This is a genomic window from Sutterella sp. AM11-39, assembly GCF_003472385.1.
In the GTDB taxonomy this organism is placed as follows: domain Bacteria; phylum Pseudomonadota; class Gammaproteobacteria; order Burkholderiales; family Burkholderiaceae_F; genus Duodenibacillus; species Duodenibacillus intestinigallinarum.
In genome coordinates this window covers 55,146-170,488 of record NZ_QRLV01000003.1, presented here as the reverse complement: position 1 = coordinate 170,488, position 115,343 = coordinate 55,146, and the positions used below count along the sequence as shown (strand labels likewise).

General features: G+C 56.1%; 96 protein-coding genes, 4 tRNA genes and 2 pseudogenes (2 of these 102 cut by a window edge). 45 read left to right on the top strand and 57 right to left on the bottom strand.

Annotation, left to right across the window (positions count from 1 at the left end):
- Nucleotides 1–1,712: the 5' portion of a DNA topoisomerase IV subunit B gene (locus DW133_RS04060; RefSeq protein WP_118275361.1), read on the bottom strand. The gene continues 262 nt to the left of window position 1, outside the view; only the first 1,712 of its 1,974 coding nucleotides appear in the window; it begins with the start codon at nucleotides 1,710–1,712; its stop codon lies beyond the left edge, outside the window.
- 100 nt (nucleotides 1,713–1,812) lie between these two features.
- Entirely contained in the window at nucleotides 1,813–3,006 is a 1,194-nt protein-coding gene (locus tag DW133_RS04055; RefSeq protein ID WP_118275360.1) for an AI-2E family transporter, read from the bottom strand.
- 137 nt (nucleotides 3,007–3,143) lie between these two features.
- Between DW133_RS04055 and DW133_RS04050 the strand changes: the two genes are divergently transcribed.
- Together DW133_RS04050 and DW133_RS04045 are read left to right on the top strand one after the other, a co-directional pair.
- Nucleotides 3,144–3,219, top strand: a tRNA-Arg gene (locus tag DW133_RS04050).
- A gap of 195 nt (nucleotides 3,220–3,414) precedes the next feature.
- Nucleotides 3,415–4,269, top strand: a complete 855-nt coding sequence (locus tag DW133_RS04045) for an Arm DNA-binding domain-containing protein (protein ID WP_118275359.1) — start codon at nucleotides 3,415–3,417, stop codon at nucleotides 4,267–4,269.
- Between the two features lie 221 nt (nucleotides 4,270–4,490).
- Here the strand turns inward: DW133_RS04045 and DW133_RS04040 are convergent, their stop codons facing one another.
- Together DW133_RS04040 and DW133_RS04035 are read right to left on the bottom strand one after the other, a co-directional pair.
- The gene (locus tag DW133_RS04040; protein ID WP_147408863.1) at nucleotides 4,491–6,836 is read right to left on the bottom strand and encodes an autotransporter outer membrane beta-barrel domain-containing protein; all 2,346 of its coding nucleotides are present in this window, start codon (nucleotides 6,834–6,836) and stop codon (nucleotides 4,491–4,493) included.
- Nucleotides 6,837–7,506: 670 nt separating this feature from the next.
- Nucleotides 7,507–8,760, bottom strand: a complete 1,254-nt coding sequence (locus DW133_RS04035; protein ID WP_147408862.1) for a cold-shock protein — start codon at nucleotides 8,758–8,760, stop codon at nucleotides 7,507–7,509.
- Nucleotides 8,761–9,138: 378 nt separating this feature from the next.
- Between DW133_RS04035 and DW133_RS04030 the strand changes: the two genes are divergently transcribed.
- Nucleotides 9,139–9,507, top strand: a complete 369-nt coding sequence (locus tag DW133_RS04030; RefSeq protein ID WP_118275356.1) for a transposase — start codon at nucleotides 9,139–9,141, stop codon at nucleotides 9,505–9,507.
- 1,150 nt (nucleotides 9,508–10,657) lie between these two features.
- On the opposite strand, the gene DW133_RS04025 is transcribed toward DW133_RS04030, so the two are convergent.
- On the bottom strand, nucleotides 10,658–11,029 hold the full coding sequence (locus DW133_RS04025; RefSeq protein ID WP_118275355.1) for a metalloregulator ArsR/SmtB family transcription factor: 372 nt from the start codon (nucleotides 11,027–11,029) through the stop codon (nucleotides 10,658–10,660).
- A gap of 110 nt (nucleotides 11,030–11,139) precedes the next feature.
- Between DW133_RS04025 and DW133_RS04020 the strand changes: the two genes are divergently transcribed.
- Nucleotides 11,140–11,358 (top strand): cation transporter, encoded by a 219-nt coding sequence (locus tag DW133_RS04020; protein WP_118275354.1) that lies wholly within the window; start codon nucleotides 11,140–11,142, stop codon nucleotides 11,356–11,358.
- Between the two features lie 116 nt (nucleotides 11,359–11,474).
- Complete coding sequence (locus DW133_RS04015) at nucleotides 11,475–13,361, top strand: heavy metal translocating P-type ATPase (protein WP_118275353.1); 1,887 nt, start codon at nucleotides 11,475–11,477, stop codon at nucleotides 13,359–13,361.
- Here the strand turns inward: DW133_RS04015 and DW133_RS04010 are convergent.
- Nucleotides 13,348–13,851, bottom strand: a complete 504-nt coding sequence (locus DW133_RS04010; protein ID WP_233542106.1) for a MerR family transcriptional regulator — start codon at nucleotides 13,849–13,851, stop codon at nucleotides 13,348–13,350. The two genes, DW133_RS04015 and DW133_RS04010, sit on opposite strands and share 14 nt — an antisense overlap.
- A 30-nt stretch (nucleotides 13,852–13,881) precedes the next feature.
- Here DW133_RS04010 and DW133_RS04005 point away from each other — a divergent pair, with 30 nt between their 5' ends.
- From DW133_RS04005 to DW133_RS03995, 3 genes are all read left to right on the top strand, one after another.
- A complete protein-coding gene (locus DW133_RS04005) occupies nucleotides 13,882–14,667 on the top strand; it encodes an MBL fold metallo-hydrolase (protein ID WP_118275351.1) in 786 nt (261 codons plus the stop codon).
- Nucleotides 14,668–14,950: 283 nt separating this feature from the next.
- Nucleotides 14,951–16,246: an MATE family efflux transporter gene (locus DW133_RS04000; protein WP_158571109.1), complete on the top strand. Its 1,296-nt coding sequence runs from the start codon at nucleotides 14,951–14,953 to the stop codon at nucleotides 16,244–16,246.
- Nucleotides 16,247–16,395: 149 nt separating this feature from the next.
- A complete protein-coding gene (locus tag DW133_RS03995; RefSeq protein WP_118275349.1) occupies nucleotides 16,396–16,650 on the top strand; it encodes a hypothetical protein in 255 nt (84 codons plus the stop codon).
- A 73-nt stretch (nucleotides 16,651–16,723) separates the two neighbouring features.
- Here the strand turns inward: DW133_RS03995 and DW133_RS03990 are convergent.
- Both DW133_RS03990 and DW133_RS03985 read right to left on the bottom strand, forming a co-directional pair.
- A pseudogene (locus DW133_RS03990) lies at nucleotides 16,724–17,587 on the bottom strand (phosphoethanolamine transferase); the annotation flags it as partial.
- 15 nt (nucleotides 17,588–17,602) lie between these two features.
- Complete coding sequence (locus DW133_RS03985; RefSeq protein ID WP_118275347.1) at nucleotides 17,603–19,225, bottom strand: phosphoethanolamine transferase domain-containing protein; 1,623 nt, start codon at nucleotides 19,223–19,225, stop codon at nucleotides 17,603–17,605.
- Between the two features lie 200 nt (nucleotides 19,226–19,425).
- Here DW133_RS03985 and DW133_RS03980 point away from each other — a divergent pair.
- The 3 genes and pseudogenes from DW133_RS03980 to DW133_RS03970 form a co-directional block, all read left to right on the top strand.
- Nucleotides 19,426–20,082: pseudogene (locus DW133_RS03980) on the top strand (response regulator transcription factor); the annotation flags it as partial.
- A 95-nt stretch (nucleotides 20,083–20,177) separates the two neighbouring features.
- Entirely contained in the window at nucleotides 20,178–20,702 is a 525-nt protein-coding gene (locus DW133_RS03975; RefSeq protein ID WP_147408861.1) for a hypothetical protein, read from the top strand.
- Entirely contained in the window at nucleotides 20,647–21,522 is an 876-nt protein-coding gene (locus DW133_RS03970; RefSeq protein ID WP_147408860.1) for a HAMP domain-containing sensor histidine kinase, read from the top strand. Before DW133_RS03975 ends, DW133_RS03970 begins: the two co-directional genes overlap by 56 nt.
- Before the next feature lie 104 nt (nucleotides 21,523–21,626).
- Here the strand turns inward: DW133_RS03970 and typA are convergent, their stop codons facing one another.
- From typA to DW133_RS03900, 13 genes are all read right to left on the bottom strand, one after another.
- A complete protein-coding gene (gene typA, locus DW133_RS03965; protein ID WP_118275344.1) occupies nucleotides 21,627–23,474 on the bottom strand; it encodes a translational GTPase TypA in 1,848 nt (615 codons plus the stop codon).
- A gap of 3 nt (nucleotides 23,475–23,477) precedes the next feature.
- Nucleotides 23,478–24,413 (bottom strand): tRNA pseudouridine(55) synthase TruB, encoded by a 936-nt coding sequence (gene truB / locus DW133_RS03960; RefSeq protein WP_118275343.1) that lies wholly within the window; start codon nucleotides 24,411–24,413, stop codon nucleotides 23,478–23,480.
- A complete protein-coding gene (rbfA, locus tag DW133_RS03955; RefSeq protein ID WP_118275438.1) occupies nucleotides 24,413–24,802 on the bottom strand; it encodes a 30S ribosome-binding factor RbfA in 390 nt (129 codons plus the stop codon). The genes truB and rbfA overlap by 1 nt, the downstream gene beginning before the upstream one ends.
- A gap of 120 nt (nucleotides 24,803–24,922) precedes the next feature.
- Nucleotides 24,923–27,820 (bottom strand): translation initiation factor IF-2, encoded by a 2,898-nt coding sequence (gene infB / locus DW133_RS03950; protein ID WP_118275342.1) that lies wholly within the window; start codon nucleotides 27,818–27,820, stop codon nucleotides 24,923–24,925.
- Between the two features lie 112 nt (nucleotides 27,821–27,932).
- On the bottom strand, nucleotides 27,933–29,420 hold the full coding sequence (gene nusA / locus DW133_RS03945) for a transcription termination factor NusA (protein WP_118275341.1): 1,488 nt from the start codon (nucleotides 29,418–29,420) through the stop codon (nucleotides 27,933–27,935).
- Complete coding sequence (gene rimP / locus DW133_RS03940; protein WP_118275340.1) at nucleotides 29,417–29,995, bottom strand: ribosome maturation factor RimP; 579 nt, start codon at nucleotides 29,993–29,995, stop codon at nucleotides 29,417–29,419. The genes nusA and rimP overlap by 4 nt, the downstream gene beginning before the upstream one ends.
- Nucleotides 29,996–30,244: 249 nt before the next feature.
- Complete coding sequence (locus DW133_RS03930; RefSeq protein ID WP_233542103.1) at nucleotides 30,245–32,077, bottom strand: pseudouridine synthase; 1,833 nt, start codon at nucleotides 32,075–32,077, stop codon at nucleotides 30,245–30,247.
- A 27-nt stretch (nucleotides 32,078–32,104) separates the two neighbouring features.
- Nucleotides 32,105–32,746 carry an SMC-Scp complex subunit ScpB gene (gene scpB, locus DW133_RS03925; RefSeq protein WP_199588788.1) on the bottom strand — a complete coding sequence of 214 codons (642 nt, stop codon included), beginning with the start codon at nucleotides 32,744–32,746 and terminating at the stop codon, nucleotides 32,105–32,107.
- A 518-nt stretch (nucleotides 32,747–33,264) separates the two neighbouring features.
- Nucleotides 33,265–33,341: transfer RNA gene (locus DW133_RS03920), tRNA-Arg, on the bottom strand.
- A 102-nt stretch (nucleotides 33,342–33,443) separates the two neighbouring features.
- Nucleotides 33,444–35,033: a gamma-glutamyltransferase family protein gene (locus DW133_RS03915; RefSeq protein WP_118275337.1), complete on the bottom strand. Its 1,590-nt coding sequence runs from the start codon at nucleotides 35,031–35,033 to the stop codon at nucleotides 33,444–33,446.
- A gap of 84 nt (nucleotides 35,034–35,117) precedes the next feature.
- On the bottom strand, nucleotides 35,118–35,636 hold the full coding sequence (locus DW133_RS03910) for a hypothetical protein (RefSeq protein WP_147408859.1): 519 nt from the start codon (nucleotides 35,634–35,636) through the stop codon (nucleotides 35,118–35,120).
- 273 nt (nucleotides 35,637–35,909) lie between these two features.
- Nucleotides 35,910–36,000, bottom strand: a tRNA-Ser gene (locus DW133_RS03905).
- An 83-nt stretch (nucleotides 36,001–36,083) separates the two neighbouring features.
- The gene (locus tag DW133_RS03900; protein ID WP_118275335.1) at nucleotides 36,084–36,719 is read right to left on the bottom strand and encodes a YitT family protein; all 636 of its coding nucleotides are present in this window, start codon (nucleotides 36,717–36,719) and stop codon (nucleotides 36,084–36,086) included.
- Between the two features lie 352 nt (nucleotides 36,720–37,071).
- Between DW133_RS03900 and DW133_RS03895 the strand changes: the two genes are divergently transcribed.
- The 3 genes from DW133_RS03895 (at nucleotide 37,072) to DW133_RS03885 (ending at nucleotide 39,618) form a co-directional block, all read left to right on the top strand.
- Nucleotides 37,072–37,668 (top strand): 1-acyl-sn-glycerol-3-phosphate acyltransferase, encoded by a 597-nt coding sequence (locus DW133_RS03895; RefSeq protein WP_118275436.1) that lies wholly within the window; start codon nucleotides 37,072–37,074, stop codon nucleotides 37,666–37,668.
- 16 nt (nucleotides 37,669–37,684) lie between these two features.
- A complete protein-coding gene (locus tag DW133_RS03890; protein WP_233542102.1) occupies nucleotides 37,685–38,659 on the top strand; it encodes a phosphatidate cytidylyltransferase in 975 nt (324 codons plus the stop codon).
- 158 nt (nucleotides 38,660–38,817) lie between these two features.
- The gene (locus DW133_RS03885) at nucleotides 38,818–39,618 is read left to right on the top strand and encodes a thymidylate synthase (protein ID WP_118275334.1); all 801 of its coding nucleotides are present in this window, start codon (nucleotides 38,818–38,820) and stop codon (nucleotides 39,616–39,618) included.
- Between the two features lie 45 nt (nucleotides 39,619–39,663).
- On the opposite strand, the gene DW133_RS03880 is transcribed toward DW133_RS03885, so the two are convergent.
- Nucleotides 39,664–41,097, bottom strand: a complete 1,434-nt coding sequence (locus tag DW133_RS03880) for a M20/M25/M40 family metallo-hydrolase (RefSeq protein WP_118275333.1) — start codon at nucleotides 41,095–41,097, stop codon at nucleotides 39,664–39,666.
- Nucleotides 41,098–41,249: 152 nt separating this feature from the next.
- Here DW133_RS03880 and DW133_RS03875 point away from each other — a divergent pair, with 152 nt between their 5' ends.
- The 9 genes from DW133_RS03875 (at nucleotide 41,250) to DW133_RS03835 (ending at nucleotide 48,032) form a co-directional block, all read left to right on the top strand.
- Nucleotides 41,250–41,738 (top strand): dihydrofolate reductase, encoded by a 489-nt coding sequence (locus DW133_RS03875; RefSeq protein WP_118275332.1) that lies wholly within the window; start codon nucleotides 41,250–41,252, stop codon nucleotides 41,736–41,738.
- A 33-nt stretch (nucleotides 41,739–41,771) separates the two neighbouring features.
- Nucleotides 41,772–42,401 carry a LysE family translocator gene (locus tag DW133_RS03870; RefSeq protein ID WP_118275331.1) on the top strand — a complete coding sequence of 210 codons (630 nt, stop codon included), beginning with the start codon at nucleotides 41,772–41,774 and terminating at the stop codon, nucleotides 42,399–42,401.
- A gap of 147 nt (nucleotides 42,402–42,548) precedes the next feature.
- Nucleotides 42,549–42,872: a ferredoxin FdxA gene (gene fdxA, locus DW133_RS03865; RefSeq protein ID WP_118275330.1), complete on the top strand. Its 324-nt coding sequence runs from the start codon at nucleotides 42,549–42,551 to the stop codon at nucleotides 42,870–42,872.
- A 48-nt stretch (nucleotides 42,873–42,920) separates the two neighbouring features.
- Nucleotides 42,921–43,655 carry an FAD-binding oxidoreductase gene (locus DW133_RS03860; protein WP_118275329.1) on the top strand — a complete coding sequence of 245 codons (735 nt, stop codon included), beginning with the start codon at nucleotides 42,921–42,923 and terminating at the stop codon, nucleotides 43,653–43,655.
- A 62-nt stretch (nucleotides 43,656–43,717) separates the two neighbouring features.
- Nucleotides 43,718–44,314 carry an RnfABCDGE type electron transport complex subunit B gene (locus DW133_RS03855; protein ID WP_118275328.1) on the top strand — a complete coding sequence of 199 codons (597 nt, stop codon included), beginning with the start codon at nucleotides 43,718–43,720 and terminating at the stop codon, nucleotides 44,312–44,314.
- Between the two features lie 8 nt (nucleotides 44,315–44,322).
- Nucleotides 44,323–44,958: an endonuclease III gene (gene nth, locus DW133_RS03850; protein ID WP_118275434.1), complete on the top strand. Its 636-nt coding sequence runs from the start codon at nucleotides 44,323–44,325 to the stop codon at nucleotides 44,956–44,958.
- A gap of 44 nt (nucleotides 44,959–45,002) precedes the next feature.
- Nucleotides 45,003–45,761: a sulfite exporter TauE/SafE family protein gene (locus DW133_RS03845; RefSeq protein WP_118275327.1), complete on the top strand. Its 759-nt coding sequence runs from the start codon at nucleotides 45,003–45,005 to the stop codon at nucleotides 45,759–45,761.
- A 12-nt stretch (nucleotides 45,762–45,773) separates the two neighbouring features.
- The gene (locus DW133_RS03840; RefSeq protein WP_118275326.1) at nucleotides 45,774–46,982 is read left to right on the top strand and encodes an MFS transporter; all 1,209 of its coding nucleotides are present in this window, start codon (nucleotides 45,774–45,776) and stop codon (nucleotides 46,980–46,982) included.
- A gap of 75 nt (nucleotides 46,983–47,057) precedes the next feature.
- Entirely contained in the window at nucleotides 47,058–48,032 is a 975-nt protein-coding gene (locus tag DW133_RS03835; RefSeq protein ID WP_118275325.1) for a YafY family protein, read from the top strand.
- On the opposite strand, the gene DW133_RS03830 is transcribed toward DW133_RS03835, so the two are convergent.
- The 3 genes from DW133_RS03830 to DW133_RS03820 all read right to left on the bottom strand — a co-directional run bounded on the left by DW133_RS03830 (nucleotide 48,025) and on the right by DW133_RS03820 (nucleotide 50,913).
- A complete protein-coding gene (locus DW133_RS03830) occupies nucleotides 48,025–48,381 on the bottom strand; it encodes a hypothetical protein (RefSeq protein ID WP_147408858.1) in 357 nt (118 codons plus the stop codon). The genes DW133_RS03835 and DW133_RS03830 overlap by 8 nt on opposite strands.
- A 126-nt stretch (nucleotides 48,382–48,507) precedes the next feature.
- Nucleotides 48,508–49,443, bottom strand: a complete 936-nt coding sequence (gene rsgA, locus DW133_RS03825) for a ribosome small subunit-dependent GTPase A (RefSeq protein ID WP_118275323.1) — start codon at nucleotides 49,441–49,443, stop codon at nucleotides 48,508–48,510.
- Nucleotides 49,444–49,446: 3 nt separating this feature from the next.
- Nucleotides 49,447–50,913, bottom strand: a complete 1,467-nt coding sequence (locus tag DW133_RS03820; RefSeq protein ID WP_118275322.1) for a M48 family metalloprotease — start codon at nucleotides 50,911–50,913, stop codon at nucleotides 49,447–49,449.
- Nucleotides 50,914–51,008: 95 nt separating this feature from the next.
- Here DW133_RS03820 and orn point away from each other — a divergent pair, with 95 nt between their 5' ends.
- Both orn and DW133_RS03810 read left to right on the top strand, forming a co-directional pair.
- A complete protein-coding gene (orn, locus tag DW133_RS03815; protein WP_118275321.1) occupies nucleotides 51,009–51,578 on the top strand; it encodes an oligoribonuclease in 570 nt (189 codons plus the stop codon).
- 87 nt (nucleotides 51,579–51,665) lie between these two features.
- Nucleotides 51,666–51,742 (top strand) — tRNA-Ile (locus DW133_RS03810).
- A gap of 72 nt (nucleotides 51,743–51,814) precedes the next feature.
- On the opposite strand, the gene DW133_RS03805 is transcribed toward DW133_RS03810, so the two are convergent.
- The 5 genes from DW133_RS03805 to DW133_RS03785 all read right to left on the bottom strand — a co-directional run bounded on the left by DW133_RS03805 (nucleotide 51,815) and on the right by DW133_RS03785 (nucleotide 56,207).
- Nucleotides 51,815–52,846: an ABC transporter ATP-binding protein gene (locus tag DW133_RS03805; protein WP_118275320.1), complete on the bottom strand. Its 1,032-nt coding sequence runs from the start codon at nucleotides 52,844–52,846 to the stop codon at nucleotides 51,815–51,817.
- Between the two features lie 31 nt (nucleotides 52,847–52,877).
- Nucleotides 52,878–53,708: an ABC transporter permease gene (locus DW133_RS03800; RefSeq protein WP_118275319.1), complete on the bottom strand. Its 831-nt coding sequence runs from the start codon at nucleotides 53,706–53,708 to the stop codon at nucleotides 52,878–52,880.
- Entirely contained in the window at nucleotides 53,695–54,549 is an 855-nt protein-coding gene (locus tag DW133_RS03795) for an ABC transporter permease subunit (protein WP_118275318.1), read from the bottom strand. Before DW133_RS03795 ends, DW133_RS03800 begins: the two co-directional genes overlap by 14 nt.
- A 250-nt stretch (nucleotides 54,550–54,799) precedes the next feature.
- On the bottom strand, nucleotides 54,800–55,858 hold the full coding sequence (locus DW133_RS03790) for an ABC transporter substrate-binding protein (RefSeq protein ID WP_118275317.1): 1,059 nt from the start codon (nucleotides 55,856–55,858) through the stop codon (nucleotides 54,800–54,802).
- Between the two features lie 28 nt (nucleotides 55,859–55,886).
- On the bottom strand, nucleotides 55,887–56,207 hold the full coding sequence (locus tag DW133_RS03785) for a hypothetical protein (RefSeq protein ID WP_233542101.1): 321 nt from the start codon (nucleotides 56,205–56,207) through the stop codon (nucleotides 55,887–55,889).
- A 167-nt stretch (nucleotides 56,208–56,374) separates the two neighbouring features.
- On the opposite strand from DW133_RS03785, the gene DW133_RS03780 reads away from it, so the two are divergent.
- Nucleotides 56,375–57,883: a PLP-dependent aminotransferase family protein gene (locus tag DW133_RS03780; RefSeq protein WP_118275316.1), complete on the top strand. Its 1,509-nt coding sequence runs from the start codon at nucleotides 56,375–56,377 to the stop codon at nucleotides 57,881–57,883.
- A 121-nt stretch (nucleotides 57,884–58,004) separates the two neighbouring features.
- Here the strand turns inward: DW133_RS03780 and ppsA are convergent, their stop codons facing one another.
- Nucleotides 58,005–60,386, bottom strand: coding sequence for a phosphoenolpyruvate synthase (gene ppsA, locus DW133_RS03775; RefSeq protein WP_118275315.1), 2,382 nt, complete (start codon nucleotides 60,384–60,386; stop codon nucleotides 58,005–58,007).
- A 314-nt stretch (nucleotides 60,387–60,700) separates the two neighbouring features.
- Here ppsA and DW133_RS03770 point away from each other — a divergent pair, with 314 nt between their 5' ends.
- The 3 genes from DW133_RS03770 (at nucleotide 60,701) to DW133_RS03755 (ending at nucleotide 63,697) form a co-directional block, all read left to right on the top strand.
- Entirely contained in the window at nucleotides 60,701–61,567 is an 867-nt protein-coding gene (locus tag DW133_RS03770; protein WP_118275314.1) for a pyruvate, water dikinase regulatory protein, read from the top strand.
- 439 nt (nucleotides 61,568–62,006) lie between these two features.
- Nucleotides 62,007–62,990 (top strand): malate dehydrogenase, encoded by a 984-nt coding sequence (locus DW133_RS03760; RefSeq protein ID WP_118275312.1) that lies wholly within the window; start codon nucleotides 62,007–62,009, stop codon nucleotides 62,988–62,990.
- 149 nt (nucleotides 62,991–63,139) lie between these two features.
- Nucleotides 63,140–63,697 carry a putative toxin-antitoxin system toxin component, PIN family gene (locus DW133_RS03755; RefSeq protein ID WP_118275311.1) on the top strand — a complete coding sequence of 186 codons (558 nt, stop codon included), beginning with the start codon at nucleotides 63,140–63,142 and terminating at the stop codon, nucleotides 63,695–63,697.
- Here the strand turns inward: DW133_RS03755 and DW133_RS03750 are convergent.
- From DW133_RS03750 to purL, 3 genes are all read right to left on the bottom strand, one after another.
- On the bottom strand, nucleotides 63,694–64,380 hold the full coding sequence (locus DW133_RS03750; RefSeq protein ID WP_118275310.1) for a phosphoribosylanthranilate isomerase: 687 nt from the start codon (nucleotides 64,378–64,380) through the stop codon (nucleotides 63,694–63,696). The two genes, DW133_RS03755 and DW133_RS03750, sit on opposite strands and share 4 nt — an antisense overlap.
- A gap of 145 nt (nucleotides 64,381–64,525) precedes the next feature.
- The gene (locus DW133_RS03745) at nucleotides 64,526–65,146 is read right to left on the bottom strand and encodes a LysE family translocator (protein ID WP_118275309.1); all 621 of its coding nucleotides are present in this window, start codon (nucleotides 65,144–65,146) and stop codon (nucleotides 64,526–64,528) included.
- 79 nt (nucleotides 65,147–65,225) lie between these two features.
- Complete coding sequence (gene purL / locus DW133_RS03740; RefSeq protein ID WP_118275308.1) at nucleotides 65,226–69,143, bottom strand: phosphoribosylformylglycinamidine synthase; 3,918 nt, start codon at nucleotides 69,141–69,143, stop codon at nucleotides 65,226–65,228.
- A gap of 206 nt (nucleotides 69,144–69,349) precedes the next feature.
- Between purL and DW133_RS03735 the strand changes: the two genes are divergently transcribed.
- From DW133_RS03735 to DW133_RS03715, 5 genes are all read left to right on the top strand, one after another.
- Complete coding sequence (locus DW133_RS03735; protein WP_118275307.1) at nucleotides 69,350–70,066, top strand: TIGR00266 family protein; 717 nt, start codon at nucleotides 69,350–69,352, stop codon at nucleotides 70,064–70,066.
- Nucleotides 70,067–70,126: 60 nt separating this feature from the next.
- A complete protein-coding gene (locus DW133_RS03730) occupies nucleotides 70,127–71,599 on the top strand; it encodes an NAD(P)H-hydrate dehydratase (RefSeq protein ID WP_118275306.1) in 1,473 nt (490 codons plus the stop codon).
- Nucleotides 71,600–71,892: 293 nt separating this feature from the next.
- A complete protein-coding gene (locus DW133_RS03725) occupies nucleotides 71,893–72,885 on the top strand; it encodes an ABC transporter substrate-binding protein (RefSeq protein ID WP_118275305.1) in 993 nt (330 codons plus the stop codon).
- A 133-nt stretch (nucleotides 72,886–73,018) separates the two neighbouring features.
- Entirely contained in the window at nucleotides 73,019–74,689 is a 1,671-nt protein-coding gene (locus tag DW133_RS03720; RefSeq protein ID WP_118275304.1) for an iron ABC transporter permease, read from the top strand.
- Nucleotides 74,690–75,781, top strand: coding sequence for an ABC transporter ATP-binding protein (locus DW133_RS03715; RefSeq protein WP_118275303.1), 1,092 nt, complete (start codon nucleotides 74,690–74,692; stop codon nucleotides 75,779–75,781).
- A gap of 94 nt (nucleotides 75,782–75,875) precedes the next feature.
- Here DW133_RS03715 and DW133_RS03710 read toward each other — a convergent pair whose 3' ends face one another.
- Entirely contained in the window at nucleotides 75,876–77,234 is a 1,359-nt protein-coding gene (locus DW133_RS03710; RefSeq protein ID WP_147408857.1) for a hypothetical protein, read from the bottom strand.
- 307 nt (nucleotides 77,235–77,541) lie between these two features.
- Here DW133_RS03710 and DW133_RS03705 point away from each other — a divergent pair, with 307 nt between their 5' ends.
- Nucleotides 77,542–78,393, top strand: a complete 852-nt coding sequence (locus DW133_RS03705) for an aldo/keto reductase (RefSeq protein WP_118275301.1) — start codon at nucleotides 77,542–77,544, stop codon at nucleotides 78,391–78,393.
- Between the two features lie 76 nt (nucleotides 78,394–78,469).
- Here the strand turns inward: DW133_RS03705 and DW133_RS03700 are convergent, their stop codons facing one another.
- Nucleotides 78,470–79,030, bottom strand: a complete 561-nt coding sequence (locus tag DW133_RS03700) for a hypothetical protein (RefSeq protein ID WP_118275300.1) — start codon at nucleotides 79,028–79,030, stop codon at nucleotides 78,470–78,472.
- Nucleotides 79,031–79,113: 83 nt separating this feature from the next.
- Nucleotides 79,114–79,578 (bottom strand): MerR family transcriptional regulator, encoded by a 465-nt coding sequence (locus DW133_RS03695; RefSeq protein ID WP_118275299.1) that lies wholly within the window; start codon nucleotides 79,576–79,578, stop codon nucleotides 79,114–79,116.
- An 89-nt stretch (nucleotides 79,579–79,667) separates the two neighbouring features.
- On the opposite strand from DW133_RS03695, the gene DW133_RS03690 reads away from it, so the two are divergent.
- Nucleotides 79,668–82,007 carry a cation-translocating P-type ATPase gene (locus tag DW133_RS03690; RefSeq protein WP_118275298.1) on the top strand — a complete coding sequence of 780 codons (2,340 nt, stop codon included), beginning with the start codon at nucleotides 79,668–79,670 and terminating at the stop codon, nucleotides 82,005–82,007.
- Nucleotides 82,008–82,011: 4 nt separating this feature from the next.
- Here the strand turns inward: DW133_RS03690 and DW133_RS03685 are convergent, their stop codons facing one another.
- From DW133_RS03685 to DW133_RS03640, 10 genes are all read right to left on the bottom strand, one after another.
- Nucleotides 82,012–82,746: an anaerobic ribonucleoside-triphosphate reductase activating protein gene (locus tag DW133_RS03685; RefSeq protein ID WP_118275297.1), complete on the bottom strand. Its 735-nt coding sequence runs from the start codon at nucleotides 82,744–82,746 to the stop codon at nucleotides 82,012–82,014.
- A 48-nt stretch (nucleotides 82,747–82,794) separates the two neighbouring features.
- The gene (nrdD, locus tag DW133_RS03680; RefSeq protein WP_118275296.1) at nucleotides 82,795–82,977 is read right to left on the bottom strand and encodes an anaerobic ribonucleoside-triphosphate reductase; all 183 of its coding nucleotides are present in this window, start codon (nucleotides 82,975–82,977) and stop codon (nucleotides 82,795–82,797) included.
- Between the two features lie 61 nt (nucleotides 82,978–83,038).
- Nucleotides 83,039–85,054 carry a ribonucleoside triphosphate reductase gene (locus DW133_RS03675; protein WP_118275432.1) on the bottom strand — a complete coding sequence of 672 codons (2,016 nt, stop codon included), beginning with the start codon at nucleotides 85,052–85,054 and terminating at the stop codon, nucleotides 83,039–83,041.
- Nucleotides 85,055–85,738: 684 nt separating this feature from the next.
- Nucleotides 85,739–87,205, bottom strand: a complete 1,467-nt coding sequence (rng, locus tag DW133_RS03670) for a ribonuclease G (protein WP_118275295.1) — start codon at nucleotides 87,203–87,205, stop codon at nucleotides 85,739–85,741.
- A 77-nt stretch (nucleotides 87,206–87,282) separates the two neighbouring features.
- Nucleotides 87,283–88,320 carry a cation diffusion facilitator family transporter gene (locus DW133_RS03665; protein WP_233542100.1) on the bottom strand — a complete coding sequence of 346 codons (1,038 nt, stop codon included), beginning with the start codon at nucleotides 88,318–88,320 and terminating at the stop codon, nucleotides 87,283–87,285.
- 262 nt (nucleotides 88,321–88,582) lie between these two features.
- Nucleotides 88,583–89,923 carry an argininosuccinate synthase gene (gene argG / locus DW133_RS03660; protein WP_118275293.1) on the bottom strand — a complete coding sequence of 447 codons (1,341 nt, stop codon included), beginning with the start codon at nucleotides 89,921–89,923 and terminating at the stop codon, nucleotides 88,583–88,585.
- A gap of 189 nt (nucleotides 89,924–90,112) precedes the next feature.
- Nucleotides 90,113–90,745: a YigZ family protein gene (locus tag DW133_RS03655; protein ID WP_118275292.1), complete on the bottom strand. Its 633-nt coding sequence runs from the start codon at nucleotides 90,743–90,745 to the stop codon at nucleotides 90,113–90,115.
- A gap of 64 nt (nucleotides 90,746–90,809) precedes the next feature.
- A complete protein-coding gene (locus DW133_RS03650) occupies nucleotides 90,810–91,376 on the bottom strand; it encodes a flavodoxin (protein WP_147408856.1) in 567 nt (188 codons plus the stop codon).
- Nucleotides 91,377–91,489: 113 nt separating this feature from the next.
- Entirely contained in the window at nucleotides 91,490–93,418 is a 1,929-nt protein-coding gene (locus DW133_RS03645; RefSeq protein ID WP_118275290.1) for an ATP-binding protein, read from the bottom strand.
- Between the two features lie 17 nt (nucleotides 93,419–93,435).
- Entirely contained in the window at nucleotides 93,436–94,389 is a 954-nt protein-coding gene (locus DW133_RS03640) for a hypothetical protein (protein ID WP_147408855.1), read from the bottom strand.
- Between the two features lie 207 nt (nucleotides 94,390–94,596).
- Here DW133_RS03640 and DW133_RS03635 point away from each other — a divergent pair, with 207 nt between their 5' ends.
- A complete protein-coding gene (locus DW133_RS03635; protein ID WP_118275288.1) occupies nucleotides 94,597–96,159 on the top strand; it encodes a tyrosine-type recombinase/integrase in 1,563 nt (520 codons plus the stop codon).
- Nucleotides 96,160–96,175: 16 nt separating this feature from the next.
- Here DW133_RS03635 and DW133_RS03630 read toward each other — a convergent pair whose 3' ends face one another.
- Nucleotides 96,176–96,691, bottom strand: coding sequence for a DUF177 domain-containing protein (locus DW133_RS03630; RefSeq protein WP_118275287.1), 516 nt, complete (start codon nucleotides 96,689–96,691; stop codon nucleotides 96,176–96,178).
- A gap of 54 nt (nucleotides 96,692–96,745) precedes the next feature.
- Here DW133_RS03630 and DW133_RS03625 point away from each other — a divergent pair, with 54 nt between their 5' ends.
- Both DW133_RS03625 and DW133_RS03620 read left to right on the top strand, forming a co-directional pair.
- The gene (locus DW133_RS03625) at nucleotides 96,746–97,345 is read left to right on the top strand and encodes a nucleoside triphosphate pyrophosphatase (protein WP_118275286.1); all 600 of its coding nucleotides are present in this window, start codon (nucleotides 96,746–96,748) and stop codon (nucleotides 97,343–97,345) included.
- Nucleotides 97,346–97,347: 2 nt separating this feature from the next.
- Nucleotides 97,348–98,145: an SAM-dependent methyltransferase gene (locus DW133_RS03620; RefSeq protein WP_199588787.1), complete on the top strand. Its 798-nt coding sequence runs from the start codon at nucleotides 97,348–97,350 to the stop codon at nucleotides 98,143–98,145.
- A gap of 3 nt (nucleotides 98,146–98,148) precedes the next feature.
- Here the strand turns inward: DW133_RS03620 and DW133_RS03615 are convergent, their stop codons facing one another.
- Nucleotides 98,149–98,838, bottom strand: coding sequence for an HAD family hydrolase (locus tag DW133_RS03615; RefSeq protein ID WP_118275285.1), 690 nt, complete (start codon nucleotides 98,836–98,838; stop codon nucleotides 98,149–98,151).
- Nucleotides 98,835–99,854 (bottom strand): RluA family pseudouridine synthase, encoded by a 1,020-nt coding sequence (locus DW133_RS03610; protein WP_118275284.1) that lies wholly within the window; start codon nucleotides 99,852–99,854, stop codon nucleotides 98,835–98,837. The genes DW133_RS03615 and DW133_RS03610 overlap by 4 nt, the downstream gene beginning before the upstream one ends.
- Before the next feature lie 967 nt (nucleotides 99,855–100,821).
- Here DW133_RS03610 and DW133_RS03605 point away from each other — a divergent pair.
- Nucleotides 100,822–103,908 (top strand): ribonuclease E/G, encoded by a 3,087-nt coding sequence (locus tag DW133_RS03605; RefSeq protein ID WP_118275283.1) that lies wholly within the window; start codon nucleotides 100,822–100,824, stop codon nucleotides 103,906–103,908.
- 409 nt (nucleotides 103,909–104,317) lie between these two features.
- The gene (locus tag DW133_RS03600; RefSeq protein WP_118275282.1) at nucleotides 104,318–105,778 is read left to right on the top strand and encodes a sodium:solute symporter family protein; all 1,461 of its coding nucleotides are present in this window, start codon (nucleotides 104,318–104,320) and stop codon (nucleotides 105,776–105,778) included.
- Between the two features lie 70 nt (nucleotides 105,779–105,848).
- On the opposite strand, the gene aroC is transcribed toward DW133_RS03600, so the two are convergent.
- Entirely contained in the window at nucleotides 105,849–106,940 is a 1,092-nt protein-coding gene (aroC, locus tag DW133_RS03595; RefSeq protein WP_118275281.1) for a chorismate synthase, read from the bottom strand.
- 208 nt (nucleotides 106,941–107,148) lie between these two features.
- Here aroC and DW133_RS03590 point away from each other — a divergent pair, with 208 nt between their 5' ends.
- Both DW133_RS03590 and DW133_RS10090 read left to right on the top strand, forming a co-directional pair.
- Nucleotides 107,149–107,526 carry a DMT family protein gene (locus tag DW133_RS03590; RefSeq protein WP_118275280.1) on the top strand — a complete coding sequence of 126 codons (378 nt, stop codon included), beginning with the start codon at nucleotides 107,149–107,151 and terminating at the stop codon, nucleotides 107,524–107,526.
- A 115-nt stretch (nucleotides 107,527–107,641) separates the two neighbouring features.
- Nucleotides 107,642–107,800, top strand: coding sequence for a hypothetical protein (locus tag DW133_RS10090; protein WP_199588786.1), 159 nt, complete (start codon nucleotides 107,642–107,644; stop codon nucleotides 107,798–107,800).
- A gap of 3 nt (nucleotides 107,801–107,803) precedes the next feature.
- On the opposite strand, the gene DW133_RS03585 is transcribed toward DW133_RS10090, so the two are convergent.
- Nucleotides 107,804–108,796 (bottom strand): aldo/keto reductase, encoded by a 993-nt coding sequence (locus DW133_RS03585; protein WP_118275279.1) that lies wholly within the window; start codon nucleotides 108,794–108,796, stop codon nucleotides 107,804–107,806.
- Nucleotides 108,797–108,989: 193 nt separating this feature from the next.
- Here DW133_RS03585 and DW133_RS03580 point away from each other — a divergent pair, with 193 nt between their 5' ends.
- Together DW133_RS03580 and DW133_RS03575 are read left to right on the top strand one after the other, a co-directional pair.
- Entirely contained in the window at nucleotides 108,990–109,277 is a 288-nt protein-coding gene (locus DW133_RS03580; RefSeq protein ID WP_118275278.1) for a hypothetical protein, read from the top strand.
- A 12-nt stretch (nucleotides 109,278–109,289) separates the two neighbouring features.
- Nucleotides 109,290–109,856 carry a hypothetical protein gene (locus DW133_RS03575; protein ID WP_118275277.1) on the top strand — a complete coding sequence of 189 codons (567 nt, stop codon included), beginning with the start codon at nucleotides 109,290–109,292 and terminating at the stop codon, nucleotides 109,854–109,856.
- 61 nt (nucleotides 109,857–109,917) lie between these two features.
- On the opposite strand, the gene DW133_RS03570 is transcribed toward DW133_RS03575, so the two are convergent.
- The 5 genes from DW133_RS03570 to DW133_RS03550 form a co-directional block, all read right to left on the bottom strand.
- Nucleotides 109,918–110,544, bottom strand: a complete 627-nt coding sequence (locus tag DW133_RS03570) for a GNAT family N-acetyltransferase (protein ID WP_199588785.1) — start codon at nucleotides 110,542–110,544, stop codon at nucleotides 109,918–109,920.
- Between the two features lie 5 nt (nucleotides 110,545–110,549).
- Nucleotides 110,550–111,233 carry a hemolysin III family protein gene (locus DW133_RS03565; RefSeq protein ID WP_118275275.1) on the bottom strand — a complete coding sequence of 228 codons (684 nt, stop codon included), beginning with the start codon at nucleotides 111,231–111,233 and terminating at the stop codon, nucleotides 110,550–110,552.
- A gap of 167 nt (nucleotides 111,234–111,400) precedes the next feature.
- The gene (gene murB / locus DW133_RS03560) at nucleotides 111,401–112,411 is read right to left on the bottom strand and encodes a UDP-N-acetylmuramate dehydrogenase (protein ID WP_118275274.1); all 1,011 of its coding nucleotides are present in this window, start codon (nucleotides 112,409–112,411) and stop codon (nucleotides 111,401–111,403) included.
- 105 nt (nucleotides 112,412–112,516) lie between these two features.
- Nucleotides 112,517–114,406, bottom strand: a complete 1,890-nt coding sequence (dxs, locus tag DW133_RS03555; RefSeq protein WP_118275431.1) for a 1-deoxy-D-xylulose-5-phosphate synthase — start codon at nucleotides 114,404–114,406, stop codon at nucleotides 112,517–112,519.
- A 32-nt stretch (nucleotides 114,407–114,438) separates the two neighbouring features.
- Nucleotides 114,439–115,343, bottom strand: partial view of a polyprenyl synthetase family protein gene (locus DW133_RS03550; RefSeq protein ID WP_118275273.1) — the 3' portion only. It continues 16 nt past the right edge of the window; the window shows 905 of its 921 coding nt (coding positions 17–921); the start codon falls outside the window, past its right edge; its stop codon occupies nucleotides 114,439–114,441.

The window sequence follows — 115,343 nt, the reverse complement described above, 5'->3', positions numbered from 1 at the left end:
GTACGCTTAAGTTCGCGATCATCGGCACAGTAAATTTTCTTTTCCGGTTTTTTCCCCTGTTTCGGAACGTCAACGCGGAAAAGCGGCGGCTGAGCGATAAAGACGTGCCCTTCCGAAATCAGTTTAGGGAAGTGACGATAAAAGAGTGTCAAAAGAAGAACCTGGATGTGGCTGCCGTCAACGTCGGCGTCGGCCAGAATGCAGACCTTGCCGTAACGAAGCCCCGAGAGATCCGTGTCGTCGTCGAGCTTGTGCGGATCGACGCCCACGGCCACCGCGATGTCGTGAATCACCTGGCTGGCAAAGATACGATCACTGTCGACTTCCCAGGTATTGAGTACCTTGCCGCGCAACGGAAGGATCGCCTGATGCTCCTTGTCGCGTCCCTGCTTGGCCGTGCCGCCTGCCGAGTCACCTTCCACGAGGAAAATTTCGTTGCGGCTGATGTCGGTCGATTCGCAATCGGTGAGTTTGCCCGGCAACACTGCCACGCTCGAAGACTTCTTCTTTTCGACCTTCTGAGCGCGGCGCTGACGCGCCTGCGCCTGACGAATCACCAGCTCGGCAAGTTTCTTTCCCTCTTCAATATGATCGTTGAGCCAGTACTCGAACTGCGGCCTAACGAAATTGCTCACCAATCGCATGGCATCGCGACTTGTGAGCTTTTCCTTGGTCTGGCCCTGAAACTGGGGATCGAGCACCTTGGCCGACAGCACGAAACTGGCGCGGCTTGCGACGTCGTCGGTCAGAAGCTTCACGCCCTTGGCCATCAAGCCGTGCGCGTCCATAAAGGACTTGAGCGCCAGAAACAAACCCTCGCGAAGACCAGCTTCGTGCGTGCCGCCGGCGGGAGTCGGAATCAGATTTACGTAGCTCTCGCGCACGGGTGTGCCGGTTTCGCTCCAGCACACAACCCAGTGGGCACCCTCGTCCACGGCAAACGTCTCATCGTTTTCTTCAGCCCACCCCTGCGCTTCGAAAGGATCAAAAAGAAGCGGCTCGGTGAATTCGGCCAACAGATATTCTCGCAAACCTCCGTCGTAGCGCCAGGACAGTTCCTGCCCCGTCTTTTCGTTGATATAGCGAACCGTACAACGCGGAAGCAAAACGGCCTTACTCTGCAACAGGCCGATGAGCTGTTGCTCCGGAATCGTCGGCGAATCAAAATACTTGGGATCCGGCAGACATTGAACGCGCGTACCCGTGTACTTTTTGCCGCGAGTGGAAGGTTGTTCGGTAAGAGGTTCCGATACGAAACCGTCAGCAAAGCCGATGTCGTACTGCTTGCCGTCGCGCCAAACCGTGACGTTCAAATGTTGACTCAGGGCGTTGGTCACCGAGACACCGACGCCATGCAGACCGCCCGAAAAGCTATAGGCGCCGCCTGAGGCCTTGTCGAACTTACCGCCTGCGTGCAGTTGCGTAAACACCAGTTCCACCGTCGGGATGCCTTCCGTAGGGTGAATACCCACCGGAATGCCGCGGCCGTTGTCTTCAACGGCAACGCTGCCGTCGGCACACATCGTCAGCGTGATCGTGTCGCCGAACCCGCCGAGCACTTCGTCGCTCGCGTTGTCAAGCACTTCCTGAATAATGTGAAGCGGATTGTCCGTCAGGGTGTACATGCCCGGGCGGCTTTTGACGGGCTCCAGCCCCTTTAAGACGCGAATGGAATTTTCTTGGTAATCAGACGGACGCTTGCGAACTGCCATTTCTCGGAATCAGGCCCTGCGGGCGCTTACTTTGACCACAATCGGAAAAGGAGCGCCCGTCGAAAGTGACGGGCGCAAACTGTAAAACTCGAGACGGATTTTAGCGGCGATTTTCGTCCGGCGTATCCTGCACGGCCGAGGCAGGCTTTTTATCGTCTTCGGAAGAATCGCCTTCCTCGACCAGCACTTGCTCTTCAGACTCCGCGGCAGCCTTCGCATCCGAGCCGGGAACAACCGCAACAGGGACCAGACGCTTGACGGGATGCTTGAGCCAAGTCTTCAACATGGCGATGGCCGCCGACAGGAAAATGGGACCCAACACGACGCCGAGCATGCCGAAGCTCATGATGCCGCCCAAGACGCCCAGGAAAACCAGCGCCAGAGGCAATGCCGTACCGCGGCTGATCAAAATGGGCTTGATGAAGTTATCCACCGAACTCACCGCAAGCGTTCCCCACAAAACCAGGAACACCGCCCAGCCGATCTGATCGGTTGCGGCGAGCCAAATGGCAACCGAACCCCACACCAGAGGCGGACCAACGGGCACGACGGAGAGCACACAAACGGCGAAACTGAGCATCACAACACCCGGAACATCAGCAATGATAAAGCCGATGGCCGCCACCACACCCTGCCCCACAGCGGTGCCGAGCACGCCGAAGACCACCGAGCGGGTCGTGTTGACCAAAATGCCGGTGTATTCATCAGCAAGATCGCCCGAGACTCGCTTTAGGAACAGACGACCGCGGCGCGCGAGCGAATTGCCGTCGCGATAGAAGAAGAATGCAATAAAGGCAACGAGCGCCATCTGGAACAAGCCGTTGCCGATGCCGACTGAGGCACTCAGCACCCACTTAGTGACGGGGTCGATAGCCTTTTGAATGAAGTCCCCGAGGGCGGCGGGATCAAAACCTAAGTGAAAGGCTTCGTTGATGCTTTCTCCGACGTAGGGAATGGCAATTAGCCAATCGGGCAATTTCATACCGCCGGCCACCCAGTCGCGTACCCAATGAATCAGCTGCGGAATCTGATGCGCGAGAACGCCCGTAATGATCGACAACGGAATGAGCACCGTGACGATCACGACGCACACCATGAATGTCGCCGCTATCGTCGAACGATTGCCGAAGCTCGTGAGCGCCCGCTCGTACAACGGCCAGCTGACGACAGCCAGAATGCCCGCCAACAAAATGGCCGTGAGAAAAGGTTGCATTACAAAGTAGCAACCAAGAAGAATCAGAGCGCCGAAACCGATTCGTAGCCAAAGATCGACGCTGTCACGGAAACTAAACATAGGAAGTCAGTCATCAGCCGTTGTTTATACATCCTTGCTCATGCTATCAAAATTTGCTCGAACAAAATTGTCGGTTTGCTACAATTGCGGGCCTGACAGACTTTCCGAAGCATAAACGGGAAGTTTGAACACTGTGCGTCTCTGTAGTTCAACTGGATAGAACAAGCCCCTCCTAAGGGTTAGATCTGGGTTCGAGTCCCGGCAGAGGCGCCAAGATAGAAAACCGAGCGGTTCGCACCCGTTCGGTTTTTTGTTATTTTTCCCTTTAAAAACAATTCTGTACCCGCAAAAATTGTTCTTGCTCGTTTGAGATGATTCCTGGCCAGCCGACACCCGGATGATGGGCAGGATGATGGGTAGACTGGGTTTGAAATATCAAATCTGCACTCTGCCCATCATCAACTCAACATGCCGAAGACATCAAAAATTGTTACAGCAACCCAACTCAAAAACGTCGGCCTAAAAACCATTGCCGTGGGTGGCGTTTCAGGGCTCTACTTCAGAAGCAGACCCTATCAAAGTTACTTCTTTCTTCGCTTTCAGGACAAGACAGGACGTCATGATCTTACATTGGGCACCTACCCTGAGATGAGTCTAGCCAAGGCTAGAGAAGAAGCCTCAAGACTACGTGCTCGCATATCTGCAGGCGAAGATGTCATAGCTGAACGCAAACAAGTACTGGTCCCTAAGCAACCGACGGTACCTGTTTTAACTTTTAAACAAGTAGCCAAACAATGGCTCTCGGAGCGTTCCCGCCTTAATTTTTGGGGAGACAACGTAAAAGGCGAAAAGCGCGCATTTCGCATTCTCGAGATACATGCCTATCCCTTCATCGGGAATAAAGACATAAACCAGGTAAGCGCTGCTGACGTCTTCAATTTGCTGTCAAAAATTTGGCTTGAGAAAAATGCAACAGCACTGAAACTTAAAACGAGCATCTTCAAGATTTTCCAGTGGGCTATGGCTACGAATATGTGTGCAATTCGTGAAAATCCAGCCCAATTGAGCGGTGCTTTAGGGGTGCTTTTAGAGCCTTTGAAGAAAACCGCAGTATTGTCTAGCCATCATGCAGCTTGCCCTGTTGAAGAGATACCATGGTTGTTTCATGAGATTTCACAAAACGGGATGTTTCGTACCAAGCGGTATCTGGTGTCGTGGATCTTGATGCAGGGCTCGCCGCACTTGGGACAAATCGCAAGCTCGGTGGCCTCGAGCTTCAGAGTGATGCTCGCTCGAGTGCGAACAATGGCGACGACGGTGTAGCCAGGAAAGAAGATCTGATTGAGGTTGCAGGATGTGAGCTCTTGCGCAAGCAAGTTTGCGGGAGGTCGTTGGCGAGAAGAAGCGCGGGGTAGAATCGTCATTGCGCGTTGCTCCTCTCGCTAGTTTTTTTTTCTATCCCAACGATATAGGATCCAACGCGCTTTTGGTTTCTTGGCCTAGCGGCCTGGGGAGCCCCTATTTTCCCAAAAGTCCAGAAGAGCCTAAAAAAGATATGCACCAAAGACGCGACCCGTCACGCCAGCGCGCTCTCCACACCATCCAGCAAGATTCAGATCTAGCACCCAGGGGCTGTCAACAGAATCCCACTTCCAACCAAACTCTCCAAAAAAGGAAAGCCCCTTCAGCTCCTCTTCTGGCGCATGTAAGCCCGCCGCCCTCATGTTAGATTTGCCGTCGAATTCATATTCGGCAGCACATCCGGCATAAAGGCCATATGCAAGCGATTGTCCCCGCAGGCCGATTCGAGTTCTTAAGCTCGACACATCGTCGAATTCGAAGCGGTCGTTTTCGAGCCGCATATTCTCACCGGAGACCCGAGTCCAATAAAACCTTCCGTAAAGGTCGAATCGGTATTGTGCATTCTCCACTTCACGCCCCACGCCCGCGTGTCCTCCCCAATAGAACGACCGAAGAGTGTATCCCAGAAGGCTGCCGCTCGAAGCGCGGACGGCTCGATCCATTTCTGTTTTGATTTCGCCCGCACGAAGCGACCCATCAAGATAGAAGCCCTCCGTAGTCATGTAACGAAGAGCGATGCCACCACCTCGGTACGAAAGGTCACCGCTGCCGTGGAAAATCTCCGTGTTAAAGTCGTTTTCGGTTCGATAGTTCCCCGTGCCAGCTTCAAAGTAAACGGCAGATCGCAGAGAGGCTCCGTTCGGCTCGCGGTATGCGCCGTGCACGCCGGCAGCAAAATGCCAGCCGTTAATTTTAAGAGAGTCGTTGACGTTGTATTCGGAGGCGGAGCCTTCAGCAGCGGCAAAGGTAGTGAAGCCGTTGAGCGCATTGGGCACTTCGAGAGCTTTGAGGGCAGCGTCGCTCCCTTCATTGACAAAGGCGACAGCCACGCTCCGATTTTCGGCGACGAGAATCGTTTGTTCCGAGAGCTCTACGGACGTCACGACGAAGTCGAGGGCTTCGCCGCCGTCCTGAAGATCTCGAAGTTCGAGTTTTCCACTTAGTTGGCGAGCAACTCCGGCCTGCGTGTAAAGCGTGGAGTTTTCATCGGTAGAAAGCTCGAACTTCGATCCGAAGCCGTAATCGGCGTCGACAAGCGTCATTCGATCGTTGACGGCAATCGATGCGCCCTCTCCAACGTAAAAACCGCTGTTTGGATCGATTTTGACAGATTGGACGTCGGCAGTACTCGTCATATGAACCGCGGCTTCGGACGTCTGCCATTCGGTATTGACGAAGTTCATCTCTTTGAAACGGTCGACACTACCCAGGTTCATGCCACGGCAGTCTTTGAGAATTAGCTGCGCGCTGCCTGTCGATCTCGAATTGCCATAGAAACGGACATTCTGAAGATCAAGGCCTCGGTTCGTCCCGACGATTCGGACAAAATCCGGATTCTCGTCATCGCCCGTGTTGGATTGTGTCGCATACACGATTGACTTATCGCCGATAAAGGTGCCGCCGGAGATGACCACGCCATTGCCTGACGTTGTGCCGCTGCTCTGTTTTACACCGTAGATGGTCACGCCATTGAAAATGCCGCCTTCGACGTAAACGATGTTCTCGCTCGTCTGGGCTTGTCTCGTCAGATCTGCCGCGGAAATTACATAGTCGGTAAAGTTCCCTCCGCGAATCTGAACCGTATTGCCGCGAGCCTCATAATCCGAAACCGCCATCTCGACATAGGCCCCCGTGATGCCCATGTCCGAGATATCTGGGGTTCTAGTAAAGGTTCCCGAATGGATCTCTACTCGGTTCCCTGAAACGGCGCTGCTCGGCTTCCAGACCGTAGCGCCGCAAACTCCGCCTTTGACACTCGCATCTCCAGTGACGATCACCTTATTACCTACGACATCACCTTCTCGAACAGAAGCGCTGAAGATGCCTTCATGACTGGATTCCATCTCATAGAGACCGCCGTTCAATGTAAGAACATTGTCTCTGGCCGAGGCTTTTTCCACTCCGACGCCATAAAGTTTATTGCCAGAGAACCAAACTCGGGAAAGAGAATCCTTGATTTCAATTCGGTTGCCGGCTACATCATCGCCCTTACTGTATACGACCTGAACAACATTTTTCGAGGTCGAGAGGCCGTCGTAGATCTCAAGCTGAACTTTGTTGGACTCGCCGTTCTGGACAAGCGCGACCGAACTGCCGGCGATGTTTATCCACTGAACGGGATTACTTTCATCGAAGACGAGGTCTGCCGACCAAGCCGCAGGAATGAAAGCCGTATGAATGAAAGCGACGCCTGCCGAAAGCCTCAACGACAGGTGGCGAAGAGTCTGATGCCTAACATTTCTAAGACGGCGGGGGGGGGAAGCATTTGTTTTATAGGTATATTCTATGTTTTTAGAAGGAAAATCCACTGTAAGCTTAGTAGTGTATCAATTTTCTTCCCACTCAGCGTGTACATATCCGACTGCGTCATCAAATATGACGGTTCAGGCGTACCGCCCAAGTATGCCAGAGGTGTGTGAGCTTCTCTTTTGGCGTGAACACGTCAACGCTTGCGGTGCAATGATCTTCTCGGGGACGCTTTACTTCATACCCAAAGCAGCCCATCGACTCAACAACAATTGAAACAGCTCCACCGTAAGAAGCGTCCATAAGCATGGTCTATTTGTAATCTGCGAAGTCCGTTTCAAACTTGGCCTTGGGATACAAGTCTCGTAACGTAGCTGCCATTGCATCTGCCCACTGTTTTGAACTTATAGAGATTAACAACTCCTTGGAGACACAACTCGTCTTTAGCATTAACAATTGCCCCTCGCTGTAAGAGATCACAACACAAATCAAAAAGCGTGGGAAATTCTATATTCAAAGACATTCCAGAATTTTTATAAATGTTATTTATACAAGATCTGGCATTGTCTTTGAATACGAACCAGGCAAAGGACTCAAATGCTCCTTTATTCTTTTGAACTTCACTTTAAGTCATGATTAAATACTCTTCTACAACATCAAGGGCACTTTGCACGCGCTACATTGCACTTCAAAAGCACTTCTGCAACGAGCACAAATAAACTAGCCATTTTTTTATTTTTTCATTCTTTCATACGAAGTAAAGCCAATAATCCTGGCGCCTGAATTTTTATCACCCAAATTTAAATCTTGACATAATCTGGCATAAAATGCAGGAGAGATACCTCCACGATAAGTAAAACTACTTCCATTCTTTTCTAGTTCTAAATTTCCTGCCAACTTTCCATATTTTTCATGAAGCTTATGCTGAATAATATACATTGAAACCTCATGACTCAAAGTAAAATTCTTAGGTCGCATTTCCTCTACTAAAGCCTGATACTGTTCCTCTTCGCTTCGGTCGGATAATTTTTCTCCTTCTTTTGCTTCCTTCACCTTCTTAATTGAATCTTTAGCTGCACTTTCAAACAATTCGTCTAGCAAACTTTTGAAACTAACCACACAATCTTTACCTTTTTCTCTCTTTAACACGTCTTGTTCAATTTGATTTGCATTGCGTGAGTTAACCAAATCGTCAAACTTTGACGAATTGCGGTTTCGTCTATCATCCTTTAATTCTTTCCATACTATTTTTGCTCTCTTTAACGAATACTTGTACTCATTACCTGAAGACTTAAATCTCACGATACAGTCTCCATCCCAGTAATATGCATAAGCAACGTCCGGATCCAATCCTCCATCAATATATACGTCATACAAACCAATGTCTTCCGTTGCTTGCTGCTTGCATTTTCTCAGACGTTCTTTCTTTTCTTGTACACGTTGCTCATTCTCTTTTTCTAGGCGTTCTCTCAACTCTTTTTGTTCTAGATCATATTTCTCCCTCTCCCTATCCAATCTATCTATAATCTCCCTTCCAAAACCAATTTCAATCAATTTAACATTTTGATCATTCTTGTCATAAGAAACAATATTTCTTGAGAAATATTTATAAATACTTTCTTTATCAATTATCGAAGAAACAGCATTCTTTAATTGTTCAATTTCATCAGAAGTAAAAATTCTCTTAACCGCCTCACCTTTTCTTGTGTACTCAGTTTCATACCAAAATGCGCCATTCATCAATCTATGCATAACATCATCTTGGGACACCCTATCAACACTTTCATTAAGCTTTTCATACCATTCTTTGACTTTAGAAGCATGAAAGAACACTCTTCGCCAACAAGAACCATTCAATCTCGTAATTAAGCATTCGACAAACCCAAAACCACGTGACGCATCATAACTATAAACGTTGCCACAGTTAAGATTTACAGGATTTACATCCTCTAGATTTAACATTTGATTTGTTAATTGATTTATCATTTTCCAATTCTCCATGCGCACTCAAAAACAGCTATTTGGCCAAAAAATCTTCAAGTCTTAAATCTGTCATTTGCATATTGTTGACTTATCTTGAATTCTAATTGTTTCTAACCAACCCCATCGGAATAAAAAGAAAACTCCTTACACTAATACCTAACTCATCCTTTTATAATTTCATTTCTAAAGTCTACACTGAGTCATCAATACGGCTACTTCCTTGTTGTATGGTCCTGAAGACGAGCTAGGACTATACGTAAGGATAAACAGGATTGGGAAGACATGTTCCTAAATTGTGTCTTGGCGAGAATTCTTTCGTATTTGCTCTCTGTTTCGTAGCCAAAAGAACAGAAGGTGTGGTCAAATTAAAGGACGCTTGACATGCTCGAGGAAATGATCGAAGAGTGCAATGCAGAAATTCAGAAGCAATGCAAAGATCAGGAGCTCGTCAAACTCTGCAAAACCATTCCCGGCTGCGGCCCTGTTCTCTCTGCGGTTATTTGCACGGAAATCGGCACCATGCAGCGTTTTAAGTCTGCAGGTGACTTTGTGTCCTACTGTCGATTGTGCTCAACGAACAAACTGAGCAACGGCAAAAGCAAGGGCCCGAGCAATGTCAAAAACGGCAACGCCTACTTGAGTTGGGCTTTTACCGAAGTCGATCAATATGCCTCCAGAAACCCTGTGATTCGGGAGATTTTGCAACGTCTGCTGCGCAAATACGGCGGTCTCAGAGTCAAGGCCATTTGAACCTTGGCCGCAAAAATAGCTCGAGTGACTTTCTACGTGCTCAAAAACAGCCATTCAACGCAGCCAAATGCTTCGGCATAGAGCTGACAAAAAGCATCAAGAAGAAATCGGCACACAAGCCGTTGAGGGAGGATGCAGCTGTGGTGTTGCCGACTGTGGCAAGCCAAGCTTAGGAATCCGCCATGTCTTGTGCATGCTTATGTACCGAATTGTCAAACCGTCCAAGCCTGAGCTGAGGGGAGGGGGATGTTCCGCCATAGAGAACGCGCAGCCCGAATAGGATGGTGATTTGACAACCTTTTTATCGCTCGCCGCTGGACAGTCCGGGAAAGAATGCTTCTTTCCCGGCTGCGCCGTGATTGTAGCGATACTCGTAGCGCGTCAAGTCAATGCAGCAATGAACGGCGCCCCATTAAATGCTACATTGACTTGACCCGGCAAATGCCGTAACCCGCTTTAACACTGGATTTCGACCGATCTCTGAGCCTCTTGGTGGGTGAACTCTCAGACTGAGTTGCCTTGGTTTGGGATGATCTTGCGTTTCCTGTACAAATACATAGGACGGCAGATCGGAGCAGACCGGAGTTTCTGGCCGCCTGTCATTGGCGGTGGGCTGCCCTGATGGACACGTCGTTTGACGTGAAAGGGCCGCTAGATCCTGATGTGTGTCTGTGACGATTCCGTGTCACGAACAGAGAAATTCCGCCGATCGATTGATGGGTTAAAAGCCAGGTGCGCATATCGGTTGCCATTCCAGAAATTTTTGTGCTCAAAATGACGTTTTCGTAGGCGTCAGACTTGGCTTCGTTCTGCGCTTACCCCTTGACAATCAAATCGGAATGTGCCCCCATTAAGGAAAAATCAAGAGATTAACCGCCAAAATAACAACTTTTTTTAGATGTCGTTTTCCCGTATCTTCTGCAGAATCAGACAACTAAAACCAAAATATTCTCGGCCGAGATGACAAATGGCTCTCTGTAAGAAACTCTGTCTTTGTAATAATTCTTCGGCAAATACCTCAGTTCCAGACCGAACGCCACGAGTAGCGCCCGCTCATCATCCCCCTAACCGGATCGGCTACCGGTTTTCGGGATTCTCTCTTTCAAAAGCGAGCCAGCCTATTGACTTCTGCCGTTATACGCAGACTTACTCAAGACGATGGTTGCAAGCACGACAAATGCATCACTTCTTCAATCATCCGATGCATGGCCCGGACAAGCTCCGTATCGGCGGCTCGATAGAAGACTTCTTTCCCCACTCGACGAGAAGTTACAAGTCCGGCAACCTTCAAAAGCCTCAGATGGTGCGCTACGGCGGGGCTGCTCATCTCCATGATGGTAGCAATGTTGAGCACGCACTCTTCGGAATGGCACAACAACAAAAAAATCCGACAGCGGGCCGCATCGCTTAGATGTTTGAAAACCTGGGCCACGGGTTCAAAGCTTGAAGATTCGGGCAATTGCTCCAGTGCAAAAACATTTCCCTCTTTATGCCGATGCGGAAGATTTGTTGTGACAGACATATCAGACAATTCAATTCTTGCTTAATCTTGACATCCAACACCAACCGGATTATAGTGCAACCAGTCAATTAAGCAATTGCTTAATTCTTTAACCAATAGGAGCAACCAAAATGACAAAGACCTACAAGATCGAAGTTGATTGCGCTAACTGCGCCCGCGAAATGGAAGAAGCGGCAGCAAAAATCAGCGGTGTGCAATCGGTCACGGTGAATTTCATGGCTCAAAAAATGGTTGTGGAATTCCGTGATGGGTTTTATCCCGACAATGTCATGATTGAAGTGCTTAAAGCTTGCAAAAAAGTAGAACCCGACTGCGAAATTTTTCTCTGATGTCGAAACGCCGCCAGAGCACTGCTTGACGGCGTTTTTTTCTCTCTTCAATTCAAATTTTGCTTAATTTTTACATCAAATTAAGCTCAAGACATCACCAACGGACTCTGCAACAAATGAAGACAAAGCAAAAAAAGATGCTTGTACGCATCATCCTTGCAGCAATGCTTCTCGTAAGTCTCGCGTTTGCACCGGTCACGGGACCTTTGAGATTGGCGCTTTACCTTATTCCCTATCTTCTTGTCGGCTATGACATTCTGCTCAAGGCGGCAAAAGGCATACGAAACGGCCGTGTTTTCGATGAAAATTTTCTGATGACCGTTGCTACCTTAGGCGCCATTGCCATAGCACTTTACGACGATACCGGCGAGTACACGGAAGCCGTTGCCGTGATGCTCTTTTATCAAATCGGTGAATGGTTTCAAGCTTATGCCGTGGGCAAAAGCCGCAAAAACATCAGCGATTTGATGGACATTCGCCCCGATTACGCCAACATTGAAAGAAGCGGGAAAATTGAACAGGTCGCTCCCGAATCTGTTGAGGTCGGAACCGTTATTGTCGTGCAACCCGGTGAAAAGGTTCCCATTGACGGCATCGTTATACGCGGCGAAACTAGTCTCAACACCAGCGCTCTCACGGGGGAAAGTCTGCCGAAGCACGTTGCCCCGGGGGAAAACGTCACCAGCGGCTGCATCAATTTGACCGGCGTTATTTATGTGCGTACAACCAGGCTCTTCGGAGATTCGACAGTATCTCAAATCCTGGAATTGGTCGAAAACGCCTCTTCACGCAAATCACAATCGGAGGCTTTCATTACTCGTTTTGCCCGTATCTATACACCTATTGTGTTTTTCAGCGCTTTGGCGCTTGCTCTCGTCCCTCCGCTAGTGCGGCATTTTGCAATGGGAGCAGACGCTCAATGGGATGACTGGATATATCGCGCTTTGGTGTTCCTGGTTATCAGTTGCCCCTGCGCTCTTGTGATCAGCATTCCTCTTTCTTTTTTCGCCGGCATCGGCGGAGCAAGCAAAGAAGGAATACTTGTGAAAGGTTCCAATTATCTGGAAGCTCTTTCACAGACTTCAACTCTTGTCATGGATAAAACAGGAACGCTGACGCAAGGTGTTTTCGAGGTAACGGCAGTTCACCACAACACACTCGATGAAAACCGCCTCCTCGAATTGGCGGCTCTTGCCGAAAGTGCCTCCTCGCATCCGATCAGCAAGAGCCTGCAGAAAGCATACGGCAAAGCAATTGATCGGAGTCGCGTTACGAACATCCGTGAACTTGCGGGTAAAGGTGTCGTCGCCAGTGTCGACGAACAGGAAGTTGCAGTCGGCAATGAAAAACTCATGACCGAACTCGGAATAGAGTTCATCGCCTGCCGCAGTATCGGCACAATCGTCCACATTGCCGTCAACGGAAACTATTGCGGCCACATCGTGATTGCAGATCAACTGAAACCCAATGCAATCAAAGCGATTGATGCTGTGAGAAAAGCCGGCGTCAACAAAGTGGTCATGCTCACCGGCGACCGCAAAAGTGTCGCCCTAGCAGTGGCTTCACAGTTGGGCATAGACGAGGTGCGCTGCGAACTGATGCCCTCGGATAAAGTTTCCGCTGTTGAAAAGCTGCTGGCGCAACGAACCGGCTCCGGGAAACTGGCTTTCGTCGGCGATGGTATCAACGATGCTCCCGTTTTGTCCCGCGCCGATATCGGCATTGCGATGGGAGCCATGGGATCAGACGCTGCCATTGAAGCTGCAGATATCGTTCTCATGGATGACGATCCTCTAAAAATTGCCAAAGGTATCAAGATTTCTCGTAAATGTCTTCGCATTGTCAAGGAAAACATCTGGCTGGCTATCGGCATCAAGGTCCTGTGTCTTTTGCTGGGAGCTGTTGGCTTGGCCAACATGTGGATGGCAATTTTTGCTGACGTGGGAGTCATGATTCTTGCTATCTTGAATGCAATTCGTGCTCTCTTTGTCAAAAAACTTTGATCACTTCATCTTGCGGCTTGGTCTCACGCGTGTCCTCTTTCGTGTTGGCGGCACGCGTGTGTTTGTGCGTCTTTTCTGCCAGTACAGATTTGGGAAACTGTTCACGTAAGTGTCGAAGATACTTTTCCGCTCGGTCAAGCTGCTCGCGATACACCTTTGCCTGTTCCAAATATTCGTCTACGCGTTCAAGAAGCCACTCTGTTCCCTTGGACGGATCCTGTTCAAACTCAATAAAGCGCTCGATGCACTCGAGCTTCATGCCGTTGGCGCGACAAGTCGTAATAAATTCCAACCGTTTTACCGCTTCCTGAGAGTAGTTGCGCTGTCCTCCCATACTGCGTCTTGGTTCAGGCAATAGACCTTTTTGTTCATAAAAGCGAATTCTGGTCACAGGGCATCCCGTCCTTTGCGCCAATTCACCGATTTTCATCTCGTTCTCCACAATACTTGAAGCTACAGTAACTATAGATTTTATGATGTCTCTTGCCAATACCGGCAACTCTTTTGTAGGAGTAACACCATGAAATTTCAACAAATTCGCAGCGCCACCAGCATCGTGACATTTGCCAACCGGCGTTTTTTGATTGATCCGATGCTCTCAGCTCAAGGTACCTATCCGGCTGTCCCAGACACCACCAGCACTGGTCGCGGCAATCCGGATTGCGATCTGCCTTGCCCGATTCAAGATCTGTTTAACGTTGATGCCGTCATTGTGACCCATCTTCACTTTGATCATTTCGACAAAGCTGCAGCTGAATTACTGCCAAAAAAACTTCCGTTGTTTTCTCAGAGCGTTCAGGAGGCAAAGATTCTCAGTGGTTTGGGCTTTACCGACGTACGCGTTCTTGCAGATTCCGGTACGGATTTCAACGGCATTCGTCTTTTTCGTACCGATTGCGATCATGGCTCAAGCAATCTTGTAACTATGGACGGCTACCGGGACTGCGGTTTCAGCGAAAAAGCTTCCGGCGTCGTTTTTGAAAGTAACCTTGAAAAAACGCGTTTTTATCTCGCCGGAGACACCATCTATTGCCAATACGTTGTCGACGCAATAGAAAAATACACGCCCGGAGTCGTCGCGGTTAATGCCGCGGGCGCCCAATTTCCACTTGGACATCTGTTGATCATGAATCAATACGACGTGCGTTCCCTTATGCGGCGTTTTCCCGAAATTGACGTTATCGCCACGCATGTCGAAGGCGTCTCGCATGCGACAGTCACTCGCCCCTTGCTGCGAAAATTTGCCCGTGAAAATAATCTGAATCGCCTGTTCATCCCCAATGACGGACAAACCATTGAGTTTTGAGACAACTCTGAGCAGCTTGTGAAAACAGTGATCTGAACCTGGCTGAAATCGGTTTGAACATGATTTTGAGAGACTCACACCGGAACCGGGATTGATTCCTTGCTCTATCGTCTTAATCCAAGCGCACCTTTAGCTGCAAACCAAAGAGTTCGTTAAAGTAGCAGACAGAGAACTTACCTCTTCCGGAGGTCAGACCATTCTGCGCTTTTCTATGCGTCCGACGAACTCTATTCTTGGCCAACATTTCACAATTGCGCGGCAGCTGCGGTTTACGCTGCCGCGCATGCTCATGTCCCTTTTTATCATGAGTTATATGGTGGCCGACGGCGTTCTGATCAGCCGCTACATGGGAACGGTGGCGCTTGCCTCACTCAACATGATCTTTCCGCTTGCAATTTTCCTGGGAGCTGTGGGCATCATGCTCTCGGCTGGTGGCGGATCGGTCGTCTCGAGGCGTATGGGTAGGGGCGACTCAGAAGGCGCCGACCGTGCATTGAGTACCGTCATCTATGCCGAATTTGCCTTCGGTCTTGTGGTGGGTTTGCTCGGAATACTGGTGCTCCCTCTTCTGCTTGATTTCCTGCACGTCAATGAAGAGCAGTACGCATATGCCTACGACTACCAGGTTGTCTGGCTGGCGTTCATGCCGGTCTTTCTTTTGAGCGTGCTCTTTCAGACCTTCTTCACTGTTTCGGGGTATCCCAAGCTGGGACTGACCGTTTCGGTGGCTTCAGGGCTTACCAACGTCTTTCTGGACATCCTCTTCATGGGTCCTCTGGGCTGGGGGATGCACGGAGCAGCATTGGCCACCGTGATTTCATGGGTTGTCGCCGTTGCGGCCGGACTTGCCTTCTTTTGCTGCCGCAAAGCTCCGATTCGCATCATTTGCACGCGCCCGGACTGGAAGGCTCTTAAAGGAGCCTGCACAAGCGGCGTCTCGGGAATGGTCGGCAGCCTCTCTTCGTCCGTTACGCTTTATTTTTTCAACGCCGCTTTCATGTATTGGCTCGGTGTTGACGGCGTAGCTGCGCTCACGATCGCCTCCTATTCCACCTATGTCTTCAATTCGATTTTCTACGGTTTCTGCGAAGCAACCGCCCCGATTCTCGGCTACAAGTACGGCGAACAGAATTGGACTGAACTCGCTTGCGTATTCCGCAACAGTCTAATCATCATGACCGTTTTTTCTCTTGCAGCCTACGGGTTATCGGTTCTCTTTGCCGCACCGGTGCTGGGATTTTTTGCACCGCAGGATTCGCATGTGTTTGAACTCGTGCTTGCCAACTTCGGGTACTTTGCGCTGTCTCTTCTGCTTCTGTGTCCCAACATGTTTGCCGCTTATCTCTTCACGGCCATGGGCGACGGGAAACGCGCGGCGATCGTGTCGTTTTGCAGAACGTTTTTGTTCACCGTCTTGGCAATCGAATGCTTGCCACTCGCGGTCGGAGAAATCGGTCTGTGGTTTGCCGTACCGCTTGCCGAGCTTCTCACGCTGATATTGAGCGCAACACTCGTGATTCGCAACCGTCGCCGCTACGGCTACGACGGACAACCCGCGACGGTTGTCAATATCACCTGATGAGGCAACAAAGAAGTTTAACAATTCGTCTGTGGAAACCGTTCCGGAAAAAATATTCGGCTATAAGATTCTGCAAGAGTCTGCATCGCAGGCAAAAGTGCCTTTTGAAGTCGGTTCTTTTCCTGTTTCTTTGCCTGGAAAATTGAAAGATGACTGCCAACCGCGAAAAACCCGAACAGCTGACATTCTTCTTTTTTGAAGAAATGCCCAAGCCGACCAAGGGCACGATTTACCTTGACACCAGCAAGAAAGGCGTCACGAAATTCAAAACGCGGCGTCACAACTCCTATCGCGCCGAAGTCACCTACAACGGCGTGAAATACCGCAAGCGCTCCGCCGAGCGAGCCGATTGCGAACAGTTCCTGGCTCAATTGGCCGAGAAGTACGAAAAAGGCTTGCTTTGACGTCCTCCCCTGAAGTCAGGGGCTTTACGGCCTCTACTGCAACGAAGCGTCCGCGGTCTCCTCAACCGAATTTTTAGCGTTTGGTTAGATCGAAACGATCAGCCTTGGTTGTGCTCGAAACCTGAAGCAGGCCGAGCACGGTGTGATAGAGGCTTTCGTGCGTAACTTTACCCTTTGCCGTCGCGGCAAGTTTCTCACGATCCACCTTGTAGTCCTGAGCGAAGTTATCCGACATCCACATCACCATCGGCACCTGCACCTGCTCGTCGGGCGACATCCAATAGGGCGCTCCGTGAAGATAAAGTCCCTTTTCTCCCAGACTCTCGCCGTGGTCCGATACGTACAGCATCGCGGTGTTCATGCCGGAAGCACCTTTGAGCGTATCAATAATGTCGGCAAGAACCTTATCGGTGTAGCGCACGGAATTGTCATAGGCGTTGTCAAGCTCTTCTTCCGAGCAACTGCCCAAATCGTTGGCCGTGCACTCCGGCAGCCACTTCTTCTGATCCTTGGGGCTGCGCAGATGATAGGCCGGTCCGTGCGACCCCATCATGTGAAGGAAGAGCACCTGCGACTGACCTTTTGACAAGCCGTCCAAAGCCGTCTGCACTTCGTCGGCCAAAACGCCGTCAAAACACTTTCCGTCGGCGCAGGCCGCACTGCTCTTTTTGAGCGCCTCTGCAGGGCCCCTGGACGGCACACCGGCACAAACACCCTTGCAGCCGGATTGATTGTCCACCCAAAGAACGTTGAAGCCCGCTCGCTGCAGGACGTCAGGCAGTGCTTCTTCGCTCAGAATCCTGTCGCGGTTGTAGTCGCTGCGGCCGATGCGGCTCATCATGCAAGGCAGGGAAACGTCGGTGGACGTGCCGCAAGCCTGCACCAACGGGAAGTTGATGATGTCGCGCTTGGAAAGCTCCGGATTGGTTTCGCGGTTGTAACCGGCAAGCTGTCAATTGGCCGAACGCGTTGTTTCACCCACAACGACCACAAAGAGCGTCGGACGTTCGGGCTTGACCATGCGCTGCGGATTAGGATCGATCACCAGACGCACGCGGGGACCGTCGGGACTCGCGTCAGCCGTGAGCGTTCTCACAAGCGAGTAGACCATAATCGCCGGCACGATCTGATAGCGAAGCGACTTGTCGGCACGCATCGCTCCGGAGAGGGCTTGGAAGTTCAAAAGCACCATGCCGAGCGCCGCAGCAATGAGGACGGCCACGAGACCGACGCGTTTGGCCGCGCGCCAGAGCATTTGACGAGTAAAAAGACCGGCAACCGAGACACGGGCTCGAGCCTTGGGGACAAAACTCAAAGAGATCCAGAGCAAAGGCGCCCACGAACAGAAAAAGACGGAAAGAGTACGCGGGCTCAGATATCCCAGAGCCTCATGCGTATCGGTTGCCAAGAAATTGCGAACCATGTCGGGCGTATAGGCGATGCCGTAAAGATAAGCGCCCGCAAAACCGACGGCGCCGACGGCGGACAACACCACGAGTACCGCACGAAACACCTTGGCCGGCAGCCAAGAAAACATTTCAAGCAACGCCACGGCAAGCAACCCGAAGGCCATGGCCGAGCCGATGAAAAGACTCACCTTGGTCCACGTCAGCACCTCGGGCAAACTCACCAACCGTGCGTACATGGGACTGTCGTATACGAGCGTCCACCAGATCGCCGTAAAGACAATGCAAGTCGTTTGGCTCACGAGCGGACGATCGGGCTTTAGTCGTCCCGTCTCGGTGGTATCGGCAATACGCCCCTTGAGTTCGATCCAAAACCTTTCGATCAGGTGGCCGCGGCTAAAGAACAGAAGGTAGATCGATGCTGCAAGCATCCAATCCACAAAGAAGGAAGCGAGCACGTGAGAAGCAAAGTGCATGCCGTCGGTCATGCGACCGAATCCCGCAATCGTTCCCGACAAAAGAACGAGACCGAAAGCCAGACGCGCAGCCTTGACGGACTTATCTCTGAAATAGAAATAAAGACCGAACAGGCAAAAACCGCTTCCGGCCGCCCCGCTCGGCCAACAGTTGCCGGGAATGCTTCCCAGGACAAACGCAGAAGCTACCGTCTTGATTTCATTGACGCCGCCGAACTCAACCGTCTTGGCCGGGCATGAGATCCCCGTGGAAATCTTCAGAAAATAGATTGCAAGCACGCAGGCGAGCATCGAAACGAGCAGATACATGAGCCGCAGCATCTCGGGTCTCGCCTCTTCTCTTGCCACGCGCGAAGACGATGTTTTCGCCCACAGGCGCGAGAGCTTACCCGCCGCACAAATCGCAATCAGAATCGAGAGATATTTCGGTGCCTGATGTAACAGCGGTTCCACCCACCATTGCGTCCTTCCCCACCAGACACCGTCACTGAAAAAGACCTCTGAGATAGCGATGTCAAGTGAATGCGGCGGCAGAAACCACAGCCTGGCAAAACCGAGCAATGGCAGCGCAAACCACAACAACAGCGAATACGGTCGAACGAGCTCAAAGCGACGCGGTGCGGCGACGGCATGAACTGTTGAAGTCTGAGGCTGGCAATCAAAGGTAAGAACTGCGGAAGTGGTGTCGGTCATGATGCAAGCGTTGAAAACAACGGCACTTTTGAGATGCGAACCATTTTTTCAATCGACCGACAAAAGCCTGTCAATCGTCTGTCAAATGGGCGTCAAAGACCGTGACGCAACGCAAGAAGAGGCGAGATTTCCGCGTGAAAAAAACGCGATGTCTCTAAACTTCCCGCAACAAAACCACTCGAAGGTACCTTCCCATGTCCATCAAAATTCTGGTTGTTGATGACAACTCCGACATCCTTGCCAATGTTGCCGAATATTTGGAAATGAAAGGATGGATCGTGGAGTGCAGCCTTACCTCGGCAGATGCCTGGGAGCGAGTGCATCGCAGCGACAACGACTTGATGATTCTCGATGTCGGCCTGCCCGGCATGGATGGCATGACGCTGTGTCGTCGCCTGCGCAGCGAAGGCAAAACGCTGCCGATTCTGATGCTCACCGCCCGCGATGCCATTGACGATCGCGTTGACGGATTGATGGCAGGTGCCGACGACTACTTGGTCAAGCCTTTTGCTCTGCGAGAGCTTGCCGCACGCGTCGAAACACTTCTGCGCCGCACGCTCGGCGCTACCAACAGCACGCTCACGGTGGGGCCGCTTACGATGAATCTGCGCACGCTCAAGGTCACCCGCAATCAGATCCCCATCAAGCTCAATCCGACGTGCCTGAAGATTTTGCGCAGCCTGATGTCAAGAAGCCCCGCTATCGTGAGCCGCGCACAACTCGAACTCGAAATCTGGCCCAACGATCAGCCCATGTCTGACAGCTTACGTGCAAACCTTTATCTGTTGAGACAGGCCATAGATAAACCGTTTGAAAACGAAGGCGCTCTGCTGCACACGCATCAGGGCTTCGGCTGGTCGACCGAAGCGCCCGAAGTCAAAACTGAAATCGAACCCGAAGCAAAGAGCGAAGCCCAAAATTCCCCGCACCCCCTTCCCCCTGAGGTTTCGCAATGTTTCTCACGAGCAACGCCAACCCAGTCGGGCTCAAGCGTCGTATCGCCTACGCCTTCGTTTTGCTGATTTCCTGCATGGCGATCGTCAGCGCCCTGGCGGTCAAAAACGCCTTTGAGTACGCGGAAACGACGCTTACCGGCGAATATCTGTCCGATATAAATGACGCCCTGATTCAAGTGCTCAACGAGGGCGGAGCCATTCGCATGCCGCTCACGATGAAGGTCTACTGCGACAATCCGGATTCCGGCATGGAGCCAGTTCCCGAGCGCTATAGATCCCTTGCCGAAGGATATTCGGAGGTGGCCGAACCTCCTGCCGTCTTTGCGTTCCGATCGCAATGGCAAGGACACGCCCTCGTGGTCGTGCGCGATCAGGAAAGCTTTGAGAAAACCGAGCAGAAGATGTGGCTCTTTTCCGCGATCACGGTGATTGCGGTCGTTTTTTTTTGCAACACTTTTGGGAACCGTGTTGTCTCGCCGCATCATGCGCCCGGTCGAGCGTCTTTCGGAGGCTGTTCGTGACGCTGCCGGCGGCAACCACTACAAAGCAATTCCACGCGAGATCATGACCAACGACGAAGTCGGAGCGCTCGCGCAACTGTGCGACTCGTCGATGCGGCGTCTGTACGACGCCTTAAAACGCGAAAAATCTTTTACAGGCGACGTGAGCCACGAACTGCGTACGCCCTTGACGGTCATTGAGACCTCATCGGAACTTCTGGAAATGACCGACCTCACCCCTCAGCAGTCGCGACAGGTAGACCGCATTCTGCGAGCTGTGAGTCAAATGCGCTCGCTTGTAACGCTTTTCCTGCAACTCGCCCGCACAGAGCGCAACATTCAGGGCCCGTCAACCGACAACGTTCGCGAACTCTTTACGGTCGTTGAGGAGGCTTGGAAACCGATTGCCGCCAAAAAGCAAGTGAAACTAAGCTTTGTGACCGCCGAGCGATGCCAAGGAAATTTCTCTCCTGTGCTGCTGGCAACCGTCATGAACAATCTCGTCAAAAACGCCGTGATGTACGTCTCCGATGGCGGCCGCATTGAAGTGATCGAAAAGCCCGACGGCTTTATGGTGGCCGACAATGGCCCGGGTATTCCGCCGGAAGATCGTAAACGCATCTTTGCGGCCTTCACGCGCGGTACCACCGCCCGCGGCAGCGGCGAAGGACTGGGACTTTCGATTGCGCTTCGCATTTGCGAACGGATGGGCTGGCAAATCCGGCTACTTGATCAGACCGATCGCAGCGAGAAACTGAGTTGGGCAACAGGCGCTGTCTTTGCCGTTACGCTCACAGGGAGCGCACCGGTGCGAAAGGACATGAACGCCGAAAACGGTTGACGCGTCCAGTCGCTTATTGAGGTCTGCAAAAAGCCCCGGAGACTCTCGAAAGTTCCGGGGCTTTGCTTTTTTCACGGAATCAACGCACTCGGACGTCAAATTCTTTAGGAAGCGGTTTCGTCACGTTCAGCACGGGAGGCACGGCGGCGTTCGAATTCCTTGAGCCAGCGCTTGCGCAAGCGAATGCTCTTGGGCGTGATTTCCACGAGTTCGTCGTCGTTGATGAATTCAACGGCGCTTTCGAGCGTCAGACGCACAGGCGGGACCAGACGGATGGCTTCGTCGGTGCCGGAAGCACGGATGTTGGTGAGCTGCTTACCCTTGATCGGGTTCACGACGATGTCGTTTTCACGGGAGTGTTCACCGATGATCATGCCTTCGTAGAGAGCATCGCCCGGATTCACGAACAGGCGGCCGCGTTCCTGGATCTTCCACAGAGCGTAAGCCACAGCAGCGCCGTCGTCCTGGCTGATGATGGCGCCGGAACGGCGTTCACCCACATCGCCCTGCTTGATCGGACCGTATTCGTCGTAGACGTGGCTCATGATGCCCGTGCCGCGGCACATCGTCATGAAGAGCGACTGGAAGCCGATCAGACCACGAGCCGGAATACGGTATTCGAGACGCACGCGACCCTTGCCGTCAGGCTGCATATCGGTGAGATCACCCTTACGGCGGCCGAGTTCTTCCATCACGGCGCCCTGGTGTTCTTCTTCAACGTCCACCGTCAGAAGTTCGTACGGTTCAAGCTTGACGCCGTCGACTTCCTTAAAGAGCACGCGCGGACGACCGACAGCGAGTTCGTAGCCTTCGCGGCGCATATTTTCAAGAAGAATCGTAAGGTGCAATTCACCGCGGCCGCAAACTTCCCAGCAGGTTTCGTCAGCAGTCGGACGCAGACGCATGGCCACGTTGCTCTTCAATTCACGTTCCAGGCGTTCACGAATCTGGCGGCTCGTCACGAACTTGCCTTCACGGCCTGCCAGAGGCGAGGTGTTCACCATGAAGCTCATCGTGAGCGTCGGTTCGTCCACGGAGAGCATCGGCAATGCTTCGGGGTGGGCCGGATCGGTAATGGTCGTACCGATGTTAAGTTCTTCAATGCCGTTCACGAGAACAATGTCACCAGCCTGAGCGCTTTCAACGATCTTCTTGTCGAGGCCTTCGAACTGCATGATCTGGTTGATCTTGGCGGGCTTGGGCGTGTCGTCCGGGCCGTTCATGATCATGACGCTCTGACCTGCCTTGAGCGTACCGCGGTGCACGCGGCCGATACCGATCTTACCCACGTAGCTCGAATAGTCGAGCGAGCAGATCTGCAGCTGCAGCGGTGCCTCTGCATCGTCTTCACGCACCGGCACGTACTTGATCACGGCGTCGAACACGGCGCGCATGTTGCCGATCTTCTGGAGTTCTTCGACGTCGTCGGTCAGGCCCGCGTAGCCGTTCAAAGCGGACGCGTAAATCACCGGGAAGTCGAGCTGATCTTCCGTGGCGCCGAGCTTGTCAAACAAATCGAACGTGGCATTGATCACCCAGTCCGGACGAGCGCCCGGGCGGTCGATCTTGTTGATCACGACGATGGGCTTCAGACCGGCGGCAAGAGCCTTGCGAGTCACAAAGCGAGTTTGCGGCATCGGGCCTTCGACGGCGTCGACCAACAGCAGCACGCCGTCGACCATCGACAGAACGCGTTCGACTTCACCGCCGAAGTCTGCGTGCCCCGGGGTGTCGATGATGTTGATGTGAATGCCTTCGTATTCAACGGCGCAGTTCTTAGCAAGAATCGTGATGCCGCGTTCCTTTTCCAGCGCGTTGCTGTCCATCACGCGTTCGTCGACCTGCTGGTTGCTGCGGAAAGTACCCGCGCACTGCAAAAGCTTGTCGACCATGGTCGTCTTGCCGTGGTCAACGTGCGCAATGATGGCAATGTTGCGAATTGCTCTAGTCATGTTTTACTCGTCCCCGTTCGTTTCGAGGTTTTCTGTTACTACAAATCGAATCAAGCGGTGAGGATGCAGAGTACCTCTTGCGTCCACCTTCACCGTTCCCAATAGTTCGCCCGACGAGCCGTATGCTCGCAACAGTTCGCCGTGGCGCGTGTCTTTCAGAGGCAGCCGCTGACCGTTTCTCAAGCGTTCGGTCTGTACCGCATCGAGCCGGACGCTACCGAGCGTCTGAAGCAGAAAATCCGCTCCCTTGAGAAGGGCACGGCGCTCTTGAACCGTTTTTTCTTTGTCGTCGATCACCGCAAAGGGGATCGCGTCGGCAATCTTCAAGTCTCCGACTTCGGTGCGCCGCAGACTTTCCAAATGGGCAAAGCACCCAAGTTTACGACCGATGTCGTCAGCCAGCACACGGATGTAGGTTCCTTTACTCACCCGGACATCGATTTTGGCCGTCTCGCTGTCAAACTCCATCAGTTCGAGATGGTGCACATGGACCTTTCTCGGATGGCGCTCAACTTCAATGCCGCGTCGCGCAAGATCATACAGATTTTTGCCGTCGCGTTTGATGGCCGAGTACATCGGCGGCACCTGTTCGATCTGGCCGGTAAATTCCGGCAAAAGCGCTTCAAGCGCTTGGCGCGTCGGACGCATGTCAGACGTTTCCGTCACCTCACCGGTCTTATCCATCGTATCGGTGCGCGCGCCGAAGCGAAGCACCGCTTCATAGCGCTTATCGGCATGCAAAAGATCGGCCGAATACTTGGTTGCGTTGCCGAAAGCCAGGGGCAAAAGCCCTGTCGCAAAGGGATCAAGGGTGCCGGTATGGCCGGCTTTCTGCGCATTGATCAAGCGGCGCGAGAGCTGCAGAGCCCAGTTAGAGCTCATGCCCTCGGGCTTATCCAGCAACAGCACGCCGTCGACTGCGTCGCCCTTCTTGCCCATTACTCGGCTTCCTCTTTACTCGTGTCGCTTTCGGCGACGCGCGTCTGACGCATCGCCTCGTTGATGACGCGATCCATTTCAAAACCGCGCTCCACGCTCGTATCGTGCACAAAGTGCAACGTCGGAACAGTGTGAATGCGAAGCTTCTTGAAAATCTTGTTGCGCAGCATGCCGGCGGCGGCCGTAAGGCCTGCCGTGCACTGAACAGGATCGGAACCGATCACCGTGAAAAAAACACGGGCATGAGCGTAGTCGGGCGTGATTTCGCAGCCGGTGATCGTCACCAGACCCACACGGGGGTCGCGCACCTCCAGCGGAATGATCTCCGCGAGGTCTCGGGCGATCTGCTCGGCGACACGTTGGCCGCGGCCGGGCTTGGCTTTTTGCATAAAAATTTCGTCCTTTTTTAACTTCACAAACGCCGCCGACATCGCTGCCGGAGGCGTTTGCTGTTTGAGTGTTTGCGAGGGCTCGGGCGTCGTTATAGGGCCCCCTGAGCCGATTCTCCGTTAGAGCGTACGAGCGACTTCCGTCACCTCGAAGATTTCGAGCTGGTCGTTGACCTTGATGTCGTCATAGCCCTTGAGGCTCAGACCGCATTCGCTGCCGGCCTGAACTTCGCGAACGTCGTCCTTGAAGTGCTTCAGACTGGCGAGTTCGCCGGTCCAGATCACCACGTTGTCGCGCAGGAGTCGAGCGCTGGCATTGCGGCGAACCACACCTTCGAGCACGCGGCAGCCGGCAATGAGACCGACCTTGGGCACACGGATGACCTGACGGATTTCCAGCAGACCGAGCGCCGTTTCCTTCTTCTCGGGCGAGAGCATGCCGCTCATGGCTGCACGGACTTCGTCGACGGCATCGTAAATGATGTTGTAGTAGCGAATGTCCACGTCTTCCTGCTCGGCAAGCTTGCGGGCCTGCTGATCGGCACGCACGTTGAAGCCGATGATGACCGCCTTGGAAGCCGCAGCCAGGTTGACGTCGGTTTCCGTAATGCCGCCCACGGCGCTGTGCACGACCTGAACGCGCACTTCTTCCGTGGAGAGCTTCGTGAGAGCATGCACCAGAGCTTCGGTCGAACCCTGCACGTCGGCCTTGATGATGAGCGGAAGGGTCTTGACTTCGCCCTGGCCCACATCGGCAAACATGTTTTCGAGCTTCTGAGCCTGCTGACGGGCGAGCTTGACTTCGCGGTACTTGCCCTGACGGAAGAGAGCCACTTCACGGGCCTTGCGTTCGTCGGGCACCACAAGCAGTTCGTCGCCGGCGGACGGCACGTCGGACAGACCCTGGATTTCCACCGGGATGGAAGGACCGGCCGAGGTGACCTGGCTGCCCAATTCGTTGATCATCGCGCGCACACGGCCGAAGCACTGGCCGGCCAGAACGATGTCGCCCTTTTGCAGCAAACCGGACTGAACCAGAATGGAAGCCACAGGACCGCGGCCCTTGTCGAGTCGGCTTTCGATCACGAGACCCTTGGCAGGGCCCTTGTCGGCGGCCTTGAGTTCGAGCATTTCGGCCTGCAGCAGCACGTTTTCAAGGAGGTCGTCGACGCCCTTGCCGGTCTTGGCGGACACCGGGCAGAACGGCACGTCGCCGCCGTATTCTTCCGGCAGCACTTCGTTTTGCACGAGTTCGCCCTTGACGCGTTCAATGTTGGCTTCGGGCTTGTCGATCTTGTTGATCGCCACCACAAGCGGAACACCGGCGGCACGAGCGTGCGCAATGGCTTCCTTGGTCTGGGGCATCACGCCGTCGTCGGCGGCCACCACCAGAATCACGATGTCGGTTGCCTGAGCACCGCGGGCACGCATGGCCGTAAAGGCTTCGTGGCCCGGAGTGTCGAGGAAGGTCACGATGCCGCGCGGGGTCTTGACGTGGTAGGCACCGATGTGCTGGGTAATGCCGCCGGCTTCGCCTGCAGCCACCTTGGCACGACGGATGTAGTCAAGCAACGATGTCTTACCGTGGTCAACGTGACCCATGATGGTCACGACCGGCGGACGCGGCACTTCCGGATACTGTTCCAGGTTGCTTTCGAGTTCGCCCAGCAACGATTCCGGATCGTCGGCCTTGGCGGCAAGTGCCTTGTGGCCCATTTCCTCGACGATGATCATCGCCGTTTCCTGGTCGAGCATCTGGTTGATCGTCACCATCTGGCCCATCTTCATGAGGGTCTTGATGACTTCGGTCGCCTTCACGCTCATCTTGTGAGCCAGATCGGCCACCGAGATCGTTTCGGGAACGGTCACTTCACGCACCACGGGCTCGGTCGGCATCTGAACCTGACGCTGTTCGTGCTTGTGGCTCTTGCGACCGCGGCTGTGCCAGCCGCTCGACTCGTCGCTGTCAACCGCACCGCGGGTCTTCATGCCGCCGCGACGTCCGCCGCGGTCTTCGTCGCCCCAGCGATCGTTGCCCTTGGCAGCCTGCTTACGGCCCTTGCCGTTTGCCTTGCCTTCGTTCTTTTCGGGCTTGTTGGCAGCGGGCTTCTCAGCCTTCTGGTTCTTCTGAGCGGGCTTTTGCTGCGCATTCTGCGGCTGAGCCTTCTTAGCCTCTTCATTGCGGTCAGTCTTGTCACCGCGGTCAGCCTTGGCCTTGAGAACGGTCTTAGGCTTGGCAAGCATCGCGCGGATGGCTTCGGCTTCTTCCTGAGCCTTGCGACGGGCTTCCTGACGGCGAGCTTCGAGTTCGGCCTTCTCGGCGGCAGCTTTTTCGGCAGCAGCCTTTTCAGCAGCCGCTTTCTTGGCAGCTTCAGCTTCGCGCTGAGCCTTCTTTTCTGCCTCAGCCTGAGCCTGACGGGCCTTCTCGGCAGCAGCCTTTTCAGCGGCGGCCTTTTCGGCAGCAAGCTTGTCGGCTTCGGCCTGACGAGCGGCGGCTTCCGCCGCGGCCTTTTCAGCGGCAGCCTTTTCGGCAGCGGCCTTTTCTTCGGCCGCCTTCTTAGCAGCGGCTTCCTCAGCAGCCTTCTTGGCTGCTTCTTCGGCAGCGAGCTTTGCTTCGGCTTCGCGCTTGGCGGCCTCGGCGGCTTCAGCCTCCTGCTTTTCCTTGAGTTCGCGATCGAGTTGAGCCTTGGCCTGCGCTTCGATTTCGGCACGCATCGCTTCGGCGGCGCGGTTCTTCACAAACACGCGACGGCGACGCACTTCGACCTCAATCGTGCGGGCTCCGCCCTGACCGTCGTTCTGACGAATGGTGCTCGTTTCGCGACGCGTCACGGTGATCTTGCGGGGAGCGGCCACGCGTTCCTGACGCAGACTGTCGAGAAGCTGACGCTTGTCGGCGTCGCTGATTTCGTCGTTGACAGTCTTCACTTGAACGCCTGCAGCCTTAAGCTGGGACAGAAGCGTGTCAGCCGAAACCTTCAGTTCGCGGGCAAATTCATTAACAGTATTGTTTGCCATGTGTTTTATCTCTCCTGCCGCCGCTTGCGAGCGCCTTCCCCCGAGGGATGGAATTTATTCCCGCTGCTCGTTTCGCGAACGGCTTCAATTGGTTTTCGTTCTGACTTCTGTCTTATTCTTCAGTCCAGCGGGCACGTGCGGCCATAATCAAAGCGCGGGCATCTTCTTCAGCGATGCCGCCCTTTTCCATGAGTTCTTCCGTGTCCAAATCAGCCAGGTCGTCAGCGGTCTTGACACCTTCGCTCACGAGTCGGCTGGCAAGGTCGTGATCCATGCCTTCGAGTTCGAGCAGCGAAGCGTCGGCCTGACGCAGGTTTTCTTCGCGCTTAAGGGCGCGAGCCAGAAGCACGCGGCGAGCGCGTTCACGCAGATCGGCAACGGTAGCTTCGTCGAAGATACCCAGTTCCACGATTTCCTGTTCGGGCACGTAGGCGAGTTCTTCGAGACTGTAGATGCCATCCTGAACAAGAGCGGCGGCATCTTCCTGCGACATATCGAGCTCGGTCATGAACTCTTCGCAGGCCACGCGATCTTCCTCTTCCTGCTTCTTGTTGGCTTCTTCTGCTGTCATGATGTTGATCTGCCAGCCGGTGAGTTCGCTTGCCAGGCGCACGTTCTGACCGCCGCGGCCGATGGCAATGGCGAGGTTTTCCTCGTCAACCGTCACGTCCATGCTCTTGGCTTCTTCGTCGGCCACAACCTTGGAAACCTTGGCGGGCTTGAGTGCTTCGACGATGTATTGAACCGGGTTTTCGTCCCAGCGCACCACATCGATGCGTTCGCCGGCCAGCTCGTTGGTCACGGCCGTCACGCGCGAGCCGCGGATGCCGATGCAGGTGCCGACGGGTTCGACGCGCTTGTCATGGCTCATCACGGCAATCTTGGCGCGGGAGCCGGGATCACGGGCCGTAGCCTTGATTTCCACGGTGCCCTCTTCGATTTCCGGCACTTCGAGCTCAAAGAGCTTCTTGATGAATTCATTGCAGGCGCGAGACAGGATAACCTGCTTGCCCTTGTTGGTTTCGTCGACGCGAAGCACGTAGGCGCGGACGCGATCGGAGTTGCGCAGGTTTTCGCGCGGAATCATTTCGCTCTTGGGCAAGCGGGCTTCCAGGCGGCCGATTTCGATGATGGCGCCTTCCTTGTCGGAGCGCTTGACCTGGCCGGAGATCACCTTTTCATCGCGAGCGAGGAACTCATTGAGAATCTGTTCGCGTTCGGCGTCACGCAGGCGCTGCAGGATGACCTGCTTGGCGTCCTGGGCAAAGCGGCGGCCGGAAGTGTTGATGTTTTCAATCGGCTTTTCAATGTAGTCGCCCACTTCGAGTTCCGGATAATCGTCGTGGATGTCCGAGAACATTTCCTCGCGATCGGGCTGCTGCAGGCCCTGATCGTCGCTCACGATCACCCAGCGGCGAACGGCACTCCAGTCGCCCGTGTTGGGATCGACGCGAACGGCGACGTCAGCATCCTCACCGGGAAACTGAGCCTTCTTCACAGCGCTTGCCAGCGCGATTTCGAGTACGCCGAAAACGGCGGATTTTTCAACGTTCTTTTCGCGTGCAAGGACGTCGACCATATCGAGCATTTCGCGGCTCATTCGTGTTTCCCCTTAAAGTCAAGTTCAGCAATCAAATTGGCGCGATCGACATCGTTAATGCCGAACGTCACGTGCACCGGATCGGCCTTGGGTTTGGCAGCCTTGCCCGATTGGCGGGACTTGGCAGCCTGACTCGGCGTGCGTGCAATATCCAATTCTTCAAACGAAAACGAAATCACTTCGTTGCCGGGTTCACCCTCGATGCCAAGAATGATGCCGTCAAGTTTGCGACGGCCGGCTTCCGGAAAGCCCTCGGCCTTCATCGGTTCATAAAGTTCGACGTGCGCCGGGCGGCCGACGAAGCGGGCCCATTCGCTCGCGCGCTTGAGCGGGCGCTCCACACCGGGACTGGCCACTTCCAGACGTTCGTAGTCAATACCCTCGACCGTAAAGAGGGCTGTGATCTGATTGCTCACGGCTTCGCAATCGTCCACGCCAACGCCGCCTTCGGCCTGGCTGTCGATCGTGATGCGCATGAGTCCGCGGGGCAGACGCTCGAAGTCAACGAATTCGTACCCGAGACCCTGCACCGTTTCTTCAACGATTCGCGTGATTTCAGCAGTTGATTTCTGCATGTATCCGTTTGTAGAAAAAATCCAAAAAAAAATGGGCGCAATGCCCATCCCTAACCCCATCCAACATGGGTGCCTGCCACAATTTTTCAGCTCCGAAAAGCTGATTGCCGCAGACAATATAGCGAGGGCCCTCGAATGGGAATTTCAAAAAATTCTCACTTCGAAGGCGCGTCGCGGATTATACAGTTTTTTCTTTGAAATTCAAGGATTTTCGACAAAAATTTCGTCGACAAATTCCTCAAATTTCACTTAACGGCGCTTGCCGAAGCCTTTGCCCTTGCCGGAGCCCTTCGACTTGCCGAATTTGCCGCCTTTCTTGAACGGAGGCGGCATCACGTCATCGGTTCGAGCAAGCGCCCGTCCGTAGGCACCCTGGGCGGCGCCGAGGCTACCGCTGGCAATGTAGTTGACCGTGCTCAGCATCGGATCGGGGATGCGCTCGGGCTTGCGGTTGAAACTGCGGCCGGTGTTTTTCTTGCCTCCGACCTTCTTGACTGCAGGCTTCTTGCCGCCCGTCGAAGACGTTGCGGCATTGAGCTGCGCCATCCAGGCCTGCACCCAGTCGGGCTTGAGCTCGCGGGTCGTGCCGCGCGCAAGATCAGCGGGCAATCGAACTGCACCATAGCGCACACGAATCAGGCGGCTCACCGTCAGGCCGACGGCAGCAAACATGCGGCGCACCTCACGGTTGCGGCCCTCGCTGATGCGAACGAGATACCAGCGGTTGAGATTGTCGCCGCCCTTTTCTTCGAGCATCGAGAAGTGAGCCGGACCGTCGTCGAGCTCCACCCCGGTCGTCAAGAGTTCTTTGGCTTCGTCGGTCATGACGCCCGCCGCGCGTACGGCGTATTCGCGCTCGATTTCATAGCGAGGGTGCATCAGACGATTGGCAAGCTCTCCGCTCGTCGTAAAAAGCAGCAACCCTTCGGTGTTGAAGTCCAGACGTCCGACGGCAATCCAGCGGGCGCCTGAAATCTTGGGCAGATTATCAAAGACGCTCGGACGCCCCTGCGGATCGCGCATACTCACGATCTGGCCGGCGGGCTTGTGATAGACAAGCACGCGCGGAGCCTTGGGCTGCTTACCTTGTGCCATGCGCTTGACGATACGACCGTTCAAACGAACGATGTCGCCGGGCATCACGCGCTGCCCCAGGAAAGCGGGTTCGGAATTCACCGAGATGCGACCTTCGACGATGAGCTGCTCCATATCGCGGCGGCTGCCCAGACCGAGATCAGCGAGCACCTTGTGCAGCTTTTCGCTCTGTTTGACGAGTTCGTTTTTCTTGGCGGCCTTACCCTGAGCAAGCACCTTCGGGTCGAAAATCTGAGCGGCGCAAAGTTCGGCATCAATTGCGGGAGCATCTTCCGGAACGGCCATGCCTTCGTCCTCGAACGGTTCCTCGCGGACGCGCTTGTTGCGACGGAACTTACCGCGGCCTTCGACGCGCTTTTCCTTCTTGTCGGACACCTTCTCCTGAGGCATATCGACTTCCGCCTCGGGTTCGGGCTGAGGCAAAGTCTCTTCAACCGCTTCGATAACCTCAGCTTCAGTCTTTGCCTTCGTCTTACGAGCACGCGTCTTCTTGACGGGAGTTTCTTCGGCTGCCGCCTCCTCTGCTTTCTTCGCTCGGCGAGTGCGCTTGGGTTTGGCGGGGACTTCCTCTTCAGGCTTAGCCTCTTGCGGGGCCGCTTCCTGCGTTGCCTCGGGAATAGCTTCATCGGCTTTCTTGCGGCGCGTCACGGTACGACGCTTGGTCGCGGGCTTCTCTTCTTCCCGAACCGTTTCAGCGACAACCTCTGCGGCAGGTGCTGCAACCTCCTCGGTCTTACGGCGACGCGTCACCTTGCGCTTGGGTTTCTCCTCCGCCGGCGCAGCGACAACTTCCGTCGTCGGTTCGACAACCGCCTCGGTTTCGGCCTTCACTTTGCGCGTACGCACAGCGCGGGGTTTCTTGACAGGAGCTGCTTCGGAGCTTTCAGCTTCGGTCTTGACCGTACGGCGGCGAACCACGCGTTTCTTCGGTTCGGCTTGCGCCTCGACCGCGACTTCGTTCAGGCTGTCTTCTCGTGTAGTAGGCATAGCTTTAAGTGTCTCTGACTGTACTCTTTATTCAGTGTCGACTTTTTCCGGAGTCTGACCGTCGGCGTCGGATGCCCCTTCTTGGGCTTGTGCTTGACTCGCTTCGTCGGTCGGCTCGTCACCGAACACCAATTCAAATTCTTTGCTTTGCGGCATGTCGCCGGACAAAGGCGGCAGATCCGCGAGGGACTTCAGTCCCAAATCGTCCAAAAACTGCTGCGTCGTGGCAAACAGCGCCGGGCGACCGGGCGACTCTCGGTGCCCGACAATTTCAATCCACCCTCTTTCCTGCAGCTGTCGCACCACATTGGGATTGACCGCCACGCCGCGAATGTCTTCAATATCGCCGCGCGTTGCCGGCTGACGGTACGCAATGATGGCAAGCGTCTCCATCACGGCACGCGAATACTTGGGCATTTTCTGATCGCTCATGCGAAGCAGGTATTCACCCACAGCCGTTGATGTGACAAACCCCCAACCGCTTGCAGTTTCGACCAGTCGCAAGCCGCGCTCTTTCCAGTGTTCGGAAAGCTCGTTCATGGCTTCAAGCAGCTCCGTCTGCGTAAGCCGACCGGCAAACAGGCGCGAAAGATCCTCGAGCGTCAACGGCTGAGGACTCGTAAGAAGCGCTGCTTCAATGACGTAACACGGTTGCAAAGTGTCTGCCACGGTTGTGTCGTTGCGTGTTGATCGTGTTCGAAATCCGTTCTCTTCATAAACACGCTTTGCACCTACCGCTACGCTTATTGAGCGAAGGTTAGCAAAATCGGATTCGACACGGTTGGAAAAACTGTCGTTTTCTTTGTCGGGCGCCTTAGTCGGCATAGCCCTCAAAGCTTGTCGGATCGCTTTCGATTGAGAGCCGTCTCGGCCTTGCGATCTCTACGAAAGTGAAGCCCCGATTAACGATGTGATATCAGGCCGCTTTTCTCACCTTCGGCTGCGGCAACAATCTTAATGCAATCGCTGCCGAAATTTGCGGATTGTTTTTACCCAGTTTGGAAAATTCAGAATTTTGTTCCCCAGTTTTTTTTCCTTTCAAACCGGGGTAACAAAACGGGAATTCCTAGGCCGCAAAATTTTGTCTCGAATTCTTTCGTTGATTAGTTTATTCAATAAAATCAACAACTTAAGAAAGCTCCAGACAAAAAGAAAGCTCCCGATTTCGGAAGCCTCTCTTGCGTGGATGGTGCGCCAGGCAGGATTCGAACCCACGACCCCCTGGTTCGTAGCCAGGTACTCTATCCAACTGAGCTACTGGCGCACATCTCAGATTTTTCCGCCTCGCTTTTTTGCGAAGCGGGGCGCATTGTATCGCCTGCTTTCGACTTATGCAAGTCTTTTTGAAAAATTTCTTGCTTACAGCTCAAATCGCCTCGAAACTGCCGTCGCATCGGGGATCCGACGCTCCCGTCACCACACCGTCGGCAGCTTTGCTCACTGCCCCCGCGTGCCCCATCGTGTCGCTGTAAGCCTCCGTAAGCACTTCCACGTCGTGCCCACGCTCAATCAAACTTCTGACGACCCCTGCAGCAAACCGAGACTCCAAACGAAGCTTTGCGGTATTGTCGCCCCAGGTTCTGCCGATGAGCCAGCGAGGTTCAGCAATGGCCCGATCCAACGGCATGCCAGCCAAATGCCGCAGGATGACCGCGGCCTGCGTTTGCGGCTGGCCTTCTCCGCCCATCGTGCCGTAGGCAATCACGCGACCGTCATTGGTCACCGCCATCGCCGGGTTGAGTGTATGAAACGGCAGCGCTCCGGGACGCAATGCGCTCGGAAGTCTCTCGTCAAAGCTAAACGCACAACCGCGGTTTTGCATCGTCACGCCCGTGTCTTTGAGCACAAGGCCGCTGCCGTACTCCCAATAGATGCTCTGAATGCAGCTCACCACCGTACCGTCCGTGTCGGCTGCACCGAACCAGACCGTATCGCCCATAGCCTGCTGTTCGTCAAAACAGCAAGCTTTGCCGGGATCAAAGGACTTGGCAAGGGTGTCGAGCGATTGCGCCGACAGAAAGCTCTGCGTGGAAGCCGTCATTGCTCGCGGATCACCCACGTGTTTGTTGCGCCAGGCAAAAGCAAGTTTCGTCGCTTCGACGGCCGCGTGCACAAAAGCCGCCATATCGTCGGGCTTGGCCCCGAAACGCTCCATCAGCCCCAAAATCGCAAGCGAAGATACGCCTTGCGTAGGCTCCGGAAGATTGTAGAAATCCTGCCCGAACGCTCTCAAATGCAAAGGCTTGACGATGCGTGCTCGGCATGCGGCAAAGTCTTCGGGCGTCAGCAGACTGCCCGCATCGGCCAACTCCCTGCAGATCTGTGCTGCGACATCTCCTTCGTAGAAATCATCCAATCCGGCTTCTGAGAGTCGCTGCAGCGTGCGAGCCAAAGCGCTCTGGCGAAGCGTCTCGCCCTTTGTCCAAGGCAAGCCTTCGGAGTTGAGAAAGACTTCGGCAAAACCGGGGCACGACCTGAGACTCTCAAGCGCTGCCCTCGTTGTTCGCTCTTGGCTTGCCGAAACCGGAAAACCATTGGCGGCAAATACGACGGCAGGATTAAGAATGTCCTTGAGCGGCAGTCGTCTCGGATGCTCCGGCAGACTCAGAAGCGCTTGCCAGCCGCGGATCGTACCCGGAACTGTGACGGCAGCAAGCGCTCCGCGTGGTGGAAGCGCTTCAAAACCGCGAGACTTGTATAAGTCCACCGTTGCGCGCCCTGCCGCCTGTCCGCAGGCAAGCACCCCCACTGGAGCACAGTCCTTTTTCTTGATCAGCCAAAAGCTGTCGCCGCCGACCGCGTTCATATGCGGGTATACGACGGCAAGGCTTGCCGCCGTAGCAACCGCCGCTTCGAGCGCCGTGCCGCCCGCTTCAAGAATCTGTCGCCCGGTTTGAGCCGCCAGAAAGTGCGGCGCACTGACACCGGCCTGCGGCAGAGATTTCTGAATAGTCATCGCCGTTGAAAAAAGAAATCGCGGCCTCGACAGCCAAACGGGTCGAAACCGCGAATCAAACAACCAACCGAAGGGTCAGAGGAATTACTTCTTGGCCACCGACTTACGCGTCGTGGTCTTGCGAGCAGGCTTTTGAGCCTCTTCGCTCTTTTCTTCCTTCACGGCAGCCTTCTTGGCCGTCGTCTTCTTTTCGGTCGTTTCAGACTTTTTAGCTGCCGTCTTGCGAGCGGCCGGCTTCTTTTCTTCGGCTTCTTCAGCCGGTTCAGCCTTGGCAGTCACCTTGCGCGTGGTCTTCTTGGCGGGAGCCTGTTCAGCCTCTTCGACAGCCGGCTCTTCCTTCTTGGCAGCCGCCTTCTTAGTGGTCGTCTTCTTGGCGGCGGTCTTCTTTTCGCCGGCTTCGAGCTTGACGCCGAGAAGGACAGAAAGCTTCACGGATTCCTTCAGAAGTTCGGCGCTCGAATCGATGAGCTCCTGGAAAGCCTTCTGAGAAACCTTCGGGGTCTTGCCGCCAAGCTGGCCGGAAATTCCCTTCATGGCAGTCGCCAGGCGAGCATGAGCCGCCAAAAACGTCTGGAGAACCTGTTCATTCATTGCGCTAGCCATCTTTTAATGCTCCTTGTATGGCACTTGTTGTTTGCTGCAAACGGTTGCGACCGTCAGAATGCCGAGCGTCTGCACACCGGCCAGCAAACATTCTGAATTCTGTGTATCTGTTCGGGCATTGATCGGAAATTGCCCATGTCAGGCCGCATTATAAATGTCCGCTCTTTTGCGTTCCTGAAAACAAACGAACTCGCAGCACCCACACACAGCGAAAGTCACAGCCCGACAGATGCAAAAAACCCGCAGACTAAAGAATCTACGGGCTCTAAAAACTGGCGGAAGGGGTGGGATTTGAACCCACGATACGGTATAACCGTATACCGGATTTCGAGTCCGGCGCATTCGACCACTCTGCCACCCTTCCGTGTCGGTCGTTGTCATATTGTGAGGCGCGCATCTTAACAAAAGATTTGTGTTTTTGCACGCGCCTCTCGAAATTTTTTCGCATCAATCGATCGGACGATGGTTCGGGAAAAGCTTGCCCCACCTTCTGAGAAAACCGTTGGCCATGCGTCCGGCAAAAAGAGCGGAAATGAGCGTTCCTTCGCGAACGCCGTAAATCGTCCCGAAAAAGAAGAGACTCATGCTGACGGAAATCGCCACAAGGAAAACGTCGACGGACGTGCGAATGGTTCCGAACGAGCCTCCGAATCGATGCATGACAGCAATCACAACCCCTTCAGGAGGCAACACCAACAAACGCGCAAAGACCATGGCCGAAACGCCGAGTCCCGTGAGGCACGTACCGAGAAACACCTGCATGAAGGCCCACCCATAATTGGTGGGTTCAAGAAAGCTCGTCACCCACATTGCAACGTCAAAAACCGCGCCGAAGAACGCGCAGACGGGCAGCTGCTTGACGGCCTTGACCATAAGGTTCTTCGGGTCGACCAGGCACTGGAGTACAAAGAAAAAGACGTTCGTGAGGAAAACGAAAAGACCCATGGAAAGACCAGTCTGGCGACTGAGCACAATGGCCGCGGAGCTCACGGTACCGGTGCCGAGCCCGGCGTGGGTCACGATGGCAATGCCTAATGACAGCACAACCAAGCCGAAAAGAAAAATCAGAACTCTTGAAAGCATCTCACCCCTCGGAAACAAAACGACGCGGCCGCGATCGAAAAGCGATTTATTCCTGTCTGTTAGCAGATTTCTAAGATCGGGCCGAAAAAGAGCTGTTGCATTTTAGACACACCTCCTGTTTTCAGCATCAGCAAAAAGAAGTAGGCGAAACCCCGTGCACGGCGGGATAACGAGCAGAGAAAACGAGAAAATCCAACAGAATGCAGTCGTGTTACGTGCGCTTGCATCCTTTTGACGGCGAGCAAGCCACTCACGCGGCATAATTTCGTTAAAAGCGGCGCGTTCGTCTCGAACGGGCCGCGTGTTGACGTCCTCAGAAAACAAGGTACGAACAGTGTTTCAGTTTCAGTTGATGACGCCCATCGTGTGGCTCACCCGACTCCTGGTCGGCGCCTATCCCCAGTGGGAAGGCTGCAAGCCCTCGAAGCGCCAACGCATTTATTTCGCCAATCACACCAGTCACCTCGACACGATTGTGATCTGGACTTCACTGCCAAGCATTCTGCGCCGCCATACGCGACCGGTGGCTGCCAAAGACTATTGGGATCACGGCCTGTTTCGCAAGCGCATCGCCATGAAAGAGTTGAATGTCGTGCTCATCGACCGCAAGCGCACCGAGCACGCCGATCCGCTTGGTCCTCTGAAGGATGCGCTGCGCGCCGGCGACTCGCTCATCATCTTCCCGGAAGGCACCCGCCGTCCGCAGCCGTTGCCGAGCGAATTCAAAAGCGGCATCTGGCGTCTGATGCGCGAGTTCCCCGAAGTCGAGCTCATTCCGGTGTACATCGAAAACCTGCACCGTGCCATGCCCAAGGGCGTATACATTCCGGTGCCCACCATTTGCTCGGTGCATTTCGGCGCTCCGCTTGAGCACAGCCCCGATGATCCCAAGGAAGTATTCCTCACCCGCGCTCGTCAGGCCGTGATTGACCTCGCGCAACAGCAGTAAAGGAGGCACCAAAAAAATGATGCGACTCGGTATCAGCCTCCAGGAAGGCTATCTGATCATTCTGGCCACGCTCATCGTTCTGCAAGGCGCAGGCACCATCTACGGACTGTGGGCGCAGGGGCGCGCTGCCACGCCCGAAGCCGTTCGCCGTCTGGCCGTTGCCAATTCGCGCGTGCGCATGGGGTGGTGGCTGATCATCGTCTTTACGGTGGCTTGGTGGTGGGGCATGGCCTCGCTGGTCGTGCTCTTTGCGATTTTCTCCTTCTTCCTGCTGCGAGAATTCATCGCGTTGACTCCGATTCGGCACACCGACCATTGGGTGCTGGTGGTGGCGTTCTATCTGGCGATCCCCGCTCAGTATGCATTGGTTTACTTCAACCTCACACACGTCTTCACGCTCTTTATCCCGGTGTACCTGTTCCTGGTGCTGCCCGTCATCGCCGCCATGAGCCACGACACGGAACGCTACCTTGAGCGCGTCGCCAAGGTTCAGTGGGGTCTGATGATCTGCGTGTTCTGCGTAAGTCACGCACCGGCCATCGCCACGCTCGACTTTGAAAGCCGTAAGACGTCAGGCGAACTGATGCTGCTCTTTTTCCTCATCATCGTGTTCCTCGCCGACCTTTTCTCGGTGCTCGCCAGTTCCGCTCTGGGAGGCAAGGCGCTGAAGATGAACCCGAACAAGACCGTCAAGGGCCTCACCGTCGGCTCGTGCCTGGCGGTGATCGCAGGCATTGGGCTTTATTGGCTTACGCCCTTCTCGATTCTGCAGACGGCGCTCTACGCGCTTGCCATTGTTCTCTCGTGCATCATGGGCGACATGGTCATCAGCTCGGTCAAGCGCAGCCTCGGCTCCAAGTCTTGGGAAAGCGAGTTCTACATCGGTCGAGGCATCATCGAACGCCTGGCGCCGCTCACATTTGCCGCGCCCGTGTTCTATCATCTGACGCTCATTTTCCAAAACTTCGCTCATTTCCCGAGCATCAATTGACCGCATCCTCGCGGTAAACTCTGAGGCGCAGGATTTTCGTCAAAGAGTCCTGCGCTTTTTGTTTGGAGTCACGTCTTTTTTCCGTGTCTTCTTACTAACCCACACACCATAACCCGGAGCTTTGACGTCAAACAGGCCGGATTTTCAAGGATTGCACCATGCCCACGAATCAGTACGAAACGCTTCTTGAACACTGCTACAAAACCGGGGTCGACAAAAGCGACCGCACGGGCGTCGGCACGCGTTCCGTATTCGGCTATCAGATGCGATTCAATCTTGCCGAAGGCTTTCCGCTCGTGACAACCAAGAAGCTTCACATCCGTTCCATCGTTCACGAACTGCTGTGGTTCCTCTCGGGGTCGAGCAACATTAAGTATCTGCACGACAACGGTGTGTCGATTTGGGACGAATGGGCCGACGAAAACGGCGATCTGGGCCCGGTCTACGGCGTTCAGTGGCGCAGCTGGCCTGCTCCCGACGGCCGCAAGATCGATCAGATCAGCAACCTCATCGAAGGCATCAAAAAGAACCCCGACAGCCGCCGTCACCTGGTTGTCGCATGGAACCCGGCCGAAGTCGACAAGATGGCTCTGCCGCCGTGCCACTGCCTCTTTCAGTTCTACGTGGCAAACGGCAAGCTCTCCTGCCAGCTCTATCAGCGCAGTTGCGACATCTTCTTGGGCGTGCCATTTAACATCGCCAGCTATTCTCTGCTCACGCACATGGTGGCGCAGCAATGCGATCTCGAGGTGGGTGACTTCGTCTGGACGGGCGGCGACTGTCACATCTACAAGAACCACTTCGAGCAGGTCGAGCTGCAGCTTTCCCGCACGCCGCGCGCGTACCCGAAGCTTGTGATCAATCGCAAGCCCTCCTCCATCTTCGACTACAAGTTCGAAGACTTCGTGATCGAAGGCTACGACCCCTGGCCGCACATCAAGGCCCCGATCGCCGTCTAAACGACCGAACGAGGCACTGTTTCAGTCGACTTCTGCCGGCAGCTCTCAAACACAGGCGACGATCTGCGCCACGGCGCGCGTGAGTTTCTTGAGGTAATCAAGCCTCAGCATCTCGTTGGGCCCGTGCGCGTTGGATTCCGGTCCGAGGACGCCGGTAAGCAGGTATTGAGGCGACCCGAAGAACTTGTCAAAAAGCGGCAGGATGCCAATCGAGCCGCCGCAACCGCAATACACCGGTTCTGTACCGAAGCACTCTTGTGCGGCATCGGCAACCGCCCGTGCAAAACGAGGCATTTCCTGCGGCGCATTCCAGCCGCCTTCTGCGTGCGCATTTTCCACTGTCACGCGGCAGCCGAACATCGGCTTTTCCGTGAGCGTTTCAGTAAGCCATGCCAACGCTTTAGCTCCGTCTGCCGTGGGCGGCAGGCGCACGGAAAGCTTGAGCTTTGTAAACGAGCGCAGCACGTTTCCCGCTCCATCAACGGGCGGAATACCTTCGGCGCCCGTCACACAAAGTTGCGGCTTCCAGGTATTCATCACCACCGCTTCAAACGGATCAGAACTTCTGGCGTGCGTGCCGTTGGCCCAGGGAATGTCGGCAAAAACGCCCTCTCCCACCGTTTCTGCGTACCGCTTCATTTGTTCCAGGCGAACCGCAGGAATTTCCACGTTGAGCGCGTCGGCGGACATTTCACCGGTCTGCGCATTTTCAATGCGATCAAGAAGAGCTCGGGCAATCATGAAGGAGCTCGGTGCAATTCCCGATGTCAGCCCCGAGTGCATACCGTGTTCGGCCACCTTGACGTTGAGCGTCAACACCGCCGCACCGCGGAAACTCACCGTCGACCACAGATGCTCATAGTCTGCGCCGCCGCAGTCCATGACCACTACGAGTCCAACGTTCCCGAACCTCTCTCGACACGTCTGCATCCAATACTCAAAGTCGCGCGAGCCGCACTCTTCGTCCGTCTCGTACAATCCGACGATGCGGCCGTGCGGGAGGCCCGCTTTTTCAAGCGCATGCAGAGCCACCATCGCGGCGTAAAAGTTGTAGCCGTCGTCTGCGGCACCGCGTCCGTAAAGACGTTCACTCTCAAGCGTCGGTTCAAAAGGCTTGCGCCCGTTGCTCCAACCTTCGCCTTCGGGCTGCTTGTCAAAATGGCCATAGAAGAAAACTGCAGGCGCCTCGTCGTCTCGGGTTGCCGGGATATCGAAGAAAAGGGCCGGCGTACGTCCCGGTTCGGTCAACACCTCGAAGACGGCATCAGGAAAAAGGCTTTGTCCCCACTCTGCCGCCTTGCGGCAAGCCTGCCGCAAAAAGCCATTGACCTCCCAATCGACATCGAAATCCTTGGATTTGCACGGGATTCGAACATAGTTCTGAAGTTCGGCAAGCGCCTCGCCCTGCCAGGCGTTCTCCACGGCTTCCTTAATCGACTTTCGGTCTTTGTCATTCAATTCGACGGCTGCTTTGATCATCTTTATTCCGCCCTTGTGCTTGTTTTGCCTTTCGTAACGTCGCCATCGGCGTGCAGTTTTGACTCTAGCACGATTTTTCAGGCCGAAATTTGTTAGATTTCGCCTCGAAAAACACTGTGTTTACCCGAACAGACAACCACTTCGAGATCACTATGGCTCAACTTGCAATCATCGTTGCGCACGCTCAAAACGGCACGATCGGACTCGCGGGCAACATGCCCTGGCGCCTGCCCGAAGACCTCAAGCATTTCAAGGAAGTCACCATGGGACACCCCGTCATCATGGGACGCGTGACGCACGAATCAATCGGCCGCCCTCTTCCCGGGCGCGACAACATCGTCATCAGCCGCAATCCTGACTACCGCCCGGAAGGCTGCCGCACGGCAACCTCGCTTGAAGAAGCAGCCGGCATGATCAAGAACGACGAACTTGCCTTCGTAATCGGCGGCGCGCAGATCTATGCGCAGGCCCTCAAACTTGTCGACACCTGTTGGATCACGGAAATTCAGGCCGAGTATCCGGGCGACGCCTTCTTCGGCCCCTTGAGCCTCGAAGAGTGGGATCGTGAAGTTCTCTCGGAACTTCCCGCCAACGAAAAGCGCCCTGCCCTTACTTTCTGCATTTTCCGCCGCAAGCACTAAACTTCGGGAAACGATTCGGCCGGTAGTATCGTCATGTCGCCGCTTTTTACGCTGTTTCTGGTCACAAGCTTTGCCAACATCGCCACGCCCGGCATCGGTGCGGTCATGGCGGTCAACCTCGGGCTCTCCCAGGGGTGGAAAAGAGCCATTCCGGGGTGTCTGGGCATCGCAATCGGCATCGCCTTTCTCTTTGTGATCGCGCTTTCGGGCACTGGCGCCGTACTCGCCACCCACCCGGCGGCTTTCTCCGTGATTCAGCTCATCGGCGCGGCCTTTCTCGCGTACCTGGGCATTCGGTCGATTCTCAAAAAACCGAAGCACGCCTCCCTGATCGGGCGTCACGACGAACAAACCGAAAGCGGTTTTTCTCAGTTCATGAAGTGCGCGGCGATCTCAGCGGCCAATCCGCAGCCCATCATCTTCGGTCTGACGGTGCTTCCTTCCTTCATCGACCCGACTTTCTCCTACGTCTTTCAGTCGGCCGTGATGATCGCGATCTACGCTCTGATCGTTTTCGTGATGATGATGGCCTACGCGATTCTGGCCGCACACGCCCGCGTGTTTTTGAGCGGGCCGCGGGGACCGCGCGTGATCAACTGCATTTCGGGCGTCGTCTTTTTGTTTTTGGCAGCCTTTTTGCTCTATCGAGCGCTCGCGCTCTGAGCTCGAAAGAAGCGCCCAAGTCGCATTTTTTGATCAGCCTCGGCGAAAAAAGTTTCGGCTACAATACCTGATTCAATTCGTCGGTCTTTTGCACACACGCGCACGAATTGAACCGAATATCCAACCCATACGAGATACCAAAAGAAAATGACTCACGTTGTTTGCGAAGCCTGCATCAACTGCAAGCGCACTGACTGTGTGGACGTCTGTCCGGTTGACTGCTTCCACGAAGGCCCCAACTTCCTCGCAATCGATCCCGACGAATGCATCGACTGCGCCGTGTGCGTGCCCGAATGCCCCGAAGGCGCCATTTTTGCCGAGGAAGACGTCCCGGCCGATCAGCTCGACTTCATCCAGATCAATGCCGAGCTCTCGCACCAGTGGCCCTCGATCACCCGCAAGAAGCCCTACCCGGACGATGCGGATGAATGGGTCAACGTTCCCAACAAGCGCCAGTACCTCAAGCGCTGATTCTTTCTCAGGCACACTTACAGGCTCTTTTTCAGCAGGAGTGGCTTTATGGCGATTTGTCAAACCAAGGTTGTGCATGCACAGGCCGTTGCCGACAACGTTACGCATTTGAAATTGGCCGTCCCTGAAGGTTGTCAGTGGATGACCGGTCAGTTTGCGCGCATTGCGATGCCTTCGACGGCAGAGCCGCAGTGGCGCTGTTACTCAATTGCAAGCAAAGCCGGTGCCGATACGCTCGACTTTTTCATCGCCCGCGTCAAGGGCGGTGCGGTGAGTCCTCGCCTGTGCAACCTCAAGGCAGGCGAATCGATTCTGCTTGACACCGAAATGAACGGCATGCTCATTGAGTCGCGCCTGCAGCCGGGCGGCCGCGATCTGTGGCTGCTGTCCACGGGCACGGGCGTTGCTCCGTTCGTAGCCATCGTCTCCGACGAGTCGATCATGAACAAGTACGAACGCGTGTTCCTCGTTCACGGCGTGCGCAATTGGAACGAAACGCAGTACCTGCAGCATGTCTTAAAGCTTCAGCCCAAGCTGCGCGTGATGGCTTCCGTCACGCGCGACGCCGGCGCCTTGATTGACGTGCGCATTCCCGACGCGTTGGAAAGCGGCTTACTCGAAGCTACGGCTGAAGCCGAAATCACGCCGCAAGCAAGCCGCGTGATGCTTTGCGGCAACCCCGCCATGGTAAAGGCCGTTCGCGCCGCCATGCGAGCCCGAGGCATCGTCAGCCCGAGAAACGGCGAGCCCGGACAGCTGCTTGCCGAAAACTTCTGGCTCTGATTCCCGCACGCTGCCGATTTTTAGCCAAGAAAATCGGCAGTTTCTTCTTTTGATGTTTGCCGATGTCTGAAACAAACACCACAGAGCGCCTCGCCGAGGCGCTTTGCCGTCTTTTGCCCCAGACCCAATGCCGTCAATGCGGTTTTGACGGCTGTGCACAATACGCCCGCGCCATCGCCGAGGGAAGCGCCGAAATCAACCGCTGTGCCCCGGGCGGCAAGAAAGGCGTAGAAAAGCTTGCCGCGCTCACGGGACGTCCCGCGCTCGAAATCGACCCCGAATACGGCCGCGAGCTGCCCTTTGCCGTCGCTCGAATCGACCCCAAGCGCTGCATCGGCTGTCGCCTGTGCCACAGCGCTTGTCCGGTGGGTGCCGTGACGGGTATTCCCAAGCATCTATTTGCCGTCATAGAGTCCTCGTGCACCGGTTGCGGACTGTGCGTGTGTGCCTGCCCTGTCAATGCCGTCGAGATGATCGAAAACGGTCACGTCTGGACGGCAGAGGACGCCGAGCTCGCCAAAAAAGCCTATGAACGCACCAACGCCCGCCGCAGGGCCGGTGCCGAACGCCGCCGCGCGCAACTTGAAAAAGCCACCGACAACAAGAGCGCCGTGCTTATGCAGGCTTTGTTGATGGCCAAGTCGCTAAAAAAATCGTGAGGTTCGTCGTGAACGCCCAAATCCGTCGTCAGATTATGGAAAGGCTCAAGGCCGAGCGCCCCGAGCCCGAAAGTGAACTCAACCACAACAACGCCTTCGAACTTTTGATCGCCGTGATGCTCTCGGCGCAAGCCACTGACAAGAGCGTCAATTTGGCCACCCCCGCGCTTTTCGCCGCCATGCCGGACGCGGCAACCATGGCGCAAAAAACGCCCGAAGACGTCGAGCCATTCATCAAAACAATCGGCCTATACCGAAACAAGGCCAAACACGCCGTGGGTATTGCCAAGGCGCTGATGGAGCGCTTCAACGGTGAGGTTCCGCAGACCCTCAAAGACCTCATGTCGCTGCCGGGCGTTGGCGAAAAGACAGCCAAGGTGGTTTTGAACGTTGCCTTTCATAAGCCCTTCATTCCGGTTGATACGCACATCTTTCGCGTGTGCCAGCGCACCGGTCTCGTGCAAGCCAAAACGGCCAACGAATGCAGTGAAAAACTCGAAAAATCGCTGCCCGAGGAGTTCCGACTGGGCGCACATCATTGGATTCTGCTGCACGGACGCTACTGCTGCACGGCACGCAAGCCTCAGTGCACGAAGTGCCCGATCGCCGACCTGTGTCATTGGCCTGAAAAAGAGCTTCTCTGAAGTTGCGCCGCGATTTTCGGTTTTTGTATGGGCGGTGACTCGCCATGGAACACATCACGCTTGAACTTTTGCTCTATCTGGCTGCCGGCGCCGCTTTGGGCGGCTACGTCAACGGTCTTGCGGGTTTCGGAACCGGACTGATGAGTCTGGGCATCTGGCTGCAGGTGATGACCGTGGAGCAAGCCGTTCCGGTCGTCGCTGCCATGAGCGTGGCAAGCGGCGTGCAAAGTCTGTGGCTTACGCGCCAGGGCGTGAAGACGGGTTTGCATCGCCTGCCCCGTTTTCTGGTTCCCGCCTTGATCGGCTTGCCCGTGGGCGCATGGCTTCTCAATTGGATCGATGCGGCGCATCTGAAACTGGCCGTCGCCTTTTTCATGCTCTTTTATACCGCTTTTTTCCTGCTGCGAGGGAAGCTTTCCAAGGCCTTTACCAAGGAGCGTCCCGTCTGTGACAGCCTTGCCGGCTTTACGGGTGGCATCATGGGCGGCGCTGCATCCTTGTCGGGCGTCGTTCCCACGATGTGGTGCGCACTGCAGCCCTGGGACAAGTTTCAAACAAGCGCTGTTTTGCGCCCCTACAACGTCGTCATTCTGACACTTGCCTTCGTCTGGTATCTCGTCGCAGGTCACGTCTCTTTCATGACCTGGATCTTTACCGCGATCGCTTTTCCCGTCACGCTCATCTTTTCGCGCTTGGGCGTTGCCACCTTCCGTCGGCTCACCGACACGATGTTTCGCAATGTGCTCGTGGCGCTGATGGTGGTAAGCGCCTTCTCGATTCTCGCGCGGGAGTTTCTCGTCTGACCGCTAGCCGTTATGCAGAATCCGTACCTTTCATACGCCTCCGCACGTCTGGCCTGCATGTTCTACTTCATGGCGCCGGGCCTTGCCTACGGACTTGTCACCTCGCGCATGCCGGCACTCAAAAACATGACGGGCGCCACCGAAGGCGAGCTTGGCATCATCCTGCTTTTCTTCGGCTTTTCCGCCTTGATCGGTCTGGCGTTTGCGCCGCGTCTGATTGCGAAAATTTCCGCCAGAACGACGCTTCTGGTTTCGAGTCTCGCCTGCATGGTCTTCGTCGTGCTGGTGTCCTTCTCCACCTCGGTCTGGTACTTCGGCGCCACGATGGCGCTGTTGGGCATCTGCATGGGGCTTTGCGACGTCACGATGAATGTGCAGGGCGTCGAAGTCGAGCGCGCATACAAGAAAAGCTCGATGAATGTTCTGCACGCGGGCTATAACATCGGCGCGGCGGCCGCGGCCTGTGCGGGGTCCTTCTTTGCTGCCACAAGCCTGAGCGTGTGGGTGAACTTCCTATTGCCCGCGCTCGTCATGTCCGCCATGCTCTGGTGGGCCGAACCGCGTTTGGTGACGGGCACCGAAGGCAGAGCCGACAAATCCACTGCCGCATCGCCGGAGTCCGCCGAGCCCCAAAAGCGCCTTCCCTTCCTCGTCTGGATCTGCGGTCTGCTCTGTGTGTGCTGTTACGTGTCGGAAGGCAGTGTCGGCGAATGGGGAAGTCTGTATCTACATCAGGAAAAGGGCGCACCCGAATCAATTGCCGCACTGGTCTTTGCAGGCTTTTCGATGTGTTCTCTGCTTTGCCGTCTGACCGGCGACCGTCTGCGCAACAATTTCGGCGACTTTGCTGTCGGCACGGCGGGTGCAACGCTTGCGCTTGTCGGCATGCTGACCGTGCTCACGGCTTCGAGCTGGTCGGTTTGTCTCATCGGCTACGCCATGATGGGCCTGGGTCAGGCGCCGATCGTGCCGATCGCCTTTAGCCGCGCCGGCGCCATCAAGGGTGTCTCGACGGCCCGCGCGACATCGCTCGTTTCGCTTCTCGCCTACGCCGGGCTCTTGTTTGCGCCGCCTGCCTTCGGTCTTTCGGCCGAACACTTCGGTCTGCACACCGCACTTTGCGCCGTACCGGTTCTGCTCACATTCATGCTCGGACTGACCATCTTTCTCGGACGCCTCATCCGCCGCTCACGAGAAGAGAACGCATCAACGGCGGCCTGAAGTCCGAGAGAAACATCCGTCATTAATTGACGCAAGTGGTAGACTCCGAGGTAACCACACTTCGGAGTTTTCATCATGGCCATCATCGAATCCGCCACCCGAGACGCGCTTCTGGTCCTCAGAATTCTCAAGCTCATTCCGCGCAACCACTGGATCTCCACCCCGGAAATCAAGCAGGCGCTTGAGGAATCGGGCTATGCGATCGAACCGCGCCGTCTGCAGCGCATTCTGCGTGACATCCACCGATGCGAGGACCTGCACGTGGAATGCAACACCGCTGGCAAACCATACGGCTATCGGCGTATCCCCGATACGGATCTGGCCTCGGCCAAACTCACACCGCAGGAAAGCCTGCTACTGCGCCTGGCAGAAGAACACCTGAAGTACCAGGTTCCCGCCCGTATCATGAGTGCGCTCACGCCCTTGTTTGAGTCCGCCCGGCACGCACTCAACGAAACAAGCGCCGCATCCAAGCAAAACGCCTGGATGCAGAAGGTGGCGTTCGTGCCGGATTCGATTGCGCTGATGCCTCCGACCATTCTCATGCGCATTTTTGATAGCGTAAGCGAAGCCCTCTACCGGGACTCCAAGCTTGACATCGAATATCAAAACGTCAGCGGAGAATGCAAAAAGCGCACCGTCTCCCCGCTTGGGCTCGTGCAACAGGAACATCGTCTCTATCTGATCTGCAAGTTTGACGGCTACGACGACATCCGACACTTGGCTCTGCACCGTATCAAAACCGCGGAAGTGCTCGACTTCGCCGCCGATCGTCCTCAGGACTTCCGTCTGCAGGAATACATCGCACAACGTCACGTCAACTACAGCAACGGCGGCAAAGTGCACTTTATCGTCGAGTTCACGAACCCCGTCACCAAGACCATTCTCGAAGAAACGCCCTTTAACCGAACGCAGACGATCGAGAGTCTGCCCGACGGTGCCTGGCGTCTTGAAGCAATCATGGACGACACCGTTCTGCTTGACGGCTGGGTGGCAGCCTGGAAGACGACTGCAGGCATCCGTCGCGTCGAAAAGAAACCGATCAAGTGACCAACCCGATCAGCAAAAGCCGATTTTCCGAGCCGACGGCAAACCTTTGACCTTTATCTTCGGACCCGAGCTTTTGAGAAACGAACCTGTTGCGGGAAAGACGAAAGCGACCTTTGGCGACATTGCCGGTTTCGAGAAACTCTTCGTTGCGATAGACCGCCAGAGCCCAGTGCAAGTCGGCACGAAACGGCTTAAACCAGAAGCAACTGCCGAAATCGTCGGCATCGCCTAAGCTGCACGTATCGATATCTTTCCAGACATCGGCGCGGCACAGAAGCCGCAGCATCCAAAGATCGAAAGTTTTTTGCGATGTGATGTCGAGTTTGTTAAGCGACGTTCTGCGTGCCATATCCGATTGGCCTCTTCTTTTTGTTCCACCGTTTTTTCGTTACCCAAAGCATCTTAAAGACGCGTGCGACAACGATCGTCGCAGTCGGACAAAAAAGGAAAAAAAGACGTCGAATCGGCTGAGAAGTTACTTCTCGCAGGAGGCTACCAGCTCGCAGTAGAAAGCGTAGCGCTCGGGCTGAATACGGCCTTCGGCAAGAGCCGCCTTCACCGAGCAGCCGGGCTCGGACGTGTGCGTGCAGTTGTAAAAGCGGCAGCCGTCCACACAGGCGGCAATGTCAGGCATGGCGCGCAGGACGTCGAGCTTGGTGAGGTGCGCCAGACCGAACTCCTGGAACCCGGGGCTGTCAATGAGAGCGCTTTCCTTACCCTCAAAAACGGCGCTGTAGAGCGTCGTGTTGGTAGTGGTTTGCTTGCCGAGATCAAGCGCCTCGGAAAACTCCTGCGTGCGGGCCTGAGCCTCGGGGCAAAGCACGTTGAGAATGGTGCTCTTGCCCATGCCGGACTGCCCCATCAGAAGAACACGTTCCCCGGCGAAGGTTTCCGAAAGGACTTTGCGCGTCCCCTCGGGGTCGCTCAACGCAGAAACATTGAGCGTGCGCACGCCCAAGGCCTGAAGCGAAGCCAAAAACGCCTCGGCCTCCTGCGCCTTATCGGAAAGATCGGACTTGTTGCGGATCACCAGAACCGGAATGTCGGCAGCCTGTGCGGCCACAATTGCCTTCCAGACGAACTTGGGATTGAAGGTCGGACGGGAAGCAAACACGCAAGCCACCAGTGTCAGGTTGCTGGCCAACTCCTTGATGCGCCACTCGTCGCTTCGATACAGAAGGTTCGTGCGCGGCTCGATGCTTTCAATGGCCACGACTCCGCCCGAAGGCTGCGAGCAGATGACGATGTCTCCCACAACCACGTCTGACTTCTTGCCGCGGCGATGCGCTTCGTAGACGTTGCCGTCTACGGTCGTGACGTAATGATGTCGCCCATGCGTGCGGGTGACGCATCCGGTAAGTCGCGGCCCCTCAAGAGACTGTTGCTGGATTGCCTTACTCTGACGTGCCATGACTTAAGCCTGCTGCATGGTGAAGTTGCGGTGACGCAAGGCGCTTGCCTCAAGCAAAATTTCACTCTTGCGACGCAGGCGCGCATCGAGTTTTTCGTCGCGCAGCTTGCGTCGGCGCTCAATCGCCATGTTAAAGCGTGTGGCCTGAGTGCGGCGCTCGTCGTTGACGGCAGAAGCTTGATTGAAGCGGTCGCGCTGCTCAACCAGAAGAGCCGCGCGGATGCGGTGCGTCACATGCGGACGACGATGGTTGGCAAGCGAATAAAGGATGTTGGGCACAAGCGAATTGCGATAGTCACGGTGCAGCTTGGCGATGGCACGCACGAGCGGCTTGGAGCCCACCATTGCAACAGCGTAGGCGTCTTCGTCGTAGTCAAGCAGTCGCGTAAAGGCGTGAATCACAAAGACAGCCGGATAAAGCACCACCGGAACAACGGCGATGCAGATCGCAAAGAGCAGCCCCGGATTGATGGCACCGTTGGGAATCGCAAGCGACGGTTCGATGTTAAGCGACGCATAGAACCAGGTCTTTTCCGAGAGAAACGCCAGCCCCCACCAGAAAAGCGAGGAAATGCCGATGAAAAACACGAGACGCGCGGCATTGTGACAACGGTTGATGCGGCCGATGGCACAGGCGGCCACAGCGCAGATCTCCTCTTCCTTGAGACGAGCCAGCACGTGATTGAAGATCACCAGACGCGACTTGCCGCGGCGCTTGACGAGCATCGCGTTGCCGTGGCGCCAGCTCTTGGGACGAGCCATGGTGTAAATCTCGGTGTTGTCGAGTTCAAGCTGCTTGAGTAGCTTGGTGAGACGATCCTTGAGCGGTCCCTCACGCATAGGCTTGGTCTGAGCCGAAAAACCGATGATCTTGGGCGCAAGAGAAATACGCCAGATGTACCAGGCCGCCGTTGCAAGCAGCGCAAACGACCACCAGTGGTAGGACGCGCTTTCGCAGATGACCAGCACGGCAACCAGCACGGGCGCCAGAGAGCACCATCCCAGTAACAATTCCTTGAGCGCTTTGACAAGCCACTGCTTGGCAGGCGTCTTTTCAAAACCGTAGCGCTCGTTGATGCGGAATTCCTTCCACCAACATAGCGGAAAGTCGACGAGTGCGAGTACGAAGCTAATGAAAAGCGCAAGCGTGATGTGTGCCGCAAGCCCCTGTCCGCACAAAGCCGTAATGCCGGCGAGCAAAATGGTAAAGCCGCCGCCGAATGTCAGAAGAAGCGCGATGCCCGCGCCGACCAGCGCCGCAACCAGATCGCTTTGAATGACTTCGCCCGTGTAGTCAATCGCCTTGCGGTGTTCGGCAAGGGAGACGCGCGGCCGAAAAGCAGCCGGCACGACATTGGCTCCCGCTTCGGCACTTTTGACCTCGGAAATGGTGAGCGCGGTGTGAACGCACACGTAAAAAGCGATCAAAAGGACAAACAGAATACTGAGAACAGACGCAATGTCGGTCATGAAAAAACGATTACGGGACGAAGCGGATACAATAACCCATTAATCTTAATGGCCTCGCGCAGGAAATGCGCTTTTTTTACACTTACAGAGCACAAATGTCGGAAACGATTGAAAAAGATCCGCGTTACAGCGAAAGCAACCTGATTTGGCTAGACATGGAAATGACGGGACTGCAGCCCGAAGTCAACCGCATCATTGAGATCGCCTCCGTCATCACGGACGCTCAACTCAACGTACTGTCCGAAGGTCCGGTCATCGCCATTCATCAGTCCGAAGCCGTCATGAAATCGATGGACAGTTGGAACACTGCCACGCACGGCAGAAGCGGCCTGACCAAGCGCGTTCTCGAAAGCACGATCTCCGAAGAGAAAGCCACGGACATTTGTCTTGAGCATTGGTCACGTTTCGTACCCGCCGGCAAGTCTCCGATGTGCGGCAACACGATCGGTCAGGATCGACGCTTCATGGCACGCTGGATGCCGCGTCTGGAAGATTTCTTTCACTACCGCAGCATTGACGTGAGTTCGATCAAAGAGCTCGTGCGCCGTTGGAATCCGGCCATCATGAGTCAGTACCAGAAGTCCTCCCGGCACGAAGCCCTGAGCGACATTTATGACTCGATTGCCGAAATGAAGTTTTACCGTGAAAAAGTCTTCAAAATTTGATTGCCGCATATAGGAAAAAACTTTCCAAAATTCGGCGTTTTTCTAGTAAAATGGCGCCCTCGTTTGCGGTTTTGTCCTCAAACGACCGGGCCCATAGCTCAGTCGGTTAGAGCAGGGGACTCATAATCCCTTGGTCGAAGGTTCAAGTCCTTCTGGGCCTACCAATTCGCCGATAAGGCATGCAAGAACCTCACCTGGTTTCGCGACCAGTGAGGTTTTTTGCTTCTGTCACAGAATCAGCGAGCAAGCGGCTTGATTTCGGCTCGGTTAAAGAGCAGCTTCACCGAGGTCTGCGGCGCATAGAGACGGCTGCTCGAACGGTTCATCACGTCAACCGTGAGTTCGGCTCCAAGCGCCTCAATACGGTAACGGATGACGTTGCCGAGAAGCTGATGCGAGACAACCGTGCCCTGTACCGGGCTTGAGCAAGTGCTCGGATAAATGCCCCCTTCTTCCTGCACGTAGACCGATTCGGGACGCACGGCGTAGAGCTCTTCGCTGCCAACATCAAAAATCGCCGCAGCCTGCTCCTTGGTAAGAAGGTTGTATGAACCAATGAAGCGCGCCGCAAATTCGGTCGCGGGCGACAGATACACCTCCTCGGGCGTGCCCATCTGCACAAACTGCCCCTTGTTCATCAGAAAGATGCGATCGCTCATCGTCATCGCCTCTTCCTGGTCGTGCGTCACGAAAATCGTCGTAAGCTGCATCTCACGCTGAATCGAACGGATCTCGTCACGCAAATTGCGGCGGATGCGGGCGTCCAATGCCGACAGAGGTTCGTCGAGAAGCAGAATGCGGGGCTTGACGACGAGGGCACGAGCCAACGCCACACGCTGACGCTGACCGCCCGAAAGCTGATTGGGGTACTTCTTTTCATTGTTGGTGAGTTCCACCGTGCGGATGGCCTGCGCCACGCGGTGCAGAATTTCGTTTTTCTCAAGCCCCTGCATCTTCAAACCGAAGGCGATGTTTTCGGCGGCCGTCATGTTGGGAAAAAGAGCGTAGCTCTGAAACACCATCCCGATGCCGCGCTTTTGCGGCTTGGTATGCGTGATGTCTTCGCCGTTGACGAAGATGCTGCCCGCATCTGGCGCCTCAAGACCGGCAAGGCACCGCAACAGCGTCGATTTGCCGCAGCCCGAGGGACCGAGCAGCGTGATGAACTCCCCCTCTTCGATCGCAAAGGAAAGATCCTCGAAAACCCTGGATGCACCGAAATGCTTGCTAAGGCCTTTCACAACAACATAGTGATTCGTTTGATCCATGACTTACTTTCTTTTGTAGCGAGGTGTTCGGTTATTGCGCTTTCTGACTGCGTTCGCGCTTGGGTCGGGAGAGGTACATGGCCGCCCACGTGAGAATCAGCGTAAGGAAGAAGTACGTCGCCACGATGGCGGCATTGAGGTGGCCGCTCGTCATGCGCTTGGTATAGAGGTATATCTGAAGCGTCTCGTAGCGCGTCCCCACGAGGATGTTGGCAAAGACGAATTCGCCCATCAAAAACGAGAAGCTCAGAAAGAGCGAGGCCAGAAGCGCACGGTTGAGGTTCGGTAGGATACAGCGCATGAAAGCCGAGAAGGTGTTTGCGCCCAAAAGATGCGCCGCATCAATCAAGTCCTTGAGGTTGATGCCTTCAAGGCCATTGGCTAGCGCTCTGTACATGAAGGGAACCGTGATGGTGAAATAGGTCCCCACCAGAATCCAAGGCGTTCCCACGATCACGAAGGGCTCGCCCGCGTAGATCTGCAGCAGCCCTACGGAACTCACCACCGGCGGCACCGCAAAGGGCAGGATGATGAGAATCTCCATCAAATCCTTGAGCTTGGGGAAATAATAGAAAACGGCAAACACAGCGGGCAGCACAAGCAACGTCGAAAACGCGAGCGTTGCGAGGCAAATAAAGAAGCTTCGGCCCAGGGCTGCAAGGAAACGCGGGTCGGAGAGCAACTGTTCGAACCAGCGCGTGGTAAGCCCGTCGGGCAGAATCGTTGCGCCCCAGCTCGAAGAAAAGGCGTAGATCACAGTCGCAGCGATCGGCAGCAGCAAAATCAATGCCGTAACCCCGATCACGGTCTTGTGGTAGAGCTGCCAGCCGCGGCTTTTATCCTGCAAATCAATACGCGGCATGGTAGGACCTCCGGATCAGGAATCGGTAGAGTGCCGTAACGAAACCCAAAATCAGAATCAAAAGCACCGAGAGCGCCGCCGCCAGATTGGGCTGGAAGAAAATGTCGCCCACGACGAGCTGCCCGATGCGGATCGTGATGAGATTGTAGTTGCCGACGGTAAGCGCATAAGCGCTTGCGTAAGCGCCCATGGCATTGGCAAAAAGAATCGTGAACGTACCGGCAAGCGCAGGCAACATCACGGGGATGGCCACGCGGCACCAGTATTGAAGACGTCCTGCGCCCATGGTGAAGGCCGCCTCCTCCCATTCGGGCTTTAAAGCACCGAAGGCCGGAAACAGGAGCAATGTTCCGAGCGGAATCTGGAAGTATGTGTAGATGAGAAATAGCCCCTCGATGCCGTAGACGTTGAAATTGTCGATGATGCCCCACTTTTTGAGAAGCAGCGTGATCGCACCGTTGAAGCCCAAAATGATGATGAAGGCAAAGGCAAGCGGAACACCCGAGAAGTTGCTCGTCATGTTCGTAAAGCTCACCATCGCGTCGCGCAGGCCGCCGGGCACCTTCTGCAGACTTGCCGCCGCAAAGGATGCTATCAGCAGCCCCACAAGCGCACTCCCGAAGCTGAGCCACAGCGAATTGGTAAAGGCCTGGGCGTAGAAGGCGTCACCAATGAGTTCCGTGTAGTTGGTCAGCCCCCACTCAACGTCCTCTTCCACCCAAAACGAATTAACAAGCACCCAGATCATGGGCACGATCTGAAAGGCAAAGAAGACGACGGCAAACGGCACGAGCAACAGTGAGTGTCCGATGTTCGACCATCGATCTGACAAAGTTTTCATACAACAAATAAAAATTTCTACCGGACGGCAAAAACTCGCTCGGCACAATGCACATCGGACGTAATCGCCGGTTCGTCTCAGATTTTACAGTAGAGGCCGTAAAGCCCCTGACTTAATGACATGAACCACCCTTAATATCAGGGGAGGACGTCAATAGATGGCATCGGTGCGTCACACACAAACCAAAAAGCGGTCCCGGCAGCAAACCGGAAACCGCTCTTGCCAAAGCTTGCGGATCAGCCGTAAACGATCACTTCATGTGGATCGACACCTTGCTCTGCCAGTTACGTGACAGACGCGCCGTGGTCTTCGTCCAGGCAGCGAAATCCTTCACCGGTCGAGCCTTGGCGTACTGTTCGCTCGGAAGCATCTTTGCTGCAACGTCTTCAGGCAACTTGATGTGATCGATGCGAATCGGACGAGCATAGCCGCCGGCCAGATTGATCTGACCTTCATCGGACAAGATGAACTCGCGCGTGAACTTGGCAGCGTTCGGATGCTTGCTGTATTTGTTGAGAATCGTCGTGTAGCCGCTCATGACGCTGCCTTCGGACGGAATCACAACCTCAAAGCGGTTGCGATCGATCTGATCGCGATAGTTGAGCGCATTGAAGTCCCACAGCATGCCGACTTCCACTTCGCCCTTTTCAAGATTCGCCACCACCGGATCGACCATCGACAGGCGTCCCTGCTTTGCGATCTTGGCAAAGAAGTCATAGGCCGGATTGAGATTCTTTTCATCTCCACCGAAAGCAATGGCCGCCGCGAGCACGGAGTAGTTGGCCTGAGCGGCAGAACCCACGGCGCCCACGGACACGCGGTAGGTACCCTTGAGCAAGTCGCTCCACGTGCGCGGAATGTCCTTGACGAGTTCCTTATTGATGATGAATGCCACCGTGCCGGTGTAGGCAAGGCACCAGTGACCATCCGGATCCTTGGCCCAGCCCGGAATCTGATCCCAAGTCGATGGTTTGTAGGGCATTGTGATGCCGCGCTTCTTGGCGATTTCACCGAATTCAAAACCCACGTCGCCGATATCGGACGTCGCATTTTCGCCCTCAGCCATAAACTTCGAAATCTGTTCGGCCGAAGCCATGTCCGTATCCTGCGTCTTAATCTTGTACTTCGTCTGAAGATCGTTCCACGTCTTCACCCAATTGGCCCAGGTATTCGGCATGCCTACCGAATAAACGGCACCTTCCTTCTGCGCAGCCTGCAGAAGGGCTTCAACTTCGGGAGTCGCGGCCTGGGAAACCGTTGCTCCGAGAGCACAGGCGGCAACAAGGGTTGCGGCAAACGTTTTCTTCATTGAAAGTCTCCTCGTGTGTTGGATTTTTTCACTCGTTGTTCATTTCTCGGGCAAATCGGCGCAAGCGTCCGATTAAATATCCCGCCGTATGAGCGGTCGCCTGAATGGCTTCAATGGCGGCATCGATATTGACGATCGGAAGACGCCCCGCGATGTATTGTCGAATTTCATCGCGCAACACGTCTTCAGCCGGGCGGTTCTGCATCTGCGCCATTGTCTCGAGCGCAATGCGCGCCTGAGGCGGCAGCGCCCTCATGGCAATTTCAAGTTCTTCGGCAGAAAGATTTTTCGGATCCACTGTTTTCTCGATCTTCTTTTTCTGAACGATTTCGATGCCTGCTATGGACACCGAACGATCGAAAGGCAGTATAGCAATTGCCGCTCGTCGCCTCTAACCGAAAAAATATCGTGCAATCGGTGCTTTTTGGATATGTCGCAGCTTTCGCCATCCGTTACACTCACTGATCGACCGATTGAACATGTTTCAGTAATGCATTGATGGATTGAAGGCACATTATGTTTCGCCAAAACGGTACGCACTTACGGGTTGAATTTCATCTTGACAGGAGCAGCCCCATTTCGCTGGATCGGCAGATCGCGCAGACCGTGCGGGAAGCCGTTCAAAAAGGCTTGCTGCAGCCCGGCGACCGCATTGTGCCCATTCGATTGCTTGCCAAACATCTGGGCGTTGCCCGCGCTACGGTTGACTCCGCCTTCGCCATTCTGATCGCCGAAGGGTATCTGGAAACATCGCGCGGCCGAGGCAGTTTCATTTCCACGAAGCTTCCCCTGCAGAACAATTTCGATGCCGTGTCCTGCAACATACCGAGCACTACGCCCGTCAAACCAAAATCAATCGGTCGGCACGCCGCTTTCTGCGCACAGGCACTCGACGATCTGGCGGTGCAGGCTTCTGTGCCGCTTGCAATCGCAAGCACCTCGCGGGAAGCAAGCCCCGGACGCGAATTCACCGACATTCTGATCAAGAACGTTCAGCAAAACACACTCAAGCTCACCTATTCCGACCCGCAGGGTTGCAAAGAACTGCGCGAAGCGATCTGCGGCGTGGCCCAACGGCTGCGAGGCGTCAAGGCCCGCCCCGAACAGGTGATCATCACCTCGGGTAGTCAGCTCGGTCTTCTGATGAGCCTCAAGATTCTCTTTTCGCCCGGAGACAAAGTATGGATCGAAGATCCTCAGTACCCGCTGCTTCGCGCCGCCACCAGAACTCAGGACATCGTGCCTGTGTTTGTGCCGGTCGACAAAGAGGGCTTTAACCTGCAAAAGGCCCTTGAGATCGATCCGACGGCAAAAGGCGTCTTTTTAACACCCTCGCATCAGTGTCCGCTCGGCATGATGACGAGCATCCAACGTCGTCGTGACATCCTTCAGTGGGCCTCCGAATCCGGAGGCTGGATTGTGGAAGATGACTACGACAGCGAGTTGCGCTACGGAGGTAATCTCGCTTACCCAAGTCTTCAGGGAATGGATTCCGGCAACAACGTAATCTACATCGGCACATTCTCGAAGTCTCTGTTTCCGGGACTTCGACTGGGTTATATGGTGGTACCCGACGATCTCGTCAAAGCCTTTTCCGGCATGCGCTTTCTCATCGACCGTCAGAGCAATGAAATTCTGCAGCTCTCGGTAGCCGAATTCATAAAGACGGGGCTCTATGAAACGCATCTTTTGAAGATGCGCCGCATCTTTGAAGCACGCCGAGACTATCTCATAGAAGCCGTGTCCGACAATTTCGGTGACTGGGGCAAATTCATCGCCACCGGTCAGGGCATGCACATGACCTTTGTTTTCAACAACCCTGACATTGACGACGAAGCCGTCGCCGATCTGTGCCGTCGTCAGGGCGTGGAATTGCGCTCCATCTCGTCGTTCTCGACGGGGAGGCCCCTTTACAAAGGCCTCATTATGGGCTTCGGTCACTTCCCGCCCGCGCAACTTTTGGCAGCCGTTTCCCGCATCGGGTTCGTTCTACGCGACAAGTTTGCCGCCTTCGGACCGGCGTAAGACACTCCATCCACAGCAAACATAACAAAGCCTTCCGTTTCAGCTCCACACAGAGAAGACTCGGAAGGCTTTTTGTTGTCCTACTCCGAAGCCGGAGTAGGACATCGGATCGAACGGCCGATTACTTGCCGCAGATCGTTGCAAGCTTGCGCCAGGTATCAACAACGGTGTCGGGATTGAGCGAGATCGACTCAATACCTTGTTCCATCAACCAGGCGGCAAGGTCAGCGTGATCGGACGGCCCCTGACCACAGATGCCGACGTACTTACCGCGTTCACGGCAGGTGCGGATGGCAATCTTCAGGAGTTCCTTCACGGCCGGATCGCGTTCATCGAAGCTGCTGGCAACAAGACCGGAGTCGCGGTCCAGACCCAGCGTGAGCTGCGTCAAATCGTTGGAACCAATCGAGAAGCCGTCGACGTAGTCGAGGAACTGGTTGGCGAGGATGGCGTTGGACGGAATTTCGCACATCATGTTCAGGCGCAGACCGTTTTCACCGCGCTTGAGACCGTACTTGGCGAGAATTTCCGTGACAGCCTTGATTTCGCCGATCGTGCGAACAAACGGAACCATCAGTTCGACGTTGGTGAGACCCATTTCGTCGCGCACGCGCTTCATGGCGAGGCATTCCATCTCGAAGCAATCCGCAAAGCTGTGAGCAATGTAGCGGGAGGCGCCGCGGAAGCCGAGCATCGGGTTTTCTTCATCGGGTTCGTAGCAGGCGCCGCCGACGAGCTTCTTGTATTCGTTGCTCTTGAAGTCGGACATACGGACGATGACCTTGCGCGGCCAGAAGGCGCAGGCAATGGTAGCCACGCCTTCGGCGAGCTTGCTGATGAAGAATTCGCGCGGGCTTTCGTAGCCCTGCGACAGACGTTCCACCGTGTCGCGCAGTTCGCTCGGGATGTTCGGGTAGTCCAGAACAAGCTTCGGATGCAGACCGATGTTGTTGTTGATGATGAATTCAAGGCGAGCCAGACCAACACCCTTGTTCGGGAGCTGGCAGAACTCGAAGGCGAGCTGCGGGTTGCCGATGTTCATCATCACCTTGACGGGGATTTCGGGCAGAGCGCCGCGCTTGACATCTTCAACCGTGAAGTCGAGCAGACCGTCGTAGATGTTGCCGGTATCGCCTTCGGCGCAGGAAACGGTGACCTGCTGGTCTTCCTGGAGCACTTCGGTGGCGTCGCCGCAGCCGACTACAGCCGGAATACCGAGCTCACGGGCAATAATGGCCGCGTGGCAGGTACGACCGCCGCGGTTGGTGACGATGGCCGATGCTCGCTTCATCACGGGTTCCCAGTTGGGGTCCGTCATGTCGGTGACAAGCACGTCGCCCTTCTGCACGCGATCCATTTCGGCGGCGCTGTGAACGATGCGCACGGGACCCGCACCGATCTTCTGACCGATGGCGCGGCCCTGTACCAGAACCTTGCCCTTGCCGTTCAATGTGTAGCGCTGCTGCACGTCGGCAGTGGCCTGACGGCTCTTGACCGTTTCCGGACGAGCCTGAAGGATGTAGATCTTACCGTCGAGACCGTCCTTGCCCCATTCGATGTCCATCGGACGACCGTAGTGCTTTTCAATGATGCAGGCGAACTTGGCGAGTTCCATCACGTCTTCGTCAGTGATGGCGAAGCGACGGCGGTCTTCATCGGGAACATCGAGCGTACGCACCGTACGGCCGGACTTGCCTTCCGTATCGAATTCCATCTTGATGAGCTTGCTGCCGAGCGTCTTGCGGACGATCGCCTTCTTGCCCTGTTCGAGCATGGGCTTATGCACATAGAACTCATCGGGGTTGACTGCACCCTGAACCACGGTCTCACCGAGACCGTAGCTGGCCGTCACGAACACAACCTGATCAAAGCCGCTTTCGGTGTCGAGCGTGAACATCACGCCGGCAGCACCCTTGTCGGAACGGCACATACGCTGCACGCCTGCGGACAGGGCCACTTCAACGTGCGTGAAGCCCTTGTGAACGCGATAGCTGATGGCGCGGTCGTTGTAGAGCGAAGCGAACACTTCGCGCATATGACGCAGAACGGCTTCAATGCCAACCACGTTCAGAACGGTTTCCTGCTGACCGGCGAAGGATGCGTCGGGCAAGTCTTCGGCGGTGGCGGAAGAACGCACGGCCACGGAGATTTCTTCCTGACCGTCCTTGAGCCATTCGTAAAATTCGCGGATTTCCTTTTCGAGTTCGGCGGGGAACGGAGCGGCTTCAACCCAGCTGCGGATTTCAGCGCCGGCCTTGGCAAGCTCGTTCACGTCGTCAACGTCCAGACCTTCCAGACGCGCGGCGATGCGGTCTTCAAGGCCTCCTTCCTTCAGAAACAGGCGAAACGCTTCGGCCGTCGTGGCAAAGCCGTCCGGCACACGAATACCAGCATCGGTCAGCTGACTGAGCAGTTCGCCCAGAGAAGCATTTTTGCCGCCCACACGATCAACGTCGGTCATGCGTAGCTGGCTGAAGGGAAATACATAACGGCCTTGAACCATTTGATCCTCTTTATCTCCCGGAATAACTGTGTCCGGGCAGGTTGTTGGTAAAAAACATGCGTATTTTAACGACTCAGCCTCGCCCATACCAATAGGCGCGACGCAGTCGCCTAGGCGAAATATAGTAGCAATTTGCAACGGAGACCATTTCGCCTTTTTCGAGCCTTTCTGAGCAGAGGCCAACAAGAGGTCGGACTTTACCATTTGTTAGCCGAAACGGGCTTGGTGTGACGTCGGTTTTTGTTAGACTTTGAAGCTCTTCTTGTGCGTGCTCCGTGAGCGCGCGTCGTTTATTTTTTCGCGAAAACACACCTATGTCGGAAGATCAAAAGACCGATACGCCCGCTAACCCCAACTGGCGCCCCGTTTTCATTGTGAGCGACGGCACGGCCATCACGGCTGAAACGCTTGCGCACTCCGTGCTCACTCAGTTTCCGAACCTCAACTACGACCGCGAACGCATTCCGTTTATCGACACGGTCGAAAAGGCCACGCAAACGGCCGAACGAATCAATGCAACGCTGCACCGCACGGGCGTGCGTCCTCTGGTGTTCTCCACCTTCGTTGATCCGGTGATTTCCCGCGCTTTCATCAACAGCAACGAAGGTTTTCAGATCGAACTCTTCCGCTCGTTCGTCGGTCCGCTCGAGCAGGAACTGCACATGAAAAGCGAGCACACGATCGGCGCCACGCACAAGATTCGCGACGAAGAACGCTACAACAAGCGCATTGCCGCCATCGACTATACGCTCTCGCACGACGACGGTCAGACGAACCGCGGCTTGGATCAGGCCGAAGTCATTCTCGTTGGTGTTTCCCGCTCCGGCAAGACGCCGACTTCGCTTTTCCTGGCCATGCAGTTCGGCATCAAGGTCGCCAACTATCCTCTTATTCCGGAGGATTTCGAGCGCGGGTGCCTGCCCGACATCCTGCTGCCTTTGCGCCACAAACTCTTCGGTCTTTCCATCAAGCCCGAGCGTCTGTCTGAAATCCGCAACGAACGCCGTCCGGGTTCGCGATACGCCAGCATTGAAAATTGCCGAGACGAAATCCGCAACGCTGAAGCACTGATGACCCGCAACGGCATCGAGTGGCTCAACTCCACCACCAAGTCCATCGAGGAAATTGCCGCAACGATCGTTGCCAAGTTCCATCTGCAGGGCGTCTCAACCCGCGTCTAATGCAGCGAATCGTCGATTCGGACTTCAAAGCCGGCTTTGTCTGCAAAGCCGGCTATTTTGTGTCCGTCGACTCAAAATAGCAATTTGGCTATTGGGACTATCACTTTTATTGCTTTTTAGCTTTTATTTGATGCGGATCAAATTGCAAAAGCACCAAAAGGTTTTAGGAGTCCCCTTTGCCTCTACACCATCTTTTCCCTTTTAAATCAAAACACTAAGTCGAAATTATCCTTTTCGATTTTGTCAGCTCATACGAATTGCCGATCTTCAAGCAACGTCCGCAGACCCACAAGATGCGGGCTTTGGCATTAGCATTGCAGTCAAAGTGCCCGATCGCAACGTTAAGCGGCTGCCTCGACCCGTTCAACGTCCGGTCGGCTGGTGCGTTTTTTTTGCGCGCCCAAAAGAAAGACCAATTTGCAATCAAGGAGAGAATTCCATGAAAAAACCTGTTCGTGTTGCCGTAACCGGTCCTGCCGGCAATATTGGCTATGCCCTGCTGTTTCGCATTGCAGCCGGCGACATGCTCGGCCCCGATCAGCCCGTTATTCTCCAACTGCTCGAACGCAACACGCCGGAAAGTGCCGCTCGCCTCAAGGGCGTTATGATGGAATTGGCCGACTGCGCCTTCCCGCTTCTTGCCGACATGACGTCCACAGCCGACCCGATGGTCGCCTTCAAGGATGCCGATGCTGCGATCCTTGTTGGTGCTCGTCCGCGCACCAAGGGCATGGAACGCTCCGAACTGCTCTCTGCCAACGGCGCCATCTTCACCGAACAGGGCAAGGCGCTCGACGCTGTCGCCAGCCGCGACGTCAAGGTTCTTGTGGTGGGCAACCCCTGCAACACCAACGCATACATCGCCATGAAATCGGCTCCGTCACTCTCGCCCAAGTGCTTCTCCGCAATGCTGCGTTTGGATCACAACCGCGCCCTCTCGCAACTTTCCGGCATCACCGGCAAACCCGTGACGACCATGCACAAGATGGCCGTCTGGGGCAACCATGCGCCCTCGATGTATCCGGACATTCGCTACTGCACGATTGACGGCAAGCCCGCCGCCGAATGCGTTGATCAGACCTGGTACCGAGACACCTTTATACCGACCGTCGGCAAACGCGGCGCGGCCATCATTGAAGCCCGCGGCGCAAGCTCGGCCGCATCGGCCGCATCGGCCGCCATCGACCACATGCACGATTGGTTCCTCGGCAGCAACGGCGACTGGGTCACGATGGGCGTTCCCTCCGACGGCAGCTACGGCATCCCCGAAGGCCTCGTCTGCGGCATGCCCTGCATCTGCGACGGCAAGGGCAACTACGAAATCGTCCAGGGTCTGAACTTCGACGCCTTCAGTCAGGAAAAACTCGACAAGACAGTCGGCGAACTCGTCGCTGAAGCGCAGGCCGTTCAAAGCCTGCTCTAAATCGTCTGAGCAACGACAAGGCGCATGCGTCAGGCGCCTGTCGCGCTCGATCGAACACCGCTTGGGATAGACATCCGAGCGGTGTTTTTTTACAGTACTGACCGTGAAACCTCTGACTTTATTAAGGCTAGGACGTCAAGCTTTAGGTCATGCAAAAAAAGACAGACAACACCACCTCAGTTTATGCGGCGTCGCCGCGGCTTTCCGCCGTGCTCGCGCGACTCGACGATCTTTCCGCGATTCCGGCCGCCGATCTGGCGAACCATCCTCGGGAAGTACCGTTGGCCGTGCTCGACTCCAACGTGGTTTTTGACGTGTGGTATTGGAACGACAAGGACGCGCAGGCGCTCAAGACCGCCATTCTTGAAAAGCGCCTGCGACTCGTCTCAACCCCGAGCTGCCTGAAGGAATTTGCCGTGGTGCTGGATAGACCTCAATTCAAGCTTTCCGAGTCCGAACAAGACCGGCTACTTGAAAACGTGCTCTCGCACGTCACGGTAGCCCGCTCTTCCGTCGAAGGTATGGTGCGATGCCGAGACACCGACGACGAGAAGTTTCTCAATCTCGCCTTTGAAACCCGGGCTGACTTTCTCTTTACAAAGGATAAAACCGTCCTGCGCGCCGGCCGCAGGCTTGTCTCACTGGGCACAAAAACAATGAAGCCCGCTGAATTCAACGGACTTCACCTTGCATCAGAACTGTCTTAGGACTGCGGCAGCGTGTCCTTGCAGTCACCGCCGCGGCGCACGGCTTCGATAAATTTTTGAATCTTGTCGTGATCCTTGATGCCGCGGGCCGTTTCAACGCCGCTTGCGGCATCCACCGCCCACGGACGCATAGTGCGGATCGCCTGACTGACATTCTGTTCTTTGAGACCGCCGGCCACAATCAGAGGCTTGCGAATCTGATCGCGGATCTTACCCACTCCTTCCCAATCGAACGACTGTCCGCAGCCGCCGTACTCCGGCGTTGCGGCGTCGGCCAACAGGGCCACGGCCATCGGGTATTCATCCTGAGCCTTGAGAAGATCCTCTGGGCTCTTGACCGCCACAGCCTTGACGTAGGGCACATGGAACTGGTCGCAGAACGCGCGCGATTCGTTGCCGTGGAACTGCAGCACACAGTCCGGGAACATCGCGAGGTGTTCACGCACCTCTTCGCTCGTCGGATTCACAAAAACAAGCACCTTGGTGACGGAAGACGGCACCAGACTCAGCAGGCACATGAGTCGGGACGGCGTGACGTACCGGGAACTGCCCGGATAGCACACAAAGCCCACCGCATCGGCACCCGATTGAACGGCGGTCAATACATCGTCTTCCAGCGTGAGCCCGCACAATTTAATGCGGACACGGTTCGTATCATCTGCGGCAGTATTTGAAAACAGCATTTTGTCTTTCTTTTTTATTGCTGATAAAAGTAGCTCGCCCAAGAGGCATTCGAGCATGGGCGAATGGTACCGATTCGGCGGCTGCCTTGCATAGGCAGGACATCTTAGTTGGGAGGAAATTCAAATTCGGCAGAACTCGGAAAGGTCATTGCGCCACAACAGCCGCCACAGCCAGCCCCAGGAAAATGAGTGCCGAAGCTTTGTTCAAAACAAACTGAACCCGAGGTGATCGAATCGTATCGGAAAGCACCCCGGCAAAAAGCGCGCAGCCTGCCATCACCACAAAGGCGCACAGCGTAAAGACAGCGCCAAGAAGTCCCATTTCGGAGGCCATCTGCCAGCCCGTCGCTCCTTTGCTCGCAAACTGCGGGAAAAAGGCCAGAAAGAAGATCTGCACCTTGGGGTTGGTGACGTTCATGATGACGCCGCGACGCAGCAATACAGCGAGACTGATGCGTTCTGCCTGCGTTTGACCGATGGACACGGGAGCGTGCCAGGCGCCCCAGGCAAGATACACAAGGTACGCAGCGCCCGCAAGACGAATGGTCCAGAAAAGCCATGGGCTGGCTGCGACCACCGCCGCAAGGCCCGCAGCGGCCGCCGCCGTCTGAATGAGGCAGCCGATCATGAGTCCGACGACCACCGCCAGCCCAGCGCGTGCGCCCGACTGTGCCGACTGAGCCAGCACATAGAGAATGTCAGGACCGGGAGCGGCAGCAAGCACCAGGCTTGCAGCGGCAAACGAAAGCAGTACGGCAGCGTCCATCTTTGTCAAGCTTGAGCGTTAAAAAAGGCCCGGTGGATTTGCGTTCTCCAGCAGGCCTTTTTGTCAAACGTGAGTCTGATTAACCCACCCAAACGCGCGCGTTTTCAAACATGCGCATCCAAGGCGAGAAGGCGCCCATTTCACGCGGATGCCAGGACAGTTGCACCGTGCGGTGGCTGCGTTCCGGATGCGGCATCATGATCGTGAAGCGACCGTCGGGTGTGGTCACGGAGGTCACGCCGCCGATTGAGCCGTTGGGATTGAGCGGATAGCGTTCGGTGGGCTCACCGTTGCCGTCGACATAGCGCGCCGCAATCAAAGCGGTCTGTGCGTCTTCGGGACGATCCCACTGTACGCGACCTTCGCCATGGGAGTTCACGATCGGCATGCTGCTGCCGGCCATGCCGCGGAACAGAATCGAGGGGCTCTCCTCGATACGCAGCTGCACGCAGCGAGCTTCGAATTGTTCGGAACGGTTGCGTACGAACTGCGGCCAGGCTTGCGCCCCCGGAATCAGGCTCTTTAAGCGGCTCATCATCTGGCAGCCGTTGCAGATGCCCAAAGCAAAGGTATCCGTACGGTTGAAGAACGCCGAGAACATGTCCGAAAGCATGGCGTTGTGAAGGATGGTCTTGGACCAGCCGCCGCCGGCACCCAGCACGTCGCCGTAGGAGAAGCCGCCGCAGACGGCCAGGCCCACGAAGTCTTCAAGCGTGATGCGGCCGGTAAGCAGATCGGTCATGTGCACGTCATAGGCTTCAAAGCCCGCGCGAGTGAATGCCGCAGCCATTTCGGTCTGGGAGTTGACACCCTGTTCGCGCAACACGGCAAGCTTCGGACGTACACCTGTGGCAATATAGGGAGCGGCAATGCGCTCTTCGTTGTCAAAGGTGGTCTTTACGAACAGTCCCTTGACGTCCTTGTCACACATCCAGTCGGTTTCGCTGTCGGCGCACGCCGGGTTATCGCGGTTGCGGGCGATGGCGTTGGAAACTTCGCACCAGGCGCGCGTGAGGTCCGTGCGGGCTTCGCGCAAGATTTCCTTGCCGTGTTCAAGAACGACGAGCGCGTCCTCGTCGTTGAGCTCGCCCACAGTCTTAAACACTGCTTCCAGCCCTTCGGCCTTGACTTCGGCCATCACTTCGTCGAGACGATCTGCAGGTACCTGGATGAGCGCACCGAGTTCTTCGGCAAAGAGCCCTTCAAGAGCATTGCCGCCCAGCATTTCGGCATTGAGAGTCACACCGCAGTGCGAGGCAAACATCATTTCCGCTGCCGTTGCGGCAAAGCCGCCGTCACTGCGGTCGTGATAGGAAAGGACGCAACCGGCAAGCGTGAGCTTACGAATCAGACGCACGAATTTGGCGAGCGTTTCGGGGCAGTCCACATCGGGAGCCGTGTCGCCGAAGCTCTGCACGCACTGCGCGAGAATAGAGGCGCCCATGCGGTTCTTTCCGAAACCGAGGTCGGCGGCAAGGAGCACACTCTTTACATCCTTACGGAGTTCCGGTGTGAGCGTCAGGCGCACGTTGCCAACAGGCGCTGCTGCCGAGACGATGAGCGATACCGGACTCGTCACACACTTGGCTTCTTCGCCGTCCTTCCAGGCGGTGCGCATTGAGCAGGAATCCTTGCCCACGGGAATCGAAATACCCAGCTTCTGGCAAATGACGCTCGCGGCTTCAACGGCGCTAAAGAGCTTGGCGTCTTCACCCGCAGCACCGCAGGCGGCCATCCAGTTGGCCGAAAGCTTCACAAGCGAGAGATCAATGTCGGCGGCGGCAATGTTGGTGAGAGCCTCGCCCACAGCCATCCGGCTGGCGGCAGCGGCATCAATCACGGCCACAGGCGTACGTTCGCCCATTGCCATGGCTTCGCCCGCCTCCGACGTAAAGGAAACGCAGGTCACCGCGCAGTCGGCAACCGGCACCTGCCAGGGACCGACCATCTGATCGCGGCTTACGAGACCGCCCACGGAGCGATCGCCGATCGAAATCAGGAAGGATTTGTTGGCCACCGTCGGGTGCTTGAGCACGCGGTAAAGAGCTTCCTTGAGCGTCACGTCGGTCTTGAAACCGGACAGATCGGCCTTGACGCTCGTCACGTTACGGTGCATGCGCGGCGGCTTGCCGAGGAGCACTTCCATGGGCATCTGCACGGCGCGGTCTTCACCCTTGCGGCCTTCCACAATCAGTTCGCCGTCTTCGGAGATGGCGCCCAGCACAGCGTACGGGCAACGTTCGCGGCGGCAGAAGTCATCAAACTTTTCAAGCGACTCCGGAGCAATTGCGAGCGCATAGCGTTCCTGGCTTTCGTTACACCAGACTTCGAGCGGGCTCATGCCCTTTTCTTCAACCGGCACCTTGTCGAGAGACAGACGTGCGCCGTGCCCCGAGAGGTCGGCAAGTTCCGGCATAGCGTTCGAAAGACCGCCCGCACCGATGTCGTGAATGGCCAGAATCGGATTGTCCTTGCCGCACGACCAACAGCGGTCGATCACTTCCTGAGCGCGGCGCTCCATTTCGGGGTTGCCTCGCTGCACGCTGTCAAAGTCAAGCGCTTCAGCATTCGAACCCGAAGTCATGGAACTTGCGGCGCCGCCACCCAGACCGATGCGCATACCCGGGCCGCCGAGCACGATCAGGAGCGTGCCGGCAGGCAACTCGAGCTTCTTGGTTTGATCGTCGCGGATGTTGCCGATGCCGCCCGCAAGCATGATGGGCTTGTGGTAGCCGTAGCGGGTGTCGCCCACGCGCGCTTCGAAAGCGCGGAAGTAACCGAGAATGTTGGCGCGACCGAATTCATTGTTAAAGCTCGCGGCACCGATGGGGCCCTCGGTCATGATTGACAGAGGCGTAGCGATGCGCGAGGGAGCACCGTAAATCTTGTCTTTGCCGCAGTCGCAGTCGGCGGCGGTGTTCTTGTCGTTTTCCCATTCCTGAGCCTTGCCCGGCAGATGCAGAGCCGAGACAGTAAAGCCACACAGGCCCGCCTTCGGACGAGCGCCGCGACCCGTTGCACCTTCATCGCGAATTTCGCCGCCCGAACCCGTGGAAGCTCCCGGGAACGGAGAAATAGCGGTCGGATGGTTGTGGGTTTCGACCTTAAAGACAGTATGGGTCGGTTCCTTGATTTCTTCGTAATGAGAACCAAAGCGGTCTTCGGCCGACGGACGCGGATAAAGACGGTCGACCTCAGGGCCTTCGAAGACGGCAGCGTTGTCGGCATAGGCAATGATGGTGCCGCGGGGTGCCGCCTTGTGCGTTTCACGGATCATGCCAAACAGGGTCTTTTCCTGTTCGACGCCGTCAATCGTGAACTTGGCATTGAAGATCTTGTGGCGGCAGTGCTCGGAGTTGGCCTGCGCGAACATCATCAGTTCAACGTCCGTGGGATTGCGCTGTTGCTTGGTAAAAGCGTCAACGAGATAGTCAATTTCGTCGGCAGCCAGCGCAAGGCCCATTTCGACGTTGGCCGCTTCCAGCGCTTCCTTGCCGCCCGCAAGAATGTCAACGGTGCGCATTTCGCGGCCCTGAACGTCGGAAAAGAGCACGGCAGGATCGGCGTCGGCCGCAAGCACCGTCTCGGTCATGCGATCGTGCAGCAGAGCCGCAACGGCAGCCTGATCAACGTCGTCCTCGACCGAAAGCGTATAGAGCACGCCGCGCTCGACGCGGGCCACCGCATCGATGCCCGTGTTGTGCACGATGTCGGTTGCCTTTGAAGCCCAGGGGCTGATGGTGCCCAGACGCGGCACAACCAGGAACTGAAGATTGCCGGCCTTTTCATCTGCCGGATCCCCATAATCAAGAAGCGCGGCCAGACGCTGCGCTTCATCTTCGGTCAAATCTCTCGAGATATGCACAAAGTGCAGATAGCGGCCGGAGACGGCCTGCACGGCAGGACACACGCCGCGCAGCTGCTTGAGGAGACGCTCGGCGCGAAATTCGGACAACGCGCAAGAGCCGGGAATGCGAAGAACGGAGATCTGTGACATCTTGGAAATTCAACCGCTGAGATTGCAAAGAAAGCCCGCCGACTCGGTGCCGCACGGGCAATTGAATCTGTCAATTATAACGGTCCTATGGCCTTACCTGTTGGTCCGGAAATGATTTGCCAAGACTTTAGGAACCGGACAAGTACAATGCTTCGCAACACAAATCCCGACCCGGACGTTTAATCGCTTTTCAAAGGAATTTCGTCATGCCACGCATCACAGTTTCCGGCTCCATTGATCCCCTATTGAGCGTTGTACTCGACAAGGGCGAAAGCATCTTTGCCGAACGCAACGCCATGGTATCCATGGATTCCACGCTTGCTCTCACCGGACGAGCCAAAGGCGGCCTTTTTTCCGCGCTGTCTCGAAAGGTGCTCAACGACGAAAGCTTTTTTCAGCAAAAAATTGAAGCCGTCGACGGACCGGGTGAGGTTCTTCTCACCCCGACGCTTCCGGGCGACGTTGCCGTGCTACAGACGGGGGAGCGCCAGTACATGATTGCAGACGGAGCCTATCTGGCAAGCACCGAAGACGTGGAGCTCAATGCGAAGACTCAGGGCATCGGGCGCGCCCTTTTGGGCAACTCGGGCGGCTTTTTCGTGATCCGCACGGGTGGAACGGGCGAAGTGGCCGTAAGCGGCTTCGGTTCCATGCGTGCCATTGATCTTGACGGCAGCCGTTCGGTTTACGTCGACAACGGTCATCTGGTGGCATGGGATACGGAGCTCGATTACGAGCTTGCACTCAACACCGCCAAGCAGGGTTTCTTCGGAAAGATCTTCCACAGTCAAACTTCTGGCGAAGGCATCGTTCTGAAGTTCTCGGGCCAAGGGCGACTTTACGTCTGCTCGCGCAACCGCGGCGGATTCGTCGACTGGCTTTTTTCTCAGATGCCCCAAGAAAAGATGGTCAAAAACGAATAGTCGGTACCTCGGCGTACAATTGCGCATCCTTTCAGACACCGAGTTTTCATTACATCTACCATGGCACAGCAAATTCTCAATCTCGACGAACTCGCTTCGCTCGAACACCGCTATCAGTCCCAGCTTCCCGCCGCCGAACTCATGCGTCGCGCCGGCCTCGTGATTGCCGATCGAGTCTGCGAATCGCTCGAACCCGGCAAGCATGTCGTCTTCATCTGCGGCCCTGGCAACAACGGCGGCGACGGTTTTGCCGCCGCTCGACTGCTGCTTGATCGCGAATACCGCGTGACTGTTGCCCTGATCGGCTGCGACAAGCCCAAGACCGAAGATGCACTTGCCATGTACAACGCCTATGTGAACGCAGGCGGCACCGTGATCAGCGACCCTTACAACGCCGACAAGGCCGAAGTCGTGATCGATGCGCTTTTTGGAACGGGCATGAAAAAGCCGCTGGCAGGAGACTTCCAAGACGCCGCCATGTGGTTTAACGAACGTCAGGCTTTGCACATCAGCGTTGACATCCCCTCCGGTCTGGACCCGATGACCGGCCGCTGGGTGGGCGGAGTCAAGGGCTGCATGGCCGACATCACGCTTGCCATGCTCGCTCCGAAGGCAGGTTGCTTCATGTGCGAAGGCGCCGATGCCGCCGGTGTCGTCGAAGTGAACGAACTCGGCGTTTCCGTTCCCCTTTCCACGATCGGTCTCGTCGAACCCGACGACTTCCGTCACGTGCTCGAGGAACGCAGCCGCAACAGTCACAAGGGAAACTACGGTCACGTGGCTGTAGTGGGCGGCGAAACCGGCACGATCGGCGCGGCCGTTCTTGCGGCCCGTGCGGCAATCGTGACGGGCGCAGGCCGCGTCACGGTCGAATTCATGAGCGACAAGGCCCCGGCTTTCGACACGATCTATCCGGAACTCATGGTCGCCGACGGCGAAATTGATCTCACGAAGACCTCCTGCAATGTCGTGGGCTGCGGCATGGGCTTTTCCGACAAAGCCCGCAAGCGTCTGGCCGATGCCATCGCTGCTCCGGTACCGTTGATTCTTGATGCCGATGCACTTCGCATGATTGCCGACGACATGTCGCTTCAGGATGCGCTGCTTGCCCGCAAAGCTCACACGGTCATCACTCCGCATCCGGGCGAAGCTGCCGCCATCATCCGAAGCACCGTTGAAAAGGTTCAGGCCGACCGCATCGGAGCTGCCCGAGAGCTCGCCGTTCAGACCGGTGCCATTTCGATTTTGAAAGGCGCCGGCAGCGTCATCACCCTGCGCAGCTCGCGCACCTGGATCAATCCCACGGGCAACGCCATGCTCGCCACCGCCGGTTCGGGCGATGTGCTAAGCGGCATGCTCGGTGCCTTCTTTGCGCAAGGCTACGACCTCGTAAGCGCGACGCTTGCCGCCGTTTATCTGCACGGCAAGGCAAGTGAAGAGTACGCCGCGGGCTTTACCGCCAGCGACATTGCGCCGGCTGCCGCCGCAATGCTCAACACAATGCGCCTGAGCCGCCCGGAACCCGAAGCATAATCGCCTCTGATCCGTGGATTTGATTGAACGCCGCAGATGCCATCGTCTGCGGCGTTTGATTTCTTGGATGCCCCATCAAGTCAGCGGAATCTCCTTTTGGGTTCGCAAAATCTAGTAGATACCCGAGACCTTTTGGGTACAATTTCCTTCCGACGCGTTGCCGCGTTTCCTTTTTGCGCTCTCAAAGAGCGCAAGGCGGCATTTTGAAGCCCATAGTATCCGCGCCGGCTGTTCACGCGAACGGTTCAAAGAAGCAGAGCAACGCGAAAAATTAATTCAAGGAAGGAAAGGACATGTCCAAGAAAAAACTTCTGACCGTGCTCGCAGGTCTTGCCTCTTTGTGCCTCGGCGTTAACGCTGCCGAACTCAACGCCTACTCCGTGATGCCGGAGAAGTACGCTTCGCGCATCTTCGCCGAATTCACCAAGGACACGGGCATCAAGGTGAACTTCCTTCGCTTTTCCACTGGTGAGGCACTGGCTCGTCTGACCGCAGAAAAGGGCAACCCGCAGGTCGACATCATGATGGGCGGTCCTGCCGACATGTATGCCGCCGCCAGCAAGGAAGGCATCTTCGAAGCCTATCGTCCGGCCGACTCCGACGCGATCGACGCCTCCTTGCGCGATCCCAACAACTACTGGACCGGCATCGGCGTCATTCCGCTGTGCTTCCTCACCAACACCAAGTTCCTGAAGAAGAACAACATGGAACCGCCGAAGAAGTGGGCCGACCTTCTTGATCCGCGCTACAAGAAGAATCTGCAAATGGCCGATGCCCGTACGTCCGGCACCGCCACCGAACGCATCTTCTCGCTCGTGAAGATCATGGGTGAAGACGAAGCCTTCAAGTTCCAGAAGCAACTCAACGGCAACATCCAGATGTACACCAAGAGCGGTGCGGGCGGCGCCATGCCGATTGCGACCGGTCAGTGCGCTTCAGGCATCTTCTACATTGTCGACGCTTTGGACATCCAGCAGCAGGGTTATCCGGTCGTGATTACCTATCCTGAAGACGGCGTGAGCTACGGCATTGAAGCCACGGGCGTCATCAAGGGTGGCAAGAACAACGCCGAAGCCAAGAAGTTCGTCGACTGGGCCGCTTCCAAGAAGTTTGCCGAATTCATCGTCGCCAACAAGATCAATTACGTTCCGACCCGCAATGACGTGAAGACGGACAATCCCATTCTCGATCTCACCAAGATCAAGATGATTCCGACCGACGTCACCTGGAAGGGCGAAAAGCGCAAGGAATACACCCAGCGCTGGATCAACGAAGTCATCAAGTAAAACTTCGCCTCACGCGAACGCCGTCCGGCAAGGTTTTTAACGGCGGCGCTCGCCGGCAATACTTATTTTTTCATCGGCATTCGGAGGCTGACATTTGCTCGGCCTCCCTCTTCTCTTTTTTTTTCGAACCACTATGACGACCTCTTCCGGTGCATCGGGACGAGACGCCACGACACGTCTCACCGTGGCGATGCTGTGGCTTTTGATCGGCGTCTTCGTGCTTTATCCGCTCTGCCGGCTTCTTGCCATGACCTTCTGGGGCGAGAGCGGTTTTACCTTTGAAAATCTCAAGCCCTTCGTCTCAAGCTGGTACGACCAGCAGGCAGCTGTCAACAGTATCCTGCTTGGCTTTTCCGTAGGCCTGGCCGGTACCGTTCTGGGCTTTATCTTCGCCTTTGCCGTCACGCGTCTGCGCATGCCCGCTTGGGTGAAATTCATCATCAGCGCAATCACGATCCTGCCTCTGATTTCTCCTCCCTTTACAAGCAGTATCGCGCTCACGCTTCTCTTGGGTCCCAACGGCATGATCCTCACGCTTTTGGGCATCGAGGACTTCAACTTCTACGGCTTCTGGGGCACCTTCATTTCCGAAACGCTTACCTTTTTTCCGGTGGCGTTCATGACGCTCTCGACCATTCTCTCGCGCATCGATCCGAACCTGGAAGACGCTGCCTATTCTCTGGGCGCTTCGAGTCTTACGGTCTTTCGTACGGTCACGATGCCGCTTGCCGTTCCCGGCATCGCTAACGCGTTTCTTCTCGTTTTCTCCTGTTCGCTCGCCGACTTTGCAACACCTCAGGTCTTGGGCGGACACTCCTTCCCGGTGCTCCCGACACAGGCTTATCTGCAGATTACCGGCATGTACGACTTTAAGGGCGGCGCAGCGCTTTCTTTCATGCTGCTCATTCCGGCTCTCGCCGTATACCTGCTGCAGCACTACTGGGTAAGCCGCAAGAACTTCGTGACGGTGAGCGGTAAAGCCGGCGGACGCAGCTCGATTCACGGCCCGGGGCTGCTCGTGACGACCGTCATGGCCGTGGTCATCGCAGCCGTAATCGCCCTGATCATCGCTATCTACTCGGTCATCGTTCTGGGCAGTGTCGTCAAGGTGTGGGGCGTCGACAACTCGATTACCTTCGCCAACTACGAATACGTCATGACCCACGGCATGAAAGCCATCAAGGACACGCTGCTGATCGCCTGCATCGGTACGCCTTTGGGTGGTCTGCTTGCTGTTCTCGTGGGCTACGTGACGACTCGCCTGAAGGTGCGCGGTCACAAAACTCTGGAAACGGCCTCGCTTCTGAACTACACGCTGCCGGGCACCGTGGTCGGTATCGCCTACATCATCGCCTTCAACGACAAGCCGATCGTTCTAACCGGCACGATCTACATCCTGATTGCGGCATACGTCTTCCGTTATTCTTCGGCTGGCATCCGCAACGTCATCGCCGCGCTCTCCCAGATCGATCCCTCGATCGAAGAAGCTAGCCGGAGCCTGGGCGCCTCGTCCGTGAAAACCTTCACGTCGATCACGATCCCGCTCGTCCTGCCGGCCATCCTTTCGGGCATGAAGTATCTCTTCATCCACTCGATGACGGCCATCAGCGCCACGATCTTCCTCGTGTCGGTTCACTGGACTCTGATCACGACCCGCATTCTGGAATGCATGACCGAACTGCAGTTTGCGCAGGCCTGCGCCTTCTCGGTTGTGCTGATTCTTCTCGTCTTCCTGGCCTCCGGCGCCATGTCGCTGCTGGCCCGCGTACTGTGCCGCAACGGCGACACCATTGGAGCACGCTAAATGTCCGTTTCTCTCAGTCTTAAAAACATCTGCCGCCGTTTCATCAAGGACAACGAAGAGTTCCTGGCGGTCAACAACGTCAATCTGGACGTACAGCCCGGCGAATTTTTAACCTTCCTCGGCCCGTCGGGCTGCGGCAAAACCACGACGCTTCGCATGATCGCAGGTTTCGAAACCCCGAGCTCGGGCCAGATCCTCGTCGACGGCGTCGACATTACGAACGTTCCTGCCAACGAACGCGGGCTGGGCTTTGTGTTCCAGAACTACGCGCTTTTCCCGCACATGACGATTTTTGACAACGTCGCCTACGGTCTCAAAATCCGCGGCGAGTCAAAGGACACCATGGCAACCAAGGTTCGCGAAGCGCTCGCTCTCGTGGGGCTAACCAAGGCTGAACAGCGCTACCCGAGCCAGCTGTCGGGCGGCGAACAGCAGCGCGTGGCTTTGGCCCGCGTGCTCGTGCTGCGTCCGAAGCTTCTTCTGATGGACGAACCGCTCTCGAACCTCGACGCAAAGCTTCGTTTGCACATGCGAACGGAAATCCGCCGCATTCAACAAAAGCTCGGCATCACGTGCCTGTATGTCACGCACGATCAGAAAGAAGCTCTGACAATGTCGGACCGCATCATGGTGATGCACGGCGGCAAGATAGAACAAATCGGCACGCCTATGCAGCTCTACGAAGATCCGGCCACACCCTTTGTTGCCGACTTTATCGGTCAGGCCAACCTCATCGAGGGCCGTCTGGAAGCCGTGCAAGCCGACGGCTACGGCATCATCTCCGTATCCGGTCAAAAACTGCGAGCCCGCATGGGTAAGCAAAATCCCCCGGCCGTGGGCGAAAACGCCTACCTCGTGGTGCGTCCGGAAAACCTGCACCTGCAGGCCGGATCCGAGAGTTTTACCGTGCAGATCGTCAACCGACTGTTCGAAGGCGATCGAATCGACTATCACGTGCAGATTCCGAACTCGAACCAGACCAAGCCCTACAGCATGTCTGTTCCGTTCCTGCCCGGCACTGGGCTTATTGATGTCGGCACCGAACTCAAGGCAACGTTTACGCCCGACGCCGGTGTAATCATCAAGCGCTAAAGAGCGCTACAGCCAACAAAAACGCCGTCGGTTCACCCCCGGCGGCTTTTTTGTCGGCTGCCTGTGTTTCTATATCTCAGAACATTTGTGGTTCTCAGGCGTTGAGCACAAAGAACTTTTCCACCATCCCCTCGTCGCTCACGCGCACGGCGTATCGATGCAATCGTGCCTGACGCAGCAGAGCCTGATCGATATCATCCTGCACCTTACGCGCTTGCTTTTGCAGATCGGCAAGGAACCCGTCGTGAATTTCCGTGAGTTCCTGAGCGTGCTTAGCAATGGCAGCAGCACGCGAAATTTCATGTTCACCGGCCGTTCTCATGTGCGAAGGATCGAGCTTGTCGTGCGCTACCTTCTGAGCGGCAGCAATGAGCGAGCGCACGTCCGTAAACTGGTTGACGTCGCCTGCGACCGCATTGGCGCAGCGTACTTCCTCTTCAAACGAATCGCCGATCGACACGCGCAACAGCGAACAAATGCGCATGAAGCGAACAGTCAGATCGCGCACGTACATATAGGCGATGGCGTGAACCAGGGCATCGTCGGCGTCCTCGAGATTGACGACTGAACCAGCTCTCTTTTCAATCGCTTCGTCGATGCGGTCGGCCTGCTCGTGCATATCCTTGGAAATCTCATCGATTTCGGCAAGATACTCGGACACCCGGTCGGCTTCAACTCCGCTTTTGACGGCCGCGACAACGGCTGAAAGGCTTGCATAGCGCATCGTCCAGCTTGCGACCGTTTCATAGGCGACATGCTGCGGCAAATCGGCCAGGCGCTTTGCCACTTCCGCGTTTTCCTTTTCGAGTTCAGCGCGCAGTTCGTGCGGCATGCCCTTGGGATTGAAAGCGGCCCACAGGGCGGCCACAAGACCGAGTTTGGAACCTGCCAAAGACATCTTCATGGGGTTACCGAGCACTTCTCCCGTCTCGTCAATGGCTGTCACATGAGTGACGACGCCGGCCGACTTATCGTTGCGGAAAATGCCTTCCTTAAGTGCGGCTTCAAGCGCCGGCGCAAAGCTCACTGAGTAGATATGGCGCTCAAAGGCGCTGCCCGGCACCCAGGCGAGCTGGCAGACGTGGCTAAAGAGCGCTTCGAGGCTACGGCGCGTCTCGTCGGTCGACTCGATTTCCATCCAGTGCTCGCGGTCAATCTTGAAGGCGCGCTGGATGAACACTTCGGGAGAAACAGCGTCTTCGCGCACGGTCGTAAGCGCGAGCATCGTCGGGCGACGAACGTTGACGGCATCGAATTCCTGCACCTCCTGCGGCTTTTTCACCGCACCGCGCGCCGGATTTTCGTTGGGCACGGGACGACCGCTCTGAATATGCTTTGTCTTGGCAGTAGGTTTGCCGCCGCCCTCCTTACTCAGTCGGCGCAGGACAAATCCCAGCACCACGAGCGCGACGACCATTAAAAGAAGGAAAACACCTGATAGTTCTTGCTGCATCTTTGGCGATCCGAAAGAAAAGCTTTCTCGCTTGGATTGTAGTCCGTTCGGCACCCATGCCGCCTACTGCAAACGCCCGAGAAACATTGGATTTTGTGCGTATTAACGGGCGTTGCGCCGGAGCAATACGAACAACAGTCTTCTCGTTTTTGCTAAGTCTCTGAATCCACTTCTTTTTTGTTTTCAAATTTACAAAGGCGCCCTGATACAATGCGACAAACAAAAAATCATCGGCCGCCTTTGAAGCTTTTCCCTTGACCGCTTCGATTGAGACAGGCCCATTTAAGAACACTTTGGGAGACTTATTTTGCCCACCATTGCCAGCGGCTTTCGTCTTGCAAACAACGTCAAAATTCCGTGCATCGGCCTCGGAACCTGGCAGGTTCCCGACGACGAAAAACTGATTGAGCATATCCACGACGCCATCAATATCGGCTATCGTCACATCGATACCGCTTTTATCTACGGCAACGAGGCTGGCGTGGGCGAAGCCATTCGCACCTGCGGCGTTCCGCGTGAACAGATCTTCGTCACAACCAAGCTCTGGAACGCCGACCGCGGGTACGACGCCGCCATGCGCGCCTTTGACAACGCCCTTCAAAAGATGGATCTCTCCTACCTGGACATGTTCCTCATTCACTGGCCAGCCGCCAAGGGCGAACCGATGACCTGGCAGAGCATCAATTCCGGCACCTGGCGCGCCCTCGAAGACCTCTACGAGCAGGGTGTCGTGCGCGCCATCGGCGTAAGCAACTTCCTGTCGCATCATCTCGTGCCGCTGCTCGCGCGAGCCCGCATTGCACCGATGGTCAACCAGATCGAATTTCACCCCGGCTACCGTCAGGCAAGCACGTTCGACTTCTGTGCGAGCCGCAACATTCAGGTCGTTGCCTGGTCTCCTCTGGCGCGCGGTGCCCTTGTGCGCAACCCGGTAATCCTTGAGATCGCCCAAAACCATGGCGTCTCGACCGGTCAGGTGTGCCTGCGCTGGTGTCTGCAACACGGCGCGGCAGCTGTCGTGAAGTCCTTGTCGCCCGAACGGCGCCGCATGAATGCGGATCTTTTCAGCTTCAGCCTGACGGCTGAAGAAATGGATCGTCTCGACAATATGCCGCAGACGGGATTCTCAGGTCTGGATCCGGATCACGTGACGTTCTAAAACGCACTTTCGCTGACGAAAAAAGGACGCTTTCCGAGATGGAAGCGTCCTTTTTCGTCGATGATTTGAGAAGCCTTTACATCTCCAGGCCTTCGGCGATTCGTTTGCCGCGAGGTGTGCCGTAAGTGAGAGCCACACGCGGCGAGAGCGCAAAGTAAAGACTCCAGCCGATGCTCCAACCAAAGAGCTGAATCAGACTGAGTTCGGTGAGCGCCAAACCGAAGTACCAGCTTTGCAACATGGCCACACAGGGCCCCATCAGCCAGACGCCGACTACGGCAAAGGCTACGGCGTTGGGCGAGCGCTTAGCGGCAATCTGCCAAATAACCCAGACGCCGATGATGATGGAGACAAGTCCGGGTACTACGGCCACGAAAGCAGCCTGCATAGTCTGAGAGTTACGCGCAAGCATGAACCAGAGCTCGCTCGTCATATAGGCCGTTTGCCACACGAGTGTCAGAAGCCAGCCAATCTGCCCGGCCAGGAAAAGCCACATCACTCCACCAAAACCGCTTTTGGCACGAGGTGACGTGAGAACGGGCGGGCGCGTCTGCGCATAGCGCCCGACAAAGAAAGTGGGAATCAAAACCACGGCTACCGCGAGAAGCCAGCCGACCAAACCTCCGAACATGTGCATACCTTGAGTTTTCCGTACAAAAGTGGTTTGCGCAATTTAGCAAAAGAAATGCACCTTGGCGCCTCGTCTACCTACCGCTTGTGTTACCTGATTTTGTGATGCGGATGTCCGCAACAGCAGTCGAGCTCAAACTCCCGACAGCAGTCGCAGGAATCGGTGTAGGACTCCAACTCCTGCAGAATGCCGCAACTCTTTCCTTCGTGATCTCCAGTACAGTGGCACTCAAGCGCCTGCAGCTTTTGCTTGAGTTCCGTCAGCTCCTGAATGCGGTTGTCGATGTCTCGAATATGCGCGCCGATCGTTTCGTGCACCACCCCGAACTCGCACGGCTGAGCGTTTTCCAAATTGGCCAGCTTGGCGATCTCCTCAAGACTCATGTCAAGCAACCGGCAGTGACGGATGAAGTGAAGTCTTGCAAGGTGCCTTCGCGTGTAATTGCGGTAATTGTTCTCTAGCCGCAACGGAGCCGGAAGCAGCCCCTGCGCCTCATAAAAGCGGATGGTCTCCACAGCCACGCCGGAGCGTTGAGCCAGTTCGCCGATTCTCATGCGTTTCCCCGTATGCGAAAAATTCTTGACACTGTAGCGACTACAGGGTTTTTAATGTTACTCGTTAAAGAAACTTTTTTGTTCGCCCCATGACGACCTCTTCCTGCATCAAGCTCTACATTCCGGAGATGTGTTGCGGTGCCGAAACCGCTTTGATCGAAAAAGCCTTCAAAGGCAGTGACCTTGTCAAGGACATTCGATTCGACACGCTCGCTCGTACCGCCCTCTTTACGCCGGCCAATGAGAACGTCACCGCCGCGATGCTCATCACCATCATCGACTCTGTGGGTATGCAGGCAAACGAAATCCGAGAAACGATCCTCTCGGAAATGGCAATTCGCATCGAGCGCATGCAAACGGACGCCGATGTCACACAGGTTCTTGAGCTTGTCGGGCTTGACTGCGCCGTCGACAAGATCAATCGCGTCGTGAAATTTCATACGGACGCCGAGCACTGCTTTGCCATTCTCGAAAAACTGCAGAAAGCGGGTTTTGACGCGGTGGTCGTCGCCTCCGGCAAAACGGATGCAGCCCAAACCGAGGGCGAATCGATTCCCTGGCTGCGCTTGGGTATCGCGCTCGTCTTTGCGGCCGTTGCGGAAGCGATCGAACTTACGCACGCGCTTCCTGAGTGGGCGATCATGGCCTGTGCCGCCGTTGCCATCGTGCTTGCAGGCTTTCAGACGATTCTCAAGGGGTTCGGCTTTCTCCTTCGCCTGATCTTCAACATGGATACGCTGATGAGCGTGGCCGTGATAGGCGCCGTTTGTCTGGGTGCCTGGCCCGAAGCTGCCATGGTGATGGTGCTCTATGAAATCGGAGAAGCTATCGAAGATATGAGCATGACGCGTGCACGAAACGCCATCCGTAAGCTCATGGACGTGGCACCGGCTGAAGTCACTGTCAAGGTGGGAGAAAGTTGGCAACGCATGAAAGCCGAAGCGGTTCCTGCAGGCTCGCTCTATCGCATTGAGCCGGGCGAGCGAGCCGCTTTGGACGGCATGGTGGAGGACGGTACGGGATCGATGGACGAATCCATGATCACGGGAGAGTCGATGCCTGCCGCAAAAACGGTCGGTTCTCGTGTCTTTGCGGGTGCCCTGGCGCTTGAGAGCGGACTTACCGTGCGCGCCACGGCCGCGGCCGCCGATTCGATGAGTGCACGCATCATCCGCGCCGTGGAGGAGGCCGAACAGAAGAAAGCCCCCCTGCAGCGCTTCGTGGACAAATTCGCCTCACGCTACACCCCGGCGGTGTTTGCTCTTGCTATTCTCACGGCCGTTCTCGGTCCGATTTTTTCGAGTGAACCCTGGACAGTCTGGATCTACCGTGCTCTGGTGCTGCTCGTTATTTCCTGCCCCTGCGCCCTGGTGATCTCCACTCCCGTGACCATCGTCTCGGCCGTTTCTGCGGCCGCTCGCCGAGGCGTGTTGATTAAGGGAGGTGTGTACCTCGAAGCTGGCCGCACTCTCAAAAACGTCTGCCTGGACAAAACGGGCACCGTCACCAAAGGCAAACCCTCCTTGAGCAACATAACGCTCACAAGCACTGTGGATAAAAACCGGGCGATGCTGCTTGCCGCAAGTCTCGCCGCCATGAGCTCGCATCCGGTCAGCCGTGCCATTGCGGAGCATTTCGCCGAAGAAAACCGCTCGACGCTGCCCGTAAAAAACTTCAAGGCGCTACCGGGCAGCGGTACGCAAGGAGTCATCGACGGATCGCTCTTTTTCCTCACCAATCTCACCTGGCTAAACAGTCGCGGGAGTGTGACGCCCGATGTGACCGCAGCCTTTGATGCGGCTCACGCCAAGGGGCAAACGGCCGTGGCATTGAGCGATATGTTCGGTGTCGTTGCGGTGTTTGCCGTTGCAGATACCTTAAAGAGCAACTCGGCTCAGGCAATCGCGCTCATGAAAAAGGTGGGACTCACGCCGTGGCTGCTTACCGGTGACAACGCTCGGGCGGCCGAAGCCATCGCTCAAAAAGTGGGCATCGACAACGTCAAGGCGGATCTTCTGCCGGAGCACAAGCTCGAAGTCATTGAAGAACTGGAGTCTAAGGCGCCGACAGCCATGGTGGGCGACGGCATCAACGACGCACCGGCGCTATCGCGCGCACGCATTGGTTTTGCCATGGGCATCAAGGGAGCTGATACGGCCATTGAAGCGGCCGACGTCGCCATCATGGACGACAACATCGCCAAGATCGCCTGGTTTAAGAAACTATCGGAGTTGACACACTCTACGCTTATTCAAAACATCGTTTTTGCGCTCGGTGTCAAGTTCTGCTTCATGATTGCGGCGCTTGCGGGATACGCCACGATGTGGATGGCGGTCTTTGCCGATACGGGAGTATGTCTGATCGTGGTGGCCTGGGGATTGCGCCTGATGCGATCGGCAGGCAAGGTCGACCGCATGCTCAGTGCTTAGAAGACTATTCTCGCCTCAGAACGAAGTTGGGAATAATTGTCCTGAGCTTCTCGATCGTGGCGGCCGACGGCCATGTTTCGGGCACTGGATCCAGCGCGTTTTCCATGCCCGGCGCCTTGCGGTAGATCTGAAGCGCATATGTGTCGGCGCCACGCTCCTTAAGCCATCGGGCGATCGTGATCAGATCGTCTTCTCCTAGAAAACCCGGGTGCGCCGTCGTGCGGGCTTCATACTTCACGCCTGCGCGGCGGATGATCTCGAAGCTTTCCAAAAACGCCTTGTGAGCGCCGTTGATGCCGGCAACGGCGTCAAATGCCTGCGGATCTTCGGGATTGCCTTTGACGTCAAGACCGACCCAATCGACGAGACTGATGCAATCCTTGAGGTGGCGCGGATAGGCGCCAGAGGTGTGCAGTCCCACCGCGTAGCCCTCGTCCTTTACCAGACGCACGGCCGCGGGCAGCGCCGGGTCCATACAGGGCTCACCTCCCGAGAACACGATGCCGTCGAGCAATCCCTTGCGCTTTTTCAAAAGCGTCTCGACGGAGGCCCAGGTGGGATCACCCTCTTCGCTGCGGCGCGAGCGCATCCAGCGGTTATGACAGTACGAGCAACGCCACGGACAGCCGCGCAAAAAAACAACTGCCGAGAGTTTGCCGGGAAAATCAATGCTGGTAAAAGGCGTTACCGCCGCGATGCGAAGCGCCGCGGCGGGGGTAAGAACGTCGAAATTGAGCACTTGTCCGATCAGCGAAAATGGGCAATGAATGGAATCTTCGCAGTGCGATTACTTCGAAGCGCTGCAGCCGCACTTCGATTCCACGAAGTATTTGCGTTCTTCGAATTCGCCCTTCTTGCCGATGTTGAAGGATTGAACCGGACGATGGTAGCCCATCACGCGGGTCCACACTTCGCAGGGCTGACGTTCGCTGTCCTTGAGCTTGATGGTGTCGTTAGTCTTTTCGGTCATTGCATTTCCTCCTATGGCGCTGCGCGGCTTGTGCTTTGCAGCGGTCAGTCAAATTTTTTCGTTAGGCAGCCTTTTGAAGTTCGCGAGCCTTCTTGGCGGCCAAAAGTTCGGCATCGCACTTCGGGCAGAAGTCGTGACGTCCCGACAGGTATCCGTGTTTGGGACAAATCGAGAACGTCGGCGTAACCGTGATATACGGCAAACGGAAGCGCGTGAGCGTACGACGCACCAGATCGCGGCAGGCTTCGGCCGAGCTGATCGCTTCGTTCATGTAGAGATGAAGCACGGTGCCGCCGGTGTACTTGCGCTGCAAGTCTTCCTGCATTTCAAGAGCTTCGAACGGATCGTCGGTGTAACCCACAGGCAACTGAGAAGAGTTCGTGTAGTACGGATGCTGCGGCGTTCCGGCCTGCAGAATGTCCGGGAAACGCTTCTTGTCTTCCTTTGCGAAGCGATACGTCGTGCCTTCGGCAGGCGTCGCTTCCAGGTTGTACATGTGGCCCGTTTCGGTCTGGAATTCAACCATACGCGCGCGGACGTGATCGAGCAAACGCACGGCCAGGTCGTGCCCCTTCTCTGTGGTGATGTCTTCGGCGTCGTCCGTGAAGTTACGGATCATTTCATTTAAGCCGTTGACGCCGATCGTTGAGAAATGGTTGCGCAACGTACCCAGATAGCGCTTGGTGTACGGGAAGAGTCCCTGATCGATATGCTTTTGAATCGTCTTGCGCTTGATTTCCAAAGAATCGCGGGCAAGTTCAAGCAGGTGGTCAAGTCGCGCAAAGAGCGCCTCTTCGCTACCCTTGAAGAGATAGCCCAGACGCGCGCAGTTAATCGTCACCACACCGAGGCTGCCTGTTTGCTCCGCCGAGCCGAAAAGCCCGTTGCCTCGCTTGAGAAGCTCGCGCAGATCGAGCTGCAGGCGGCAGCACATCGAGCGAATCATGTTGGGCTTCAATTCGGAATTGATGAAGTTCTGGAAATACGGCAGCCCGTAGCGCGCCGTCATGTCAAAAAGCGGCAACACGTTGGGGCTGTCCCAGTCAAAGTCCGGCGTGATGTTGTAGGTCGGAATCGGAAACGTGAAGACGCGACCCTTGGCGTCGCCCTTGGTCATGACCTCGATGTAGGCTCGATTGATCATGTCCATTTCCTTTTGCAGCTCGCCGTAGGTAAAGGGCATCTCTTCGCCGCCGATAAGCGGATGCACGTTTTTGAGATCTTCCGGGCAGGTCCAGTCAAACGTGAGATTCGTAAAAGGCGTTTGCGTGCCCCAGCGGCTCGGGACGTTCAGATTGTAGATGAGCTCCTGAATGCCCTGCAGCACTTCCTCGTAGGGCGTGTTGTCCTTGCGGATGAAGGGCGCCATATAGGTGTCAAACGACGAGAAAGCCTGAGCGCCCGCCCATTCGTTTTGCATGGTGCCGAGGAAGTTGACGATCTGGCCGGTGGCCGACGAGAAGTGCTTGGGCGCTCCCGCTTCGACCTTGCCCGGAACGCCGTTGAAGCCCTCCTGCAAAAGCGTGCGCAGACTCCAGCCCGCGCAGTAACCCGAAAGCATGTCCAGATCGTGAATATGAAAGTCGGCCTGACGGTGGCACTGACCGATTTCGGGCGTGTAGATGTAGTTGAGCCAATAGTTGGCGATCACCTTGCCCGAAACATTGAGAATCAGGCCGCCCAGACTGTAGCCCTGATTGGCGTTGGCGTTAACGCGCCAGTCGGACTGATTGAGGTATTCGTTAATCGAGCTTTCGACGTCAACCCAGCTCTTCTTGGCGTCGCGGCTGCGCGCACGTTGCTCGCGGTAAACGATGTATGCGCGAAGGGTCTCAAAGTAACCGGCTTCATAAAGCGCATGTTCAACGGCGTCCTGCACCTGCTCGATATGAGGCGTCGCCACGCTCAGCTGACGCAGTCGCGGCATCACGAGCGTTTCGGTAATTTCTTCGGCGCGTTCGCGGCCGAACTGATTGGTGGCCTTACCGGCGCATTCGATGGCGTAAGCGATCTTTTGAGCGTCAAAGTCCTTTACCGAACCGTCGCGTTTGATGATGTGCTTGATCTCTACTGCCATTTCCTTTGCACCTTTGTTGTTGTTTGTCTCCGACGCCGTCGGCCGGCGCCCTCCTGCGTGAAAGCCGCCCAAAGACACCAAAAAACGCCTCCGCGGGCGTCTTTTTCATGGGTTGATAAGCAGCTCAGCGCGCTCGAGTCTAGTCAATTGCAACCGCTGAGGCAATAGATAAAAAACGCAGGTTCTCGGTTATTTACTCCAAAGCTGACACTATATCTTGTGGTCACCCTTTTGAAACCCTTGTAAATCGGGACCCAAGAGACTTTAAATTTTTCTTCAATGTAGAGTTTGTTCGCAAAGATAGAAACAATTTGTCGCCGACGAGCCACGCAAGGTCATTTTGGGCACCCGGTAGGCCACTTTCTGCGCATTTTGTCCAATTTCAGTCTCAAATTGCACACACAAAGACATTATGGCGCAATATAAGGGAGAACCCCTATTATCAATTGCCTAGTACTAGGTTAAATTACGTACCGCAATAAGGCATCTGCGCCTCAATTGCCTCCCTGTGCGGCAAACTCCCGAGGGGCCGTTTTCGAAGCCCTCCCTCTTCGAAAGCGAGCATTGTAGTTTGCTGCATTTCTGTGACCTGACCCATTGTTGGTTGGGTCTTTTTTTGTCTGCGCAAAATGTGAAGAGGCGCCCGAAAGCGCCTACCTCACTCTTTGATTCGTTCCTCTCGATTTAGCCGATCAGTACGTCGTACTGTTCCTGCGTATAAGCGGGTTCGGCTTCCAGGTGCACCGGCTTTTGCACGAAGCTCTGCAAAAGTTCCAGCGCGCAAGCCTCGTCTTCCAGGAAGAAATCGATCACCGGCTGCGAGGCCAAAATCTTGAAGGAATCGGCCTTTTCGTACTGTCGGTAGAGACGAACAATTTCACGCATGATTTCGTAGCAGATAGTGCGAGCTGTCTTGATCTCCCCTCTTCCGCCGCACAACGGACAGGGTTCGCACAGCGTGTGCGAAAGCGACTCTCTCGTGCGCTTTCTCGTCATCTCCACTAGACCGAGTTCGGTGAATTCCGAAATCGTGAGTTTGGTGCGGTCGGTCGAAGCCGCACGACGCAATTCTTCGAGAACGGCAGCCCTGTGAGCCGGGTTCTGCATGTCGATGAAATCAATGATGATGATGCCGCCGAGGTTGCGCAAACGCAACTGGCGGGCAATCGTCTTCGCTGCTTCGAGATTGGTCTTAAAGACCGTCTCGGAAAAATCGCGCTTGCCGACAAATCCGCCCGTGTTAACGTCAACCGTCGTCATGGCTTCGGTGCAGTCGACCACGATGTAGCCTCCGCTTTTAAGCGGCACGCGGCGATCAAGCGCGCGCTGCAGTTCGGCCTCAACTTGCTGGGTTTCAAAAAGCGGTTCTTCGCCGGTATAAAGCTCCAGAAGCGGCAAAGCGCTCTGGGCATAGACCCGCGCAAATTCCTTGAGCTCTTCGAAGACTTCTTTGCTGTCGACAAGAATCTTTCGGGTTTCGGCCTGCACCATGTCGCGCAAAACGCGCTTGGACAACGAAAGGTCTTCGTACAGGAGGCTTGGCGCAGGAGACACGCTCGCCTTCTTGCTTGTTTCCTGCCACAAGCACCCCAGATAGCGCATGTCTTCGAGGAATTCCTCGTCGGTGGCCGATTCTTCGGCGCAGGTGCGTACGATGTAACCTCCCTTTTCATCGGCCTTTTTCAGGCGCGTCACCTGCTCGCGCAATACTTCGCGGCGCGTTTCGTCCTCGATCTTCTGACTCACGCCGATGTGATCATCCTGCGGAAGGTAGACAAGCTTGCGGCCTGCCAAAGAAATGGTGGTCGTCAGTCGCGCGCCCTTAGTACCGATCGGATCCTTGGCCACCTGTACCAGCAGACGCTGACCTTCGCCGATCAGCTTTTCGATCGGGCGGTACTCGCCGTTTTCCTGCCGCGCTCCTTCGATGTCAAGCACATGCAGAAAAGCCGTGCGTTCCAACCCGATATCCACAAAGGCCGACTGCATACCCGGGAGCACCCGCAGCACCTTGCCGACATAGACGTTGCCGACAAGGCCGCGGCTGGCGGCTCGCTCAATGTGGAGATCCTCCAAGATGCCGTCGACAAGGATCGCCACACGCGTCTCGCGCGGCGAGCAATTGATCAAAATATCCTGAATTTCCTGCATGGTTCGCTCGAGGCGGCCACCGTACCGTATGGGCGACAGCCGCACGCTAAATCACAAGTTTCGATGGTCTTGCGATTTTAGCCGAGCACGTTGAGACCTTCCTTAGTATGGAACGCGTTGGGTTCTTCACTTGCAGTCCCTTCGGCCTTGGGATGCAGTTGCTCTTCACGCTGTTTGCGGCACTGTCTACAAGTTGTGCTGCAACCGCCCGCACAATGCCATTCTGGCTGCAACGTGACATGCTCAAGCCCGAAATCCTTGAGAAGCATCGCCTGTGCTTCGGAAAGCACCTGTTCCCAATCAATGCCCTTTTCAACGCACAGATGCGCCATGACCGCACCGTGTCCGGGAGCAAGCGTCCAGACGTGCAGATCGTGCACGCGACTCACACCCGGAATGCGGCTCAACGCATCGCCGACGTCGTAGTAGTTGACGCCTTCAGGCACGCCGTCAAGCAACACAGCGGAAGAATCCTTGAGCACTTCGTAGGTGGAGTGCAGCACAAGCGCACCGACGAGGAAAGAAAGAATCGGATCGGCAATCGCGAATTTTTCGCCAAAGAAGTAGATGAGAGCACCGGCTAAGATCGCCGCCACGGACCCGAGCAAGTCGCCCATCACGTGCAGAAGCGCCGCACGGGTGTTGACGTTTTTCTTGTCACGGGAAAGCGACCAGGCCACGGCAATGTTGATGCACAAGCCGATGAGGGCAACGATCATCACCGAGCCGCCGTCGACCTGCGCAGGATTGTCAAGACGCTGCACTGCCTCGTAGAAAATCCAGCCCACCACGCCGAGCATCACCAGGCCGTTTAGAAACGCCGCCAGAACCTCGATGCGACCGTGTCCAAAACTATGGTTGGCATCCACGCCCTTACGGGAAATAAAGTTGGCAACCAGCGCAAAGAAAAGGCTTGCGGAATCGGTGGCCATGTGACCGGCGTCACCGATCAAAGCCAGAGAATTGGATACCCAACCAAAAAATAGTTCCACCGCCGAAAAGCCCAGCGTAAGCGCCACCGCAAGGCCCAAGACAGAAAGTTTGACCTCTTCTCCGCGATGATCGTAACTGCAGTCGCCGAGAGCATGATCTGCGTAATCGTTTTTTCCACTCATTTGCATTGTTCTTTTTCAGAGAATCGGCCACCCGTTCTTGCCTTCGGCAGCCATCCATATTCGTGCGAACTTTATTCCCTTTTTTGACCGACAAACAGCCACCAGGAGAAATTATGAGCTTGGAGACGTCTCGGACACACGCCGTTTGTTTCAAAAAAAACGAAAAAGCCCGCCGGCGCACAAGACAAGACTTGTACGCCCGTGCGGGCCTTGCGATGCGCCGGCCCCATATGGCCGGTTCTTCAAGCAGTCGTAAAAGGAATTAATCCTTCTTGCTGCCGGTGAGCATCGGAACCACGGTACCTTCGCCGCCGGTAAGCAGACCGCTCTTGGCATAGGTCTGCAGCTTGGCGCGAGTGTCCGTGATGTCGAGGTTGCGCATCGTGAGCTGACCGATACGATCCACGGCCGTGAACATCGAATCGCCCTTTTCCATCGTCAGGCGTTCGGGTTCGTAAGTGAGGTTCGGCGAAACCGTATCCATGATCGTGTAGTCGTTGCCGCGGCGCAGTTCGAGAACCACTTCGCCGGTAATGGCGCGAGCCACCCAACGCATGGCGCTTTCGCGCAGCATGATGGCCTGGCTGTCAAACCAACGGCCCTGATAGAGCAGACGACCGAGCTTACGGCCATTGATGTGGTACTGCTCGATCGTGTCTTCGTTGTGGATGCCGGAGATCAAACGTTCGTAAGCGATGTGCAGCAGAGCCATACCCGGAGCTTCGTAGATGCCGCGGCTCTTTGCTTCGATGATGCGGTTTTCGATCTGATCGCTCATGCCCAAGCCGTGACGGCCGCCGATGCGGTTGGCTTCCATCATCAGTTCAACAGGATCAGCATATTCCTTGCCGTTGAGAGCAACCGGCTGTCCTTCTTCAAAGCGCACGGTCACGAGTTCGGCCGGAATCTGCACGTTTTCGTCCCAGAAAGCAACGCCCATGATCGGTTCGACGATCTTCATGGAGGTGCTGAGCTTTTCCAGATCCTTGGCTTCGTGCGTGGCACCGAGCATGTTGGAGTCGGTGGAATAGGCCTTTTCAGCCTTCATGCGGTATTCGAAGCCTTCGGCGTTCAAGAAGGCGGACATTTCAGCTCGGCCGCCGAGTTCGGAAATGAACTGGGTGTCAAGCCAGGGCTTGTAGATCTTGAGGTTGGGGTTAACCAACAGACCGTAGCGATAGAAACGTTCGATGTCGTTGCCCTTGTAGGTCGAGCCGTCGCCCCAGATGTCAACACCGTCTTCGCGCATGGCGGCAACAAGCATCGTACCGGTCACGGCGCGGCCGAGCGGCGTCGTGTTGAAGTAGGTCTGGCCGGCCGTCGTGATGTGGAATGCGCCGGACTGAATGGCGGCAATGCCTTCGGCCACAAGCTGAGGACGGCAGTCGATCAGACGGGCGGATTCTGCACCGTACTCCATGGCGCGACGAGGAATGGCTTCATAGTCGTCCTCATCGGGCTGACCGAGATTGGCCGTGTAAGCGTACGGGAATGCACCCTTGTTCTTCATCCAGCGCAGTGCGGCGCTGGTATCAAGGCCGCCCGAGAATGCGATGCCGACTTTCTTGCCGACGGGAACGCTTTGCAGAATCGTCTGAGACATTGTTCACTCTTTAAAACAAAAATTTCCGCCGGACACAAACAACGCCCCCGGCGCACGGAATTCTTTGCAAGCGGCCGCCTCCCCTTTTTTCATGGAGACATGCCTGCTTCAACCGTTAATTATGGATTACCTAGGGCTGGTTTGTCATTGGCCGAGCCGTCAAAAAAAGCTAAATTTTGAAGAAAATCTTCAGGACTCGTCTCCGGCGCGTTTAACGCGGATTCTTCCGGCGCTGATTTCGCCCAAAGCGCTCATGAGTTTTTCGGCCTGAGTCTGCGCCGTTTCGACCAAAAGCGACACATCGGCTGCGAAATTTCGCTCGAGAATCGTACCCTGACAGCGCCCGATCACCGAGACGGCATGTTCGTAAAACCGATGTTCCATTTCCACGAAAATCCGGGCCGTTTCGATGCGTTCGGTCACAGGCAACGTCTCTAGTCCCTTTTTCACCATGCCTTGATAGGCATGAACCAACCCGCCCGTTCCCAAAAGCGTGCCGCCGAAGTATCGCGTCACCACGGCGGCAATCTCTCCCACGCCGCAGTGCAGCAACACGGTGAGCATTGGTCGCCCGGCCGTTCCCTTGGGTTCGCCGTCGTCGCTGCAGCCCGCAAACGCCGTGCTACCCGCAGGTCCCGCCTGAAACGCCCAGCAGTTGTGCGTGGCATCCGGATGTTCAACTCGGATGCGCTCGATGAAAGCCTTGGCCTGATCGGGCCCCTGTACGCGTGCCATCGAAACAATGAAGCGGCTGCGGCGGATCACCTCTTCTTCACGGTGAATCTCTCCGGGCGCAAGATCGGGAACGTTGTAGCTGGACATTGAAAGAAAAAACGTCTGTTGTCATCGGTCCCGAATCTTACCTGAGCCTAGAGGCCCATTGAAATCAAATGAGCTTCAGGCTCTGCAGCCAAGCTTTGAGATCGGCTTCACAGCCCGAGGCCTCGCTCTGGGTGCGATGGAAGCCTTCGAGAACCTTCGCTTTCGGGCAGTACTTACGGATGTCTTCCCAGGCGCCTTCGGGCGAAGAGCTGCCCGAGACCACAAACGGCACAACCGTCTTGCCTTCGAGCGGATGATCCATCAGGAACGTACGCATCGGAATCGAAACGCCGCCCCACCAGTAAGGTGTGCCAAGGAAGATCGTGTCATACGGCGTCAGATCCGGGATCTTCGTCGAAATCTCGCGGCGAGTGCCTTCGCGACGCTCTTCTCGCGCGATGTAGGTCATGTCGCTGTAGTTGGCGGCATAGGGCTTGACGAGCCGCAGTTCGAGCACGACGTCGGCCCCCGTGAGTTTCACCACCGTCTGCGCCAGACCTTTGATCGTTCCGGTTCTCGAAAAAAATATCACGATCGATTTGCTCTTTCCCGCAGATGCAGCCAAACCCGACCAGGAAGCCGCCGCAAGTGCGGCCGCCGTTGTCAACACCGTTCTTCTTGTCATCGTCATTTTTCCCACTCCTCGGATGGTCTCAAGAGGATTTCCGCTGAAAAATGATACGAAAAGAGCTTTTGCGGCGGCCTTTTCTCAATGTCAAAGACTTGCCCAATCCGAGCAAACAACTACATTGCCGTGTGTTCGGGCAATGCGGCTCGCGGAATGTCCATGGCGATCGTAACGCCGCCGTCGGGATTGGCGTAGCCACTGATGTGACCGTGGTGACGTTCGGCAATGTTGGAGCAGATCGAAAGACCCAGCCCCAGGCCTCCCGCTTTGCTCGTCACAAGCGGCATCATGAAGCGGTCGACCTCTTCTTGCGTGATCTTGGGACCGTTGTCGATCACCTCCACGCGCCAGTAGCGGTCTTCGGCACGCACGCGCACGAGGATCTTAGCGTCGCTCAGCCCTTCGACGGAGTCGGCCGCGTTCTTCAGAAGATTGAGAATCGCAAGCTCAATTTCCCAGGCGTCGATGTCTGCCCACAGGAAGGGCTGCAGATCAGCTTCGATCTTGGCGCTTGAACGGCGGGAGCGCTCGAACGTGCTGATGGCATTGCAAACAATTTCCTGCATGTCGGTGAGTTCGAGCACAGGCTGCTGCTGTTTGGCATAGGAGCGAACTCGGTTGACGATTTCGCTTGCGCGCGTACCCTGCATCACAATTTCTTCGAGCGCCTCGGAGAAGACCTTCGGATCAATCGCACCGCGCTTGAGACGACGCAGCAGACCATTGGCAAAGTTGGTGATGGCCCCCAGAGGCTGCTTCAGTTCGTGCGCGATCATGGTCGACATCTGGCCAACGATGCCCGTGCGTTCAAGATGCGCAATATGGTCGCGGCTTGCGGCCGCCTCTGCCTCGATGCGCTTACGGTCTTCGAGCGCTCGATTCAAAAGCGCCGTGCGGCGGCGCACCAGTACCGAAAGCGAACCGGCGTAGAAAAGCACGAGGAAGACAACGCCCAGAGTGATCGTCACGCCGGCCGACTGTTCGCGAATAAAGGTCGACAGTCGAAACGCCTGCAGGTGTTCGTAGGGACCAACCTTGAGCGCGTAATAAAGATCGTGTACGGTGCGAACGGAAGCCACGGGGCCCCAGTCAACGCCCGTGGAAGCCCCGGTCATCTGCTGCAGCGAAGTCATCACCGTGCGACTCAGGAGTGAATCCGTGCCCGAGAGCATCGAGATGATGAAGCTCGGATAGAGTTCGCCGGAATGCCGGCATACCGAATATTCCGTTTCGTTGACGTCAACAAAGGCAAAGTCGTTTTCGTCAATCACACCGCGCTTGGCAAGAGACTCAAACGTGCAGGTCGGCAACACTGCCAAGTCCACCTTTTCCTGCTGCAGAGAACGAAGAATGTTGGCGGGATCCGTGCCGTAGAAGCGCACGTTGTCAAGGATGACATCGGTGTTGAGCCCATGCTTTTGAAACTCGCGCAATGCGATGAGCCAGCCGCCGAAACTCGTCGGATAGTCAGCTGCTATGCGCCGATTGCGAATGTCGCCCAGACGTCGGATTTCCTTACTCTGAGCGCGCTTGACAAAGAGTATGCCGTCGGCGTACGAGGGATCGGACGCGGACACCGGCCAAAGACTCGACAAGCCGATCAACTGTCCCGTCATCTCAAACTGAATGAAGTTACCCGCATCGGTCACCGCCATGTCGATGGCGCCGCTGTTGACAGCCTCAATCAGGATCGGACGCTCAAGAATGACGAATTCGAGGCTCTTTTCCCCCAGGCTTCGGACGAGCTGCATGCGGGTCTGTTCCCAAGGGCCGCCGTCTAGATAATTGGCAAATTCGCTTTGCACGCCGATGCGAGCCGGACGCGACAGTTCATAGCCGCTCACCTTGCCGTCCTTCGTGTGCTTGACCTTGACGTCAAGCGGCATGCTCAGGGGCGAAGGCGCCGAGATCGTCACGGAACGATCCGAGCCGCTGACGCGCGTGCCTTCCGATGGCACCAGTGAATAGGAAGCCGCCGAGACAGTTTGGGCTAAGAAGCCCGCCGCACCGATCAGGAAAGCCGAGAAAACGCGTCCGAACCGCATCTGACATCGTCCTTAGCTTAGATTCCGGGCATGAGGATGTCGGTATCGGCTCGGCGAGTATCGAGCACACCCACCACTTCGTACGTGCTCACCAGACCAACGTCGCGGCGATGCAAGGTCTTGACGCGCACATTGGCCACCAACACGTCTCCCGGCTGCAGCTCGAAAATACCACTGTCGATCAAGGACAGGAAATCCCTGTCGCCCATCGTCGCCTGGATGTGCTGTAGGCCGTTATCGAAGAACCATGCCTGAGCATTGCGGAAGACCGGAGCCTGAAGCGTCAACGCCATCGTGCGCACCTTTTCAAGCAGCAGCACTTCCTGCGGTTCTTCCATGGAAAAAGCATTGATGTGACCGGGCTGCAAAACGAAAACCGGTTCCTGCGCGTCACGTTCGGAAACGTTGATTTCAGCAATTTCGCTGTCGGCAAGTGCTTCAACGAGCGCCTTGAGCCCGGCACGAACCTCACGGTCCTTAAAGAGCTCGTAGGTCGCCTTATCGACCACGTAGCGTTCTTCGTGACCGACATCGATATCAACGTTTTTGCCGGTCAGGTAGATCTTTTCAGGTTGACGACCGCCCAGGCGCAACATCAGCGCAACGAGACCGTCGCACCAACCTTCAGGCAAAGCGGCGAGCTCTTCGGGCGAGCGTTCGATCGCCACAAAGCCCAGCGCGCGCAGCACCACGTCGGGTTGCGGATCGGCATAAAAGGGTTCACCCGCCAAGGCCGCGCAGCGCGCCTTGCCCGCATCCACGCGAAAGCCCAGGTCAACCTCAAAGTCTCCCGTACCTTCCCCGGCGCGCACGTCAATTTCCGGTTCTACGACGCGTCCGAACAACACCTTGGAAGCCTGCGTCAGAAGCGCATCAATGCCGATCACGGCATGCGCCACGGCAGGGTTGGCAGAAGTGGCCTCGCGATGAGGCAGTCCACGAAATTCCAGATTGAAAACCGCTAACGTCACTTTGTATCTCTCCAATGTCCGCTTGTCGACGAAATATTCCTGTCGTTCTTCGTCTGAGCGTCAAACAGGCGTATTTTGCGCGTCACGGAGCTCGTTGCGCAATATAATGTCTGAGCAATACTCAACATAATTCGCAGTTGCCGGCAGCGCACATCCCAAACAATACACGATGACGCGCCGACCGACCGCCCTTTCGCCCCGCTGTCCATGTCCGTTTCCGACGATTTTTCCCCTGTTACCGAAGAAAGTCCGCTCGAAGACGTTCTGCCGTCCAAACTTGCGGCGCGTACGCTTCCGGCACTCATAGAAATGGGCGTGGAGACCGCCGTTGACCTATACGAGTGCGTCGCCAACGTCGGAAGCAACTGGTACCGCAACTTCCAGGGCATTAAACGCGAAGATGCGGTGGAACTCGTCAATTGGCTTGCCGATCACGCCAAAGACCTGGGCGAAGTCACGGAACGTTTTTGGCCGAGCGGCTGCGCCCCCTCGGACTTGGTAAACAATGCCGACGATGATGCCCTGCCGCTTCTCTACGACGATATCAACGGCGAAACGACGCACCTGAGCGCGCTTTTGTCAGAAAGCAACCAGGTGCTCTCGGCCTTGCCCGAGACGCTTTCGGGCACGCAAGGCATCAACCGAGGCTACGACGACAATTCTCTTGAAGCCGACGACGATCTTTCGGCCGTTCGCGTCTGGTTGCAGGCCAGGGCCGTCAACCCCAATACGCTGTCGCAATACCGCAAGGAAGCCGAACGCTTTCTTCTGTGGTGCACCATGGAGCGCGGCAAGGCCTTAAGTTCGATTACGGCGTCCGACGCCGCCCTCTACCCCCGCTGGCTTGAAGAGCTCGGTCGCCTGGAGCCCGATGCCTGGCAGCAAAAATGGAATCTTCCGCAGACGATCTGGGTCGGGCCGAAAAACGCGCCGCGACTGTCTGCACAATGGCGTCCCTTCAACGGACCTCTTTCTGTCTCAAGCCGCAAGACTTCGCTTACCGTCGTGCGCATTCTCTTCGGTTTTCTGACGAAAACCGGTTACCTGCGCTCCAACCCGTTTGATCAGGTGAGTTCCAAAGTGCGTTATCTGCCCGGCGAAGGCGCCCCGAAGGCCTTTGCCGACAGATCGCTCACCCCGCGGCAATGGGAGGCCGTGCTTGAGCACCTTGACCACATGCCCGAGGGCGAAGCCAAGCTGCGCATCCGCATCGTGCTCGCGCTCGGCAAGGGCTTGGGCATGCGCGCCTCCGAAATGATTCACTGCCGAGCCGACTGGATTGCCGTGCGCCGCATCGGCGACGAAGATCTCACGGTCATCGAAATCGTCGGCAAAGGCGATAAAGTCAGGCGCCTGCCGTTGGCGCAGCAAACGCTTGACGACATCAACGCCTACTTTTCGCTGCGAGAACTCCCTGACGTAACGTCCGCCGATCCGTCCACGCCGCTGCTGGCCGCCATTCGGCGCAAAAAAAACGAGGCGCCCCAATCCGCAGGCATCTCGCGTTCGGGACTCTATCGGGTGCTGTGTGACTTTTTCGAGGCAGCTGCGGCTGAAGTGCAGGAACGCTCCGCTGCAGACGCCGCCAAACTGCGTGCGGGCTCGACGCACTGGCTGCGTCACACATTTGCCACCAACGCATTGAAAACCATGGACATCAACCTCGTGCAAAACGCTATGGGGCATGCCTCCATCGGAACCACCAGCCGTTATCTGACGCCCGAAGAGTCTCAGATCGCACAGGCCATGAAAAAACTGCCGGCCCTGTGAGGACCGGCGCGCACAATCAGCCGTTTTTTTTCATCAGGTCGGCCAGTCCGGCAAACGGATTGACACGCTCGGGGATTTCCTCTTCATCTCGGCTCTGCAAACTGCCCGGATCGGGTTCACAGTCCTCGTGCGACGGAAAAAGATCGAGCGACAAAATAAGCTCCTCTTCAACCCAGTGCGCCACATCGAACTTGGTGGAACCCACCACGACCTCGTCATCGCCGTCATCTTCAATGGGCAGACGGTTGGCTTCGTCTTCGGTTTTCGTAAAGAGAAACGGCACTTCCTTGTTGATTTCTATCTCAAGGAGCTTGCCGCAACGGGCACAGTCGGTCGTAAGCTTGGCTTCGACCGTAAGCAGTGCACTTGCCAGGCGACGGCGCTGTCCCGTACCCGTTGCCTTCCAATAGACATCGGCCTTGGGCTTCTCGCTCTTGAGCATCTCCTTTAAGTCGGGCAAGTCTTCGATGCTCAGGCGTCCTTCTTCTTCGATCTTTGCTCTGGAAAGCTCAAAAATGTCGATGTATTTCATTTTTCTTGGGAAATTCGTGGGGAAAAAAGCGGCAAGCTCGATACAATTGGCCGCATGACTGCGAATCTTAACCTTATTCTTGCCTCCACCTCGCGCTATCGCCGCGAGCTTCTTGAACGTCTGGGGTATCCCTTCGAAACAAAGGCTTCAAGCGTTGACGAAACGCCGCTTGAAGGCGAAACCCCCGAACGGCTTGCGCTGCGCCTGGCAATAGCCAAGGCCCGTGCCGTTGCCAAAGACAATCCCGGCAGCGTCGTGATCGGTTCCGATCAGGTCTGCGCTCTCGGCGGCAAAGCACTCGGCAAGCCCCACAACTACGAGGGCGCCGTGCGTCAGCTTACCGAAATGCAGGGCAACACCCTGGTGTTTCACACCGCCGTCTGCGTGATCGGAGCCGACGGCAACGAACAGACCTGCGTGAGCGACACCCGCATCGAAATGCGCGCGCTCTCGGCTAAGGCAATCGCCGCATACGTCCGCCGCGAAGAACCCTACGATTGTGCCGGCAGCGCCAAAATTGAAAAGCTCGGCATCGCGCTCATGAAATCCGTTTCTTCGGACGACCCCACGAGCCTCATCGGTCTGCCGCTGATGCGCGTCACCGACATGCTGCTCAAGGCCGGCATCGAAGTAATCGACGGTTTGGGAGAATAACGGTGGCTCAAGGCCGTCTATACCTGATTCCCGTGCCGATCACCGAAGGCGACCCGGCCGAGACTTTGCCGCTTTCGACGCTTACGGCCGCCCGCAGCTGTAAGCGTTTTCTGGCCGAAAACGCCAAGAGCGCCCGCTCGTTTCTGAAATCCTGCGGACACCCGGTGGCAATTGCCGAACTCGAGATCATCGAAATCGGTCATGAGCCGGACCCGGCTAAATTTTCCGAATGGCTCTCCCCCGTCAAAGACGGCACCGATACGGCGATCGTGTCCGAATCAGGGTGTCCGGCTGTTGCCGATCCCGGCGCGGGACTGGTCAAATTCGCTCAGACCTTGGGGCTTGAGGTCGTCCCCTTCGTGGGGCCCTCCTCGATTCTGCTCACGTTGATGGCCAGCGGCATGAACGGGCAGCGCTTTCGCTTTCTGGGCTACTTGCCCGTACATGAAGACGAGCGCCGTCAAGCCATTCTTTCTCTTGAAAAGGAAAGCCGCACCACAGGAGAAACAGAGCTTTTCATTGAAACGCCCTACCGCAACAACCGAATTCTTGAAGCTCTCGCGACCACATTGGCTGCCGACACCCGCATCACGGCGGCAACCGACGTTACGGGCCGCGAAGAGCGAATCGAAACGCTTACCGCGCGCGAGTGGCAACAAAAAGGCTACGAATTGCCCAAGCTGCCTACGGTGTTTGCCGTGCAGGCCACTTTTGTGAAGGTCCTCAAGAGCGCAGGGCACAAAAAGACGCCGCACAAGCCGGTGAGGGCTTACACGCCGCGCCACCCAGCCAGACGCTGAGCGTTACGCGCTTTGGCTTTCCTCGTAGAGATACGAGAGGCTCAGGGCGCGAATCAATTCCTTGACGTCAGAGACGTACGCCACGGCCGGATACGACTGAAGTTCCGGCAGACGTGCGGCCCCCCAGGTTACGGCAACCGCGTCGCATCGCGCGTTTTGTGCGAGCTGCAGATCGTGAATCGAGTCGCCGATCATCACCATCTCGCGCACGTCCACACCCGTTTCGTCCGATAGTTTTTCCAACATTGCCGGGTTGGGTTTCGGGAAACTTTCGTCTGCGGTAACCGTCGCTTCAAAGTATTTCTCTAAGCCCGTGCGTTCAAACACGCGAATAAGCCCCGCCCGAGACTTGCCGGTTGCCACTGCAAGACGCAGGCCATTCTTCGTCATGCGGTCAAAGAGATCCTCCAAACCCGCCATGACGTCAACCTGAGCCTCGCGCTGCAAATACCAGTTGCGGTACGCAGTCAGAAACTCGTCGAGCTGCTCGTATCGGAATCCGGGCGCCACTCTGGCAAACGACTCGGCAAAAGGCAGGCCGATGGTTTCGCGACATGCATCAAGATCGGGCTGCGGATAACCAAGCGTCACGCAGGCCTGCTGCATGCCGCGGGCAATGAGTCCGGTCGTATCCATCACGGTGCCGTCCCAATCAAAGACGTAGAGCTGGTAGTTCTTGGACTGCATGGTCATTGCCGGTCGTTCAAGTTGTCGATCAAGGCTTTGAGCGAGGCTTCAAGCGGCGCAATCACCACCATGGGTTCTTTCGTCACCGGATGCGTGAACTTGAGCCGCTCGGCGTGAAGGAAAAGGCGCCCGAAGGGAAGCCCGAGCGCCCCCTTTCTCACCGCTTCGTTAAATGCATAGTCGCCGTATTTGGCGTCGCCCACGAGAGGATGCCCGACGCTTGCGGCATGCACTCGAATCTGGTGCGTGCGACCGGTCTTGAGTTCAGCTTCGAGGTACGAAACGTCACCATAGCGCTTGATGAGCGTAAAGATCGTATGCGAGCGAAGGCCGTTTTCCTCGTCAACGCGCACGCGCCGTTCCCCGCTTGCGAGCGTGTATTTGGTGAGCGGCGCACGCACGTGCTCGCGCTGATTGACCCAATCGCCCTGTACCAGCAGACGGTAGCGCTTTTCGATTTCGCCTTGCCGCTGCATTTCGTGCAGACGAACGAGCGCCTTGCGGGTTTTGCAGACGATCAGCAGTCCGGAAGTGTCTCGGTCGAGCCGATGCGCCAGCTCCAGGAACTTGCATTCGGGACGAGACGCTCTCAAGCGCTCGATCAGACCGAAGGCCACGCCGGAGCCGCCGTGACAGGCCAGACCGGAAGGTTTGTTCACAATGATGAGATCTCGGTCTTCACGCAGAATCGGGAGTTCGTCGGCAGCAAGAGGCTTGACGGAAGGAGCCGCCGCTTCATCCATGACGGCTGTGCGCACCGGCGGAATGCGGATTTCGTCGTCGAGCGCAATCTTTGTCTGGCATTCGGCGCGCTTTTTGTTGATACGCACTTCTCCGTTTCTCACGATGCGGTATATGTGGCTCTTTGGAACGCCTTTTAAAACACGCATCAGAAAGTTGTCGAGCCGCTGTCCGTCGCTACGCTCTGAGACCCGAACATAGTTGACGCGATTGAAGTCCCGGACTTCGGACTCGTCGATAACCGTCACGGTACGTGCGGCGGTGTTTGCAAGTTCAGCCATTGTGCTTTTGTATTTCCAACCGCAACCATCACGGCATTGCGGTGCAATTAAAGTTATACTTGCGCCTTGCGCGGTGCAGTTGAAGTGCAGGGCACTTTCTGCGCAGCGAATTTATAGGCGCCGAAGCTTTCAGGTCTGCACATTTTAAGGCCGAAAGCCCGCGCTTTTGATGCCGTTTGAAGTATGTTGACGCATATTTCTAACGTCTGGGGCGTCTGTCACGCTTGAAGCGAGGATTGACGCCGGTACTGATTTTTTAATGCGCTTTCGAAAACTCGGACTTGCGTCGCAAGACGGGTTGGGCGTTGCAGACCAGTCGAGCTGCCCCGCCCCGGCGAGCTGAATCACAGCAAAGACCCCGGGGAACGATTGAACGAATAATCGGGTGCGAGCTCCTGATCGAGGCACGCGAACCTTTTCGATGAGTCCGAACATTCGAAAGCAGGGCAAGGCGTCTTTGTACAAGACGTCTGCCGATACGTGAAGTTTTGAAAGACTTCAAACGAGTAAGGATTTTTGGGTCGTGCGCTGCGAGCTTTGTGTTCGATTGATGCTTTCGCTTCTTGCCCCCGTCTTCGGGACATGCGAGGCTGTTTTTGCGCGCCAAAACACCAAAGGACCAACCGGTTTTGTGAGGGATCGAGCTGTCGCCGCGGCCGAAGCCGAGGCGAATGAGGCGCTGTCACTGTCCGCCCGCGTGCTCTCCCCATCGCGTCCGGCTGCCAAACGCAGCAGACCGACACAATCCGTGCGTCTTCACTTCTTTTGTCCGCCACGCGGCTCGGATCCCGCCTCAGGGGTTCGCGCCTCCTTGTCGTGCGCGTCATAAAGAAGTCCGGGGACTTTGACTAAGGTTCCCATCCCGCCTTGCCCGTTTGCATTCGTCTCACAAAAACGCCCGTGTCGGCACGCGCCCGCCCGGACGGTTGTTCGCGTCAGTAACACCGTCAGCAACGGAGTGTGAAAATTGAAACGCATGCTATTTAACGCGACCCACGCCGAAGAAACCCGCGTGGCGATCGTCGACGGCCAGAAACTCATCGATATCGACATCGAAGTTGCCGGCCGCGAACAGCGCAAATCCAATATCTACAAGGGCATCATCACCCGCATCGAACCTTCGCTCGAAGCCTGCTTCGTCAACTACGGTGAAGAACGCCACGGCTTTCTCCCCTTCAAGGAAGTCTCCCGCGCCTACTTCAAGGAAGGCGTCGACGTTCGCACCGCCACCATCCGCGAAGCGCTCACCGAAGGTCAGGAACTCATCGTTCAGGTTGAAAAGGAAGAACGCGGCAACAAGGGTGCGGCACTCACCACCTTCATCAGCCTCGCCGGCCGCTACCTCGTTCTGATGCCCAACAACCCGCGCGGAGGCGGTGTTTCCCGTCGCATCGAAGGTGAAGAACGCCAGGAACTGCGCGAAGCCATGGATCAGCTCGATCTGCCCTCCGGCATGAGCACGATCGCCCGCACCGCCGGCATCGGCCGCACGGTCGAAGAGCTTCAGTGGGACTTGAACTACCTTTTGAAGCTCTGGAGCGCCATCTCGGAAGCCGCCGTACCGCAGTACGAATACAGCGAAAACGACCGCGGCCGTACCGTGACGCACTACACCACCGAATCGGTGCGCGACGGCAAGCCGCTGCGCCGCGCCAATCCGGCTCCCTTCCTCATCGTTGAGGAAAGCAACCTGGTCATCCGCGCCATCCGCGACTACTTCCAGCCCGACATCGGCGAAATTCTCGTCGACACGGACGACATCTACGATCAGGCCCGCCAGTTCATGGCGCACGTCATGCCCGATCTGGTCGGCCGAGTGAAGCGCTACCGTGAAGAAACGCCGCTTTTCTCGCGTTTCCAGATCGAACACCAGATCGAATCGGCCTATTCCCGTACCGTGCCCCTGCCCTCGGGCGGCGCTATCGTGATCGATCACACCGAAGCTCTGGTGGCTGTCGACGTGAACTCGGCTCGTGCCACACGCGGCGCCGACATTGAAGAAACCGCACTTCGCACCAACATGGAAGCGGCCGACGAAGTCGCCCGTCAGATGCGTCTGCGCGACTTGGGCGGTCTGATCGTGATCGACTTCATCGACATGGCCGAACCGAAGAACCAGCGCCAGATCGAACAGCGTCTCAAGGAAGCGATCCGTCCCGACCGCGCTCGCGTTCAGACCGGCCGCATCAGCCGCTTCGGTCTGATGGAACTCTCGCGACAGAGACTGCGTCCGTCGCTCTCCGAAGGCAACCACGTCACCTGCCCGCGCTGCAACGGCGTCGGCGTCATCCGCGACACCGAAAGTTGCGCCATCCAGGTACTTCGCATCCTGCAGGAGGAAGCCGCCAAGGAAGGTACGGGAGCTCTGCACGCTCAGGTCCCCGTGGATGTGGCCACCTACGTGCTCAACGAAAAGCGCGGCGAAATCGCCAAGATCGAACAGCGCTTCAAGGTGCCCGTGGTCCTCATTCCGAACATTTCCCTCGAGACGCCGCACTACCACATCGAACGTCTGCGTCTTGATGACGAACGGCTCGACGACGATCTCGCAAGCTACAAGCGCGCCGAAGATCTCTCGCCGATCGCCGATGACCCCTATGCGCTCAAGTCCGCCCGTGAAAAGGAAGAGCAGCAGCGTCCCAAGCAGGTTCCCGTGATCAAGAACATCCTGCCGCGCGACGTAGCACCCACGCATACGCCGCGCGAAGAGCAAAAGCCCGCCGCTGCGGCTCCGGCCAAGACCGAGGCCCGAGAAGAAAAGGGATTCTTTGCCAAGTTGATGGCCTTCTTCGGCATTGGCGGTGAAACTGCCGAACCCAAGAAGGAAGAAGCCAAGGAAGAGCTCAAGAGCGATCGTAAGCGCAAACCGCGTCGCTCCGGCAAGGGCAAGGAAATCAAGGAGTTCAGAGAGCGCGAACGTCAGGCTCGTGAGGAAAAGGCTTCCCGCGATCCGCGTGAACGCAACAAGGCCCGCAGCGAACAGCGCCGCGCCAAGCGCGAACAGCTCAAGACACAACTGGCCACCGAAGAAGTCCAGACGACCGAAGTCACAACGTCAGTGGTCGCCGCTGAAGAAGCCCGCAGCGAAGAACGCCGTTCCCGCCGTGGCCGCAAGCCGCGCCGCGAAGAAATGTCCGCCAAGGACGCCGCACCGGTGACCGCCGTCGAGCAGGAAGCCGTTGCCGCTCCCGTGGAAGACAAAGCGCAATTCGTTGCCGTTGAAACGGTTGAAACACTCGAGCCGACGACGGAAACGTCGGTTGAAAGCGTTGCGACGCAAACTGCCGCTCCCGAAACGTCTGCTCAAGCCGAACGTGAAGTCAAGCCGCGCCGTAGCCGTAAACCGCGTCAGCCGCGCCCCGAAACGGACGAACCGATCGAAGCATCCTTCGAAGCGATCCGTGCCGGTGCCGTAACCGACGAGCTGCCGCCGGTACCCGATGCGCTGCTTGAAATGCACGAAGAAATCCTTCGTGTGGAGCAGGAAGAGAAATCCGACGCGCCCGAGTCCGATGACACAACCGTGATCGAAAGCGAAAGCCGTCGCCGCCGTCCGCGCCGTCGCCGCCGTCCGACGAAGAACCTCGACACCGTATCGCTTACCGATGCCGACAGCGATACCGCCGAGACCGCGGTCGTGACCACCACGGCAACCGCAGTCGAACCGGACCAAGCTGTGCCGTCCGCTGAACCGACCCCGACTCCCGCTCCGGTCGAAAAAACGATCGAAGAAAAGGTTGTCGATATTTCTGTCGAAAAAGCACCGGAGGTTGTTTCCGAAGTTCCGGCCGTTGAGTCTGCAGCAAGCGACGCCGCTGCCGTAGAAACGGTTCCGGAAGTCAAAGCTGAAGTTGAACCCATTGCTGACATTGCCAAGAATCTCGCTGAGAATCTTGCCAAAGCTGGTCTTGAACAGGTCGAAACGGATGCTTCGCTTGTGACGCCGCTTTCCTACGAAGCCAAGCCGGTGGCCGGCCGCCCGCGCCCCGTGCTTGAAGTCATCGAAGAGGGCCCCCTGACCCAGATCGAAACCGATCCGAAGTTCATGGCTTAATTCCTGCCTTTTCGGCACTCGAAACCGCTTTGCGAGACTCGTTTTTCGCAAAGCGGTTTTTTATTAACAGTCATTTTTCCCAATATTGAGATCTTTCGAATTTTCCTTGCCTTTCAAGGATTTATGAGTACTTTTACCTGAGGACTTTTTGCAACACTTTTCAAGTTCGAAACCCGCGATTTTTAGGTACTTTTACCCATCTCAAAATGGCAAAGTTTGATCTCGATTAACTCCGGGCGCATTTGAGGAAAAATTTTTTTCTTCGTGCGCCCCATTTTTCCTCGTGCATCCATATACTGCGCGCACTGCAAAAAACGAAGCGGCCGAAACACACTGGCAACGCAAACCGCGGATGGTTGCAGCTACTCTACAAATCCTTCGTCGTTACGCTTTTTTAAGGAGAGGTGCGATGACGCAGCTGATCGTACTGGTTTGCATGTACATGCTGGTTTCGATCGGAATCGGGTTGTGGGCGGCTCGCCGCGTACGCAATACCGCCGATTATGCATTGGCAGGGCGTTCTCTTCCGTTGGCTATGGTGATCACGGCCACGTTTGCCACCTGGTTTGGCAGCGAAACCGTGCTCGGTCTTCCGGGTCGCTTCATCGAAGGCGGCATTGCCGGAGTCATCGAAGAACCGTTCGGCTCCGGAATGGCGCTCATTCTGGTGGGCATGTTCTTTGCCCGCAAGCTCTACAAGATGGACCTTCTGACCATCGGCGACTTCTATCGCAAGCGCTATGGAAAGAAGATTGAGCTTGCCTGCGCCATTTTCATCATTTTGTCCTATCTGGGGTGGGTAGGCGCTCAGGTCGCCGCGCTCGGTCTGGTGCTCAATCTCGTCACCGAAGGCGCCGTGAGCGTTTCGCTCGGCATGACCATCGGCACGTTCGTGGTGCTGTTCTACACCGTGTACGGCGGCATGTGGTCAGTGGCCGTGACCGACTTCTTCCAGATGATCATCATCGTGGCAGGTCTCATCGCCGTGGCGGTTTGCGCAAGCGACATGGCGGGCGGTTTCGGGCAGGTGGTGACCTTTGCCGCTTCGCGCGATCTTTTCAACCCCTGGCCGGAAATGAGCCTCAACGGTTGGCTCTTCTGGATCTCGGCTGCAATCACGATGATGATCGGCTCGATTCCGCAGCAAGACGTCTTCCAGCGCGTGATGAGTGCGCGTGACGCCAAGACGGCGGTGCGCGGTCCGATCCTCGGCGGCATGTTCTACATCCTCTTTGCATTCGTGCCGATGTTCATCGTGTGCGCGGCGGTGCTCGCCATGCCGGGCGTGGGTGAAACGCTTCTGACGACCGATCCGCAGCGACTGCTGCCCACGCTCATTCGCGACTACATGCCCTGGTGGCTGCGCGTGCTCTTCTTCGGCGCCGTCCTGAGCGCGGTCATGTCGACGGCTTCGGCCACGATGCTTGCCCCGGCCACGACGTTCGTCGAAAACGTTCTGCGCAATTTCGTGCGCATTGAAGGCCGCGAGCTTCCCTATATGCGCATGACCCTGGTGTTCTTTGCGGTGGCCGTGCTTACCTACAGCCTCTGGTTTGAAGGTACCGCCATCTACGACATGGTGGCCATGGCCTACCAGTTCCCGGTCGTCGGCGCCTTCTGGCCGCTCGTGATGGGTCTCTACTGGAAGCGTGCCACGACGCAGGGTGCATGGATGTCGATCTTTGTGGGCGGCTCCGTCTGGGCCGTACTCACCTTCACGCCGCTCGGAGAAGTCTTCCCGTCGGTGTTGGGCGGCTTCCTTGCCGCCGGCAGCGCCATGGTTGTCGGAAGCCTCCTGCCCACAGCCTCCAACGCCCGCTACCACCGCTGGCAGGCGTCTATGCAAACGTCGGTCGCTGCCGCTTCTTAAGCGTTCGATTGACGCAAAAACGCCGACCGTTGGCACCTCTACGGTCGGCGTTTGCTTGCCCGGATCCTTGTTAACGGAACAACTCTTCCGGACGAATACCCAAATTTCCGCACTGAGCGCGCTGCATCAGGGCAGCGTCCATCAGCACCAAGGCAATGGCAGCCTCCACCACAGGCACGGCACGGATGCCCACGCAAGGGTCGTGTCTGCCTTTGGTGACCACTTCGATTTCGTTGCCCCCGATATCCAAACTCTTTAAGGGCGTCAGAATCGAAGGTGTCGCCTTAATGGCAATACGACCGGTGATCGGAGCGCCGCTTGAGATGCCGCCTAAAATGCCGCCCGCATTGTTGCTCGCAAACCCCTGCGCGGTCATCTGGTCGTTGCCTTCAGCTCCCGTGAGCGTTGCCGCCTCAAATCCGTTGCCGATTTCGACGGCCTTGACGGCGTTGATTCCCATCAAGGCATAGGCAAGCCGAGCATCGAGCCGATCGTATAGAGGACTGCCTAGGCCCGCCGGTACTCCCATGGCCTCGAATTCGACCGTGGCGCCGATGCTGTTTCCCTCTTTTCGAATCTTGCCGAGATAAGTTTCGACCTCGGCAATATTGCTGACATTGGCGGCAAAAAACGGATTGTTGTCGACTTCATCCCAGTTTTCCAGGGGAAGCTTTACCGTACCGATTGAGGAAACGCGCGCGCGAATCGTAATGCCGAGCTCGGTACTGAGCCACTTGCGTGCCACGGCGCCCGCCGCCACCGTCGGCGCCGTCAGACGAGCAGAACTTCTGCCGCCTCCCCTCGGATCCCGAATCCCGTATTTGTTCCAGTAGCTCCAGTCGGCGTGAGCCGGTCGAAATTGTCTGGCCACTTCCGAGTAGTCGCGGCTTCTTTGGTCGGTGTTTTCAATCAAAAGAGCGATGGGAGTCCCCGTTGTGACACCCTCATAAACGCCCGAAAGGATCTTGACGGCATCGGCTTCCTTGCGCTGCGTCACAAACTTGCTCTGTCCCGGACGCCGACGATCCAGATCGGGCTGAATATCGGCTTCGCTCAGAGGCATCCCGGGCGGGCAGCCGTCAATCACGCAACCGATAGCCGGCCCGTGACTTTCTCCAAAGTTTGTCACCACAAAAAGCTTTCCGATGCTGGATCCTGACATGGTTGTGTACGCTCTTGAAACGAAAACGGATGCGCCTTACTGCGCTTTGCTTTCAATTTAGCGCAAAACACGTCTGCCCGACCTGACGCAGTCATGATTTTAGCCTTACCGATACTTTTCCTTGAAGACCTTTCGTCCTAGAATCCGCCTTTTGCAAACCGATCATGTGGTCGGCCCCCTTTTTTTGCCTGTTTGTTCCGAGGTTTCTATGCTCAGCAAAGGTCTTCTGGCTGTCGGCCTTCTTTGCGTTTCCAACATTTTCATGACCTGCGCTTGGTATCTGCACTTAAAGCTCCAGACCATGAAGGTCATCAACTTCAGTGCATGGCCGATCTACACCGTCGTGCTTTTTTCCTGGGCAATCGCTCTCTTTGAATACAGCTTCATGGTGCCGGCCAACCGCATCGGGTTTGAAGGCAACGGCGGCCCTTTCAGTCTCGTTCAACTCAAGATCATCCAGGAGTGCATCACGCTCACGGTGTTTGCGCTCTTCTCCGTCGTTGTTTTCCAGAACCACTTCGGCTGGAACCACTTGGCTGCCTTCGTTTGTCTCGTGATGGCGGTTTTCTTCGTGTTCTACAAATGACAACGACCTGAGCTCTTTCCGGATCTTTTCCCAATAGGCTTGGGCAAGGCTTCGAAAGCAAATTCCGAGAATCGGCAATGCAACATCAGCCGCTCAAAAAATAAGGAAGGAGCATATGCAAAAGAGGTCGTTGCTTGCCGTAGCCATTGCCATTGACGGCGTCTTGGCCGCTGCCGTCACGAACAATACCGTCGGGAAAGCCGCTTCGAAAAAATGGAATTCATCGGCGGCTCCCGCTCAATTTGCGCGAACAAAGCAAACCGATCATGCTTGAGGTTTACCATGCGTAGGCTTCGGGTGCCTCGCCGCCCGGTCCCGGGAAGATCGTGTCAAGTTCTGCCAGATCCTCCGGTTTGAGCTTCAGATTAAGTGCTCGCACTGAGTCTTCCAGTTGTTCCAGCGTACGCGGTCCGACAATCGGACATGTGACGACCGGATTGCTCAGTACCCATGCAAGCGCAACGTCGGCTGGATCAACGCCACGCTTTTCGCAGAAGGCTTCATAAGCGGAAACGCGTTCCCTAAACATAGGATCGCGGATCGGTAGCGACGGTTTGCCGCGGCGAGATCGCTCGGCCGCCTTCTTGAGTGCTCCGGCCAAAAGTCCTCCATCAAGCGGACTGTAGGTCAAAAGGCCCATGCCTTCGTACCGGCAAGCCGGAATCACTTCGAGCTCAATTGAACGGCACGCCAGGTTGTAGCGGCTTTGTTCGCTTACCAGTCCCATCATGTGTCGACGCCATTTTGCCTCGCCTTGCGCCGCAGCGATTCCCCAACCCGGAAAGTTGCAACTTCCGACATACAGGACCTTGCCTTGGTCGATGAGTACGTCAACGGCCTGCCAGATTTCCTCCCAAGGCGTGTCGCGATCAATGTGATGGAACTGATAAAGATCGATATGGTCGGTCTTCAGACGCCGCAAACTGTCCTCGCAGGCCTGGCGAATATGGTAGGCCGACAAGCGGCGGCCGTTCGGGCCCGGAATCATGGGCTGATAGAGCTTCGTTGCCAGCACCACTTCATTGCGCTTGCCGCTTTGAGCGAGCCACTCGCCCACGATCTCTTCCGAGATGCCGTATCCGAGCGGAATGTCCGGCCGCTGCGGACCGCCGTAGACGTCAGCCGTATCGATGAAATTGATGCCCAAGTCGGCAGCTCGATCCATGATTTCAAAGGCGGATTTCTTGTCCGTACAGTCTCCGAAATTCATCGTGCCCAAGCATAAGCGGCTCACGTACAAGCCGGTGCGACCGAGTTTTTTGTATTGCATCTCTCGCTCCTGAAAAGAATTCAGATGAGAGAAGTCTAGGTACGGAACTTGTTCGAGGTCTTTGGAATAATCCGAAAAGCGTGCCCGATCCGCGCAAGTTGCAGAGTAAATCGGAAACCGTTGCCTTAAGGCTTGCTTTGGGTTGCACGGGTACACTGCGGAGCTGACAGTTTTTTCAAACAGGAACCTTCCCATGTCAGACCGCATTCAGTCCGAATGGTTCGCCGCCACGCTTGAAGACGCACTTGAAACCCTCGAAGAGGCCGTTCGTCTTCTTCGCGAAGATCCCCGCAAGGCCCAGGGCGTTCTCGAGCACGAAGTAACGCTTACCTATGCCAAGCTCAACTACGCCGTCAACACGGCTTACGACGGTCCCGCCGCGCTTGAGACCGTAGAAGACGACAACGAACTTACCGCCTGGCCTAAGTGCATGCCCTTTGCACTTCCCGCCAAAGACGCCGATTCCGAACCTTCCGCTTAAGTTTAAAAAGCCATGCAACTGCTGAAATTTGTGCCCGTTGCGGCAGCCGTTCTCACGCTTGCGGCCTGCAGCTCCGTCAACACCAAACTCGTTCACGATACGGTGCTTCCAGAATACAGTCCTGCCGCCAATATGGGCGATGTGCTCGACGTCTGGGCCGCCTGCAAAAAGGGAACTCAGAAATGGACTGAAATCAAAGAAGACGGCAAGCCCGTGGTGGTGCAGTTCGAATGTTCCGCTCAGGATTTACTGGATCTCAACAATACCATTCTGGAAAATTCCCGCACCATCAAGCGTATGCGTGAGCTCTTCGAGTTTGATGACATCAAGTACCGCGCGCAGTTTGTGGTCAAGAGCGACGGCTCGGGGTTTGATCTCGGCGGACAATACAACGACTACGTCTGGCAGGACGGCAAGAAGGCTACGCGCGAAGCCGAATTCCTGAAGCTTGCCTACGACGGCAGTCTTGCAACCGATCCCCTGCAGTACATCGACAACCCCGAAAAACTGTCGTTTACCGTGGAAAGTTATGCGCAGATCCTCGGCCCGTTCTATCTGGAGATGCGACAGGCTCGCTAGTGCAATCTGACCTTCCGATACCGCAAACCCGAGATTTTCAGGTCTCGGGTTTTTCGATTCGTCAAATTGTTTTCCAGTAGGCCAGCGCCCGAATGGGCTCCTCCCTGAAGCTCCACTCATGCTCGGCTGCAAGCGTCCAGCCCGTCTTTTCGTAATACTGCCAGTTGCAGTGCGAATCGGTGTAGAGGATCACGTTCCGGATGCCGCGGCGACGCATTTCGTCAAACGTATCGTCGATCAGAAGGCGAGCCATACCCCGCCCCTGGTACAAAGGCGACGTCATCAAAAGCTTAAGCTCGCCCTGCCATTCAAAGCCTTTGGCAATCATGTCTGCCTTGAGCTTACGGTTGGCTTCGTTGATGAGATCGTTAAACTCCACGGACTCCAGACCGAAAGGCGTGCTACGCAGGCGCGATTCCATGACGGCGGCAGCCTGACGAAAAGCGCTCGGATTTTGAATCCCCTGCTCCTGCGGAGCATTTTGATAGAACACCGACCCCAGATAGGCGGCAATGTCACCGTTTTCGCGAATCACGCGCAACCGATTGCTGGCCAGAGCCGAGCCCGCAATGTACAAGTCGGAAATATCCCTTTTTTCCTGTTCGGAGCCTTCGAGCTCCCAGCCCCACAGTTCGTCAAAAAGCTTGGCAACGCCTTCAAAGTCCTGATCCTGCCAAGCGGAAATCACTGCGCTCAAACATTCACCCCGGGAATCACATAAAAGAGGACGCTGAAAAACTGCAGCGTCGTGCCGGCAAAGACAAAAGTGTGCCAGATCGCGTGAGAAAAGGGAATTCGTTCAAAAATGTAGAAAACAACACCGACCGTATAGGCAAGACCTCCGGCCACCAGCAGCGCCAAACCGGTCGAATCAAGCGTTGAGACAAGCGGGTCGATGACAAAGACTGCTAGCCACCCCATGGAGAGATAGAGCAGACAGTTGATCCAGTCGGCCTTGTGCAGCAGTACGGCCTGCAGCGAAATACCCGCAATTGCAATAAGCCACACCGCGCACAGCAGCGCGATGCCGGTGTAACCCTGAAGTGTGATCAGGCAAAACGGCGTGTAGGAGCCCGCAATCAGTACATAGATCATGGAGTGATCCAGATACTGCAGGACCTTTTTGGCTCGGGGATTGGGAATGGAGTGATACAAGGTCGAGGCGGTGTAGAGAAACACCATGCTCGCGCCGAAGATGCTCACCGCAGCCACAACCTTGGGAGAGCCCGAATACAACACGGCAAAAGCCACCAGGACGGCAAGCCCCGCAATCGAAAGCAGAGCCGCCACGCCGTGCGTTACCGCGTTGGCGATTTCTTCGCCCACGGTGTACTGCGCGACCCCGGCGGGCCGCGTCAACATCGCCTTGATTGACATGATCGGAATTCTTCTTGTTCGTTGTATTGAATCACAGGGCGAAACCGACCGAGATCTCGATCTCACGCCTTCAACAAATCTTAGAAGCGATAAATGACAACCGACGCACACGTCAAAACGTCAGTTGGTAACAAAGCATTTCATCCGTTCGGATGATGTCCGACCGATCAAAGGATGACGGGTTCGGGTTCGAGTTCCACACCAAAGCGGTACTTGACGTTGCGTGCCACTTCTTCGGCAAGAGCTTTGATTTCGGCACCGGTCGCGCCGCCATAGTTGACGAGGATGAGCGCCTGACGTTCGTAAACACCCGCCTGCCCCATGCGCTTGCCCTTAAGGCCGCAAGCCTCAATGAGCCAGCCCGCGGCTATTTTGGCGCGAGCTCCGCCTAAAGGGTAGCTCACAAGAGACGGCGTCTCTTCGAGCAGATGCAGCATCTTGGTGCGCGTAACCACCGGGTTTTTAAAGAAACTGCCGGCATTGGGAAGGACCTTGGGATCGGGTAGCTTGCGTGCACGCACCGCACGCACGGCCTCTTCAAGTTCCTTGGCGGATTCGGGACGGCGATCGCCGAAAATGGCTTCGAGCTCCTTGTACCCGTAAACGGGGTTAAACGTCTTTGAGAGCGCAAAAAGAACGGACGTGACGATCAGATTCTTTTCGGTCGTCTTAAAGCGACTTGCGCGATAACCGTAGTCGCAATCTTCGGCCGACAACACGCGCATGGCTCGGCGATCGGGATCGAAGCATTCGACTTCAACGATATGCTCGGCCACTTCAACGCCGTAGGCGCCGATGTTCTGCACCGCCGCACCGCCGACCGTGCCGGGAATTGCCGCCAGATTTTCAATGCCGTACCAACCGCTTTCAATTGCATGCCGCACGAAATCATCCCATACGATGCCGGCCGACACCTTGACGAAATAGAATCTGTCGTTTTCGTCCGTCACCTCGATCGTGCCGCCATTCATGTGCAGCACGAGACCTTCGAAGTCCTTGGTAAAGAGCGTATTCGAGCCGCCTCCGAGCACAAATCGGGGAAGCTGCCCGTAGCGCGGATCGGCAAGCACCGAACGAATGTCCTCGGGCGTGCAGACTTGGGCGAAATATTGCGCGCTGACATCAACCGCAAATGTGTTGTAGGACTTAAGACTGACGCTCTTTTCAACGGTGGGCATAAAACTCCCTCAATCTGCTATGGATCGATCTTCTTTTGCCCGATTATAGGCGGTCAACGGGATGGCACTTTTGCAAATGTCCGCCCCTGAAACACTTGGTTTCGCTTAAGACAGAGCCGCTTCGATCTTGGCACGAACATGTGCCGGATCGAGACCACTGCGGGCCATCAGCACTTCGGTGTTGCCGTGATCTATAAAGGCGTCGGGAATGCCGAATATGAGCGTACGCGTCGTTTGACCGGCCTCGCTCAAGACTTCGAGCACGGCAGAACCCGCGCCGCCCGCCTTGATGCCCTCTTCGGCAGTCACCAGCAAGTCATGCTCGGCAGCGGCCTTGAGCACCGCTTCTTCGTCAAGAGGCTTGACAAAGCGCATGTCGACGAGCGTTGCGTCAAGCGCCTCAGCTACTTCAGTCAGGCGCCAGACCATGGAACCGAAGGCCAGAATCGCCACGCGCTTGCCCTTGGGAGCCGAAGTCGTCCGCACTGTCTTGCTCTTGCCGATTTCGACCGTCTCAGTGTCGGCCGTGACTTCCGCCCCAGGTCCTGTTCCTCGCGGGTAACGCACAGCCACCGGCGTTTGCAGTGTCCAAGCGGTGTTCAACAGCAAACGCATTTCGTTTTCATCGCTCGGCGTGATCACCGTCATATTCGGCAACGACCGCAGGAATGCAATGTCAAAGAGGCCGTGGTGCGTGCGTCCGTCGGCACCCACCAAGCCCGCGCGATCGATCGCAAAGAGCACCGGCAGATTCTGGATAGCAACATCGTGCACGATCTGATCGTAGGCGCGCTGTGCGAACGTCGAATAGATCGCCACCACCGGGTGAATGCCCGCACAGGCCAGCCCCGCGGCAAACGTCACTGCATGCTGCTCGGCAATGGCCACATCGCGGTAGCGTTCGGGAAATCTCTTTTCGAATTCCACCAGACCGGAGCCTTCGCGCATCGCAGGCGTAATCGCATAAAGCGTCTTGTCACGTTCAGCTGTGTCGCAGATCCAGTCTGAAAACAGTTGCGTGTAGGTCTTCTTCGGGGGTGCGACAGACGGTTGAATGCCCACGACAGGATCAAACTTGCCCACACCGTGATAGAGCGTCGGATCGTCTTCGGCAGGCTTATACCCTTTTCCCTTCTTCGTCTTGACGTGCAAAACGATCGGACCGTCAAGCGCCTTCAGGTTCTTTAGAAAGCTCACAAGCCCGGTCACGTCGTGACCGTCAATCGGACCAAAGTAATTGATGTCAAAACTCGAAAAAAGCGTTGAGGGCGGAGACAGAAAATTGACCGTCTGCTTTTCCACGCGTTTGGCAAAGTCCCACAGGAGCGGCACTGGCTTGAGGATGGACTTCGAGATCTCACGAGCCTTCCAGACGGGCGCCGTGCTCACGAGCTTGGCCAGATGTCCCGACAGCGCTCCTGCCGGAGGCGAAATCGAGTGGTCGTTGTCGTTGAGAATGATAAGTAGCTTGAGGTCCTTCTTGTAGACACCCGCGTGATTGAGCGCTTCCACGGCCATACCACCCGTAAGAGCACCGTCACCGATCACTGCGATGTGCCAGCGGTCCTTCTTGCCATTGAGGCTGTCAGCAACAGCCATACCGAGTGCGGCAGAAATTGATGTCGAGGAATGCGCCGTACCGAAGGCGTCGTACGGGCTTTCGCTGCGCTTCGGAAACCCGGAAATGCCGTCGGTCTGGCGCAGCGTGGCCATCGCATCGCGCCTGCCGGTGAGAATCTTGTGGGCATAAGCCTGGTGGCCAACGTCCCAAACAATGGCGTCTTCGGGGGTGTTGAAAACGTAATGAAGCGCGATTGCCAATTCCGTGGCACCGAGCGAACTCGACAAGTGACCGCCCGTCTTGCTGACGCTTTCGACCATGAAATCGCGAAGTGCGCGCGCGAGCACCGGAAGCTCTTCGACGGGAAGCTTGCGCAGATCGGCCGGAGAATTGATCGACTCCAGCATTTCCTTTCGTTCGTCAGGCGTGAGCATGCGCGCCACCTGCGTCGTATCTCGCTGATCCATCAATATTTCCTGTTGGTCACAAAAGCGGCGGCGCCGGCCAAAAGACGAAGTGCCATATCTTCAAAACAGCCTTTGGCAGCCAGTATCTGCAGAGCCGCTCCGGCTTCGTGTTCCATTTCGCGGGCGAGTTTGCGAGCCGCGTCAAGCCCCATCAGCGAGACGAACGTGGGTTTGTCGTGGGCGTCATCCTTGCCGGAAGTTTTACCGAGCGTCGCCGTGTCGGCCGTGACATCCAAAATGTCATCAATCACCTGAAAAGCCAGTCCCAGAGCCTTAGCGTAACGATTGAGTTCGAACTCAGCGGCGGCAAAAAGTTCCGGCTTGCCGGCAAGCGCGCCCATTCGAACGCTAGCCAGAATCAGAGCGCCCGTCTTGAGACTGTGCATATGGCGCAATGAAGCCTCGTTGAGGCTCTTTCCTACGCTCAGAAGGTCAATTGCCTGCCCGCCGCACATGCCATCGCGCCCGCTCGAATAGGCAAGCTCCTGCATGAGCCTAACCTTGACGGCGGGAGCCACCTGCGTTCGGGCAATGCGCAGGAAAGCTTCGGGCTGCAGCGCGTCGCCCGCTAGCATTGCCACCGCTTCGCCGTATTTCACGTGAGCCGTGGGTTTGCCGCGCCGCAGGACATCGTTGTCCATGGCGGGCATATCATCGTGCACCAGAGAGTATCCGTGAACGTATTCCACCGCGAGCGCAAGTTCGTCCAGATCGCTTTCACGCGCCTGCGTCAGACGACCGGCTGCGTACACAAGCATGGCGCGCATTCGTTTGCCGCCGTCCAAAACAGCATAGCGCATCGCTTCGGTGAGCGTTCCGAGACTGCCCTCGCGCGCATCCAGCGCCGCTTCGGCGACACCTTCGAAATGCCCGCGTTGTTCTCGAGACCAAACCTCAAATTCGG

Excerpts from the sequence above, each read along its gene's own strand:
- DW133_RS03890 (WP_233542102.1), top strand. The coding sequence starts at position 37,685 with ATGATGCGACTCGGTATCAGCCTCCAGGAAGGCTATCTGATCATTCTG.
- DW133_RS03735 (WP_118275307.1), top strand. The coding sequence starts at position 69,350 with ATGCCACGCATCACAGTTTCCGGCTCCATTGATCCCCTATTGAGCGTT.
- DW133_RS03635 (WP_118275288.1), top strand. The coding sequence starts at position 94,597 with ATGTCCGTTTCCGACGATTTTTCCCCTGTTACCGAAGAAAGTCCGCTC.
- nusA (WP_118275341.1), bottom strand. The coding sequence starts at position 29,420 with ATGAGCCGCGAAATGCTCGATATGGTCGACGTCCTTGCACGCGAAAAG.
- DW133_RS03615 (WP_118275285.1), bottom strand. The coding sequence starts at position 98,838 with ATGACCATGCAGTCCAAGAACTACCAGCTCTACGTCTTTGATTGGGAC.
- DW133_RS04015 (WP_118275353.1), top strand. The coding sequence starts at position 11,475 with ATGAAGACAAAGCAAAAAAAGATGCTTGTACGCATCATCCTTGCAGCA.
- DW133_RS03585 (WP_118275279.1), bottom strand. The coding sequence starts at position 108,796 with ATGCAATACAAAAAACTCGGTCGCACCGGCTTGTACGTGAGCCGCTTA.
- DW133_RS03795 (WP_118275318.1), bottom strand. The coding sequence starts at position 54,549 with ATGAAAACTTTGTCAGATCGATGGTCGAACATCGGACACTCACTGTTG.
- rbfA (WP_118275438.1), bottom strand. The coding sequence starts at position 24,802 with ATGCAAAAAGCCAAGCCCGGCCGCGGCCAACGTGTCGCCGAGCAGATC.
- DW133_RS03895 (WP_118275436.1), top strand. The coding sequence starts at position 37,072 with ATGACGCCCATCGTGTGGCTCACCCGACTCCTGGTCGGCGCCTATCCC.
- DW133_RS03835 (WP_118275325.1), top strand. The coding sequence starts at position 47,058 with ATGGCCATCATCGAATCCGCCACCCGAGACGCGCTTCTGGTCCTCAGA.
- DW133_RS03655 (WP_118275292.1), bottom strand. The coding sequence starts at position 90,745 with ATGTCCAGCTACAACGTTCCCGATCTTGCGCCCGGAGAGATTCACCGT.
- DW133_RS03630 (WP_118275287.1), bottom strand. The coding sequence starts at position 96,691 with ATGAAATACATCGACATTTTTGAGCTTTCCAGAGCAAAGATCGAAGAA.
- DW133_RS03750 (WP_118275310.1), bottom strand. The coding sequence starts at position 64,380 with ATGCTGTTTTCAAATACTGCCGCAGATGATACGAACCGTGTCCGCATT.
- DW133_RS03860 (WP_118275329.1), top strand. The coding sequence starts at position 42,921 with ATGGCGATTTGTCAAACCAAGGTTGTGCATGCACAGGCCGTTGCCGAC.
- DW133_RS03610 (WP_118275284.1), bottom strand. The coding sequence starts at position 99,854 with ATGGCTGAACTTGCAAACACCGCCGCACGTACCGTGACGGTTATCGAC.
- aroC (WP_118275281.1), bottom strand. The coding sequence starts at position 106,940 with ATGTCAGGATCCAGCATCGGAAAGCTTTTTGTGGTGACAAACTTTGGA.
- DW133_RS03790 (WP_118275317.1), bottom strand. The coding sequence starts at position 55,858 with ATGAAGAAAACGTTTGCCGCAACCCTTGTTGCCGCCTGTGCTCTCGGA.
- DW133_RS03780 (WP_118275316.1), top strand. The coding sequence starts at position 56,375 with ATGTTTCGCCAAAACGGTACGCACTTACGGGTTGAATTTCATCTTGAC.
- DW133_RS03710 (WP_147408857.1), bottom strand. The coding sequence starts at position 77,234 with ATGCAGCAAGAACTATCAGGTGTTTTCCTTCTTTTAATGGTCGTCGCG.
- murB (WP_118275274.1), bottom strand. The coding sequence starts at position 112,411 with ATGCCCACCGTTGAAAAGAGCGTCAGTCTTAAGTCCTACAACACATTT.
- DW133_RS04035 (WP_147408862.1), bottom strand. The coding sequence starts at position 8,760 with ATGATAAATCAATTAACAAATCAAATGTTAAATCTAGAGGATGTAAAT.
- DW133_RS03755 (WP_118275311.1), top strand. The coding sequence starts at position 63,140 with ATGCAAAAAAAGACAGACAACACCACCTCAGTTTATGCGGCGTCGCCG.
- DW133_RS03820 (WP_118275322.1), bottom strand. The coding sequence starts at position 50,913 with ATGACCGACATTGCGTCTGTTCTCAGTATTCTGTTTGTCCTTTTGATC.
- nrdD (WP_118275296.1), bottom strand. The coding sequence starts at position 82,977 with ATGACCGAAAAGACTAACGACACCATCAAGCTCAAGGACAGCGAACGT.
- DW133_RS03695 (WP_118275299.1), bottom strand. The coding sequence starts at position 79,578 with ATGAGAATCGGCGAACTGGCTCAACGCTCCGGCGTGGCTGTGGAGACC.
- DW133_RS03745 (WP_118275309.1), bottom strand. The coding sequence starts at position 65,146 with ATGGACGCTGCCGTACTGCTTTCGTTTGCCGCTGCAAGCCTGGTGCTT.
- DW133_RS03720 (WP_118275304.1), top strand. The coding sequence starts at position 73,019 with ATGACGACCTCTTCCGGTGCATCGGGACGAGACGCCACGACACGTCTC.
- ppsA (WP_118275315.1), bottom strand. The coding sequence starts at position 60,386 with ATGGTTCAAGGCCGTTATGTATTTCCCTTCAGCCAGCTACGCATGACC.
- dxs (WP_118275431.1), bottom strand. The coding sequence starts at position 114,406 with ATGCTCACGCCTGACGAACGAAAGGAAATGCTGGAGTCGATCAATTCT.
- DW133_RS04005 (WP_118275351.1), top strand. The coding sequence starts at position 13,882 with ATGAAATTTCAACAAATTCGCAGCGCCACCAGCATCGTGACATTTGCC.
- infB (WP_118275342.1), bottom strand. The coding sequence starts at position 27,820 with ATGGCAAACAATACTGTTAATGAATTTGCCCGCGAACTGAAGGTTTCG.
- DW133_RS03915 (WP_118275337.1), bottom strand. The coding sequence starts at position 35,033 with ATGACTATTCAGAAATCTCTGCCGCAGGCCGGTGTCAGTGCGCCGCAC.
- DW133_RS03985 (WP_118275347.1), bottom strand. The coding sequence starts at position 19,225 with ATGACCGACACCACTTCCGCAGTTCTTACCTTTGATTGCCAGCCTCAG.
- DW133_RS03870 (WP_118275331.1), top strand. The coding sequence starts at position 41,772 with ATGTCGCCGCTTTTTACGCTGTTTCTGGTCACAAGCTTTGCCAACATC.
- DW133_RS03730 (WP_118275306.1), top strand. The coding sequence starts at position 70,127 with ATGGCACAGCAAATTCTCAATCTCGACGAACTCGCTTCGCTCGAACAC.
- DW133_RS03715 (WP_118275303.1), top strand. The coding sequence starts at position 74,690 with ATGTCCGTTTCTCTCAGTCTTAAAAACATCTGCCGCCGTTTCATCAAG.
- rimP (WP_118275340.1), bottom strand. The coding sequence starts at position 29,995 with ATGCAGAAATCAACTGCTGAAATCACGCGAATCGTTGAAGAAACGGTG.
- DW133_RS04020 (WP_118275354.1), top strand. The coding sequence starts at position 11,140 with ATGACAAAGACCTACAAGATCGAAGTTGATTGCGCTAACTGCGCCCGC.
- truB (WP_118275343.1), bottom strand. The coding sequence starts at position 24,413 with ATGGGCAAGAAGGGCGACGCAGTCGACGGCGTGCTGTTGCTGGATAAG.
- DW133_RS03625 (WP_118275286.1), top strand. The coding sequence starts at position 96,746 with ATGACTGCGAATCTTAACCTTATTCTTGCCTCCACCTCGCGCTATCGC.
- typA (WP_118275344.1), bottom strand. The coding sequence starts at position 23,474 with ATGACTAGAGCAATTCGCAACATTGCCATCATTGCGCACGTTGACCAC.
- DW133_RS03650 (WP_147408856.1), bottom strand. The coding sequence starts at position 91,376 with ATGACGATGACAAGAAGAACGGTGTTGACAACGGCGGCCGCACTTGCG.
- DW133_RS03675 (WP_118275432.1), bottom strand. The coding sequence starts at position 85,054 with ATGGCAGTAGAGATCAAGCACATCATCAAACGCGACGGTTCGGTAAAG.
- DW133_RS03770 (WP_118275314.1), top strand. The coding sequence starts at position 60,701 with ATGTCGGAAGATCAAAAGACCGATACGCCCGCTAACCCCAACTGGCGC.
- orn (WP_118275321.1), top strand. The coding sequence starts at position 51,009 with ATGTCGGAAACGATTGAAAAAGATCCGCGTTACAGCGAAAGCAACCTG.
- DW133_RS03800 (WP_118275319.1), bottom strand. The coding sequence starts at position 53,708 with ATGCCGCGTATTGATTTGCAGGATAAAAGCCGCGGCTGGCAGCTCTAC.
- DW133_RS10090 (WP_199588786.1), top strand. The coding sequence starts at position 107,642 with ATGCAAAAGAGGTCGTTGCTTGCCGTAGCCATTGCCATTGACGGCGTC.
- DW133_RS03645 (WP_118275290.1), bottom strand. The coding sequence starts at position 93,418 with ATGCGGTTCGGACGCGTTTTCTCGGCTTTCCTGATCGGTGCGGCGGGC.
- DW133_RS03590 (WP_118275280.1), top strand. The coding sequence starts at position 107,149 with ATGCTCAGCAAAGGTCTTCTGGCTGTCGGCCTTCTTTGCGTTTCCAAC.
- DW133_RS04055 (WP_118275360.1), bottom strand. The coding sequence starts at position 3,006 with ATGTTTAGTTTCCGTGACAGCGTCGATCTTTGGCTACGAATCGGTTTC.
- DW133_RS03880 (WP_118275333.1), bottom strand. The coding sequence starts at position 41,097 with ATGATCAAAGCAGCCGTCGAATTGAATGACAAAGACCGAAAGTCGATT.
- DW133_RS03875 (WP_118275332.1), top strand. The coding sequence starts at position 41,250 with ATGGCTCAACTTGCAATCATCGTTGCGCACGCTCAAAACGGCACGATC.
- DW133_RS03700 (WP_118275300.1), bottom strand. The coding sequence starts at position 79,030 with ATGCACATGTTCGGAGGTTTGGTCGGCTGGCTTCTCGCGGTAGCCGTG.
- DW133_RS03975 (WP_147408861.1), top strand. The coding sequence starts at position 20,178 with ATGTTTCTCACGAGCAACGCCAACCCAGTCGGGCTCAAGCGTCGTATC.
- DW133_RS03910 (WP_147408859.1), bottom strand. The coding sequence starts at position 35,636 with ATGGCTAGCGCAATGAATGAACAGGTTCTCCAGACGTTTTTGGCGGCT.
- DW133_RS03760 (WP_118275312.1), top strand. The coding sequence starts at position 62,007 with ATGAAAAAACCTGTTCGTGTTGCCGTAACCGGTCCTGCCGGCAATATT.
- DW133_RS04025 (WP_118275355.1), bottom strand. The coding sequence starts at position 11,029 with ATGTCTGTCACAACAAATCTTCCGCATCGGCATAAAGAGGGAAATGTT.
- rsgA (WP_118275323.1), bottom strand. The coding sequence starts at position 49,443 with ATGGCACGTCAGAGTAAGGCAATCCAGCAACAGTCTCTTGAGGGGCCG.
- fdxA (WP_118275330.1), top strand. The coding sequence starts at position 42,549 with ATGACTCACGTTGTTTGCGAAGCCTGCATCAACTGCAAGCGCACTGAC.
- DW133_RS03830 (WP_147408858.1), bottom strand. The coding sequence starts at position 48,381 with ATGGCACGCAGAACGTCGCTTAACAAACTCGACATCACATCGCAAAAA.
- argG (WP_118275293.1), bottom strand. The coding sequence starts at position 89,923 with ATGTCTCAGACGATTCTGCAAAGCGTTCCCGTCGGCAAGAAAGTCGGC.
- DW133_RS03725 (WP_118275305.1), top strand. The coding sequence starts at position 71,893 with ATGTCCAAGAAAAAACTTCTGACCGTGCTCGCAGGTCTTGCCTCTTTG.
- DW133_RS03575 (WP_118275277.1), top strand. The coding sequence starts at position 109,290 with ATGCAACTGCTGAAATTTGTGCCCGTTGCGGCAGCCGTTCTCACGCTT.
- DW133_RS03995 (WP_118275349.1), top strand. The coding sequence starts at position 16,396 with ATGACTGCCAACCGCGAAAAACCCGAACAGCTGACATTCTTCTTTTTT.
- purL (WP_118275308.1), bottom strand. The coding sequence starts at position 69,143 with ATGTCACAGATCTCCGTTCTTCGCATTCCCGGCTCTTGCGCGTTGTCC.
- DW133_RS03805 (WP_118275320.1), bottom strand. The coding sequence starts at position 52,846 with ATGGATCAAACGAATCACTATGTTGTTGTGAAAGGCCTTAGCAAGCAT.
- DW133_RS03840 (WP_118275326.1), top strand. The coding sequence starts at position 45,774 with ATGCAGAATCCGTACCTTTCATACGCCTCCGCACGTCTGGCCTGCATG.
- DW133_RS03665 (WP_233542100.1), bottom strand. The coding sequence starts at position 88,320 with ATGAGTGGAAAAAACGATTACGCAGATCATGCTCTCGGCGACTGCAGT.
- DW133_RS03690 (WP_118275298.1), top strand. The coding sequence starts at position 79,668 with ATGACGACCTCTTCCTGCATCAAGCTCTACATTCCGGAGATGTGTTGC.
- DW133_RS03845 (WP_118275327.1), top strand. The coding sequence starts at position 45,003 with ATGGAACACATCACGCTTGAACTTTTGCTCTATCTGGCTGCCGGCGCC.
- DW133_RS03900 (WP_118275335.1), bottom strand. The coding sequence starts at position 36,719 with ATGCTTTCAAGAGTTCTGATTTTTCTTTTCGGCTTGGTTGTGCTGTCA.
- DW133_RS03930 (WP_233542103.1), bottom strand. The coding sequence starts at position 32,077 with ATGCCTACTACACGAGAAGACAGCCTGAACGAAGTCGCGGTCGAGGCG.
- DW133_RS04030 (WP_118275356.1), top strand. The coding sequence starts at position 9,139 with ATGCTCGAGGAAATGATCGAAGAGTGCAATGCAGAAATTCAGAAGCAA.
- DW133_RS04000 (WP_158571109.1), top strand. The coding sequence starts at position 14,951 with ATGCTCATGTCCCTTTTTATCATGAGTTATATGGTGGCCGACGGCGTT.
- rng (WP_118275295.1), bottom strand. The coding sequence starts at position 87,205 with ATGCAGGAAATTCAGGATATTTTGATCAATTGCTCGCCGCGCGAGACG.
- DW133_RS03885 (WP_118275334.1), top strand. The coding sequence starts at position 38,818 with ATGCCCACGAATCAGTACGAAACGCTTCTTGAACACTGCTACAAAACC.
- DW133_RS03580 (WP_118275278.1), top strand. The coding sequence starts at position 108,990 with ATGTCAGACCGCATTCAGTCCGAATGGTTCGCCGCCACGCTTGAAGAC.
- DW133_RS04045 (WP_118275359.1), top strand. The coding sequence starts at position 3,415 with ATGCCGAAGACATCAAAAATTGTTACAGCAACCCAACTCAAAAACGTC.
- DW133_RS03565 (WP_118275275.1), bottom strand. The coding sequence starts at position 111,233 with ATGTCAATCAAGGCGATGTTGACGCGGCCCGCCGGGGTCGCGCAGTAC.
- DW133_RS03855 (WP_118275328.1), top strand. The coding sequence starts at position 43,718 with ATGTCTGAAACAAACACCACAGAGCGCCTCGCCGAGGCGCTTTGCCGT.
- DW133_RS03600 (WP_118275282.1), top strand. The coding sequence starts at position 104,318 with ATGACGCAGCTGATCGTACTGGTTTGCATGTACATGCTGGTTTCGATC.